This is a genomic window from Alteromonas sp. ABH4_452 (assembly GCF_056311825.1).
Window position 1 is genome coordinate 3,281,856 of record NZ_CM149973.1, and the last position, 115,343, is coordinate 3,397,198.

The window sequence follows — 115,343 nt, forward strand, 5'->3', positions numbered from 1 at the left end:
ACTGCCAAGTCGACCAAAAACATAGGCATGTTTCTACGCTGTTTAAGCGCTTTTTCCACCATACCTTTGCCAATTAAGGGCAGTTGGCTAGCGGTAGAGCTTATCACGATATCAAAATCTTTTAAGTGCTCTGGTACTTGTGACAAGGTAAACACGCTCGCATCCAGTGTTTCGGCTAAGGCTTCTGCTCTAGCCACCGTCCTGTTTGCAACGGCTAAGCAGCTTACCCCCTGCTCTTTCAAATGCTGTGCAACCAATTCAATAGTTTCACCAGCGCCTACTAGTAGCACTGAACGCTTAGGTAATTCAGCAAAAATATGCTTGGCTAATTGCACTGCTGCATAGGCTACGCTAACTGCGTTTGCCCCTATATCAGTTTCACTGCGAACGCGCTTCGCCACTGAAAAGGTATGTTGAAACAGCTTGTCAAATTCGCTGCTCACCATACCTGAATGCTTTGCATCACCAAACGCCTGCTTCACCTGCCCTAATATCTGAGGCTCGCCTAAGATGAGTGAATCAAGGCCGCTGGCTACTCGCATAATGTGCTTTACTGCTTCATCTTGCGCGAGCACATAGCTATTGCTGGCAATCTCTTCTACGTCTAAGTGATGAAAATCACTTAACCATTGTAGAAGCTTTTGACCCGTATCGTCCTGGCTATTGACGTAAAGTTCGGTGCGGTTACAGGTGGATACAATGACAGACTCATCTATGCCATCCAGCTTTTTTAAACTCGCAAGCGCTTCCACCAGAGAATCTGGTGTAAAAGCCACTTTTTCGCGAAGTGCTACTGGTGCTGTTTTATGGTTAATACCGAGGGCGAGTAAAGTCATTAAAATCTGTGCTGGCAACGTCGGAGCGGCATTGTACGAAAAACGCAAAATGATTGAAAGTGTTGGTGAAACTGTGTTCCCATAATGTCACAACTAAATGTGTTTTATTTTTATACGGGTATGTTGCCTTAATGATTCGCTTATTTTCCTTATTATTTGCCATTTGCTTTTTATTAAGTGCATGTACCACCGCTCCGAAAGGCCCAGAAAATGCGGTAAACCTTACCGCGCAACTCGAAAAAGTGGCTGAAGTCCACCAGTGGCAAATGCGCGGAAAAATTGCTTTTCGCCAAGGAAAAGAAGCGGCAAGTCTTAATTTAGTCTGGAAAAACGATTCCGGCGATTTCGATTTTCGATTAACTAATTTCTTAGGAGTAAGTCTAGTTAATCTAAACGTGAACAAAAACCAGTCAGTATTGGAGGCTGACGGCGAAACCTATGTAGATGCCCTGCCAGAGCCTCTTATTTATCAGATTACGGGAATGATAATTCCGGTAGAATCGCTATTGTCTTGGGTAAAAGGCTTACCCCTGGACGGTGACAAATTCACCCTAACTGAAAAAGGTTTGGTTAATACCTTGGAAAGCTATTGCCAAGGTTGCCGCAATTGGCAAGTTGCTTACGGCAACTATGGTAGTGTTGAGCTAGAAGATGAAACATCTGTATGGCTACCGCACAGCATAACGCTTACCCAAGATGAAACCCCGAACCAGCCTAAAACTCAGCTTAAAATTAAAATTTATCAGTGGACTCTGTAGTGAACGCATCTGAATCAACGCAAAAAGACTGGTGGCCTTCCCCCGCCAAACTTAACCTGTTCTTACACATTCTAGGTCGATACGACAACGGCTACCATCAGCTTCAAAGTTTATTCCAAATGCTGGATTACGGGGATGCTCTCGCCTTTGACGTAAGCACAAATGATACGGCCATTCGCATGGAAACATCTCTTGATGGTGTGCCAGACGATGACAATTTAATTGTAAAAGCAGCGCGATTGCTGGCAGCAAAAACCAAGTGCAATAAAGGTGCTGTTATTTCGATTGATAAACGACTACCCATGGGTGGCGGCATTGGGGGTGGCTCATCGAATGCAGCAACAACCCTTGTCGCGCTTAATCATTTATGGAATACAGGGCTAAGTGAAAACGAACTAGCCGAGTTAGGATTAAGTTTAGGTGCCGATGTACCTATTTTTGTGCGAGGTCTAACCGCATTTGCAGGAGGCGTTGGAGAAGACATAACGCCAGCTCCTCAAAAAGAACAGTACTTTCTTGTCGCAAACCCTAACGTGCATGTCAGCACAGCCGAAGTTTTTACCTCGCCGGATTTGCCCAGAAATACACCAGCGATGCGTTGGGAAGACTATAAATTTGAAAAAACTTGGAATGATTGTCAGCAATTAGTCGCGAATCGCTATCCTGAAGTTGCAAAATTATTACAGTGGTTGGTACACTACGCACCGTCGCGAATGACGGGCACAGGTGCTTGCGTATTTGCCACTTTTTCTGACTACACTTTAGCCGAACAAGTTAGGGCTCAAATGCCTGAAGCTTGGCAGAGTTTTGTCGCAAAAGGTGTGAATCGCTCACCACTATTAGACAAATTAGAACAACAAAGATAGCGTGTACGCCACATCGGACAAGAACTTAAAAATTGGGGTATAGCCAAGTTGGTAAGGCAGCGGGTTTTGATCCCGCCATTCGTAGGTTCGAGTCCTGCTACCCCAGCCAAACCTCTTTTATCAACGCACTGAGGAACCACTTGTGCCAGATATGAAGCTCTTTGCAGGTAATGCCGTACCAGAACTTGCCCAGAAAGTCGCCGATCGCCTCTATACCAAACTTGGAAATGCCAAAGTTGGCCGTTTCAGTGACGGTGAAATTAGCGTAGAAATTCATGAAAACGTCCGTGGCTCGGACGTTTTTATTATCCAGTCTACGTGTGCGCCTACTAACGATAACCTTATGGAACTTATTGTGATGATCGACGCACTACGTCGCGCATCCGCTGGTCGTATTACAGCAGTAATTCCTTACTTTGGTTATGCACGCCAAGACCGTCGTGTTCGTTCAGCTAGGGTGCCAATTACTGCGAAAGTAGTGGCTGACTTCCTGTCTAACGTTGGTGTTGACCGCGTTCTTACTATCGACCTACACGCCGAACAGATTCAAGGTTTCTTTGATGTTCCGGTGGACAACGCTTTCGGTACTCCTATCCTTCTTGCTGACATGGTAAGACGTGACTTTGCCGACCCTGTTGTCGTTTCTCCTGACATTGGCGGTGTTGTTCGTGCACGTGCTACTGCGAAACTACTTAACGACACCGACCTTGCTATTATCGATAAACGTCGCCCCAAAGCGAACGTGGCTCAGGTAATGAACATTATTGGTGATGTTAAAGATAGAGACTGCATCATCGTTGATGACATGATTGATACGGGCGGTACGCTTGCAAAAGCAGCAGAAGCACTTAAAGCACATGGTGCTCGCCGTGTTTATGCTTACGCTACTCACGCTATTTTTTCGGGTAACGCTGCAAACAACCTTAAAGAGTCTGTTATTGACGAGATTATCGTTACCGACTCAATTCCATTAAGTGCGGATATGAAGCAAATCGGAAAAGTAAAACAGCTTACTCTTTCTGAAATGCTTGCTGAGACCATTCGTCGCATTAGCAACGAAGAATCGATTTCAGCGATGTTTGAATACTAATTCAAACTAAAAAACGAGTGAAACAGTGATATAAATAAGCACTGTTTCACTCGCTTCTATTACGGGAAGTTTTGTTTAGTTACCCGTTTCGTCTTCTTCGTCGTCTTCTGGCATATCCACGTCAACAACAGGTACTTCAACTTCTTTAGTCTTCGTTTTTACGTCAACGTCCATCGTATCAACGTCATATTCAGGCATTTCGCCACCTTCAACGTCAACGTCTGGCATTTCTCCGTCATCGGTTTTCTCTACCTCATATTCCGGTAGTTCACCAGACTCAACGTCAACATCAGGCATTTCACCATCTTCAGTTTTGTTAACATCGCATGCAGTTGCTGCTAGTGCCAAGCTCGATACTGCAAAAATTTTAGTTAAGTGCTTCATTTTCTCTCCTTAAAAACGTTGCTTTTGATAATCACCAAATAAGGTTATTAAGATTATCCTAGCTGCGTAATACATTGCCTTTTGACTAAATAAGTAAGCCCCAGGCGCTGTTATTACATAAGTCGATGTTAATAAAGCAGGCTCTGTGCCAATCACTTTATAATATAGGGGAGAGCGCGGAGGTTGAAACTTCACTTCAAACTATACTGTCCATTTCGATAAAGAAAGTTCTATGTTTTTTTGATACATCGCTTGATAAAAAAGTTATTGCCATCGCCTTATAAACGGCAGTTTTAAGCAGACTTATAAAACATTTTTTCCGTCAGTTATTGTGAAAAAAAACATTCTTAACGGTTTCGTAAAAGTGCTGCGCCTTTGTAAAAATCAAAATATTTTTTATTCAAAAAAATGCGCTCTACTTTTTGAAACGTGAAAAAGATATATAGGTATCTGCGTTTTTTGTAGAAATTACTTAAACACCATGGAAGACTGTTAAACAAAGAAAAGCTTGAATCGGTAAAAAGCCAAAGTTATGCATTGCTGTAGATTTGGTTCTAACTGGGCGCTAATTGAAAGCTAACGATAAAACCCTACTTTTATTAAATAGAGGAATATAAGAATGAAAACACACCGCCTTAAACTCGCACTTATTTTTACTTCTGCACTTACACTTGTAGCTTGCTCTGAAGAAGAAGCTAATAAGGAAGTCACCTTGGTAGATAAAGAAAAACAAATGGACACAAAGGCTGAATCTATGCCTAAAGAACTGGTTGCTGAGCCTGTTACACAGGCTGAGGCCGTTGAAGAGAACGTAAAAGGTGAAGTTTCTATGAAAGGCAGCATTATATATAAAGACCTAGAAGGCGGTTTTTATGCGTTTATTGCAGAGAATGGCGATCGCTACACCCTACATGGATTAGATGAAACTTATCAAAAAAATGGCCTTGTTGTGGAAGTTAAAGGTACACCTAAGCCCGATCTGATGACCTTCACCCAATTTGGTACTGTACTTCAAGTATCAAGCGTTAAGGTGCTTGATACCAGTAAAGTCATTGATAACCTGCAAACGAAATAGGCGTATTTTGTGCAAGGCAAGTAGCCTGTTATTGGAATAAGGCCGGATAGAAACCTGACTTTGCTGTTCTTGATAGAATAAAAGCGCGCTTCGGCGCGTTTTTAATATTGGCAACGTCGTTTTATACTTTTCGCTTCTATTTTTATCTGCGTTGGCAATTGTATGTTGTAGTGGGTGGTGTTAGAATTCGCCGCCCTTGAATTTTGGGCTGATGGTTTATTGTGCGCATGAAAGTATTTTCAAACGTGATAAACATCGAATTACAGTGGGTTTTGGTCGCAAAAATCCACATCATTAGACTTATATTTTTTGGAGACAGACAATGTCTGAAGCAAATTTCAAACTAGATGCTTCTGTTCGTACAGACCTAGGGAAAGGTGCGAGCCGCCGCCTACGTCGCGAAGATAAGCTTCCTGGTATCATCTACGGTGGTGAAGAAGCACCAGTTTCTATCACTCTAGATCACAACAAAGTTAACAACTCTGCTGACTTTGAAGCGTTTTACTCTCACGTTCTTGAACTAAACCTAGACGGTAAAGTTGTTGAAGTTCTAGTTAAAGACATGCAGCGTCACCCGTACAAGCCAAAGATCATGCACATTGACTTCCAACGTGTTATCGCTGGTCAAGACGTTCACACTAACGTTCCAATTCACTTCGTAAACGAAGAAGCTTCTGCTGCTGTTAAAGCTGGCGGTATTGCTGAGCACCACGTAACTGAAATTGAAGTTACTTGTCAGCCTAAGAACCTTCCAGAGTTCATCGAAGTAGATATGGCTGCTGTTGAAATGGGTCAAACGCTACACCTTTCTGACCTAACACTTCCAGCTGGCGTTTCTTCAGTAGAACTTGCTAAGAACGACGAAGCTCACGACCTAGCAGTTGTGACTGTTAAGCCTGCTCCTAAAGCGGCTGACGCAGAAGAAGACGGCGAAGAAGCAGCTTCAGAGGAATAATCCTCTTGGCTGATATCCGCCTAATCGTGGGCCTGGGTAATCCGGGCCCCGAATATGAAAATACCCGACACAATGCCGGTGAATGGTTTCTCAACCAACTTGCCGACACCTATAACGCCCCGCTAAAACCAGAAACCAAATTCTTCGGTAAGACTGCTCGCATTACTATTGCTGGCAAAGATGTCCGTTTGCTCTACCCCACTACGTTTATGAATAAAAGTGGACAAGCCGTAGCAGCACTGGCTAATTTTTACCGTATAGAACCAGAACAAATATTAGTAGCATTTGACGAATTAGATTTGCCCCCCGGCGTAGCAAAATACAAAGTGGGTGGAAGTTCTAGTCAAAACGGCGTACGTGACATTGTGGCTAAAATGGGTAACAACAAGAATTTTTTGCGTTTGCGCATAGGTATTGGTCATCCAGGTCATAAAAGCCGAGTAACCGGCCATGTTCTTGGTAAGCCACCAGCAGATGAAAAGGCAGCTATTGAAAGCGCCGTTGATGAAGCGGTACGCTGTACAGAAATTTTGCTGAAAGAAGACCTTAAGCAAGCACAAAACAGGTTGCACTCTCACAAAGGGTAAACCTAGCCAGTTTTCACTTTTCCAAACTAAGGATCCATACCATGGGTTTTAAATGCGGTATTGTTGGCCTACCAAACGTAGGTAAATCAACACTTTTCAATGCATTAACAAAAGCAGGTATCGAAGCGGCCAACTTCCCTTTCTGTACCATCGAGCCAAACACAGGCGTAGTACCTGTGCCAGATCTTCGTTTGGACAAGTTGGCTGAAATCGTAAACCCACAGCGCGTTATTCCCACTACCATGGAATTCGTTGATATTGCGGGTTTGGTAGAAGGCGCATCTAAAGGTGAAGGCTTAGGTAATAAATTCCTAGCGAACATTCGTGAAACCGACGCTATTGGTCACGTAGTACGCTGCTTCGACGATGAAAACATTGTTCACGTTGCAGGTCGCGTTAGCCCTAAAGATGACATCGACGTTATTAACACCGAGCTTGCGCTATCTGATTTAGAAACCACAGAAAAAGCACTTCACCGTGTAGCAAAACGCGCTAAAGGCGGCGACGCTGATGCTAAGTACGAAATGAAAGTGCTTGAAAAGATTAAGCCGCACCTAGATGAAGGCTTATTACTTCGTTCACTTGAGCTTAGTAAAGAAGAACTGGCGGCAATCAGCTACATGAACATGCTTACCCTTAAGCCAACCATGTACATTGCTAACGTGAATGAAGACGGCTTTGAAAACAACCCGTACCTTGACCAAGTAAAAGAGATAGCAGCAGGCGAGAATGCTACAGTAGTAGCAGTTTGTGCATCTATTGAGTCTGATATTGCGGAGCTTGAAGATGACGAGCGCGAAGAATTCATGCAGGACATGGGCTTAGAAGAACCTGGTCTTAACCGCGTAATTCGTGCCGGTTATAATTTGCTAACGCTTCAAACCTACTTTACTGCCGGTGTTAAAGAAGTGCGCGCTTGGACCTTCCCAGAAGGTTCAACAGCGCCACAAGCCGCGGGTAAAATCCACACCGACTTCGAAAAAGGCTTTATTCGCGCCGAAATCGTGAGCTACGACCACTTTGTGGAGTTTAACGGCGAACAAGGTGCTAAAGATGCAGGTAAATGGCGTCTTGAAGGTAAAGACTACATTGTTAAAGATGGTGACGTTATCCACTTCCGCTTTAACGTATAATTTCTAATGTAGAAATTAGTACTGTTTACTAAAGCCACCGCAAGGTGGCTTTTTTGTTTGCCGTAAACAATTGTGAAGCTTACATAGGGCTGCTATAACTGACAAAAAACTAACGGGTTTTATAATGATTCTAAAACAGCTTAGCAATTTACAACCGTTCGCGTTATTGCAAAATAAGTCGCAGCGAGACACACAGCTAAAAAACCGACTATCCCTTTTTAAAGCCTCGGTTAGAACATTATGTTTACTAAGCTTTGCTAGTTTTTCCATCGCCAGTGAAACTCAGATTAAAGCGGTAAACACACAATCTGACATCAGCGGCGGTGAAATAGCGCCAACATTGGTAAGCAATACTGATAGTTGGTATCAGGTACCCCAAGCTAACACGGTAACCTTCAAAACCGCATATGGTGATGTGGTTATTGCACTTCATCCTACCCTTGCGCCAAAGCATGTAGCTAGGTTCAAAGCCCTTATAGATGCAGGCTTTTACAACGAGCAAGCGTTTTATCGTGTAGTAGATGGATTTGTCGCACAGGCTGGCAGTAACGATACTCACGACGCATCACAATTTCCGTCAACACTGCTTAAGCCAATAAGCGCTGAATTTACTCAGCCACTTAACAGCAATGTAAACGTCGTTGAATCTAAAGATATGTTTGCACCTAATACTGGCTTTTTAGACGGGTTCCCAGTGGGTATAGATAAAAAACGAAAAGAAATGTGGGGGCTTCACTGCCCTGGCGTTGTGGCGTTTGCTCGTAATAGCGAGAAAGATACCGCCAGTACAGAGTTTTATATTGTAATTGGGCAAGCTCCACGACATTTAGATAGAAATATGTCGGTGGTAGGTCGTGTAGTGAAAGGTATGGCGTTACTTCAAAAATTACCTAGAGGCAATATGGACACAGGTGGTGTACTAGATGACATTACCCAAGAGAGTAAAATAAAGCAGGCTTTTGTGCATACTAGCAACTCAACGCCGTACTTTTTACAAACACCACATCATGAAGAATACAAAAAGCGAGCTAATACGGGAAGAAACCTAGATAACCCGTTTTTTCATGACAATACCTATGGCCCGCGCCCTGTTGACGTGTGTTATTACCAAACCAAAGCCACTGATAAAGCTTGGTAAATGCATACATTATCCCTTGCAAGTTGTTCAAATTCACGGCTTTTTGTGCGTATTTCGCCCTAATGCGCACACTTAATGAGCATTTAAAAAAAGTTAGTAAAAAAGGGGTTGACGGTTGCCAGTCATATACGCATAATACGCGCCACTTCCTGAGAGGGAAGAGAATAGCAAGGCTACGTAGCTCAGTTGGTTAGAGCACATCACTCATAATGATGGGGTCGCAAGTTCGAATCTCGCCGTAGCCACCAATTCTCTGTTAATTCTTTTAGGAAAGTCTAGCTGCGCGGAAGTGGTGGAATTGGTAGACACGCTGGATTTAGGTTCCAGTGCTTCACGGCGTGAGAGTTCAAGTCTCTCCTTCCGCACCACGACTGGGGTATAGCCAAGTTGGTAAGGCAGCGGGTTTTGATCCCGCCATTCATAGGTTCGAGTCCTGTTACCCCAGCCATTCTTTTTTGAATGACTATTATAGCTAGCGTCTACGCGGAAGTGGTGGAATTGGTAGACACGCTGGATTTAGGTTCCAGTGCTTCACGGCGTGAGAGTTCAAGTCTCTCCTTCCGCACCACGACTGGGGTATAGCCAAGTTGGTAAGGCAGCGGGTTTTGATCCCGCCATTCATAGGTTCGAGTCCTGTTACCCCAGCCAAATTCTTGAGAAGCCGCTCATCGAGCGGCTTTTTATTGAAGATAAAAGTTTAGGCTACGTAGCTCAGTTGGTTAGAGCACATCACTCATAATGATGGGGTCGCAAGTTCGAATCTCGCCGTAGCCACCAACTTTTACATTCCTTAATTGGAAGTCTACATTGCGGAAGTGGTGGAATTGGTAGACACGCTGGATTTAGGTTCCAGTGCTTCACGGCGTGAGAGTTCAAGTCTCTCCTTCCGCACCAAAATTGGGGTATAGCCAAGTTGGTAAGGCAGCGGGTTTTGATCCCGCCATTCATAGGTTCGAGTCCTGTTACCCCAGCCATATTCTTGAAGAAGCCGCTCTATTGAGCGGTTTTTTTGTTTGTGCTTACCCCTTCTAAAAAGTGCTGATCGATTTTAGTTAAAAACTCTACGCCCTTTCCCTTCTAAATGAATAAATTTGCTATATGCGAGCATAAAACGTCATAGTTTCAGTACGTTTTCATTGTCCAATCATTTAACTGTCGTGCTAGTATTAGTTCTTTATCGATATAGCTCGGCTTATCCTAAGGTTTAGCAAATATATGTTTGCTTAAACTGAAGCGTTTGTTCTGACAACGCACCTGTCATGTTCAGTTCATCTTTACACGCCGAGCAGCTATTAAAACAATAACGAAGGAAAGTGCGTGATAAACGAATTCGTTTCATTAGTTAACAATATTCTGTGGGGAGACGGCCAAGTACTCATTATCATGCTTCTGGCATGTGGTATTTGGTTTACCGTAAAACTAGGCGGTGTACAGCTTAGACATTTCGGTCATATGTTCAGCTTGCTTAAAGGCAGTAACACCTCTACTAAAGACGGGATCAGTTCATTCCAAGCTTTATGTACCAGTTTATCTGCCCGCGTAGGTACGGGTAACTTAGCTGGCGTTGCGGTTGCTATATCACTAGGTGGCGCTGGCGCAATTTTTTGGATGTGGATGATTGCCCTTCTTGGTATGGCCACCGGCTTTGCTGAAAGCGTTTTGGGCCAGCTTTACAAAGTGCGTGACGAAAACGGCGAGTTCCGTGGCGGCCCAGCCTACTACATTAAGCAGGGTTTGAATAAAACTTGGTTAGCTGTCGCTTTCTCGCTGTGTTTGTTCTTTGGCTACGGTTTTGTTTTCAGTGCCGTACAAGCTAACACTATTACCGATGCATTAAACAATGCGTACTCTTTCCCTACTGAATATGTTGGCCTAGCCATTATAGCCCTAGCAGCTTTAATTGTAGTGGGAGGGCTTAAAAGCATCGCCCGCTTTGCCGAGTTTGTGGTTCCCTTCATGGGGATTGGCTACGTGCTAGTGGCGCTTGCCATTACCTTCATTAATATTTCCGAACTGCCGGCTATGCTGATTGATATCGTAAAATCTGCGTTTGGTTTACAAGAAGCTGGCGCTGGCGCACTAGGTGCTGCCATTAAAAATGGAATTCAGCGTGGTCTTTATTCAAATGAAGCGGGTAGCGGCTCGGTACCACACGCAGCAGCAAGTGCTGTTCCAAACCCTAATCACCCGGTTTCTCAAGGTTACATTCAGATGCTCGGTGTTTTCTTAGATACACTAATACTGTGTACGTCTACTGCCTTTATCATTCTACTTGCTGGCGGTTCAAGCTCTGATCAAATGGAAGGCATACGCCTAACCCAAGACGCCATGAGCAGTCATCTAGGCGAAGGTGGTACCGACTTCGTGGCAGCCGCCATCAGCTTATTTGCATTTACATCTGTAGTAGCAAACTACGCCTATGGCGAAAGTAACCTGCACATGTTCAAGCTAGATAACAAAGTAGGCCGTGCAGTCTACACCATTGGCTACTTAGGCATGATCTACTGGGGCGCACAGGCAGCGCTACCTCAGGTATGGGCAATGGCCGATATGGCGTTAGGTTTAATGACGGTAATCAACATCATCGCTATTGTATGGATGACCCCTACCATTGTTTCTATCAGCAAAGACTACTTTAAGAAAAAAGACACTGGCGCAAACATGGAATACAAAGCGGGTGACTGTGAAATACAGGGTAAGTCAGAAGATGGTATTTGGGATTAAGCCTTTCGTTTATTGAGAGGCGGCAATCACTAAATAACGATTAAAAAGTCGGTTTTGGCACGAAAGGCTAACCTCGCGTTAGCCTTTCTCGTATCTAGCGTTTAATTACCTCAAACAGGTTACCTGTACGGTATCCACTTAAAAAACCAAACACTTAAGTTTAGAAACGAAGCGATAACAATTTACAAAGCTACCGGCAAATGCCCTGTCTTAACCCAAATTATTGTTTCTTCATCAACGTAAGGATGATGCTTACTCATATGCGGGCTTCTTATCCATGTACCTTTGGGGTATTCACCATGCTCGTCTTTAAACGTCCCCGACAGTACAAAAATTTCTTCACCACCGAAATGCTTGTGGGGCTTAAACACCTCGCCAACTGGCCACTTAACCAGCGCTACGTGTTCATGCTCAAAGTTGTGAAGCGGCATCACTTCTAAACCGCCCTGCCCTTGCAGCCATTGAGCAGTATTAGTGTTCACTCTAACTTCAGCCAAATCGCGCTTATCGAATTGATTCAGTTTAACCAAGATCACACAGCCTTCTTTACTAAACGGGCTGTGTTTGCTGTCTGGTGGATTGCGCAGATAAGTGCCTGCAGGGTAGTCTCCATGCTCATCGGAAAATACGCCTTCAAGCACTAGAATTTCTTCTCCGTACGGATGGCTATGCTGTTTGAAGCTAGCGCCAGGCTCGTATTTCACCACGCTGGTTGTATGGCCAGACTCTTTTGCTTCACGCTCTAACGGCTTACGCCAAACCGTGGAAGATGGCGACGGCTGCCACTCTTGCTTTTGTGTATTAATAGCTAAGCGTTCATCAAAGTTCATATTTAACATTTAGGTCACCGATTGGTATTGGCGCGTTGTCGCTACTTTCTTCAAGACCGTTACTCAGGTCTTAGCATTTCAAAAAAGTCATCTTGGGATATAGTGTAGTAATCACCTCGTCCGCCGCCACGACTCACTGGCGCACTTTTCAGCGTGCTGTAAACACCGTTTTCAATTAGCGACTTATCAATGTGTACGCCCACGACTTCGCCCATAATGAACCAACTATTTACTTCATCGCCGGTGGCTGACTTAAGCTGTACCACATCGGTAAGCTTACACTCCATGCTCACCTTACTGGTTTTCACGCGAGGAACCTGCACTATTTCGCTTTCTACGGTTTGAAGTCCAGCGTGGTCGAACTCGCTTGCCTCAGGTGCTAAAGGCTTGCTTGTTTTATTCATCGCATCAACCAAATCTTCCGATACCAAGTTCCAACAAAACTCGCCTGTTTCCTGCACGTTTATCAATGAGTCCTTCTTACTGCCTACTACAGAAAAGCCGATAATTGGCGGCGTATAATTAAGGGCATTGAAAAAACTGTAAGGGGCAAGGTTTAGCACACCCGCTTTTGATTTTGTAGAAATCCACCCTATGGGGCGCGGGGCAATAATCGCGTTAAAGGGGTCGTGAGCTAATCCATGACCTTCTTTTGGTTGATAAAAATGCGTTTGTGACAAAACCATTCCTTAAAAAGTGTGTTAGTGTAAAAACTAGCGTTGATATAGCTACGCTCCCCGCCGTTTTCAAGATTAATAACAATAAGGGTGTTTATGACTGCACGAAGTGTCGCATTTTCGAGAACAAGACTTACTGAATTAATGGTACCGTCATTCGCTAACTTTGGCGGTAAGGTGCATGGTGGCGTTATCTTATCTTTAATGGATAAAGTTGCGTACGCGTGTGCAAGTAAGCATGCAGGCGCCTACTGCGTTACAGTAACAGTCGACGGCGTTGAGTTTTTACAGCCCGTTGAGGTTGGTGACCTTCTTCACCTAGATGCTACTGTGCATTATGTAGGGAACACATCGTTAGTTGTGGGGATAAAGGTAACCACTGAAAACATAAAAACGAACGAGGTTAAGCATACTAACAATAGCTTCTTCACCATGGTAGCCAAAGATGAAAGCGGTAAACCTGTGGCCGTTCCTGAACTTGAGCTGTCCACACATTATGAAATGCGCAACTTTGTCACTGCTATCCGCCGCAGTAAAATCCGTAAAGAGGCGCAGGTAAAGCTTCAACGCGACTACGACGCTTTCATTCCTCAAGAAGACTTTGCGCTTCTCGATGCGCATAGATGCACCGTTACTTTTGACCGGGATGATGTGCCTGCAAAACAAAACGCCGAAGATTAGAGGGTAAATGTGAAAGTTAAGGGCTTATAGCAGTACCGCAACTCGCAATTAATTTTTACTATGTTGCACTGACAGTCAATCGCGTCTTAACCCGCAAATAAAAAGCCCCTTAAGGTTGTATAACTAACCTTAGGGGGCTTTCACATTAACTACTCTAGTATTTCTACGTTTATCCTAAGCGCTCAATTAAAAGCACTTAGTTAAAGGCACTTGATTAAAAACGATACGCAACTTTTCCGTAAACAAAGCGGCCGGTAAAACCGTACGGCGAGAAGCCTGAGTAAGAAAACAGACGAGAGAAAGTCGTTACTTCATCAACCAGGTCTCGCGTTGGCTCTGGGTATACATCAAAGATGTTATTAGCACCTACAGAAACCGTTAGCCCATCGGTTAATGCAACGCGAACATCCAAGTCTGTGATCCATTCCGAAGGTAGAATTTCATTGCGCGCTTCAATTGAAGAAGGGTCTTCAACTTCACCATAACGGGTAGTGCGTAACGTGGTTGTGTAACGGTCGTAATTCCATGTAACACCTAAGTTCAGCTTGCTGTCTGGTGACGCTGTTTCAAAGCGACGAAGCTCAACATCACTGAACAGATTGTCTTGATCGAAGCCAGCGTTTTGCAGTACGTCAGGAGCATCTAAAATGTCGGTCACTTCGTTGTCGTTAAAGTTCATTCCGGCATTAAAGTTAAACGCTCCATAGTCAGATGTATTCAAGGTGTAAGTAGATACAATGTCTACACCTTCTGTACGCGAATTGATAGCGTTTAAGAAGAAGCGTGCACGATTTGCCCCAGTGCCTTCTAGCAAGGCTTCAATTGCTTCACCCGAAAGGTTGTTAGACAGCACAATACGATCATCAATATCAATGCGGTAAAAGTCTACGGTTAAGTTGAAGTCCGCTGTGGGCGAGTAGGTAAAACCTGCACTGTAGTTATTCGACTCTTCTGCATCTAAGCCCGGGCTACCAAGCGCTTGTGCAACCTCACTTGATGGTGCAAAGGTGCCAGTTTCAGTTGGCTCGCCATCAACAAATACGGTGGCAATAGAGGTAAAATACTGCTGCTGAAGAGACGGCGCTCTGAAGCCTGTTGATACCGACGCACGAAGAGCAAATGCATCACTGACCGTTACACGGTGCGACATTTTCCAGTTAAAGGTGCTGCCAAAATCAGAATAATCTTCATAGCGTCCTGCCACTGCAACATTCCAGTTCTCAACAACATCAGCTTCTACATCAACGTAAAAGCTGTAGTTGTGACGACTGTTATCACCTGCTGATTCTGGAGTGAAGCCAGGGAATACTTGTGCGCCAGCTGCGCCAAATGGCCCGTCTATTGGGTCGGTTACCGCTCCACCAGGACCAAAGGTACCTTGAATGTAAGAGTTTTCTTCACCCGCTGTGATATCGTAACCTTCGTGGCGGTATTCTGCTCCCATTGCGAAATTCATCTCGCTATAAAACAAGCCAGTATCCACCAATCGAGACGCGTCTGCGTTAATGATAGTGGTATCGTACTCTAGCGTACCGGCATCAAACTCAGTTTGGCTTGTTGGGCCCAGTGACGTATTTAGTGTGTTTACTACACCGTATTCTAGCTCGTTCCCACCGTGCGTTAACGATAGGTCGTAATTCCAGACATCCCCATAACCTTTAATTCCAGCTATAAATGACATATCCGTAATGTCGGTTTGGATGGCTGGTAAAAATCCGTCAGGATAAATATCAACAATGTTACGCGAGTCTTGAGCTCGGCGATAAAAGCCACTGCCAAGAGAGTCTCGCGTGCTATAACCTGCTGTAGTGTAAAACTCAATGCTATCGGTTAGCGCTTTACCCGCATTGATGAAAAGGGCGTAGTCTTCTACTTCACCATTACCGTAAACGTGGTTGTAGCGATTAACCGTAAGTTCACGCGGATCTAAATTACCCTCAGCATCGCGGGCGTAGTTTTCTCGTTGATCGTAGTCTGCACGATTCGCTTGGCCGCGGTCGCGATATTCAGCAGAAACGTTTACAAAGCCATCGTCACCCCACTCAAAGCCCACGTTACCGCGAAGGGTAAAGGTTTGACCGTCGGTTACCTCTCGGTCACTGCCTTCTTCAAAAGCTAAATTACCATCAGCGCCAATACTTACCCCTTCAAGGTTAGGTACACCGTCCATAGTCGTTACATTAGCACCGTAAGTCGCCGATACTTCGCCACCTTCAGCGGCGTCTTTTAATACAATATTGATAACGCCAGCGATAGCGTCTGAACCGTATTGCGCCGCAGCACCGTCACGCAATACTTCAATTCGTTTGATAGCGTTAGCAGGAATAGCGTTTAAATCTACTGCCGACGAGCCTCGCCCTACCGATCCATTAAGATTAAGCAGCGCTGAAGTATGACGGCGTTTCCCATTTACCAATACCAGGGTATGGTCAGGTGCTAAGCCTCGCAGCTGGGCTGGTCGCACGTGATCTGTACCATCGGTAACAGAGGGTTGAGGAAAGTTAAAGCTTGGCAGCAACTGATTCAAAATCATATTGGTTTCAGTTAAGCCCGTCGCTTCTATCGAAGAAGCATCGATGATATCGATAGGAACGGGAGAGTCATTGATAGTACGGCCTACACGGCGAGAACCTACGATTTGAATTTGTTCAACATCCTGCTCATCAACTGTAGTTTGCTCTTGTGCCAGTGTTGAAGTGGAAAAGTGCATTCCTGCTATTGCAGAAGCAATTAAGGAAAGCTTAAAAACAGAAGCGTTAAATTTAGCCTGTTGCATTGTGATGTTCCTGAATTTTATATGTGTTTACTGCTTTGAAAACTATGCTTTTTACTCTATCGAGTAGAAAAAAGACCTACAGATACATTTTCTTTTTCTGTTGTTGGGGTACTGCTAAACATCGAGTTGTCTGAAAAGACTTATAATTATTAGAAGTGATAAGCAAAGATGCCTAGCGGTGAGTAAATCACAAAAATATTCTCCCACACAATACTAAAGTTGTAATAATTTAGAAATATCGATAACAGGCGGAGTTTACGGGACTAAAACGTGAAGCTATTGATCTATCTAATGTAAATACAAAAAAAGGTGGCATTGGCCACCTTTTCAAAGCAGTACGCTACACGTTACGCTTTTTTTAGCTTTTTCTTTAGCTTTTTTAGTTTGCTTTCTTGCTTAGCAATTTTTGCTTTAGCTACTTTCATCTCTTTTTTGATTTCTTTTTTCTTAGCCATTTTTATATCCTTAGTTTCTTCTGTAGTGTATTGCTGATTATCAGCATTTATTCTTCATTGTGTTCTTCAATGAATTCACGAATAAAGCGCCTTACTTCACGAGCCGCAGACGTATCCAAAGAATCGCAAAGCGCAATAAATTGCGCTCTTTCTTCGTCATTAATTCGAATAATCATCTGACTATTCTTTTTCTTCTTTTTATTGTTTTTTTCAGACATCTCGACCGCTTTCATAGGTAAGAAGCACCAATTCGAATCATAAATGTATATTCAATGTATATACATTTCAAGGTAAATAATGAACTTTTCTTGATTTTTTTCATAAAAAAGTCACATAAACGTCACATGAGTGACTTGAGTATTAGACAAAGTTGTTCCGTCAACGCAACAAATTGAGAAGTATATGACACAGGCACAATCAACAACTCACCTATCTTGTTTCATTGAAGCTATTGCACTTGCCAAGCACACAAAATGTGCATCACGAGATGACTTAAAAGCCCTGCTTCAACAAAAAGGTTATGAAGAAATAGTTGCTCTTAATACTGCTGAAGAGCTTGAGCCGCAGCTACCAATCGCTTCATAAATCAGCTGGTTAAAATGGCCCGTTTCATGCCCCATGGTGAAGTATATGTTCACCGGGAAGATCGCATACTCATTCTCGAAGGACATGGCCCTTGGAATATTGAAGCGCTTCAACACTCAACCGACAAAGCTAAGTCGATATTGGAAGAGCTAAGAGGCGCCCCATGGGGAGTCATGGCGAGCATTTATGGTGAACCCATACATGTGCCTGATGCAGAGGCACACCTTATTGAGCTTGTAAAAAAAGATATAGAAAACGGTAGAGTAGGCACGGCGCTTATTGTTGAAAAGTCAAACTCGCCCAGTTTCGCCACGCAACATTTCAGCAGTATTTACGAGCGAGCTGGAGATAACGTTGAAGTGTTTAACGACACAGATGCAGCTAAACGTTGGCTAATTAAGACCATTCAGCTAGCGCAGTCAAACTTGGAAAAAACCAGTGAAGAAAAATGTCATGCTTTCTGCGATTCTAATTTATGTATTTTTTAGTGCGGGATTGCTGGCCGTTTTAAGATGCTTGCGCTTGTACAAGTAACGACCAGCACAATAATCAGTGGAGAAACAAAAGCGGAGCCTTTGTTTCTCTGAAATGGATTTCTTATTTAGGTGACCATTCGAATTGCTTGAACGGCTCATCAACCGGTGTTTCGGCTAAGTGGTTTGTATAGTTACTCATCACTTTTTGCGCCAAAATAAGAATAATTTCAAGTAGTTGCTGGTGCTTGTAGCCAGCACTGTAAAACGCATCTAGCTGCGCACTATCAACATTGCCTCGTCCGCGAGTTACGGCAAGTACGGTCTCTTTTAGCGTATTCAATTTGCTATCAGACAGTGTTTCATCGTTGCGTAGCTCTTCAATTAAGTCATCACTTACTTTCATGCTTTTAGCAATGCCGGTATGCGCTGGTACACAGTAATGACATGCGTGTTCTACGTTTACTGCCTGCCAAACTACTGTTAGTTCTTCTGCGTTAAACGACGTTTCTTGCGCTAGCTTGTGTAGTACTTGATAACCTTCAAGCAACGTTGGCGCTTCTGCCATTACAGCGTGCAAGTTAGGCAGCATGCCGAATGCGCTAACCGAGTTATCAATTAGTGGCTTTGCCGCTTCTGGCGCTGTCTCTTTTGTATGTAATTTAAAATCGCTCATATCACTCTCCTATTGATGTGACTAGAAATTAAAGTAACCCTTTTGGTTACCCTTACCTCTTTAGTGTGGGATCAATAATATGTTTACTTGAACGAACGTTCAAGCGATAATTGAACACATGTTCAAAATATTCACGTATAAGGTATGCAGCTATGAAATATGATCACGATGACATTATTGAAAAAGCCACTACACTTTTTTGGCAACGAGGCTTTCAAGCTGCGGGTATGCGCGATATTCAGCAAGCGTTAGATATGCGCCCCGGCAGTATCTACGCTCGCTTTCAAAGTAAAGAAGGTTTATTCAAGCTTGTTGTTGAACAGTATGCGCAAAATAGCGCAGCGCGGTTAAAGCAAGTAGCACAGGCCGAATCGCCTTTAAATGCGCTTTATAGCTTTTTTGAAACGGCACTAACTGGCCCTGATGAACAGCGCTACATGCGCCAGTGCTTGCTAGTAAAGTCTATTGCAGAACTAGATATCATTGGTGATGTGGCAAAAAAAGCAGTACTTGAGAGCATGCAAACCCTTAAGGCTGGTTTCAGAGATATTATAGAAGCCTGTATCGAGAAAGGTGAGCTGCCCGAACATACACCAACGAAACTGGCCGCAGAGTGGCTTCAAAATCAGTTCGTGGGTTTACGAGCTTTTGCGCTTATGCAAGATGAAAACACAGCAACTATTGAGATGATTGACAAAGTAATAATCGATTTAAAAGGGCAATGGCCTCAACAAACACATTGAAGTGAATGCCTGCTGAAAGGGGCTGAAAAAGGCTGAAACTGCGCATTTTCATAATAAGTGCTTTAAAAGCAGTTGCATAGAATATGGCTTAATTAAATAAACGACCCGGAATGACTCTCTTTATCCAAGCGAAAAAGTTATTTTCGCTTGCTTTTGAATCAAATTGGGTCCGCTTTATTTCAACCCACTGTTCTTGGTCATCAATTACTTTACTATCGACAAAGGGGACGTATAACTGGTCACCTTCAAAGTGGGTTCTAAACTCTAAGTAAAAGTCGCCTTTCAGCTCCTCAAGTAAGGCATCAGACTCCCCCAAACCGTCGGGAAGATAATAATAAAAATGAGTAAGAACAAGCCTTCCTTCAACACTCAGCTGGTAACTGCCTGTATAGCCATCCCAACAGGCAGACATCACCTCAACCTTTTCGGGGTCAGGTTTACTCTTCAACTGATAAAAATGTTTTTCGCCTTCTTCTGATGGGTGCCCTTGCCAAATATAGTAGAGGCTATAGCCTTTTAAACTCACTAACGGACATTGATTAGAGAACCCTTGCGAGAATTGTACGGTCATTCCTTTGAACCTTTTTAATTATGAATAGAGTTAGCTTAAGCAAATGCCAAGATTTTGTGACTTTACAAACCTAAGCAAAAGCTTTTAGGAGAACAGCAAACGCAATAATTGCGCAACAAGCAAAATCCCCATTAAAGGCCAAATCCACTTTGCCCATTTGGCCGCGTCTTCATTACTGATACGCATCTTAGAGCGCTCAATTAGCGGTATAATTAATGCCAATGCACCGAACAATACAGCCAGTAAAATTAATACTTCCATTATCGTAACCCTATCGCATATTTAAGCACTTGTTGTTTAGCAGGCTCGATGCGCTGCGCCACAGAAAGCAGCTGGTTTCTTACCCATTTAATGGGGGCAATATCGTTACTAAACAAGGTATAGAACCCATCCATTGCGCTCATCATTACCAAGTTATCTCGCTTTCGTGGCCTTTCATAGTCGTTGGTGAGCATTTGCAAAAATCGTTTATCCGTAAGCGAAATTTCACCAGTGCTGTGGTTGGAATTAACCTTAGCGGTAACAGATAAGAACGCCTCAATATCTTTAAAACCTAAGTTCACACCCTGCCCCGCCAATGGGTTAATGGTGTGCGCTGCATCGCCAATTAGCACACAGCAGCCTTTAACATAGTGATTAGCATGAGAACGGGTAAGCGGAAAAACTGCTTTATCTACAACAGAAAAGCTGTTGTCATTTTTAGTGAGTTCATCAGGAAACGTTTTAAGGATTTCACTTTCAAGTTGGCTCGCTTTTAAACTTTTTATACGTTTTAGTTCGTCAGGCGAGTCGTACCACACAAGCGAGGCATAATTGTCGAACATAGGCAAAAACGCTTTTGGGCCGCTTGAGGTAAATTGCTGCCAAGTAACGGGTTCAACGGGTTTATTCATTTTGATTGTTATACCCATTGCCTGTTGGGCATACTGCCAACCGGTGGTGCCAATACCGGCCGCCTTTCTTACCTGAGAGTTTGCACCATCGGCACCAATAAGCCACTTAGCCTCTATCGTTTTGCCACTAGATAGTTTAACGGTAGCAGTATTGGCTAACTGAATGTCTTGCACTGTGTGGCCACTAATAAGCTCTACATTCTCATACTGTTTTAGTGCTTCGTGGCAACCTAGTTGCAACAATCGGTTTTCTACAAAGAAACCCAGCTGAGGCATGTCGATACTTTGTGCGGTAAAATCTGTTCGATGAGACGGATGGTCCCATACACTTAAACCAGTGTAGGGTTTAACGCGCATGGCAGCAATATGGTCCCACGCTCCCAATGCTTTTAATAGGGTAACCGACGCCTCGCTTATAGCTGAGACCCGCAAGTCCGGGCCATTTTCAGCTTTATATGTTGTAGGTAAATAAGGCTCGATTACCGCTACTTTAAACTGCTGTTGGGCCAGACCTAGGGCGAGTGCTGCCCCCACCATACCACCGCCATTTATACAAAAATCGACCATTTACTCTCCTTAAAACACGCACTTGCATTATGTCTTAAAACACAAAGCGCTGTGAAGTAAAACGTACAACAGGCTTGGCTTAGATCAATTCTTCATGAATCGTCGTAAGACACTGGGAATATGCCTGCATAACAGGTAAAATATGCGGCTATTTTGAACATCTTCCTGTAACTGACATTTCCGATGCATTTTGCATGGGCGCTTTCAACGCCCTATGCAGAATAACATTCTGGCAGACACCTTAGCTAAACCAAGGTGATACTGCATTTACTTACAGGAACACTAACAGGTTATCGAATAGTTGTTATGACTAAAAAGCTGTATATCAAAACCTGGGGCTGCCAAATGAACGAGTACGACTCGGAAAAAATGGCAGACTTACTAGACTCAACGCATGGCTTTAGCGCTGCACAAAGTGCTGAAGAAGCCGATGTTATCTTGCTTAACACCTGCTCTATTCGCGAAAAAGCGCAAGAGAAGGTTTTCCATCAACTTGGTCGCTGGAAGACGTTAAAGCAAGACAAACCTGAACTTATTATTGGTGTAGGCGGCTGTGTGGCCTCTCAAGAAGGTGACACCATACGACAGCGTGCGCCGTTCGTAGACTTGGTATTCGGCCCTCAAACGCTGCACCGTTTGCCTGAAATGATCAACGAACTTCAAGGCGGCGCAAAGTCAGTGATTGACGTCAGCTTCCCAGAAATTGAAAAGTTCGATCGCCTGCCTGAGCCACGTGCTGAAGGCCCCACGGCATTCGTTTCAATTATGGAAGGCTGTTCAAAATACTGTACGTTCTGCGTAGTACCTTACACCCGTGGTGAAGAAGTAAGCCGCCCTGTTGACGATGTGCTACTTGAAATTGCACAGCTTGCAGGTCAAGGCGTACGTGAAGTAAATCTTCTAGGTCAAAACGTTAACGCGTATCGCGGTGACAATTACGACGGCACAATTTGTCGTTTCTCTGAGTTACTAGAGCTAGTAGCTGCTATCGATGGCATCGACCGTATTCGTTACACCACCTCACACCCGGTTGAGTTTACTGACGATATCATTGAAGCATACGCGTCTATCCCTGAGTTAGTAGACCACCTGCACTTGCCTGTTCAAAGCGGTTCTGACCGTATTTTGAACCTGATGAAGCGTGGCCATACGGCAATTGAATATAAGTCGAAAATGCGTAAGCTGAAAAAAATTCGCCCTAACATTAGCTTGTCGAGCGACTTCATCATTGGTTTCCCTGGCGAGACCGATGCCGACTTTGAAGCTACCATGGATTTGATTCAGGCTGTGGATTACGACCTTAGCTTCAGCTTTATTTACAGTGCCCGCCCAGGTACACCTGCTGCCGATGCAGTAGATGATGTAAGTGAAGAAACTAAGAAGCAACGTCTTCACTTACTACAGCAGCGTATTACGCAGCAAGCCCTTCGTATTGCGCGTCACATGGTTGGCACTGAGCAACGAATTTTGGTTGAAGGCCCGTCTAAGAAAAACCCAATGGAGCTTTCTGGACGTACTGAAAACAATCGCGTAGTAAACTTTGAAGGCACACCAGATATGATTGGTGAATTCGTTGATGTAAACATCACTGACGTATTTACCAACTCACTACGTGGTGAAGTTGTGCGCAGAGAAAGTGAAATGGGCTTGCGTGTTGCAGTTTCGCCCCAATCTATCATGGCAAAGCATCAGGCAGATTTGCCTAATGAGCTTGGCGTGGGTCAATTTAACCCAGCCTAAAAACAATTTTATAGCGAGGAAAAGAGTAGCTTGAGTACATTGGTTAGTAACGAATTTGATTTAGAACCGGCAGATAGCAAACGTTTGTCGAGTTTATGTGGCCCCTTTGATGACAACATTAAACAAATTGAGCGTAGGCTGGGAGTAGAAATTACTTACCGAAATAACGCGTTCAAGGTGTTGGGTGAACCGCAGCAAATAAAAAGTGCTAGCGAATTACTTAAGCTTCTTTATATAGAGACACAACCTGTTAAAGGTCGTATTCCTGAGCTAGAAGCAGAGCAAGTTCATCTTGCCATTCAAGAAGCCCGCGTTATTGAAAAAGACGCAACGGGTGGTTATGGCAAAGAGATCAATATTAAAACTAAGCGCGGTGTTATAAAGCCGCGTAACCCTAACCAAGCGCAGTATGTGGCAAACATTGTTAACCACGATATTGCTTTTGGTATTGGGCCTGCCGGAACAGGTAAAACTTACCTTGCTGTTGCCGCTGCTGTCGATGCGCTTGAGCGCCAAGAAATTCGCCGAATCTTGCTTACCCGCCCCGCGGTTGAAGCAGGTGAAAAGCTTGGTTTCTTGCCTGGCGATCTTTCGCAAAAAGTAGACCCTTACTTGCGACCGCTTTACGACGCACTATTTGAAATGCTTGGCTTCGAGAAAGTTGAAAAGCTTATGGAGCGTAATGTTATTGAAGTTGCACCATTAGCCTACATGCGTGGTCGTACGCTAAACGACGCCTTTATCATTTTGGATGAAAGCCAGAACACTACGGTAGAGCAAATGAAAATGTTCTTAACCCGTATTGGCTTTAATTCGAAAGCGGTGATTACTGGTGATATCACACAGGTAGACTTACCTCGCGGTGCCAAATCAGGCCTTCGCCACGCCATCGAGGTATTAAGCGAAGTAAATGACATTTCTTTCAACTTCTTCCATGCTGAAGATGTGGTTCGCCACCCTGTGGTTGCGCGCATTGTAAGAGCTTACGAAGTGCATGACGCTGAGCAAGAGCGTATTCGAAAAGCGAAAAAAGAAGAAGCGTTGCGTGTTCAGCGTGAACAATCAGCGCGCAGCCTTGAGCCTAGTACTGACAATAGCCTTGAGCCAACTAGTAATAACAGCCCTGAGCTAACTGACGGTAACAGCCCTGAGCCAACTGCTGAAAATAGCCCTGAGCAATCAAACGACGCTCAAACCAAAGATGACAGTCCATCGTGACAGCCATTATTGATGTACAACAAGCGTTTGAAGGTGACGAGACTATCTTATCTGCCATTCCGTCACCTTCAGAACTTGAGCTTTGGGCTAATGCTGTGCTCAAGTATGAAGGGTTGAGCGGGCAAGAAGTCACCATTCGCTTTACCGACGAAGCAGAGAGCCAAAGCCTCAACCATGAATACCGAGGCAAAGATAAACCGACAAACGTGCTATCGTTTCCCTTCGAAGCGCCCCCCGGCATTGAGATCAACTTATTAGGCGACTTAGTTATTTGTGCCCCTGTTATTAGCCGTGAAGCTGAAGAGCAGCAAAAGAAAGTGAGCGATCACTACACGCACATGACGGTTCACGGGCTATTGCATTTAATGGGTTATGACCATATCGACGATGTAGATGCCGAGGAAATGGAAAGCAAAGAAATTGATATTCTAGCTAGCCTTGGTATAGATAACCCTTATGAAGTCAACGATTAACAAATAACCATAACCATTTGTTATATAAGTAAATTAACACTTAATAACAATAAAACATTGACGACCAGCACGAACCATTTTAACGTTGGCGTTGACCTAACAATTAAACGGACATTATGAGCGACGATAATCCTCACTCTACCAACGGCTCATCAGGCAAGAGTTGGTTAGATAAACTAAAAAATTCGATTTCTGGCGAGCCGAAAAGTAAAGAAGAGTTAGTATCGGTTATTACTGATGCTGAACAAAACGACATCATAGACCCACAAACCCGCGAAATGATTGAAGGGGTAATTGGGGTAAATGAAATGCGAGTGAGGGATATCATGATCCCTCGCGCTCAAATGACCACCATAGATGTAGAGCAAAAGGTAGAAGAATTTCTACCGGTGATGCTTGAATCTGCCCACTCACGTTTTCCTGTTATAAGTGAAGATAAAGACCATATCGAAGGTATTTTGCTTGCAAAAGACCTGCTTTCCTTTGCCTTCAATGCAGAAAAAGAATTTAACCTTCGCGACATTCTTCGCCCAGCGGTTATCGTTCCAGAGAGTAAACGAGTAGACGTTCTTCTTAAAGAGTTCCGTCAGCAGCGCTATCACATGGCCATTGTTGTAGACGAATACGGCGGTGTATCTGGCTTGGTGACTATCGAAGATATTCTAGAGATTATCGTGGGTGAAATTGAAGATGAGTACGATACCGAAGAAGACGGTACCGATGATATTCGCCCATTAAATAAATCGACATACTCGGTTAAAGCGTTAACCCCAGTGGATGACTTTAACGAGTTTTTTGAAACCAAATTTAGCGAAGAAGAAGCCGATACCATTGGTGGTATTGTGCTTAAAGCGTTTGGTCATATGCCTGAAACCAATGATGAAATCACCATTGGAGATGTTCAGTTTAAAGTGACTAACTCTGATAAGCGCCGACTTATTCAACTTAAGGTTTCAGTGCCTTCATTGGAATAGAGACGTCGTCACAATAACGTTTATTTCAGCACAGGGTAGCGCGAATTTTTAAGCGCTTACCCCAGTGTAAAACAAAACCTATCAACCACCATCAGATGACTTCTATGCTGAAACGGTTTATCCCCCATTTTCTTCTTGTGTTAAGCGGCGCAAGTTTAACGCTGGCTTTTGCCCCATTTAATATGTGGCTTTTAACTATACCTGCCCTCGCACTTGCTATACGTCAAGTTATCAAGCTGAAACATCAACCGTTTATAGCTGGGTGGTTATTTGGTGCAGGCTGGTTTGGCGCTGGTATAAGCTGGGTACACGTAAGTATCGCCGACTTTGGTGGGCTACCTCTTATCGGCTCCATTGCCTTAATGGCATTACTTTGTGGATATTTGGCGCTATACCCAGCGCTTGCCACCAAATTCACCGCCAAGTATTTCTCTCCCCAATTGTGGCCCATGGCACTGCCTTTTTTCTGGGTTGTGGCCGAGTGGTTGCGAAGCTGGATGCTAAGTGGCTTTCCGTGGTTATCTTTAGGCTATAGCCAGCTAGAAAGTCCACTGACTGGTTTTGCGCCTATTATTGGGGAAACGGGTATAAGCGCGCTTATCGTTATTAGCGCTACCCTATTTGCACTGATTCACAATAAGCGAACTTTCGCCAACGCAGTGCTGGTTGCACTATGCTTGTTTACCAGTGGCTATCTGCTTAAACAGCATACCTGGGTTACTCCAAGTAAAACTTATTCTGTAGGCATGGCGCAGGGCAACATTGCCCAAAGCTTGCGATGGGTGCCGGAGCAAGATGGCCCTACAATGGACTCCTATTGGAAGCTAACCGAAAGCTTATGGGATAACGACCTAATTATTTGGCCAGAAGCGGCCGTTCCCAAGCTTGAGCCTTTAGCCCAACCTTATCTTGCCAAAGTTAACGAAAGAGCATTTAAAGAAAACACCGCGCTTATTACCGGCATAGTAAATTATAACTGGGAAACTGACGAGGCGTGGAATAACCTCATCGTGCTTGGTAAACGAACGCCGGATGCTACTTACCCTGACTATCAATATTTTCACAACAACCGGTTTTCCAAGCACCACCTATTACCTGTAGGAGAGTTTGTGCCTTTTGAAGACTGGCTTCGCCCCCTGGCCCCTCTATTCGACTTGCCTATGTCGTCATTCTCTCGTGGTGATTATCAGCAGGCTAATCTTGAAGCCAATGGCATTCACCTAGCACCTGCTATCTGTTTTGAAATTGCGTTTCCTCATCAAGTTATGGCAAACGTATATGAAGATACAGACATGATCATTACAGTAAGTAACGATGCGTGGTTTGGACATTCTCACGGCCCCGCTCAGCATTTGCAGATTGCGCAAATGCGTGCTCTAGAGTTGGGGCGCCCTGTAGTTAGGGCAACAAATAACGGTATTACGGCCTTTATAGACCACAAAGGCGAAGTGACAGCCCGCCTACCTCAATTCATGGCCGGTAATATTTCAGCGCCAGTTGTGGCAACTCGCGGTTTTACACCATACTACCACCTGCAAGAGTTAGGCGTTTGGCTGTTTGTCATTGCACTAATTGCTATTGCCATAGTACTTAAAAGATCGAAACACTAATGTAGCTTTCCTGTGACAACTTTTACTCTGAAGGAAAGGTGAAAGGCTAAAATTTCTGTTGGCTACGTTAGGATTGATAAATCGCAGTAATATTATAAATACAGGGTTATACGAATAAGTTTAGTAGCAAGGAGGCACACTTGAGAGACAAAGAGAAAATTGCAGTTTTTATTGATGCTGATAATGCACCTGCTCAGAAAATAGATAAAGTTCTTTCTGAGTTGGCACGCTATGGTGTAGTCAATATTAGAAAGGCATATGGAAACTGGAAAAATCAGAATTTAAAGCCGTGGGAAGATGTTCTTCACGAGTTTGCAATTCAACCCATCCAACAATTTGATCTCACGAAAGGCAAAAATGCGACAGACATGGCACTAGTCATTGATGTCATGGATGTATTATATACAAAAGATATAGACGTTATTTGCCTTGTATCGTCAGATTGTGACTTCACTCCACTTGTAACCCGTACATTAGCCGATGGAAAGTTTGTAATAGGATTTGGCGAGAGAAAAGCACCTTTGGCTTTTGTTAATAGTTGCTCTCGCTTCCTTTATTTGGACAAAGAAAGTGAGAAAGAACTTCCTATTCAAAAAGATACGAAGAATATCAAAAGCGACACTAGGTTAATGAACCTGTTGAGACAAGCAGTTGAAGCTGTGGAAGATGATGAAGGTTGGGCTATGTTAGGCCCAATTGGAACACACATTTCAAACCATGCATCCTTCGATCAACGCAATTATGGATTTAAAAAGCTGAGTGATTTATTTCAAGCCATAGATCTTTTTGAAATGAAGAAAACGAATGGTTCTGTGTTGTGGGTTAGAGACAAGAAAAAAGCAAAGCAAATTGGTAAGTTGAAATGAGCAGCGTCTGGATACAAGACGCTGCGTAAACCAATACCTTCGATCGAACTCCAACTATATATTAATTGTTACCCGCAGCCTGAATAGCAGTAAGTGCAATCGTAAATACAATATCGTCCACCAACGCACCGCGGCTTAAATCGTTAACTGGCTTTCTCATACCTTGCAGCATAGGGCCAATACAGACTAAGTCGAAGCTACGCTGTACCGCTTTATAAGTGGTATTACCCGTGTTTAGGTCTGGGAAAACAAACACGTTTGCTTTACCGGCAACCGGGCTGTTTGGAGCTTTGCTTCTACCTACACTTTCTATCGCCGCAGCATCGTACTGAAGCGGACCGTCGATAAGTAAATCAGGGCGTAGTTCTTGCGCAATTTTAGTTGCCTCACGCACTTTCTCTACATCGCTACCCGCACCTGAAGAACCGGTACTGTAGCTGATCATAGCTACACGTGGTTCAATGCCAAACATTTGCGCCGATTCCGCAGACTGTATAGCTATGTCGGCTAGTTGCTGAGCATTGGGATCAGGGTTAATGGCACAGTCGCCGTAAACCAAAACTTGGTCAGGCAGAAGCATGAAAAACACTGACGATACAAGTGATGCATTTTCCGCCGTTTTAATAAGCTGTAGTGCCGGACGAATTGTATTAGCCGTTGTATTGACCGCACCAGAGACTAGGCCATCCACATCGTCTTGCTGAAGCATCATCGTGCCTAAGGTCACGTTATCTTCTAATAATTCTCTAGCGACCACTTCAGTAACGCCTTTATGACCACGCAGTGCCACTAAACCTTCAACATAGTGATCTTTTATCTCACTAGGAGAAACAATTTCTACGCCATCACTCAGCACCACACCTTGCTGCTCTGCTACTCGGCGAATTTCTGTTTCATCACCAATAAGCACAGGTCGTGCTAAACCACGTTTTGCACAGATTGATGCAGCCACCACGGTTCTAGGCTCATTACCTTCTGGCAGTACAACACGCTTGTTAACCTGTCTTGCACGGTTAGTAAGGTAGAAACGGAACGCCGATGGAGACAGCTTCTTCTGGCGAGAAACTTTTTGCGTTAGTGAGTTAACCCAGCTGGCATCTAAGCTTTCCGCTGTATGCACCATCACTTTTTCAATACGCTGGCTATCATCAACCGGTACTTCTTGATTGAATGCGTGAAGCGCTTGGGCTGTTTGCCATGTATTAGAGTTTACAAGCATGACAGGCAGGCCTGTTTCCATGGCTTGGCTGCACAACGCCATGATATTTTCATCGGGCTGGTAGCCACCTGTAAGTAATAGCGCGCCCAGCTTAGTGCCGTTTAGCGCAGCCAAACAGCAAGACACAAATACATCACCGCGATCGCCTGACATCACAAGTAACGCGCCCGGCTTTAAGGTATGCGTCATATTGTGAATCTCGCGCGCGCAGAAAGTAACGCTGCTTAATCTGCGTTCTGCCAACTCGCCTTCGTTGAGCAAGGTTGCGTTGAGGTGCTTTGCCACATCGGTAGCGCGAGGAGACACTAAGTCTGCGCTCCAATCAACCGTACCAAGAAGGCTTAAACCCTTTTTGAAAATAGGCAAGTCACGTAATGCCTGCGTACGCTCTTCGTCGTGCTCTGGCGCTTCTATTGCACCAATATCAGCGCGAAGGCGACCATGTTCATCAAAAGGCGCATTAACCTTGTTAAAGATACAGCCAACCACTTTTTGACTTTTATGACCGCCATAGGTGTCTACAACGATTTCAAGGCGATGATTAATATCTGTTGTCGACTCGTTGCCAGGCACGGCCACAAAAACAATATCGGCATCAAGAGCACGGCTGATTTCAAGATTTAAACGCTCCGCGTAGGGGTGATGACGCGTGGTCACTAGCCCTTCTATCACGGTTACCGCTTCTTGAACGCTCTTTTCTTCAAATCGTTCAATAATTTCTTCTAACAGCTCATCAGTATTGTCTGTACTGATCATGCGCTCAACGTACTCAAGTTCGAACGGTTCGATTGGTGATACGCTAGCATGATGGGCAATAATTGCCGTAGAACGCTCTTCTCCATTGTCGCCCTTTCTAGGCTGCGCCACCGGCTTGAAAAAATTAAGCTTAATACCTTGTTCTTCTATTGCGCGAACAAGACCCATGCTGACCGTAGTTAGGCCCACACTCGTGCCCACGGGGATCAACATAATTCTGCGAGACATAGTTACTCCTGCTATTGCCAACGTCCGAGCGCTGGCTTTGCTAGTTTGAATTTACGCGAAGGTCGCAGCTTCAGCTGCAATTACCCATTCTTCATTAGTAGGTACGACATAAACAGAGGTTGATGCTGTATCAGTAGATATTTTTCCACCTTGCCCAAATCGCGCATCAGTATTTCTCTGCTCATCAAGGCTAATACCAAAGTGAGTGAAATATCCCATTGTGGTCTCTCGAATTAGCGATGAGTTTTCTCCAATACCGCCCGTAAAGACAATGGCATCTAACGTTGGCACAGCTACCATGTAGCCCGCTATGTATTTAGCCAAGCGATAGCAGAAAATTTCAATTGCCAACAGTGCACCTTCATGACCTTCTAGCGCTGCATCCTCAAGGGTTCTGCAGTCGTTGCTCAGCTCTGAAATACCTAGCAGTCCTGACTGTTTGTTTAACAGATCACTAATTTCGTCTGCGGTTTTACCAAGCTTTTTCTGTAGCGTACCCGGCAAGCTAGGATCTAAATCACCACAGCGCGTGCCCATAACTAAGCCTTCTAAAGGAATGAAACCAAGGCTGGTGTCTACCGCCTGCCCTTTTTCGATAGCTGACACGCTACAGCCATTGCCTAAATGCGCACTGATTATGCTTGTGTCTGAAACTGGTTTTTCAAGAATTTTCGCCATGCTATCAAGAATGAATTTATGGCTGGTTCCGTGGAAGCCATAACGTCTAATGCCATGCTCACGATAAAGCGACATCGGCAAAGCATAGATAAAGGCTTTTTTAGGAAGTGTTTGAAAAAATGAAGTATCGAATACAACGACATGAGGCAAATCTGGATACGCAGCTTGAGCAGTCACAATGCCTTTTAGATTAGCCATATTGTGAAGCGGTGCCATGCTCGCATAATCTTCGATTGCTTCGAGCACGCTATCATCTACAAGGGCTGCACCTTTAAACTTTTCGCCGCCGTGTACGACACGGTGACCAATGGCAATAGGCTGCACGCCTGTGCTTGCAATAATTTTAGAGATAGCGTTAAGCGCCTCGGTATGCCCTGCTTTTGCTGGCAATGCCTGCTTCTCTTTTTTACCGTTTAGCTTAAAAGATAAACTTGCATCACTATTGCCTAACGCTTCAGCAATACCAGAGAGACCCGCTTCACCAGTATCAGCGTCGATAATGGCAAACTTTACTGAAGAGCTGCCACAGTTTAAAACAATAACTTCTTTTTTCATTTTCGTAATTTCAATTAAAGTGGTAAGACATTCTGTTTAACCAATTGTAGCATTTCTAAACAATTAGAGGGGTTAAACAAATGCTAAATGTTTTATAAAAATTATCGCATACACCTATTTTATATAGGGTTTTAAGGCAAACTTTTGCTAACTTACGGCGTCCCACTCTTATTCAGAATAATTTCACCCTTATAAAAGTCACTAAATTTCAGTGGCTTATAAATTAATTTCGATTATTTTCTAAAAAAATCAACTTTTTTTCTTGAAAAGTGTTTGGGCGATTCCTATATATGATTTGTCGGCGCTGAACAGTCAGGTCGACGAAACCGCCGCCGCAGAGTCGGGGCATTTAAATTTTAAACATATTGCTTAATTTTGAGGATATGACTATGCGTACTATCGATCTATCTCCACTTTACCGTTCATTCATTGGTTCTGATCACCTAGCATCTCTTATTGATGCGGCATCTCGTGCAGAGAAGCAAAGCACCTATCCGCCGTATAACATCGAACTGCTTGGTGATGACAAGTACAGAGTAACAATGGCGATTGCAGGTTTTAGTAAAGACGATGTATCAATTCAGGTTGAAGAGAATACATTAACTATTACTGGAACCAAGAAAACGGAAGCGGAAAACAAAGAAAGTAACGAACGTAAGTTCTTACATAAAGGCATCTCAGAGCGTAACTTTGAGCGTAAATTCCAGCTCGGCGATCATGTGAAAGTGTTGGCTGCAGATATGGAAAATGGTCTATTACACATCGATATGGAGCGAGTCATACCTGAAGCCAAGAAGCCTCGCCAAATAGAAATTGGTTCTCGTTTACTTGAGAGTTAATAAATAGTCTCTTGGTTTGTTTCCCAACTTTTAGCGGCGCCTTACGGCGCCGTTTTTTTGCTTTTATAAGCTGCAGATAAGCCTATTGCTAGCTTATTCTGTTTTAGCTTCAACCATTAACAGTTTCGACATCGTTTACTTCAAGCGTGTAATCAGCTTTACCTGACTCGCCAGACTTAAAGCTGCCTTGTAAGGCCTTGCCCGTGAGTTCTCCGGTTGCAGAATCTTTGATAGATTCGAAATCGCTACTAGCAACACCGTTTTCAAACTTGCCTTTATGCTGAAAAGTAACCGTACCACGCAACCCGTTTATCACACCGACAAAAGTTTCAAAACCCGTAAATTGAGCTGACATTGGCGATTGATAAGACATCAAAAACTCAACGTTAGACTCGCCACTCATATCACCTGAATAGACCTGTTTGATACTGGCCTGAGATACCTTAATTCCCTCTGCTCTTTCACTCAGCGTGTCTTCGTCCCATTGCGTAATGGAGAAGCTTCCTTCAATCGTCATGAATATCTCTTTTATATTAGCGTTATAGTAGATTTACCTACCCTAACCTCTTATGCAGAAAAAAGACAGCCTAAGAATTGTAACAGCGCGTTTAAATAAATCCTTTGAGTATGGCTAAACCTACAGCGTTACAGGTACTTGCGTCCTTTATCTCTCCATTGGCGATTTTTTCCTTTAAGGCAGTTAAGGAAAGCGGAACAACCTGCAAATCTTCTTCTTCAATATCTAGTTTTTGTTCGCCTTGGGTCAACCCTTTAGCCACGTAAATATGGTACCCCTGATTACAAAAACCATATGCCAGATATTGAAAGCCAACATACTCCATTGACTCAGCGGTTAAACCTGTCTCTTCTTTAAGCTCACCTTTTGCCAGTTCTACAGGGTCGGCGTCAGGGTTGCTCTCCCAAGCGCCTTGAGGAAGTTCAAGCTGTCGCTCTTTGATGGTATAGCGATATTGCTCAACCATGTACACAATATCACCCTCAATAGGCAAAATAATGGCAAAGTCAGGCTTTTCTACTACGCCATAAATACCTTCGTTTCCACTGCTTCGACGAATTTTATCTTCTCTTACGCGAAGCCATTTGTTTTGGTACACCACTTTTGAGTCTAACGTAGTAATGTCGGCCATACTCCTGTCCTCATTCGCCGTCTTTCTCGTTCCTAAGGAAACCAGCACTTTCTTCAGTTTCTTTAAGCGTTAAACGTTCTTCTGAGTTTTGATTGAATGCGCGAGTCTGCTGATTAACTTGATGAATGGTACCTGCATTGGCTAAATCCGATTCGTTCGTAATAGAAGCAATGGTCTCTCTGCCACGCAAGAACGCTTTTATTTCGTCAACGATTTCGGTTAATTCGCCATCATTTTTATTCATTCCCATGACAAAACGCGGTGCTTCCAAGTTATTCATACCACTAGTGGCAAATATCGATGTATTAATTCGACTAGTAATAATCCAAGGCGTAATACTACTTCTTACTACAACGTTTTCAGAACGCGTAGAATCGTGAATGGCCATGCCTGTCGATACTCTCGATTCGGTATAAGTCCCTTCCGTTTTCATGTACATGAGCAAAGAATTAAAATTTAACTCGCCCCAAAACATGTGAGAGGCGTTGTTCAAAATACTACCTGCTGCTCTGAAAGTAAGCCATGCAAATACAAGCATGAGCAAATTGTTTACCATCGAAAAAGCATTATTAAGTAGTGTGCCGTTGTCTACGCCAATATTGATAATTAGATGAAGTAGCTCAGCAAGTTGCACACCCGATGAATAAAACAATACTGCCGCAACAACAACTGCGACTTGCGCCATAGCACTTAACGCGACTTTCGCACTTTTAGGTAAGGCCAAACCTTCGCTTAGCGTTGGTTGAGTTTCAATCAATAGTTCCCCTTCGAAACTCCCCTTCCCTTCAGCCTGTTCTTTAAGCTTAGGCACAAAGTCGGCATATATTCTGTTTGGCACTTCTTTGTATCGGCGATTGGCGAGCACAATATTTTCAATATTAATGAAGATCTCGTTGGGGTGAACAGACTCCTGCATATTTGCTCTAAATTCACTGACTTCAGTTTGAGGGGTCACTAAATCCATGCGCTTTTTAAGTAATGGAAATACAAGGCCTATCACCACGCCGATACTGATGAAAAGGTATACAAAGTTCAGCCAAGCGCTAAAAAAAGCGTGTTCTTCTGACCAGCGTTGAAGCTCGTTAATATTGTTGCCAACAACACCGTCAAGAAACACACCTGCGCCAAGGGGAACAACTAACGCCAAGCCGATGATAACACCAATGGAAAGCCCACCAGCTTTAACAAGTTGAGAGTTTCCTTCGTTATGGATCCCTTTTGCAGTGGATGCCCAATTGGCAACGAAATAGATAAGCAGTACCAGAGAAAGAATGGGCATAACGACCACTTTTGCTACTTCGCCAGCAAATCCATTACTTACGAGAAAATAAACGATAGCGTAGGTGACTAAGCCCACGATAAGTGTTGCTCCCATAGCGAGAATTTCTTGGGCAAGATGGCGTAACGGGTAAGGTAAGAAAACAAGTTTAGGAAAAATGCTGTGGACTAACCGAGCAAGCCAGCCTTTTGGCTCTTCAAATGTCGTATTTCTTCTACCCATAAGCATCGAGTGCAACGATTCTTTTGAGTAAAGTAGAGACTTTTTCTCTGCCTGGGCAGCGTCTTGTTCAGATTTTGAGAAATTATACGCAAGAGAAGTAGGAACCGTTCTACCTACGAAAAAGCGCATGAGCTGTAATATTCCAACCGCAGTATGGCGTATTCCCGATACCACTAAAATAAAGCTTACCGCTAACAAGGTATACCCTTTTACCTTGTTGGCTTCAAATATTGCTGGCACCGAAAACACAACATAAACCGCCAATAGCAGCGTCAACACACCACCAAGTGTTCTAAGCGTCCCTTCTGTCTTAAATGGGTTCTTTATCCCCAGTGTTTGAGAACCAAAATCATACGCCATGATGCATCCTTTCAAAAAAAGGAAAGATAATACTCAGAGGAAGTAGGTAGAGCAATGATTTTGCTAAAAATTTACAAACAAAAAGAGAAAGGAAAGGATGTTGAATGTTTAAAACGAAATTGTAACGGGAGGTCAGTGGCATTGCACCACTGACCGATAGCAATTAAATATACTCAACTTCGATGATTTCAACTTCAACAGCACCAGCTGGCGTTTGAATAGTTACCGTATCATCAAGCTCTTTACCGATAAGACCGCGAGCGATAGGCGAATTAACTGAAATTAAGTTGTTCTTAATATCAGCTTCATCATCGCCAACGATGCGGTAAGTTGTCTCTTCATCGGTATCAACGTTTAAAATGGTAACCGTAGTGCCGAAAATAACTTTACCGGTATTTTCCATTTTCGTTACGTCGATAATCTGTGCATTTGAAAGCTTGCCTTCGATATCTTGAATGCGGCCTTCACAGAAGCTTTGCTGCTCACGGGCAGCGTGATATTCAGCGTTTTCTTTCAAATCACCGTGCTCACGTGCTTCGGCAATAGACTCGATAATACGTGGGCGTGTTTTTGTTTTAAGCTCATTTAATTCGTCACGCAGCATTTGAGCGCCGCGCGCTGTCATTGGATACTGACTCATGAATACCGTCTCACTTAGCTAGTAATTTAAACAGAAAAGTGCGCCGCGAAGGCGCACTTTTTATTGGTTCACACAAATGTAATATTGCTAGGATACCTCGTATCCTAGCGTATGTCATTAGTGTTTGAGTCTAGCGTGTAGTTCTTGAACTGATGCCACTTTATTGCGGTCATCGGCAGACTTAGCACGAATAGTTGCAAACGCAGCGTTCATTGTCGTGGTATAAGTCACCTTATTCACCAAGGCTTCACGACGAATGTATACTGAATCTGTGATGGCTTGACGACCTTCTGTTGTGTTGATCAAGTAAGCGTATTCGCCGTTCTTGATAGCATCAACAATGTTAGGACGACCTTCAGACATCTTGTTTACTACTGTGCTCATGATGCCTGCATCGTAAAGCTCGGTAGCCGTACCGCGGGTAGCTTCAATGCTAAAGCCGGCTTCTACTAACGCTTTTGCCAGTGCAATCATACGAGGCTTGTCGGTATCACGTACTGAAATAAGCGCTTTACCTTGCTTAGGCAATGGTGCACCTGCACCCAAGTTAGCTTTTGCATATGCCTCTTCGAAGGTATCACCAACACCCATTACTTCACCTGTAGAACGCATTTCTGGGCCTAGTAGTGGGTCAACACCTTGGAACTTAGCAAAAGGAAGCACCACTTCTTTCACAGAGTAGAACGGAGGAATTACTTCTTCAGTTACCCCCTGTTCGGCTAGGCTGACGCCAGCCATTGCACGTGCTGCTACTTTAGCAAGTGGAATACCCGTTGCTTTAGATACAAACGGCACGGTACGTGCTGCACGAGGGTTGACCTCGATGAGGTATACCTCACCGTCTTTAATCGCAAACTGTGTATTCATTAGACCGACTACGCCAAGTTCAAGCGCCATGGCTTTAACTTGCTCGCGCATAACGTCCTGAATGTCTTTTGGTAGCGAGTGCGGAGGCAGTGAACACGCTGAGTCACCTGAGTGGACCCCGGCCTGCTCGATGTGTTCCATGATGCCGCCAATTACAACCTCTTTTCCATCGCAGATAGCGTCGATATCAACTTCAATAGCGTCGTCTAGGAAACGGTCTAACAATACTGGTGCGTCGTTAGACACTTTAACCGCTTCGTTTAGGTAACGCTTAAGGTCTTTGATGTCATAAACGATTTCCATCGCTCGACCACCCAGCACGTAGCTTGGACGAACAACCAGCGGGAAGCCAATCTCTTCAGCCATAGTTAGCGCTTGCTCAACGTTAGTTACCGTGGCATTCGCAGGCTGCTTGAGGTTAAGCTTATTCACCATTTGCTGGAAACGCTCACGGTCTTCAGCACGGTCAATGGCTTCTGGTGAGGTACCGATTACCGGTACGCCCGCGGCTTCTAGGGCACGTGCAAGTTTAAGTGGCGTTTGACCACCATACTGCACGATAACGCCTTTTGGCTGCTCTTTAGCAACGATTTCAAGTACATCTTCCAGCGTGACTGGTTCGAAGTACAAGCGATCAGACGTGTCGTAGTCGGTTGAAACCGTTTCAGGGTTACAGTTAACCATAATGGTCTCGTAACCGTCTTCGCGCATTGAAAGCGCCGCGTGAACACAGCAGTAATCGAACTCAATACCTTGACCAATACGGTTTGGACCGCCGCCCAATACCATAATCTTTTCTTTGTCAGTCGGCGCTGCTTCACACTCTTCGTCATACGTTGAGTACATGTAAGCCGTGCTGGTAGAGAATTCTGCTGCGCAAGTATCTACACGCTTGTAGACAGGGAAAATACCAAAACTGCGACGAGTCTCGCGAATATCGCTTTCTGCCACTTTGGTAAGTTCAGCAAGACGTGCGTCAGAGAAGCCTTTACGCTTAAGTGCACGCATAAAGTCAGCATCAATACCTGGCAAACCAAGCTCAGCTACTTTTGCTTCAAGAAGAATAAGGTCCTCAAGCTGTACAAGGTACCAGCGGTCGATATTAGTAAGGTTAAACACCTCTTCAACCGTCATGCCCATACGGAATGCATCACCGATGTACCAAATACGCTCTGCACCAGGTTGACGAAGTTCATAAACCACTTTATTGCGTGATTCAGGGTCTTCAAGGTCAACCATTGGATTAAGGCCTGTCGCACCAACTTCAAGACCGCGAAGTGCTTTTTGTAGTGATTCTTGCTGGTTACGACCAATAGCCATCACTTCACCTACCGACTTCATTTGGGTAGTCAGTCGGTCGTTAGCACCGGCAAACTTCTCAAAGTTAAAGCGTGGGATCTTAGTCACTACGTAGTCAATAGACGGCTCGAAAGACGCTGGCGTTAAGCCACCTGTAATGTCATTTGCTAATTCATCTAGCGTGTAACCTACCGCAAGTTTCGCTGCTACTTTCGCAATCGGGAAGCCCGTTGCTTTAGAAGCAAGCGCAGATGAACGCGATACGCGAGGATTCATCTCGATGATAACTACACGACCTGTTTTCGGGTCTACACCGAACTGTACGTTTGAACCACCAGTTTCAACACCAATCTCACGCAGTACAGCCATTGCTGCATTACGCATTAACTGGAATTCTTTGTCAGTCAGGGTTTGTGCAGGAGCTACTGTGATAGAGTCGCCGGTGTGCACGCCCATAGGGTCGAAGTTTTCGATAGTACATACGATGATGCAGTTGTCCGCTTTGTCGCGTACCACTTCCATTTCGTACTCTTTCCAGCCTAATAAGGATTCATCGATAAGAAGCTCGTTAGTAGGAGAAAGGTCTAAGCCGCGGTGACAAATTTCATTGAACTCGTCAATGTTGTACGCGATACCGCCACCGGTTCCGCCCATGGTGAAAGACGGACGAATAATACAAGGGAAGCCGATACGGCTTAACACATCGTGCGCTTCATCCATGCTGTGCGCGATTTCCGCACGTGGACATTCAAGGCCGATGTTTTTCATCGCTTTATCGAAACGTTCGCGATTTTCTGCTTTATCGATAGCGTCTGCCGTAGCACCAATAAGCTCGCAGCCGAACTCTTCAAGTACGCCGTGCTTGTCTAGCTCTAGCGCACAGTTAAGTGCGGTTTGACCACCCATAGTTGGCAATATGGCATCTGGACGTTCTTTTTCGATAATCTTGCGAACCACTTCCCAGTGGATAGGCTCGATGTAAGTTGCATCTGCCATTTCTGGGTCGGTCATGATGGTTGCTGGGTTAGAGTTAACCAAAATAACACGGTAGCCTTCTTCGCGAAGGGCTTTACACGCTTGCGCGCCTGAATAGTCGAATTCACAAGCCTGGCCAATAACAATAGGGCCAGCACCAATGATAAGAATACTTTTTATGTCGGTACGTTTTGGCATAGTTGGCTAATTCCTACTGCTTGTGTTGTTCAATAAGTTCGATGAAGTGGTCGAATAACGGCGCCGCTTCATGAGGACCTGGACTGGCTTCAGGGTGCCCCTGGAAGCTAAACGCAGGCTTGTCGGTGCGATGAATGCCCTGCAACGACTTGTCGAACAACGAAATGTGAGTTACTTCTAGGTTATCTGGCAAGCTAGACTCATCAACAGCAAAACCGTGGTTTTGGCTAGTGATCATAACTACATTGCGCTTAAGGTCTTTAACCGGGTGGTTTGCCCCGTGGTGACCGAATTTCATCTTCACTGTCTTTGCACCACTTGCGATAGCAAGCAGCTGGTGACCAAGACAAATACCAAATACTGGCGTACCGGTTTCGACGATAGTTTTAATTGCGGTTACTGCATAATCGCATGGCTCTGGGTCGCCTGGGCCATTTGACAAAAATACACCGTCAGGATTCATAGCAAGCACATCTTCTGCAGGCGTTTGCGCCGGAACCAGGGTTACTTTACAACCACGGTCAGCTAGCATGCGAAGAATGTTGTTTTTAACACCGTAGTCGTAAGCTACAACATGATATTTAAACTCATTTGGTGTTACGTAGCCTTTGCCAAGTACCCAACTGCCTTCGGTCCATGTTTTTGGCTCAGTGATGCTCACTACTTTTGCCAAATCCATGCCTTTAAGGCCAGGGAAATCTTTTGCTTGCGCTAGTGCGCTAGACTCGTCTAATTCATCAGAGCAAATAATGCAGCCATTTTGTGCACCTTTGTCTCGCAAGATACGCGTTAAGCGACGTGTATCAATGTCGGCAATACCCACAACGCCTTTCGCTTTAAGGTATTCAGACAAAGTTTGCTGTTGACGAAAGTTACTAGCAACAAGAGGTAGGTCACGGATGATTAGACCTTTCGACCAGATTGTATCTGCTTCGACGTCTTCTTCGTTAGTGCCGGTGTTGCCAATGTGTGGATAAGTAAGGGTGATGAGTTGTTCAGCGTAGGATGGGTCGGTGAGAATTTCTTGATAGCCGGTCATGGAAGTATTAAAAACAACTTCCCCAACGGCGGAGCCTGTAGCGCCTATCGCCGTACCTTTAAAAACAGAACCATCCTCTAACACCAAAAGGGCAGAATTAGCCAAGTCAACCTCCAGATTAAGGATAACTATGTGTTTGTGCAGTTTTTTGCACAAACCCCACAAAAAACGGGAGTTATTGATAACAATACATCCCGTTTTACGATCTTTGCAGCTAATAAAACCGCACTCTTCAGCCGTTTTGGCGGCTTCAAAATACGAAATTCTGGCAAATTCCGGCGAGTATACATCACTGACCGAAAATGGCAAATTTATTTGTAATAATTTACTAAAATAACGCTTTTACCACCTTTTTTGCGCAGAACCACCGAAAGTGCGGCTTATTGCTCATTAAAAGTGCAACCTTAGTTTAACACTTTAATCACGTCTTAAAGTTTGCGTAAACCCAAAGGGTTTCACACCAGCCTTAATTAACGCTTATAGCTTTAAATCCAGAACGTCAACCATGGAGTATAGACCAGGTTGTTTTCCATACAACCACTTTGCAGCATGCACAGCACCTTTTGCAAAAGTAAGTCGGCTTGATGCTTTATGCGTAATTTCTAAACGTTCACCAATATCCGCGAATAATGCGGTATGCTCGCCAACGATATCTCCGGCCCGCACTGTTGCAAAGCCTATTGTACCTTGATCGCGTTCAGGCTCTTTTCCTTCTCTGCCGTATACAGCACACGTTTTGAGGTCGCGACCTAATTCGTCGGCAATAGCTTCACCAATAGCCATAGCTGTGCCTGAAGGCGCATCTTGTTTAAACCTGTGGTGTGCTTCGGTAATTTCTATATCAGCTGTTTCACCTAATACGCTGGCCGCTTGACGAACTAGCGAAAGCATTAAGTTTACGCCCACACTATAATTAGCAGCGAAAACAATAGGAATGTGCTTTGCCGCTTCATCTAAAGCTGCTAACTGTGCATCGTTCAAACCGGTAGTACCGATTACAACAGGCATTTTGTTTTTTACGCACCACGCCAAATTACTTTCAATCACTGATGGCAAAGTAAAGTCGATCATCACATCGGCGTCGTTGCCGCTCAAATTCGAAAGTGCGGTGCAATCGATGTCTTTTTTACCAATACCGGCCAGCTCACCTACGTTTAGGCCAACCCAAGGTGAATCATCGCGTACTGTAGCAACGCTAAGCTCAGCATTTTCACTTAAATCCAACGCTTCGACTAATACGCGCCCCATACGCCCGTTGGCGCCAAATAATCCTACTTTCATTTTATAGCTTTACACTTTTATTAACCTTCAACTATCAGGCATTTTGCCAAATGCAGGTACTATTGCAATGTGAGATTCATATTAAATACGCATAATTAGAAACCAATCGCCCCCGCCTCCCCTTTCGCTTGACTAAGTTACCCGAAATACAATGTACTAAAATATTGGTTCAAACCTCATCTAGTCAGTAATAAGCTAACTTATTGCGGGCTAGTACTTGGTCGGGCTTAAGATAAAACCTAATATTATGTAGTTGGGCTTTCTTGTGTTAACCGGCAAATTAGGCGACGCTATGGCTTAGATTTAATGACCTAGGTCTATTCAACTTTCTAAACACTTTTTGATGTGTACTAAAGCCAAACAGACCTCCACAAAGCGTGAAATAAAATGACGATGCAGAAAACCCTTGTTTGGGACCTACCCACCCGCCTTTTTCATTGGCTGATTGTCGCGAGCCTAATAGCCCAATATGCCACGGTTGAATGGCTAGAAAACAAAGTTCAGTGGCACTTCTATATAGGGTACTTCACCTTATTTCTTATCGTTTTCCGCCTAGTATGGGGAGTAGTTGGTACCAGACACGCTAGGTTCAGCAGCTTCGTAACTGGCCCTAAAAAGGTTTTTAGCTATGTAAAAACGCTTTTTAACAGACAGTCAGAGCCTGCTATTGGGCACAACCCACTAGGCGGCTGGTTTGTTATTGTTATGCTGGTGCTGTTGGCTATACAAGCCGTATCTGGGCTATTTATGACAGATGATATTTTTTTAGATGGCCCCTATCGGCAGCTCGCCAGTGAAGAAACATTGAGTTTGATGAACACTCTGCACCACCTTGCGTTTGATGGATTACTTTATGTCATTGCATTGCATATAGGCGCAGTTATTTTTTACAGCCTATATAAAAAGCAAAAATTGGTTCCCGCCATGGTGCACGGTAGTAAAGACTCGATAAATGAATCAAAAACTGCAGGTATCGCGGACTCTCGTTTGTTACGTGCACTTGTTGTGGCGATCATTGCTGCGGCCTTCGTTTATGTGGCAATTGAAGTCTATCCACCAGAGCCACAAGTAAACGAATATTACTATTGAGCTGCACGACAACCTTTTGTCACGCATTAATAGCTTAACGAATGGTAGTCTAAAACGAGCGCGCCATTTAAAACCATAAAGGGGCAAAAGCCCCTTTATTTATGAAAGAAAATACCATTGGAAACTGCGTTTAACGTTCTCCGCTTTGTCTTCTTTAGCATTCTCGCTTATAGCCCTCACGCCTTTTTGACGCCTGCTGTGACATCATATGGCAGCCGGTTCACAGACTAACCCTTTATCTCGCATTATCGATTCTATTTCTTCTACGCTTGACGGATCATCGATAGTTGAAGGGACAGCCACAGTTTCGTTGGCGGCGATCTGACGCAGTAGCTTTCGAAGTATTTTACCTGACCGGGTTTTCGGTAAACGATTCACGACTATCGCTCGCTTAAAACAAGCTACTGGGCCAATTTTATCGCGAACTCGCTGAATCAAGTCCTGCTCTAGCGTTTTTTCATCCACATTCACACCATCTTTTAGAAGAACAAGGCCTACCGGTAGCTGTCCTTTCAGTGCATCATTAATCCCTATCACACTGCACTCAGCAATATCTGGATGCGCCGCAAGCACTTCTTCCATTTCACCGGTAGACAAGCGGTGACCGGCGACATTAATAACATCATCGGTACGGCCCATAATAAATACGTAACCTTCTTCATCCACATATCCGTTGTCTCCAGTACTATAGTACCCATCGAATTCGCGTAAGTAGCCATCGACAAACCGTTGATGATCTTGCCATATGGTCGTTAAGCAGCCTGGGGGAAGTGGTAATTGAATGGCAATAGCGCCCTTATCGCCTATTGCTTGAGGTGCATCGGGCCCTTTTAACACCTTAACGTTAAAGCCTGGTGTTGGCACACTGGACGACCCCGGTTTTGTCTTCATTGGTTCAAGCCCCATAGGATTCGAGCAAATAGGCCAGCCAGTCTCGGTTTGCCACCAATGATCAATAACGGGTACACCCACCTTTTCACTCGTCCAATAGTACGTGGGCGGGTCGAGCCGTTCACCCGCCATAAATAAGGTACGTAAACTCGATGTGTCGTATTTGGATAAAAACGTGCCTTCTGGGTCAGCTTTTCTAATTGCTCGAAACGCGGTGGGTGCAGCAAAAAGTACATTCACCTTGTGAGTTTCTATCATGCGCCAAAACGCACCGGCATCTGGCGTACCAACGGGCTTACCTTCGTATAATACAGTGGTTGCACCCTTTATAAGCGGTGCATAGACGATATAAGAGTGGCCGACGACCCAACCGACATCCGATGCAGCCCAGAATACGTCGTCTTCGCTCGTACCGTATACGGCGCCCATTGAGTAGTGTAATGCGACTGCATGACCGCCGTTATCTCTAACCACACCTTTAGGCTTACCAGTTGTACCTGAAGTATAAAGAATATATAGGGGGTCAGTTGCATCAACTGCGACGGGAGAGGCAGGCTCGCTATTTTTAGCTAAAGTATGCCAATCGTAATCAGTATTTTTATTTAACTCAGCAGTTAATTGCTCTCGTTGAAACAATATGCATGCCTTAGGCTTATGCTCTGATATATTTATCGCTTCATCTACAAGAGGCTTATAGGGTAGAACTTTACTGCCCTCCACGCCGCAGGACGCTGTAACAATAGCCACTGGCTTCGCATCATCTATTCGTACAGCAAGCTCATTCGCTGCAAAACCGCCAAATACCACTGAATGCACCGCCCCTAAACGAGCACATGCAAGCATTGCGATTGCCGCCTGAGGGATCATTGGCATATAGATAATAACGCGATCGCCTTTCTTAACACCTAGGCGAGACAAGCCCCCGGCAAACTGTGCAACGTCAGCGAGTAGTTCGTTGTAGGTAAAGTGCTGGGTAGTTTGAGTAACAGGTGAGTCGTAGATAAGTGCGGTTTTATCACCACGGCCATTGTCAACGTGATGGTCCAGTGCTAGGTAACTGGTGTTGAGCTGCCCTCCTCTAAACCAGTCATAGTAACCACTATCTGTTTTTTGGCATCCCTTCTCTGGCGGTTGAAACCACGCTATTTTGCGAGCTTGTTCCAACCAAAAATTATCTGGATGTTGGGTAGAGGCAATGTATTCATTTTTATAAGTCATATCCATGTCCTGATTAGGGTTTATATCTACCCTACTTCAGTTCAATCAGACCTGCTTATAAGACTTATGGCGTAGGCCAACTAACAATTTGATTTACATTAATTTAAACTTAGGGAAACATTTCCAAATGGCGTAAAATTTTTAGTGAGTAGCCAAACGAGTGCTGATTTAAACGTATTTAATGTTTTTCCCCACTAGCAACTAGTTCTGAGCATCGACGAATTTATCGCGCCAATCACCTATGCTCATCGGCTTATCTAAGTAATAACCCTGAAAAGCGCTACATCCACAAGCCTTTGCTTCGTTTAATTGCCCTGTGGTTTCTATACCTTCTGCCACGGTATCAAGCTTCAACGCCCTTGCCATGTTGCAAATATTTGTAACAAACACGTTTTTTTCTTTCGAATCTTCTATTGCTTCAATAAAAACTTTATCAACTTTAAGCTCATTAATTGGAAGCGCTTGCAGTGAGTTAAGGTTTGAATCACCAATACCAAAATCATCAATAGATAGACTAAACCCTTGTTGGGCTAAATCTCTAACTCGGCGCTGTATTATGTTGACACCTTTTATCAATGCGCCTTCTGTCAATTCAAGTTTTAGACACTTGTGCGGCACCCTCCACCTATTCACTATTGCCACAAATTTGCTGACAAAGTCAGCCCGCGCTAAATGCTTCGCACTTATATTGATTGATAGCTTAGTGTTTATACTCTTCTCGTGGCATTCACTTAATAATTTACAAGCTTCATTACAAACCCATAATCCAATGTCGGCAATAAAATCATTCTGCTCAGCAATAGGAATAAACTCCGCCGGCGTAACAACGCCAAGGTGAGGATGGTTCCATCTAAGCAACACTTCAGAGCTTACTAAGTTTCCACTACTACAATATTGAGGCTGAAGCTCAACGAATAACTCATTGTTAGCAATAGCTCTATTTAAGGAATGCTTTATATAGTTATAGCGGTCTATATCGCTACCATCGATATGCAAATAGGTGTGCTCTCTCTCATCGTCTAAATAAACAATATCTTCATTGAAGGCCTTTCTAGACAATAGCTCTTTTATTTTTTTGAAGGAAAAGTACTTTATGGGGATAGCACAGCTCACTGTTTTGGTCTCGATAGCCAGTGAACTGTTGTGTAGAGTGATAGGGGCCAACACGTTATCTCTGAGATAATGAGCGCACTGCTGAGCCGCATTTTTCGCCGTATGATCGTCCTTAAAATAATTTTCTAAGTGAAGAACAAAGTTGCCGCGATCGTATTTAAATACTCTCACGTCAAGCTGCCTGTTGACCTCAAAAGCACGCACAAAGCGACTAGCTAATATACGCAGAATGTAGTCAACTGTGGGTTCTCCAAATGCGTCTTCATACTCTTTAACATTGACAATGCTAACCCGAATAAACACAGATAGCGCCTTCTCAGACGATGCTAATGCAGCTTTATCTAAAAGGTATTGCTCTAAATGATAAAGGTTAGCCAGTCCAGTCAAAGGGTCTGTTAACGCTAACTGTTTAAAGCGGTCTACTTCAAAATGCAAGTTTGAAACGCTTCGTATGCTTATTATGACTAAGTCTTGGTTATGTACCGTGCATGCTTTTAAGCTTACATCGCACGCTATTCTCTTACCGTTTTTGTGACGTATGCTCTCGTTTATGGTCTCAACCTTACAGCAACGTGCAACGCCTTCGTCTAAATTTAACAAGTAGGAAGGCCCGTCACTATTTTGAACCTTCGTCGCTAGAAGCTTGATATCTTGCCCTATTAACTCTTCCGGCTGAAACCCCAATACATAGATAACCTGTTCGTTTGCCGACAGTATGGTGCCATTCTTATCAATGCTGAGAACCACGCTATCAACACCATTTAAGATACTTGTTAGATAGTCTGTATAATTATGTTGTGAATCAGAAAGTCTCTGAGTTTCTGTTTCATCCTGCACGACACCATATAAGCGAGTAAGTTTTAAGCCCAAATTAGTCTGACGCTCAACCTGTAAAAATACGGTTAGCTTTATATTTCTAGTTCGCCCTTGTTTATCGGAAATAGTGAGATGCTTTGCAAAGTGCCTTTGTTTCTTCATCGCTTTGAGAATTCGTTGTTTAAGGTTATCTCTGTCTTCAAATGAAATAACTTCGAGCACATCTTGTAGGTTAACGCTTTTTGAATGCAGCAGTCCCAGCAGGCTTTTCATTATTTGAGTTGAAGAAAACGCGCCAGTGAACCTGTCTATTTGCCACGCCCCTACTTTTGAAATAGCGCTTACCTCTTCAAGGAGTGACAACTGCTCTGACAACTTATCTGAATAAGGATGCCTAGCAAGTTCATAGAGGTAGTTTAATTCAACCTTCTGGCGCAGAATATCTATGTAGGTATGTTGATGTCCAATTAGGTTGCTGTTTCTCACAAATGTAAGCACACCCCCCAACACGTCATTTTGCATATCTCTTACCGACGCCACAACGACATATTGTTCACGAAAATGCTCAAGTGATTGGGGCAAGGTGAGTTCTCTTGCCGGTAATGGTGCGCTCATCGGTGTTAAAGGCAGCATGAGTAGTGTATGGGGCGGGAAAACGATGTGATGTGATTCAATTTCTGAGTGCTCACTATCGCTTGCAATAACGGTGGCGCGGCCACTGTTTGGGTTTATCGAAACCAATAATATACACGGTGACTCTATTTTATCCCTATTTTCAGTTAATAACGCAGAAATACTATTCTGCGTTGTGCGCATTGTGGAAAGCATGCGCTCACTGCGTAAATCCATCTAATTAGGTCCTCGAAAACAATATTACTCGCATACAAAAGCACCTCCCCCATTTATTTAACCAGATGGGTAGAGTGTTGTTTGCGCTTTTGCGCTTCGTTATTTTCCAACAGTGACACGTTACCTTATTAGTAAATGCTGTTTTAATACATTTGTAGGTAAGACATTTATCGTGAATATGAGTTATTAATATGTTGGTTTTTCATTCACAAACATAGACAAAAATTGTACAAATTTCCAGCATTTTGTAGCTATGGGGAGGTAAAAAAGATTAAGCCGAAGAGGCGAAATAAAGAGTGATAAAGTTAACGTCTGCTATTTTTCGAAGATTTATAAAACAATTATTAGAATATTATCAAGCCTCAGCACGCTTATCGAAAGGTGAGAGGTTCAAAAAGTAGGTGTTAACAGAATAGATGCTGAGAGTACAAGTGCTGTTGAGCAGTGATAGAACACTGACGTCAACAGCACCTAAAATTTAGTCTTTTTTGTAGTCATCGTGGCAAGACTTACAGCTTGCACCGATTTTACCTATAGCACCGCGATACGCGCTCTCGTCGCCTGCATCCACTGCAGCCTGTAGACCTTGTGCGGCCGTTTTAAGTGCCATCACTTTCTTTTCTACATCTGAGAAGTTTTCCCAAATCTCATCTTTCGCACCCGTCTCTACGTCAAATTTACGTGTATCGACAGCTAAATAGTCGCCCATCATGTCAGCAAGTTGTTCAAGGCGTACAGCGTTGGTTTGCATTACGCTTTCGTCAAAAGGTAGCGCGCCTTTTGCCATACCGCCCAACGGGCCCATGTTACTACGAACTAATTGAAAAACCGCCTGGCGGTACTGAGTTGCTGCTTTAGCGTGTTTTTCAGAAGAAGCTTCAGTTACTTCAGCTAACGCTGAACCTGACATCACTGCGCCAACGGTAGCTGCTACGATCATCGTTTTATTGAAAAGTCTCATGCCTGTTCCCTTTTTTTAATTACCGGTCATCTACTTTTACGTAAGCAGATATTTTACCTTTTACTTATAAGCCTATCGTGACGAATAGTTCGTTTTAGCGCAAGAAATATAACGTTGAATAAGCGCTTTCAAGAGATTAGCCGCGGGTAGTCATGTTTTAACAAACATTCGGATGGCAAAGGGACACCCACTTACTTCGTCTTCACAAAGTACAGGTTTGGACAGACACTCACCCTAACCTCATAAAGTACAGTTTCGGACAGACACTCGCCCTACTCTCACAAAGTATAGTTTCGGACAGACACTCGAAATTATTTCGTTTATGAGGCGAAATCGTCCTAACAAGTTGCAGAGGTAGAAAACATATACTCGGATACAAAAAAGCCCTCTAAACGAGGGCTTTTGAAACTTAATAGGTACAAAAAACTAGTTAGTTAAGTCGTCAAAGAATTTCTTCACGCCATCGAAGAAGCCTTGCGCTTTGGGGCTGTGCTTGCTCGAAGCTTTACCCATAGACTCTTCTAGCTCTTGAAGTAGCTCTTTTTGACGCGATGATAAGTTAACTGGTGTTTCAACCACAACCTTACACATCAAGTCGCCCATAGCGCCGCTTCGAACAGACTTAACGCCTTTGCCGCGTAATCGGAACATACGACCAGTCTGCGTTTCAGCGCTAATTTTCAGCTTAACTTTACCGTCCAAAGTAGGAACTTCTAACTCGCCACCAAGGGCTGCTGTAGTAAAGCTTAACGGTACTTCGCAATACAGGTTGTTGCCGTCGCGTTGGAAGATGTCGTGTTCACGAACATGCACTTGAACGTACAGGTCACCTGCTGGTGCACCGTTCTCACCCGCTTCGCCTTCACCAGAAAGACGGATACGATCCCCTGTGTCTACGCCTGCCGGAATCTTAACGTTAAGGGTCTTGGTCTTTTCTTTACGACCATGGCCATGGCAGCTGTTACAAGGATCTTCAATAATCTTGCCTTTACCTGAACATGTCGGACAAGTTTGCTGTACAGCAAAGAAACCCTGGCGCATTTGAACCTGACCGTTGCCGTGGCAAGTAGGACAGGTTTTAGGTGAAGAACCTTTTTTCGCGCCTGAACCGTCGCACACGTCACATTCGACCAGCGTGGGTACGCGAATATCAACGCTCTTACCGCGAACTGCTTCTTCTAAACTTAGCTCTAGGTTGTAACGTAAGTCTGAACCTTGACGAGCACGCGACTGACGTCCACCGCGACCACCGCCGCCAAAGATATCACCAAAAACATCGCCAAAGATATCGCCGAAGTCGGCACCACCACCGAAGCCGCCGCCACCGCGGTTTGGATCAACACCTGCGTGGCCGTATTGGTCGTATGCTGCACGCTTCTGCGAATCTGACAGAATTTCGTAGGCTTCCTGGATTTCTTTAAACTTATCTTCCAGGCCTTTATCGCCTTGCGTACGGTCAGGGTGATATTTCATCGCAAGCTTTTTATACGCTTTTTTAATTTCACGTTCGCCCGCGCTTTTATCTACCCCGAGTACTTCGTAGTAGTCTCGTTTCGACATATCGTTTACATATCCTACTTTTTTGTCGACAAGCTTGTAATGCTTGTCGAATCTACATCTGACTGTTGTGAAAATAACCTAATTAGGTTTTTAATAACGCAAGGTCATTTAAACTAAGCTTTTTACACCAAGTTATTTACACAACAAAGGCGCAACAAGAATATCCTGTTGCGCCTGAACTGCTTACACAGCCCGGCGCGCCGGGCTAATCACAACAGTTTACTTTTTGTCGTCGTCTTTCACTTCTTCAAATTCTGCGTCAACAACGTCATCGTTTGCTTGACCAGAAGAAGCTTGCTGCTCAGCGCCTTCCGCGCCACCAGCTGCTGCTTGTTGAGCTTGCGCCGCTTCCATCAGCTTGCTAGACGCCTGAATAAGTTCTTGCGTTTTCGCTTCGATTTCCGCTTTGTCTTCGCCTTTAGACGCTGTTTCTAGCGCAGTAAGGGCTTCTTCAATTGGCGCTTTGTCTTCTGCACTTAGGGCATCGCCAACTTCTTCAAGCTGCTTACGTGTAGCGTGGACCATGCCATCAGCTTGGTTGCGCGCTTGAATTAGCTCTTCAAACTTCGCATCCGCTTCTTTGTTCGCTTCTGCGTCTGCTACCATTTTTTCCACTTCTTCATCGCTTAGGCCTGAAGAAGCTTTAATGGTGATCTTCTGCTCTTTACCTGTGTCTTTATCTTTCGCAGACACGTGTAGGATACCGTCAGCATCTAGGTCGAAAGTAACTTCGATTTGCGGCACACCGCGCGCTGCTGGACGAATGCCTTCAAGGTTGAACTGACCAAGAGACTTGTTGCCGCTTGATTGCTTACGCTCACCTTGTAGTACGTGTACTGTTACCGCAGACTGGTTGTCTTCAGCTGTAGAGAAAGTTTGCGACTTCTTCGTTGGAATCGTCGTGTTCTTCTCGATAAGCGCAGTCATTACGCCACCCATTGTCTCGATACCTAGAGACAAAGGAGTAACGTCTAGAAGTAGTACGTCTTTCACGTCACCAGAAAGTACACCACCTTGAATTGCCGCACCTACCGCTACTGCTTCATCAGGGTTAACGTCTTTACGTGGCTCTTTACCGAAGAACTCAGTTACATACTTCTGTACTAGCGGCATACGCGTTTGACCACCAACAAGGATGATGTCGTTGATGTCGCCTACAGATAGGTCTGAATCAGCTAGTGCTTGCTTAAGCGGGTTAAGCGAGTTTTTCACTAGGTCTTCAACCAAAGACTCAAGTTTTGCACGGGTAAGCTTAATCGCTAAGTGCTTAGGACCTGTTGCATCAGCCGTGATGTAAGGCAGGTTAACTTCAGTCTGTTGTGAAGAAGAAAGTTCAATTTTCGCTTTTTCACCGGCTTCTTTAAGACGCTGCATTGCTAGCGGATCTTTACGAAGGTCGATGCCTTGATCTTTCTTAAATTCTTCAACTAGGTAGTTAATAACGCGGTTATCGAAGTCTTCACCACCAAGGTGCGTGTCACCGTTTGTCGCTAGTACTTCAAACGTGTGCTCGCCGTCCACTTCATCGATCTCGATGATTGAGATATCGAAGGTACCACCACCTAAGTCGTAAACTGCAACAACGTTGTCGCCTTGCTTCTTATCCATGCCGTAGGCAAGAGCAGCAGCTGTCGGCTCGTTGATGATACGCTTAACCTCAAGACCCGCAATGCGGCCAGCATCTTTAGTTGCTTGACGCTGAGAATCGTTAAAGTAAGCAGGAACAGTAATTACTGCACCAGTTACTTCTTCGCCAAGATAGTCTTCAGCGGTCTTCTTCATTTTCTTAAGTACTTCAGCAGAAACCTGAGGAGGCGCCATTTTTTCGCCTTTAGCTTCTACCCACGCATCACCGTTATCAGCACCTACGATTTTGAAAGGCATGATGTCGATGTCGCGCTGTACTTCTTTATCTTGAAAACGGCGACCAATTAGACGCTTGATAGCGAATAGCGTGTTTTCAGGGTTAGTTACCGCCTGACGCTTCGCTGATTGACCTACAAGTGTTTCACCATCGTTTGTGTATGCGATGATTGAAGGTGTTGTACGATCGCCTTCCGCGTTTTCAATTACGCGAGGTTTGTCGCCGTCTAGAACTGCGACACATGAATTCGTTGTACCTAAGTCGATACCAATGATTCTACCCATTTCGTGTCTCCGAATGATTTTCTTAATACTGTACTTTTAGTGGGGTTATTCCCCGTCTTTTCAATAGATGCCAGTAAAAAAACTGACATTTTTGTGTGTTCGTCGCAAAAAGCGTCTTAGGCCTGCGTATCCACACCGTCGCTTGGTGCACGCGATACCATAACCATGGCAGGACGAAGCAAGCGACCATTAATTTGATAACCTTTCTGCATCACAGCCATTACTGTATTTGGCTCGTGGTCTGCACTTTCTTGCATCGACATAGCTTGATGCAAATCAGGGTTAAAGGTTTCACCCTGCGGATCAATAAGGCTTAATCCAAATTTCTCAATAGTGCTTAAGAAAGTTTTGTGGGTCATTTCCACACCTTCTAAAAGCGGCTTCACAGCTTCATTGTCACCATCGGTCATTTCGATAGCGCGCTCTAAGTTGTCGATAACCGGAAGCAATTCGCCAGCAAAACGTTCAAGCGCGAATTTACGCGCTTTTTCTACTTCGCCTTCAGCGCGACGACGTGCGTTATCAGCATCTGCGCGCGCGCGAAGTACACCATCCTGCTGTTCTTTAATGGTTGCTTGCGCCTCAGAAAGTGCGGTTTCTAGTTCGTAAATGCGCTGCGCATTTTCGTCTAGCTCTACACCTTCTGCTTCTGATGCTTCTACCTGCGCTTCATCAGCATTAATTACAGTCTCATCTACTGTATTTTCCTGTTCTGCCTGCACGTCGCGATTATCGCTCATGCCTACCTCCAAACGTTTTTCTTAATTAGGCGATGCCCAATAACGTTAAAATTACTGGGAATAACTTCGTTGCGCTTAGTTATGGGGCTAGTTTTAAGGTGATCAAGGGTATCCACAATATTTTTGTGGACGATTTTAAAAAATACTGAGAAATTTTAGTTTGAATTTAAAAACTACTCAGGACTCTAAGTGATATGTTTAAAACGAAGCGTCCTGAATTCTCGCTTCCCACTTTCATTATCAAATAGTTTTTGATAATGATTCAAAAACAAGCCTGTTACTGTTTGCAAATTATATCTCTACACTTCTCCTGCCAGTCGCAATTGAGCTGTACCGACTTTTTTACCCCGTACCAGAAATTGGAGAAGAGAGATGATCAAATTAAAGCAACTTGTTATCGCTACCACTGTTGGGCTAAGCATATTAAACGGAGTGGCCTCCGCTGCTACTGAAGTAGGCCCATTAGAGCCTGTCACCACATTTGAAGACGCCAGAGGCGCAGGTATTACCATCACTCCGTCTGGCCGATTACTCATTAGCATGCACCCGCTTGATAACCCAAAGCTAAAGGTTGTTGAGGTAATGGCCAATGGTACTAAACAACCTTTCCCTAATTTAGATTGGGCAGATGGCCCAGAAACTGGTGATGTGGGCTTTAGTGCCGTTATTGGTATACACAGCGATAGTCAAGGCATTGTCTGGATGCTAGACATGGGAAGTGAAACCTCACCAGCCAAACTCGTTGCGTGGGATAGCAATGAAAATGCTCTGCTTAAAACCATTGAACTTGATAGCAAAGCACTTAAAGCAAATTCGTTTGTTCAAGACTTTGTTATTGATGAAAAGCATAACAAAATTTATATAGCAGACATGACATTTGGCAACTTTGCTGGTGCATCAAAGCCGGCAATTATTGTCGTAGACACCGAGACGGGCGAATCTAAGCGCGTATTAGAAAGCGCTTCTTATCTTATGCCTGAAGATAGAGAACTTGTTATTGAAGCATCGCTACTTGCCTCTAAAACCGATGATGGTAAGCCAAACCCGCTTAAATTTGGTTTAAATCCAATAGCGTTAGACCCAGCCTCTGACACGCTTTACTTTGGCGCGTTCACTGGCACCAAAATTTATCAAATATCAACATCCGCTATCGGCGACACGTCGCTATCAGACAAAGAACTAGAGAAATCTATTCAGGTATTTGGCCCCAAAAACCCGAGCGACGGTATTGCACTAGCGCCAGGAGGCGGCGTGTTAGCCACCGATTTAGAAAATAACGCGGTTGGGTTAACGACTAAAGGAAAGTATCAAACCCTTATTCAAGATAAGCGCCTGTCTTGGCCCGATAGCCTTGCGACAAGTAACGGTTATGTTTACGTCACTCAAGACCAGCTGCATCAGCACCCAGCTTTCAGCCAAGGGCTAGGTAGCGCTAAGCCACCCTATGTGCTTTATCGCTTCCGCTTTGAGCAATAAATACAGTGAGGAGAATAAAGCCTATTTTCCCTATTTATCCCTAATCACACCTAATTACACCTAATTACACCTAATCACACCTAATTATCTGGGGGGGGGGTGCAATCAGCCCCTCACTTTTACTGATAACTGAATTTATGTGAGGAAACTGGAAGATGTGCCAGATGTGAAAACCGTGTTAATGTAAATGTAAGAAGAAAATAAGTTTTTGAGAGCACTAATTTGTGCGTCCAACTGCATAAACTATCTACTACACGGACTACCTATGCTAAGTATATGGACGGTTGGCGCTATCGTCGGTTTCTACCTTCTCGCGCTTTTTGCTTTAGCATTTTGGGGTGACAGATATTTACGTGATAATCGACAGCACCCCGTACTTTATAGCCTTGGTTTAGGTGTGCACTGCACATCTTGGGCTTTTTTCGGCACCACATCGCAAGCCACCCAATACGGCTGGGCGGTTATCCCCACTTATTTAGGCATTATGCTCACCATGGCATTTGCTTTTCCTGTAGTGCTTCGTATAAGCAGACTATGCCAGCAGCATAATATCAGCTCTTTAGCCGACCTCATCTCGCTCAAATACCAGCATTCTCATTTAATTGCTGCACTTATTACTTTACTGTGTTTTTTTGGTGTTGTGCCCTATATAGCCCTTCAATTAGACGCTATAACAAAGTCTATTAACCTACTTACAGGCGAACCCCAAACCACCACGCCTTGGTTAAGCATTTACGTGGCCGGTTTGCTCGCTATATTTGCTGTCACCTTCGGCACGCGCACGCTGAATTTAACTGATAAGCACCCTGGCTTGTTGCTTACCATAGCCTTTGAGTCAATTATTAAGCTAATTGCACTGTGGGCTGTGGGTATTTTTGTTTGCTTCTTTTTATTCGATGGCGCATTAGATTTAATATCTAACGCCTCGTTAAATGAAAGTGCCAGGGACGTCATCTACGCAGATAGTGCTCCTTGGGTTTATGCATCGCACGTAGTTCTTGGCGTCTGCTCTATGTTTGTACTACCACGACAATTTCACATGAACTTTGTTGAACAAAACGGTGAGAGCGAGCTTCGTACTGCAAGGTGGCTGTTTCCACTTTACTTGTTCGGTATGACGTTGTTCATTATCCCCATCGCCCTTGCAGGCAAAATGCTGCTTCCGGCAACAACAAGTTCAGATGCCTACGTACTCGCCCTGCCCTTATTTACCGAAAACATCGCCCTATCAGGTTTTGCTTTTATTGGGGGGTTATCGGCTACCACCAGCATGGTAATTGTAGCTACCCTAGCCCTAGGAATAATGATTTCAAACAATGTTGTCACGCCTCTCTGGCTGAAGGCGCGACTGAAAACCTCTCCAAGTCGCTCAATGGAGCCAAGCAAAATTCTTTCTATCCGGCGGCTTACCGTTTTAATCGTACTTAGCATAGCACTGTGGTATCACTTAAATATTAGCCAAGCTGCGCCTTTGGTGAAAAGTGGTGTTATCGCTATTGCTTTATTGGGGCAATGCATGCCTGCACTTATGTTTGGTATTTACTGGCAAAGGAGTACTAAAACTGCAGCTATTTGTGCATTACTGGTAGGCTTTATGTGCTGGGCTGTGTTTCTGCTCTACCCCAGTTTAATGTCTAGCTACTATTTTGACCCAGTACCTACTGACCAAGCTTTGGGTCTGGGTTTTGCCTATGCATTAATGGCAAACTGCATAACCTTTATTGCAGTAGCGCTGATCACATCAAACCGGGGCGCTAAACAGAATAATGTTGAGACAACGCATGACGGCTCTCCTCATCTACTCGTAAAAGTTCGTGATTTAATAGCGCTTACCGAACGTGTCCTTGATACCAGTACTCACAGTCAACTTGTGCAGCAGCTTTCTGTGGATGTTAACCGCGCCTCGAGCAACGGATACGCCAGTCAGGCTCTTATTGACAGAGTGAACAAGCTGCTTGCCGCCCAAGTGGGTGCGCCCAGCGCGCGAATATTATTGAGCGCCATTGCAGATACCGGAAGTGATAGCTTGCCCGAATTGGTTGATTGGGTAGAAGAAGCGTCCCAATCATTTCAATTCAACCACGAAGTACTTCAGTCATCGGTACAAAATATCGAACAGGGTATTAGTGTACTTGATGACAAACTGCAGCTATTGGCATGGAACGAGCGCTATGTGGAACTTTTCGCCTACCCCAAAGGCTTTTTAAAAGCAGGCATGCCAATTACCGACATACTGAGTTACAACGCCAAACGAGGCTTATTTAGCCCCTCATCAATTGATAAGCGAGTGAGCTACATGCTAGAGGGCACCCGTCATAAACATATTCGACGACAGCCTGATGGTAAAGTCATAGAGCTGAATGGTGCCCCCCTTCCTGGCGGGGGTTACGTAACCACTTACAGCGATATTACCGAATACATGGCAATACAAAGGGAACTAGAAAGCGCAAAAGAAGATTTGGAGGCAAGAGTTGCCCTTCGCACCGCTGAATTAGAAGAAGCAAAGCTTCAAGCTGATAAGGCCAATGAGAGTAAAACTAAATTTCTTGCCGCAGCGGGACACGACCTCATGCAGCCCTTTAACGCCGCTACATTATTTGCCAGCATGCTCAGTAAAAAGACCCAAGGCAGTGAATTGGCCACCTTATCTGAAGGCGTCGTGAATTCACTAGATAACGCACAAAGCTTACTTTCTATGCTGCTTGATATGACAAAATTAGACGCTGGCGTGCTTACACCTCAAAAGACCGCGTTTCCCATCGATGAAATGCTGTCATCGCTGGTACAAGAGTTCAGTGTAATTGCGAAGCAGAAAGGTATTGAGCTGAGATATATACCGAGCGCAGTCATCATCTATTCAGACAAAGTTCTATTGCGCCGGGTGATTCAAAACTTACTGTCCAACGCAGTGCGCTACACATCAAAGGGCAGTGTACTAGTTGGCGTTAGACGCGCTCACTGTTCAGACGCAGAACCAACCATAAAGCTTTGCGTATATGATACAGGTTCTGGTATTGCACCTAATCAACAACATGAGATTTTTAGCGAATTTCACCAGCTTGAAAGCAATAGTAAAGGCGAAGGGATTGGTTTAGGCCTAACTATTGTGGATAAGATATGCCGACTACTAGGTCATAAAGTCGGACTGGCTTCATCGCCGAATCAAGGAAGCTGTTTTAGTGTGGCTATTTCCAGAGTAAATCAAAGCGAATGCTTGTTATCCACTGTGCGTCCAAGCAGCACTATTTATGCTGATACCCTATCAAAAAACTCGGTGTTACCAGTTAACTCAGCAAATGGACCAAATAATCCGGCAAACGTTGTAGAACGTGCCTTAGGTAGCAAATCGCCTCCTATCAACTCGCGCTTCCACCAAACATCACCGCTAAATTCAACGAGTAAAAATAATAACGCATTTTTGAAGGACACGCGTTTTCTACTTGTAGAAAATGACGAGCAAGTAGCAAATGCGATGTGTACTCTGCTGCAAGACTGGGGAGGAAGTACGACATTGATAGCGAGCGGAACAGAGGCATCAAGTATTTCGCACCAACACTTTGATGTGCTCATTGCCGATTATCACCTAAATTATGGTGAAACCGGTTTTGACGTTTCAGCAATACTTTCTGAAAACAAAGTGAGTTTTACCTTGAAGGTTTTGGTCACAGCCAACAGAAGTAATGACATAAGAGAAGAAGCGGCAGAGCAGCAATTTAGCTATCTGCCAAAACCTTTAAAGCCAGCAGCATTTAAGCGGCTGCTTAAACAATCCCTCGTTTAACCGAGGACGATTCTATCTGTTCATTTCAAATCACAGATAAATAAAATTTCTTACTAGTTAGTAGAACAAGGTACGTCAATGCTACTGCGGCAACGCGATATGAAGTCTACCGTAACGATAATCTAGCGTTACAACAAAATCCTTCAACAAATCATAGCCAATTAAGCCTACTACCCGCTTTCCACCTATCCGGCTACCCGTTCTTTCGTATTGACTTTCTAAGTTTGTTTTTTGCCCTTCAGCAGGAAAACTGATCTTTACGTCACCAATCTCATAGGGACCAAACTTCACCACATCAGACGTAGCAAACTCATTTACGCCAGAGCTGTTTGCTCCAAACGAAGTGCTTGCGCCTTCCACTTTGTCTAGCAACCCAGCCTTTGATGCTGCGCGTCGGTCAATTAGAATTGTGCCTGAGTTTCCAGTATCGACAAGCAACCACAAAGCTACACCGTTTATCTCTACTTGTGCGATAGGCATACCGCTTCCCTGTTGGGAGTCGGCATTAACGTTTTCAACCTCTCTCATATCCAGTGAATCACGGGTGACCAAACGAATTTTTCTGTGCGGATAATCTAGCTGGACGATAAAATTATTAAAGAAGCCTGCACCCAGCAGCATGCCATTGGAATGGTGACCGAGGCTGGTCTCGACGAGTGAATCTAACTCGAAACCAGTGCCAAACATCTCAACGCTTACATTGTTATAAGCGTTACGCCTCTCTACATCATAGACACCTTTAACATTCACTGGGCGCCCTTTATCAAGGTCTAATTCGTGCTTGCCGATAAACGCGCGATTAATACTGTTTATCTGAGCGCCAGAGTCCAGCATAACCCGAGACTCAATACCTTCAATGGTGACAGGTAGAAATACGTGACCATTATCTAGCGTGAAGTCTGTCCATGCCGTTACTGCACTTAATGCGCTGTAAGAACTAAAAAGAAGGGAAAGTAAAATTAAGCGAATCATAAATATCCTTTTATGTTAGTAATTTAATCCTTTTTTTTTACGCTATCACAAGAATGAATTCAGGTCGATTTAACACGATGAATTGCATTATAAAGTAGCTATTTAAAGCGGGAAATTTACGATTACCGAAGAAAAACGCCAGGCTTTTAATTGCAAACTAGGCGCTTTTTATTGAAAAAAGTTCTCAGGCGTATTTGTTAACTTCTCATGTTCTAGTGTGCTTAATTTAAGTGCATAGCATTTTTAAATGCGATCCCAGCCTTGGTCCTGTTAATAACGCCAAGTTTTCTTAATACTGCAGATACATGTTGTTTAACGGTGGACTCAGAAATGGCCAGTTCATAAGCAATCTGCTTATTGAGCAAGCCGTCTGATACCATTCGCAACACCTTAAGCTGGTGAGGGGTAAGTTGCTTTAGTCGGTTTGTGAAATCCTCTGGGTTAGAGCGGCCATCCACGTTCGATGCTGAGGCGTTTGGCATCGTCGCCGATGCACTGTGAACTGAAGGCGGGATCCAAGTTTCACCCTCTAACACCGTATTTACCGCGTCGATAATGCAATCGACCGAAGCTGATTTTGGTATGAAACCACTTGCGCCTAACGCAAACGATTTTGCCATAACATCAGGCTCTTCTTGTGCGGTAATAACAACCACAAGTACATCAGGGTACAGCGCATGTACCTCAGCCAGGCCGTTTAACCCCTCATTGCCTGGCATAGTGAGATCTAAAAAAAGCAGATCGATATCGTCATTTTCTTCAAGACTAATGAGCGTATCGGGGAATGTGGAAGTTTCTACAAGTTCGATATGCTCCACACTAGCTAACGCGTGGCACATAGCAGCTCTGAACAGAGGATGATCGTCAGCAATCAAGATTTTCACAGACATAATGCTATCAACTTGTAACTACCTTGTTAATCAACATACTACCACGCCGGTAAAAAAAGGTTAATCTTATTGGCGCATCTGTTATTGAGTAAGGCTCCGTACCACGCCCTTCACTGCTCGACATATCCGCCGGCCAACACAACCTACAGAGGTCGAGCAAAAGTGAGCACGCCTAAACGTAATGGCCTAGGCGTGAAACGTGTTGCCGGTCTTCTTCACAACATACCGTTTAGAATCGATAACCTACCGTAAGGTGAACTGTACGTGGGTCACCGTAATAACCGATAAGTGTCGTATCGCCACCAAGGCCCGGACCAAAGTTACCTTCATCGTCTTGTGTGACAAAGTCGTAACCGCCAACCAGATATTCTTCATCGGTCAGGTTTTTCACGTGTAGTCCAGCATACCAGTCGCCTTCCACACTTTCCCAACGCGCGCTTAAGTTCACCATACCGTAGGCATCTTGTTGGATAAGATCGCTGGTTTCAAAGATAAGGTAATCATCACGATAATAGTAGTTGGCGTTGAAGGTAATATCCCCAAAACTCGTCTCTAGCAAATAGTTGGCATTAAGATTAAAGGTGTTCTCAGGTGTACTCGCTAGGCCAATCAACGGAGGAATGGCATTGTTTTTCTTAATTTCAAAATCAATATAGCCGTAAGCAGCGTCAAACTGAAGGTTATCGGTGGCCACCCACGTCATCTCCAACTCGGCACCTTTTGCGGCCGTTTCTGCAGCATTGCGCAGTCGCTGATCTAGGGCTGTTGGATCAGATAAATCCCCTTCTACACCAATATACTGACGATCTTTGTGGTCGTATGAGAACAATGTGATATTCATACGAAGTGCGTCGGTTAAGTCGCTCTTCACACCCACCTCGAAGCTGTCAACGACTTCTGGTTCAACACCAGGCTCGTTAGTCTGAGCACGAGGGTTAAACGTGCCCGATTTAAAGCCTTGTGAATAGCTTGCGAAGAACATGGTGTTGCGGTCCATTTGATACTCCACGCCCACTCGCGGGGTAAAGCGCGACCAACTCTCTACCGCAGGCGCATCAAACACATCATCGCCATCAGTGTCTGTCCCAAGTACTTGAGGCACTAATTGCCCGTCGGGACGCACGTACCCATCAATCCAGTCGGTATAAGGATAAACGTTGGCGAATACCAAACCGTTATTTACAAAAGCTGTCTTCTCTTCATCGGTGTATCGGGCACCAAGTGAAAGCGATAGCTTGTCGGTAACGTCGTAATTCATTTGTGCGTAAGCAGCCCAGCTTTCTGAGTTATTGCAACCTGTCACTTCTCGCGTCAAACCCGGTGCACCGAGCGCCTGCCCTAACACACCTAAAATGGCATCAAAATTACCGCAGCTCTCACCATCGTAAAAATAAAGCCCTGACACTAAGCTAAACGCGTTCCCAATATAATTCGCTTGAATTTCGTGAGTATCGTTACTGTCATCATATTCTGCCGGCACATCGAAAATAGGCAGAGGCGTATTGTCAAAATCAATGTTGGTAGGTGAATAACTTTCTCTATGTGAACCAATATATTTAAGCTCTAAATCATCATTCACTCTGTATCGTGCCAGCCAGTTATAGCCTTCTAACTCGACTTTGTTCCATGTAGGTAAGCTGGTATAAGAATCGAAAACCGAATCAGGCACGGGTGCATCTGTTAAAATACTTGGAATTAGACGGTAGCCACCTTTCGCATTTGACGTGTCTTCGGTTTTATCCCAGCCAATGCGGAAAAACAAATCTTCACTCGGATGAACTTCTAACGTTACACGGGCTGCCCAAAGATCTTTGTTATAGTTCTCTTTATCTTGGTTAGGCAACGCGCTTACTAGGTACTCGCCGAAGCCGTCGCGGTTTAAATTGGCATAACCCACGCCTAGATACACCGTGTCTTCAATCAATGGAATTTGACCGGTCACTTTAATATCCCGCTGGCTGTAGCTACCTACCGTAGCCTCAACGTTCATCTGTGTATCCCCGGTCATTTCCTTCGTAACGTATTTAACCGCGCCACCAATCGTATTCTTTCCGTAAAGCGTCCCCTGCGGACCGCGTAACACCTCAATACGCTGCACGTCTAGTAAATCAAGCACGGCCCCTTGAGGACGAGCAATATAAACATCATCAACATAAATACCTACGCCTGGTTCATAGCCCCATAGAGGGTCTTGCTGACCCAATCCGCGAATAAATGCTGTTAGGGTTGAGTTAGTACCACGACTGGTTTGTAGCGTAGTGTTAGGCGAAAACTGCTGCACTTCAGTCAGCACGCTAATCCCTTTTTCGCCAAGTTCAACCGCACCAATAGATGTGATTGCAACCGGCGTTTCCTGTAGCGATTCTACGGTTTTTCGCGCTGTCACCTCAATGCGTTCTAATTTTCCTTTTTGCTCTTCGGCATCGGCATTAGCTTGACTATCCTGAGCAAATACGGGCGCTGTACTTAAAACGCTAGCCACCGTTAGGGCACATAGGCTGCGCATAGGGTGTTTAACTGAAGTTCTTTTGCGTTCTGCTGTGCTAACAGCAGCTGGATATATTTGGTAAGGTGAAACCAAGCCATTTGTGTGTGTTGATTTAGACATAGTGAGTCCTTGTTGTTCTAAGTTCTAGGGCCTATTGATCTTTGCTGTATCGCAAATGCTGTAGCTCAAAGGTCAGCAGGCTCACGTCACTGTCGGATGTACTGCCTACGGTCAAAACCACTTTAGTTAATTAAATGTTAATAGTATGTAGTACCATCGTACTATGGGATTTTGATTAAAGTAACGTCAAACTTTATGTCTGTTATGAATGCTTTTTACTTGATTCGCATACACTTTGTGGTTTTGGGTGTAGGCAAATCTTTAATCGACTTAACTGTTTCGGATCATCTGCGGTCACAGATTTTTTAAGGAATGATAACTATGTTAAGTATGATTGGCTTAGTAGGCGGTCTGTTGTTGCTTATTGTTTTGACAATACGCGGAATGAACCTCTTTATTGCTGCACCTTTGTGTGCGCTTGTGGTTGCCATCACCAACAATATTGGCGTGTTCACTGGCGACGTGAATTTCGTTCAAACCTATATGAGCGGTTTCTCTGGTTTTATCGCCTCTTGGTTTTTTATGTTTTTACTTGGTGCGTTATTCGGTAAATTCATGGAAGACACAGGGGCGGCAGATGCTGTTTCTCGCTGGATCATCACCAAAATTGGTTACAAACGCGCAGTATTAGCGGTTGTGCTAGCTTGCGCTATTTTGACCTACGGTGGTGTAAGCGTGTTTGTGGTAGCGTTTTCTGTTTACCCTATGGCGGTGAGTTTGTTTAAAGATGCCAACCTACCCCGTCGCTTCATACCTGCTGCCATGGCATTCGGGTCGGTAACATTTACCATGACCTCGGCAGGCTCGCCTGAGATTCAAAACTGGATCCCAATAAAGTATTTGGGCACCTCCCCTTTTGCCGCGTGGGAAGTTAGCCTTGTCGTCGCCATATTCATGGCATGCTTCGGTTACTGGTGGCTGGCTAAGATGATCAGAAAAGCCGTTAATAACGGCGAGGTGTTTGAAGCCAGAGCAAGCGACCCTGAAGTGCGAGACAGAGCGCTCCCCCACCCACTTACCGGAATTGTGCCGTTAGTCGTGGTGTTAGTCATTTCGTTTCTATTCCATGAAGAACTCGCTCAGCTTGCGCTTATTCTGGCGTTAGGCGGCGGCGTATTGTGTTTGCTGGCTATTAATTACAGACATTTTCACAGTTTACCGGTTGCCATAAATGCGGGTACGACCGGGGCATTGATTGCCATAGGTAACACCGCCGCTGTTGTAGGGTTTGGGTCCATTGCAAAAAACACTGAAGCGTTTCAAACAACAGTAGCGCTTATGACCCAAATTCCTGGTAACGAGCTTATTGGTGCCGCCATTGCCGTAAGCGTTATTGCAGGGCTAACCGGCAGCGCATCTGGCGGACAAGCCATTGCCTTACCCTTGGTAGCTCCGCATTATCTTGATCAAGGCGTAGAACCAGAGCAGCTGCATAGAATTGTATCTATATCTTCAGGCGCATTAGATTCGTTACCTCACAATGGTTACGTGGTCACTACCATACGCGCCATTTGTAATGAAACCCATCAGGCTGCCTACTGGGCGGTGGGTGCACTGACTGTAGTGGTACCAGTGATTGGGTTGGCAATGGCAATTGGCTTGTTTAGCTTTATGTAACATTAGTCAAAGCCAACGATATGGCCGAAGGCCCCACGATTTAAAGGTCACTCTTACAAAACATGCCATGTAAAAATGCGGCCTGAGAAAAGGATAAGAGAGTATGAATTGGAAAAAGACACTTACTTCCACGTTAGTGTGGAATAAGAGCAAAGGCATCAACACGCTATTGAAAAAGCCCGACTCAAGACAAGTTAAACAGTTAGCACTAGCAAATTTGGTTGAGATGTATTTAGTTAAAAAGCAACGCGCATTAGTGGGATTATTTGCCACGCTAATGTTGACGGTACATTGTCAGGGTATTGCTGGCGAATCCGAAGATAAATCGCCATTGCTCAGTTCTTCAAAAGCACCTACTTCTGAGCCCGTTTCTTCCTTGCCAAGCGCTTCGCTGATGGTAAAAAAACGCGTTTTTGAAATGCCTCACTTTACAACCTTTGGCGGTAAAGAAATCAAAAATGTGAAAGTAGGCTGGGAGGCGTACGGAACACTAAATGATGCTAAGAGTAACGTTATACTGATTACCCACTATTTTTCTGGATCTTCCCACGCAGCGGGAAAGTATGACGAAAACGATTCAGCGCCAGGCTACTGGGATAGTATTATCGGCCCCGGCAAGGCGATTGATACAGACCGCTTTTATGTAATAAGCGTTGATACGCTGGCCAATCTAAATGCTTACGACCCGCACGTTATTACAACCGGTCCTACGTCAATAAATCCAGATACAGGCAAACCCTATGGCTTAGACTTTCCCGTCGTCACCATACGTGACTTTGTAAATGTTCAAAAAGCACTTCTTGAAAGCTTAGGTATTGGCAAATTGTACGCGGTTGTTGGGCCTTCTATGGGCTCTATGCAGGCTATCGATTGGGCGAGCGCTTACCCAGACTGGGTTGAACGTATGATTTCAGTTATCGGCGCAGGTCAAAGCGATGCTTGGACCACCGCGGCATTGGAACACTGGGCAACGCCAATTACTCTTGATAAAAACTGGAACAATGGTGAATACAACAAAGAAGAGGCTCCCCTTAATGGCTTAGCGGCATCGCTTATGCTTATTACGCAAAATGCTCTTACTCCTTCGTTTTTCAACCAAACCGGCAAAACGTTGGATTTTAAAAATGTTGAGTCAGCGCCGCTTAGTGACATACGTCAGTCACACAGTATTGTAAGCTGGCTTCGTGAACGAGCGAAGGCCCGGGCAAAAACTATGGATGCCAACCACCTTTTATACTTGGTTCGAGCTTGCCAGCTCTTCGTTGCTGGGCACCAAGATAATCTTGAGCAAGGGCTGGCGTCGATAAAGGCCAAAACGCTGTTTATTCCAGCCCAAACTGATTTGCTTCTTATGCCCTACTTATCTCAAAGTGCACACCAAGAGCTTATTTCAACTGATATCGACAGCACATTAGTTACGCTAGATGGCAAATTAGGGCATTTAGAAGGAGTGACTAACATATCCGCTCAAGCACAGGCCATTCGCCAATTTTTAGAAAATGATAAGGCAGCAATGTAATGATGAAACCTAAACCCTTTTTACGCCGCGCAATGTGGCTTTCTTTATTAAGCGTAAGCGCGCTTAACTTTAGTTCGCCAAGTTTCAGCGCAGATGCATCAGCGCAGGGTGATGTTCCTTCGCTTACCCTCGATTTAGAGAACGTTACCGTGTCTGGCTTGTCCTCAGGCGGTTACATGGCAACACAATTTCAACTAGCACATAGCGACTGGGTGAAAGGCGTTGGCGTAATTGCTGGCGGCCCCTACTTTTGTGCACAAGGTGATATAACCACCGCCCTCGCACAATGCGTGAACAAGGTAGAGGGAGAGATAGACCTTGAGGCGCTGAATCAAAAAGCCCAACAGTATGAAACTGAAGGAAAAATTGCATCGCTTTCCAATATGAAAGACGCAAAAGTCTGGCTTTTTCATGGCACGCAAGACACCAGAGTGATTACACAAGTCAGCGACTTATTGTTTGAGCAATACAAATTGTGGACAGACACTCAATATATTGCCTATATCAAAGACAAACCCATGGCACATTTGTTTCCCACCAAAAACAATGGCGTCAACTGCATGAAATCAGAGAGCCCCTTTATCGGGAACTGCGACTATGATGCCGCTGGCGCTTTGTTTTCCCATCTTATTGAAGATATTTCAGCTCCTGATGAGAATTTGTCGGGAAAAGTGCATTCGATAGATCAGCAAAACGTAGCCGGTAGCGATGCCAAAACACTAGCGAGCGAGGGCTTTGTTTATGTACCAGCAAGCTGTGCTAAAGGTGAACCGTGCAGAGCCCATATTAGCTTTCATGGCTGTAACCAGTATGCCGATGCCGTTGGCGATGCCTACACTACCCAAACCGGTCTGAATGAATGGGCTGACGACAACAATATTGTTGTGCTTTATCCGCAAACTAAGAAGTCGTTATTTATGCCGTTAAATCCACAAGGCTGTTGGGATTGGTGGGGCTATGCGTCTAGCGATTACGCCAACAGAAACGGCGCACAAATAAACGCAGTAAAACAACTGCTGTTCTCATTAAATAGTGCCCCTTCGTTAAATAAATCAAACGGAAGTAACAATGACTAAGCGCACAATATTTATTACAGGCGGCGCAAGCGGCATTGGCTTTGGTATCGCTGAGTCAATGATGAAACAAGGTCATCATGTGATCATCGCTGATATAAATGAACAGGCTGCGAAAGACGCCGTGACCAAGCTTGCGCACTTGGACGGTTCGGCCAGCGCAGTGGCGGTAGACGTGTGCAATGCAGAGCAAGTTGCAGCGCTACCTGAGGTACTGGGAAAACATACCGTAGATGTGCTTATAAACAACGCAGGAATACAGCACGTTTCTCGTATAGAAGACTTCCCTTCTGATAAGTGGCAACAGCTTATAAACATAATGCTGGTTGGCCCTGCTCTGTTAACCCAAGCTTTTTTGCCCACAATGCGACAGCAAAACTACGGGCGCATCATTAATGTAGGCTCTATTCACTCGTTGGTAGCCTCGCCCTATAAGTCTGCTTATGTAGCGGCGAAGCATGGGCTGTTAGGTTTTGCAAAAACCATCGCTCTTGAAACAGGTGACTGTAATGTAACCATTAACACTCTCTGCCCTGCGTATGTTAAAACCCCCTTGGTAGAACAACAAATTACAGCACAGGCAAAAGAAAATAACCTTACCGAGGAAGAGGTAATAACAAAAATCATGTTAGAACCCATGCCTAAAAAGCAATTTGTTAGCGTTGAAGAACTTGCAGATACCGCAAGCTTCTTAATGTCGGCTAGTGCCCGCAATATTACCGGACAAACCATGGTGCTCGACGGGGGGTGGACAGCCCGGTAGTTGATTTTGGTTTTAACGCTTTACTATTAGTAGTTATAGCGTGTTTTTCTTCATACTTAAAAGACTGCAAGCTGCAGTCTTTTTAGTTTTATCATCTTGCCAAAAGATTATTCCCAAAGTGAGACATAAATGGCGACCATCTCTTCAATGGTCGGTACGCGAGGGTTATTGCCCGGTGAACCCGATGCCAAAGCTTGCTCAGCCATTGTTGAGGTCGAAGCAAAAAACGTCTCTTTATCAATTCCAAACTCTGCTGGCGTGGGCACTTGTAAATCGGCATTAAGTGCTTTTAGCTCATTGATAAGCTTTTCGTTCGCCATTTCGTCTGAATCTCCCTGTGTAGCGACCCCCATAGCGCGGGCACATTGTGCATAACGCACTGACGCACTTGGAATAGAAAAGGCGGTAACCGCGGGCAATAACATGGCATTCGATAAACCGTGAGGGACATGAAACGCAGCGCCGATAGGTCGACTCATTCCGTGAACAAGGGCCACTGATGCGTTTGAAAAAGCAATACCCGCAAGCGTCGAGCCCAGCATCATTGATTCTCTTGCCGTTTCATTTGTTGGGTCTGCAAATACAGTACGTAAATTAGGCGCAATTAATGCCATGGCTGATAACGCCTGTGCATCGCTATAAAGATTAGCTTTGCGACTTACGAATGCCTCAATAGCGTGAGTGAGCGCATCAATGCCAGTATCGGCGGTAACGCGGGCTGGCAAGCTTTGAGTTAACGAATAGTCGACCAAGGCTGCTGTTGGCATAAACCCTAAACCAACACACAACATTTTCTCTGTGGTATCTTCGTCAGTAATAATGGTAAACCGGGTTGCTTCTGAGCCTGTGCCTGCCGTTGTGGGAATGGCGATAATTGGTATCCCAGCTTCATCGACAATCCGTGGGAACTTGTAATCTCGCATTTCGCCGCCGTATTTGCCCAAAATGGCAATGGCTTTTGCGCTATCAATGGGGCTTCCACCACCCAAAGCAATGATGCTGTCATAAGCTTGGGTTTTGAAGGCGTCTACACCACGATCAATAGACCTCACCGTTGGCTCAGGCACCGTATCTGAAAACACATCTGCGCTAATTCCAGCCTCTTTTAACACTTGCACTATGGCAGCGCTGTATCCCAATTCGACCATCACCTTATCGGTAACCAATAATGGTTTGTGACAGTTAAGGCCTTTTAGGGTTTCAGCCACCCGCTGACTCGCGCCCTTCCCTATATGCATCACTCTTGGCAAAATAATTTGATGAGACATGCTTCCCTCCTGTGGTTGCTTTTCTCCAGCATACCTTCCGACATGCTTAAAGCAATGACAATGTAAAAATAATGTTACTCCATCTGACCCTACACTTTATTCTTTGCTGTAAATCGAGAGCGCAGTGCTTCCTGCGCAACTTATTAATGGATAAATACTTCGCCGAAGAAGGATTGAGTGAGGGTAAATACTAGAGCGAAGTGGCGAGCTTTCAATATTTATAACATCACCTTAAATGAAATGAGTGATAGACTGGTCGAGACTCTCTTCTGGACTAAGACTATGAAAAAAATCGGTATAACTTCATTGCTTATCGCAATTATCGCTTTAGCGGTTTGGCAATGGCCGAAACCTGATGCACCTTTACTTTCCTCAAGTGATGCCATGCCTGCCATGGAAAGTTTGCCCGACGATTTCTTTACCAGACAAGTAAACCCCGTTTTAACGCAACGCTGTGTGGTGTGCCACGCCTGTTACGATGCCCCATGCCAACTAAAAATGTCTTCTCCAGAAGGTATAGCCAGAGGTGGGAACAAAGAAAAAGTGTATGAAGGCACACGACTCACTGCAGCACAACCAAATAGGATGTTTCTCGACGCTCATGGTGTTGATGGATGGCGCGAGCGTGGCTTTTTCGATGTATTACCAACAAAAGAAGATTCCAACACTTCGCCAACACAATCCTCTGTGCTAGCGCAAATGCTTTTGCTAAAAAAAGAGCACCCTTTGCCCAATACAACTCATTTAGATGACAGTTTCGATATAAGCTTGAGCAGACAAAACCAATGCCCTACGATAAATGAAATCGGCGAATATATGGCTGAACAGCCTTTAGGCGGTATGCCCTACGCTCTGCCAGGCTTATCAGATAACGAGCACGCTACACTCATTCAATGGTTAAACCACGGTGCACCGTTACCTTCGCCCAAAGTGCTTTCACAAGAACTTATTCAGAAAATATCTGACTTAGAAGCATGGCTAAATGGCAATAGTAACAAGATGCAGCTTTCCGCACGTTATATTTACGAGCACTTGTTTACCTCTCATCTCTACTTCGAAGATATTTCAGAAAAAGGAAAAACGCCTCAGTTTTTTAACCTGGTACGCTCGAGAACCCCACCAGGGCAAGCGTTGGACATTATTGCCTCTCGCAGACCCTTCGACGACCCCAAGGTAGAGCGCGTTTATTATCGCTTGCAGCCTGTGCATTCCACAATTGTAAGCAAAACCCACCAAGCATACGCTATTAATCAGAACCTTTTAGATAAATGGCAATCTTGGTTTGTTGACGCTGAATTTTCTGTTGAAACTTTACCTTCGTATGAACCTAAAGTAGCGGCAAACCCCTTGACCGCTTTTACTTTGCTGCCGGTAAAAAGCCGTTATCGATTTATGCTTGAGCGCGCGCAAAACACCATTATGGGTTATATCAAAGGGCCGGTGTGCCGAGGACAAGTCGCGTTAAATGTCATCAACGATCGATTTTGGGTGTTCTTTGTCGACCCAGACATCGCAGCCTCTGAAAAAGTAAATGCGTTTTACGCTTCGCAAAAGGAAAACCTTCACCTTCCTGCTGAAAAAGACAGCTCTGCGCTAGCGATAAACTGGGCAAAGTATGCAAAACGCCAAGGCGATTATATGCGTGCAAGAGCGGCCTTTCTAAACAGCGAGTTTGAAAACGGAGAGCACCTAAACGTATCAAGTATTTGGGACGGTGACGGCAGCAATACCAATGCCAGCTTAACCGTATTCCGCCATTTCGATAACGCCACTGTAGCGAAAGGAATGGTGGGTAAGCCGACTAAAACAGCTTGGATTATTGACTACGCCTTATTAGAACGTATTCATTACTTACTGGTAGCCGGCTTTGATGTTTATGGTAACTATGGGCACCAACTAATGACCCGTTTATATATGGACTTCTTGCGTATGGAAGGCGAGTCGAACTTCCTCAACCTGCTTCCCCCGGCATCTCGTCAGGAACTCTTAGATAAATGGTATCAAAAGGCTAGCCCCGAACTCACTGACTATCTAGAGGGTGATTTTAATAGTTTCGAGCAGCCTTCAGGCATAACATTTGAAACGGAACGCCCGCTAAAAGAACTCTACCAATTGCTATCGAAGCACTTAGCTAGAGTTCAGCCGCAAGCCTCAACGTATAATAAACGCTTGTTATCAACCGAGCAGTACGAAGCGCTAGCGAGTTTAAACTCGCTCCCTGCCCAGCAAGCCACGCTGATGCCTGAAACAACCATGATTGTGGTAAAAGATGACCAAAATTCAGATAACATAGATGTGTTTACTGCCCTTAGGAACAGTGCCCACTACAATGTGAACAGTCTGTTCGAAGAAGAAGAAAATCGCGAGCCATCTAAAGACTCAATTACTCTGGTGCATGGAATTTTGGGTAGCTATCCCGATGCGTTTTGGTATATCAACGCTTCTGGCGTTAATGCGTCGATAGAAATGCTGAAGACAATTAAAAGTGAAGCTGATTACCAAGCTTTGCTCGACAATGTCGCTATGCGCCGAACAAACCCTAATTTTTGGGCCTTTAGCGACAAATTGATTCAGTGGTCTAGCGAGCACTACCCTATTGAAGGCGGCCTGCTCGACTATAATCGATTAGAAGATCGCTAAACCTTGCACTCTGTAACGTTTTACGCTTTTCTTTTGCAAAATACCTGTGCTAATGTCCGACCATTGGAAATGAAAGGACATTAGCATTCCATGCCCTATCAAACCGTTGCTTTAATTGGAAAACCTCAGCACGCTGCAACCCATGACAGCTTAAATATTCTTGCCGAATATTTATTAGCCAAAGGCTGCAAACTATTAGTTGAGGAAAGTATTGCTGAAGAGCTTGAAACTGAAAACGTCAAAAGCTGTAACCTTGTTACTATTGGCAAAGAGGCTGACCTTGCCGTTGTAGTAGGTGGTGACGGCAGCATGCTTGGTGCCGCCCGTGTACTGGCGCGTTTTGACATCCATGTTGTAGGCGTAAACCGCGGTAATCTTGGTTTTTTAACAGACATCCACCCTGATGATATCGTTCAACAGCTTGACCTTATCTTCAATGGAGAGTGCGTGGTTGAAGAGCGCTTCTTACTTGAAGTCGAAGTTTATCGGCACGAAAAGCTTAAAAGTAACAACTCTGCCGTAAACGAAGTGGTGCTGCATCACGGTAAAGTTGCTCATATGATGGAATTTGAAATTTATATCGATGAGCAATTCGTATTTAGTCAGCGAAGCGATGGATTGATTGTCGCCACACCTACAGGCTCGACTGCATACTCTCTTTCTGCCGGCGGCCCTATTATTATGCCAAAGCTTGATGCGCTAACTTTAGTACCCATGTTTCCTCATACACTGAGCAGTCGCCCCATAGTTGTTGATGCAGACAGTCAGGTATCGATGAAAGTGTCAAAGGTAAACAGTGATTCCTTGCAGGTAAGTTGTGATAGCCACATTGTTCTACCCGTATTGCCTGGCGATGAAATCCGCATCAACAAAAGCGTAGACAAGCTTCATCTTGTTCACCCCAAGGGTTACAGCTATTTTAACGTACTTCGCAAAAAGCTAGGTTGGGGCAGTAAGCTTTACTAGCCTCATTCCTTTCTCATCATTTCTAATGTGCATTTATTACATTAGCCTGTAGCATTTTCTTAATTGCTACAGGCTTGAAAAATAAAGATTTTTTAATCTTTCCCTATTTCTCTATTAAAAACGCGTACTTATAAAACTCTCAGATTTCGGCATACCCGTTGCAAATGTCTAGGTAAGTTGTTGGCACAGGGCTAGTGAGATTTCGGCCCCTTTTGATGTTTGACATCGTGCTGATTTATTTACATTCAATAGGAGATATCATGAGTAACACCAATATCAAATTTACAGCCCCAGGAATGGATAACGATGCTGCTGCCAAAACAATTAAGGTATTGGATCAGCGATTGGTTGCACTATTAGATCTACAGTTAACCTTAAAGCACATTCACTGGAATGTGGTAGGACCAAATTTTATTGGCGTACATGAAATGCTAGACCCTCAGGTAGATGCAGTACGCGAAATGACAGACACCATTGCCGAACGTATTGCAACCTTAGGCGGCGTACCAAAGGGCACACCAAAAGCCATTGTTGAAGGTCGCAGCTGGAACGATTACGAACTAGGAAAAGGTCTAGTACTTGACCACCTTAAAGCACTAGATGCTGTATATGATGGTGTAAATGGCGACCATAGAAAGGTGCTAGAGCTTCTTGGTGAAATTGACCCAGTATCGGAAGATATGATCACCGGTCAGCTGGCAGACTTAGAACAATTTCAGTGGTTCGTACGCGCACATATTGAATCTGGAAGCGGTGAATTGAAGCAATAAACATTATTATTGAATCGTAGATAGTTATCTGACTGTTAACAATTTAATTGAAGTTAAAATTCTGAAGGAGAGCTTAGGCTCTCCTTTTTGTTGTTTAGTTTTAAAAAACCGTTACAGCAGTCAACGTATTGGCTTGCTAGCTTTCTTCATAGATAGGCTTTTTGCTGTCGAATTTCACTTAGATTAGTACTATATAGATTTCTGTAAAAAACGCATTCTCATTAATTTCGTTTCTGCAGGTTACTCATAACCTCACATAACCATCAGAACTTATAACATTGATTTCTCTGCCTTTATTAGCTTCCTTTTTATTTTTAGCGTAATTTTTTCACGACTTAACTTTACACAGCCAAAATACTGTATATATTATCAGTTACTGTATATATCATCATGTTCAACTTATTCGAGTGTGGTTATGTTAGCGCATCTTTCTATTTCTAATTTTGCTGTTGTAAAACAATTATCGGTTCAACTGGAAAACGGGTTGACTGCAATAACCGGTGAAACCGGCGCAGGTAAATCAATTGCTATTGATGCGTTAAGCTTGTGCTTAGGCGAACGTGCCGACGCAAACGCTGTGCGTAAAGGAAGTACGAAAGCTGAAATCATCGCACACTTTTCTTTGAGCAATAACGCGTTAGCTAAAGCTTTTCTCGATGAACATGAACTTACCTCAGACGAGGATGAAAACAGCTGCTTTATTCGCAGAGTTATTTCTAAAGAAGGTCGTTCAAAAGCGTTTATCAATGGTACCCCCGCTTCGCTTCAGCAGTTAAAAGGCTTAGGCCAATATTTGTTAGCCATTCACGGTCAAAACACACACCTGCAACTGTTGAAAGAAGATCATCAAAGAGATCTAGTTGACGGTTACGCTAAGCATGATGAATTGTTAGCGCAAGTTGCCGAAACTCATTCAATCTGGCGTGATAAGCAACGCACACTAAAGACACTTCAAGAGCAAGCACAGCAGCGAGAAGATAGAATTCAGCTGTTAACCTATCAGGTGCAAGAGCTCGATGAATTTGCTATTGAAGAGGGCGAGTTCGAAGAGTTGGAAGTAGAGCACAAGCGCTTAAGCAATGGTCAAAGTCTTTTAGAACAAGCGCAGACTAGCGTGTACAACTTATATGAAAATGATGAGGGCAATGCTTTATCAGTGATTCAAAGCAGCATTGAGCGCTTAGGCGAATTAGAAGCCCATGATGCAAGTCTAACGCCTATGATAGCATTATTAAACGACGCGGCAATTCAAGTAGAAGAAGCTGCGGGAGAGCTGCGTAGCTACTGCGATCAATTAGAAATTGACCCGCTTCGTCTACAGCAAGTTGAAGCGCGCTATGCTAAGGCAATGGAGCTGGCACGTAAACATAGCGTTATGCCAGAAGGGCTATATCAACACCATCAAGAGCTAGCCGCTGAATTCAATTCACTATCTGAACAAGAAACACTGTTAGGTACACTTGAAGGCGAAGTAGAAGAAGCGCGAGCAACATACCTAACTGCGACCAAAGGGTTGTCTGAAAGCAGACAACGTGCTGCTGGTAAGTTAAGTAAAGACATTGAGGCTCAAATTCGACAAATGAATATGCCTCATGCAAAAGTAGATATTCAAATTCAGTACGATGAGCTTAAGAAGCCTGTTAGCTCAGGTCTTGATACTGTCGAGTTCAAAGTCTCTACCAACCCGGGTCAGGATGCAGACAAATTAGAAAAAGTGGTGTCAGGTGGTGAATTATCGCGTATAGGGCTGGCTATTCAGGTAATTGCAAGTGACAATCACGCAACGCCTACCATGATTTTCGATGAGGTAGATACAGGTATCAGCGGGCCAACTGCATCTATCGTTGGCGGCCTTTTACGAAAACTGGGCAAGCAGTCACAAGTAATGTGTGTTACGCATTTGCCACAAGTAGCTGCGCAGGCGCATAACCAGCTGTTCGTCACTAAACTCACTGATGGGGAAAGCACAGAAACTCAAATGCTACCGCTTACCAAGCAAGACCGTATTGATGAGTTAGCGAGATTGCTAGCCGGTGACAAAGTGACCAAATCGGCCTTAGCAAACGCAAAAGAACTGCTAAAAAGCGCAGCATCGAACTAAAATGCAGTTGATTGGTCATAGTTGTCAATGTAGCATGCCTTCGCGCTTGCAATAAAACAGCCTCGAAATTCGCCTTCGCGAAATTCGCTGGCACTAACAAAGGCAATACTGGACAAATTAACGCATGAAGTTGCAACACCTATTAGTAATTCTTGGTATCACACTTACATCAACCGCTTGCTCGAACTGGATATATCGTATCGACGTTCCCCAGGGAAACTTCCTTGATCAAAGAGACGTTGAAAAGCTGCGCGTTGGAATGACAAAAGAACAAGTTATTTATGTATTAGGCAACCCTGTTGTTCAAGACTCGTTTGATGATGACACTTGGTACTACGTTTACGATATGAAACGCGGTATGGAAAAGCGCGGAAAAGATTTTCAGAAGCAAATGATAATAAACTTTGTAGATGACAAAGTCACCACGGTTGAAGGCGACTTCGATTTATCTGAAGACTTCAACACACCACTTGATAACTAATTATATTTAAAAAGGTAGCGTTTTCACGCTACCTTTTTAGTTTCTAGTCCCCGTAGTAACAACACCTGTTTTTCGAGTTACATCACTTAGTTAATTGAGGTCTTCATGGAACACAGTTTTTGGCACAGTAAATGGCAAAAAAACGAAATCGGATTTCACGAACCTGAAGGGAATGCACTTCTCGTTAAGTATGCGTCTTGTCTGCTTGGCGACGAAAACTCGAACACTGCTTCGAAACGTATATTTGTTCCGCTTTGTGGTAAAACCCGTGACATCGGATGGTTACTTTCCAAGGGTTGTGAAGTGGTTGGTGCTGAGCTAAGCGAAGTAGCTATTATCCAGCTGTTTAAAGAGCTAGGTGCCGAGCCTAACGTTACTACCACAGCAAAGGGTAAGGTTTACACCAAAGATGGCTTGACAATATACGTGGGCGATATTTTTAAGCTCACATCAAGTGACATAGGTAATGTTTCGGGGATATACGATAGAGCAGCTTTAGTCGCGCTGCCCAGCCCCCTTCGCGAGCAATACGCTGCACACCTAATTGCTATTACTCAAAGCGCCCCTCAGCTAATCATCTCATTCGAGTATGACCAGAATGAAATGGCCGGCCCTCCATTTAGCGTAAACGAAAAAACCGTTGATACACTTTATGCTGGCGACTACAACATTCAAAGGTTAGAGCGCTCTGTGCTTGAAGGCGGCTTGAAAGGCAAAGTAGACGCAGATAATTTGGTATTTGCGCTAACGGCGAAGTAGACATTTTTAAGATCCGTTGCCAATACGAAGCGCTGAAGTAGTTACTTTTTAGTTTGCGTTTAGCGCTGATTAACAGAGCGACATTTACGTAATGCATACTATGTCTGCTAATGCGACTTGCTTAAATAAATGGCTATAGGCCCAGCAACGCCTCAACCCCAAACAATATTGCACCTATTAGACCTCCGACGATGGTACCGTTTATGCGCACTTTTTGTAGGTCACGACCAATATTTAGTTCTACCTGCTCAGCCATTTCACGTTCATCCCAACTATTGATGGTATCGCGTATGTGACGGGTTAGAAATTCAGCCAACTCAGGCGCCATATATTTAGCCGCTTCTCCAATGTGTTTATTAAACGCTTTTGCTAACTCACTGTCTTGCGTTAACGTTATGCCCAAATCTTTCAAAAGGCCCGACACCTTTATTTCTGCTTTACCATTTTGCGTTTCAAGCGACGTTAAAAGCCATTGATGGAATTTAGCCCATGATTGCTGAACGTATGCGTTTAACGCTGGGTCATTGATGAGTTTTTCCCGATAGCTGTTTACCTTCTTCTCCATTAACGGACTGTGCTGTAATTCGTAAAGAAATTCGTGTACTTGCTCATCGAACGCATGGCGAATAGGATGGTGCTCATCTTCGTATATATCTTCTAAGATACTCGAAACCGCTTTAACAGCGATGAGAGCCCCCTGCTCGCTTAGCCAGCTAGACGGCAATAGCTTTTCAATACGACTGTATTCGGTTTTTAGCCATACCACTAACGTGTCTGCTATATATATTTGGGTTTCTGGCTCTGCAAGCAGCGTGGCTAACTTCCCTAACACCCTATCAAGCACAACTTGGTGCTGGCGCTCCTTCGTAACAGCGCTCAACGAGGTTGCCATCAATTGCCCAAGATCAAGTTGTTTAATGCCCTTCTGCGCAGTTTTAGCAATAAATGCTTTTACGGGTTTGTCATCAAGTACACGTAACACGCCGGCAAAGGCGTCACATAGAAAGCGACTTAAGCGAGTAGCGTTTCTCTCTTGTGACAACCATCTTCCAGCGCCCTTCGCAGGGTCGCTGTCGCGAATCAGTTTTTCTATTGCTTCGGGATGAAAGAACTTCTCTTTAACAAACAATGATAAGTTATTAGCGATAACGGACTTGTTGCTAGCCACGATATTGGTGTGAGGAATGGGGTACTTCGCAGGGATTGGCTTAAATAGTGCCGTCACAGCAAACCAATCAGCTAGGCCACCTATAAGCGCCGCCTCACTCGCCATCTTGATAAGGCCTAACCACCATGCACCTTGTAAGTCTGGATAAAACTTGGGAAGTAAAACGGTGAAGACAAATACACCAGCAGCAAAAACCAAACAGGCCAATGCGAGCCTTTTGGCTTTGTTGAGCTGTGCATATTTGTCCGTCATAAACTACTCCGTTTAAATTACTCGTTCACCGTCTTGGTCAATTAATGGTGTACCGTCTTCTTTAGCAAAAGGGCCTTTTGGCCATACCGGTAAAATATCCAATACAGCTTCACTAGGGCGACATAGTTTTACTGTTTCTTTCGCGTTATCAGCAACAGCATTATCTTCATTTGCGTCGGAAGATAATGAAGCTGTTTTTTCATATTCATGTTTAGGAATGCAAACAATAGGCCTATTCACTAGGATAGGATGCTTCAGCATGAGTTCGAAGATAGCTTCGTTACTGACCGACTCATCAAGCACCCCTAACTCAGCCGCTGGCGACTTTGTTGTCCTAAGCGCTTGTCGAGGGGTCAAGCCTGCTGCATGCAATAAATAGCTCAGCTGCTCGCGCTCCCACCCTACACTTAAATACTCAATAACCTCCACGTCATATCCCGCAGCTCTAATCACTGCAAGTACATTTCTAGACGTTCCACATTCTGGATTGTGATAGATCTTTATCATCGTTATTCACCTCAACAAAAAATAAAACTATAAATACCAACATACTGTTTAAGTTCGAAGACAGTCACCTAATGAGGCTAAATACCCAGCCTGTACTTCGTGGACACACACTTGCTCTTCTGCAAACTAATCACTTCACGCCTGTACTTCGTGGACACACACCCAAATAACTACCTGTACTTCTTGGACACACACTTAAAAGATGAAATTAGTAACTAAAAGGTATCTACTAAAATTAAAGTGTCTGTCTCTTTCTGAATTTCGGTACATTTGATTGTAAATGGTTAAATTCGCCATCTATTGGCAGATGTGGCTACAAAGTTATCTATTACGTCATCAAGCCTTCTTAAATCAGTTAACAAATATCTTTAACCCACTGATTTTAAATAACTTTTATTGATGGCACGATATGTGATAAATGCATATCACTAACACATCTTAATTTGTGTTTAGAACGAAAACTTTAAAAGCGTGCTATCTAAAGTATATAAAAACCATTAAGGATATTAGAATATGAAAAAGTCGATAATTGCCAGTGCTGCTATGTTGCTCTCCGTTTCTCTACTAAGTGGCTGTGTCATCCATGTCGGCAATGCAAACGCTTTGGAAGGCAGTGATTTCAGTTCAATTCTGGGTAATATCGACATTGCCGAAGGAAAGCATGCTGGGGATATATCTTCGGTTAATGGCAACGTAGAAATTAATGATCACGGCGGCGCAGATGAAGTTAGCATTGTTAATGGAAACCTAGAAATGGGTAGCCATGTGACTGTCCGAAATATTGATATTGTAAATGGCGATGTGAGCGCAGATACGAACCTGAGTGTGGTTAAGGGGATCGAGACGGTAAATGGAAATGTTACGCTTCCTGGACAAAGCATGATTGGCGCTAGCGTTGAAACTGTAAACGGTGATATCACCGCTGTTGATACAACCATTGAGAAACACATCAAAACATTAAACGGCGATATTACGTTATCTGGCTCATCTCACGTTTTAGGCGATATCATATATAAGGAAAGTGAAAGCTCTTGGGGTAAAAAGTCGGATAACAAACCCACGCTATCAATTAGTGCCTCTGTTACTGTAGATGGCAACATCATTTTACATCGCCCTGTAAATTTAGATATTGAGAGCGATGAACTAAAGCAAAAAATCGTTGTAAGCTACGGCGGTGCAAAGTAACGTAGCCGCTTTAACAACAAGGCTTGATGTTTCGGAAATACATGACTGAACATGAAAAAATGCTTGCTGGCGATTTATATTACCCCTCAGACAAAACCTTAACGGCGTTGCGTAAGCAATGCCGTATTCAATTAGACGAGCTTAATGCAACTTGTCAAAGTGACCACAAAAAGCGTACTAGATTGCTAAAACAATTGTTTGGCAGCACAGGAAAAAGACTATACATCGAGTCTTCGTTTAAATGCGATTACGGCGAAAATATTTACGTTGGCGAAAACTTTTATGCCAATTTTAATTGTGTCATTTTGGATGCGGCAAAGGTGACCATTGGTGACAACTGTATGATTGCGCCTCAAGTAGGGCTTTATACAGCCACCCACCCTATAGACCCCGCGCAAAGAGCAACAGGTATAGAGTTCGCCAAGCCTATTACTCTCGGTAATAACTGCTGGATTGGTGGGATGGCGGTAATAAACCCTGGTGTGACATTGGGTGATAATGTGGTTGTGGCTTCTGGCGCGGTGGTAACCAAATCTTTTGGAGATAACCTAGTCATAGGCGGTAACCCAGCCAAAGTAATCAAAGAGATTGAACCCTTCGCTCAAAGTGTTTAACGATTTAGCCGATGGCTTTATGAATGGAAGCTTTTATGAATGAAAGCATATGTAGACGGCATTTTTTTGAACAAAGCTTTTCTGAAAAAGGCCTTTTTCAACGAACTCACCATTCCCTCTAATCACTCAATCGATTGTATTTGTTGAAATAAGAAGTATTAAAAGGCCGCGGATGTAACCAATAAAGCGGCCTTAAATTGATGTCGAATACAACGAAACAAGACAAGGCTAGTAAACTTACGCTAGCCTTATTCACCGTATTATATACACCCTAACAAAATGCTAGCTTTGTTAAGCCTTAATCCCAGCTGGGCGCAAAATCGGGGTTAACAATACGTTCGCCATTATCCAGATCATCAATAAGAACAAGCTCTTCTTCACTAAGTTTAACCCCACCATAAGCTAAATTTTCCGCTAGGTGTAATTCACTGGTTGATGAAGGAATCGCGTAAATGTGACGTTTTTCCATCCACGCCAATACCACTTGCGCCGGCGTAGCATTATGGTCTTGAGCAATGTTTAAAAGCGTTTCGTCTTTCATTACTTTTCCCACAGCAAACGGCATGTACGCGGTAGCTCTAATGCCTTTTTCCTTGCCAGCTTCCACTACTTTTTTGTTTTGCATGAAAGGATGTATTTCAATTTGATTGGTGTACATTTCGCCTTCACCTAAAATTTCTTCAGCCTTGTTTAGCAAATCGATAGTGAAATTAGATACCCCTATATGACGCGTAAGTCCTAGCTCTTTCGCCTTGGCAAGATTGCCTAAGTAACTCTCTAGTGAAATATCATTTCCTGGATACGGCCAATGAATGAGAAGTAAATCTACATACTCTAGCTTCAGCTTTTCTAAGCTTTCGTGAACACTGGGTATAAAGTGATCGTCGCCCAAAGATTCGTGCCACACTTTAGTGGTAACGAATAGCTCGCTCCTATCTAGCCCGCTGGTTTTTATAGCATCGCCAACTTCAGCTTCGTTATCATAGATTTGTGCGGTATCAATATGCCTAAACCCTACTTTTAGGGCTTTACTTACTGATTCACGGGCCTCGTCGCCTTTTAAACGAAACGTTCCCATTCCTAGTTGAGGCATGTCTTTCATAACAATCTCCTATTCCGTGTGCCTTTAACTACTTGACGTAGCTGATTCGTAATTTCCTACGCCACGGTTTGAAAAGAAGATCGAAACGCGCTTAATGATTAATAGGGTTAATTAAACAACTCTGGTTGTTATTGGACTTGTGTTTAACACTGGTAAAAAGAAAGCCGCAAGCATTTGCTCGCGGCCTTAAGTATTTACTTAGATATAGTTAGATACTATTTACGTTTGCCTGGACGTCCAGCACGTTTATTCAAGCCTTGCTGCTTGCGTACTTTGTGCTTTTTAACCGAGCGACGCATACGACTTAAGCGGGCGTGATCCAGTTTACCTTGGCGCACATTGACCATCGTCTGCGTTTCATCCGGCAATTGAACATGGCTACGAAGGGCATTCACATCTTCTAGACCTAGCTCTACCCACGCCCCTTGCGGTAGGCGCTTTTGCAGTTCAATTGGGCCGTACTTAACGCGGATCAAACGGCTAACCTGCACGCCTTGCGATTCCCAAAGACGACGAACTTCTCGGTTACGCCCTTCTTTCAACGTTACATTGTACCAACGGTTCATGCTTTCATCTTCAGCATGCTGCGGCGTAGGCGCTCCTGAAATTGTCAAAAACTTTGCTTCGCCGTCTTCCAGTTCTACACCTTTTTGAAGTGTATGTAACGTTTTGCCTGTTACTTCACCAAATACACGTACAGCGTATTCGCGTTCTACTTCGCACTTAGGGTGCATTAAGCGGTTGGCCAGTTCACCATCGTTGGTGAATAACAGTAGGCCACTGGTATTCATGTCTAGACGACCAACGGTGATCCAGCGCCCTAACCGAATAGCGGGAAGACGGTCAAATACCGTATCGCGCCCTTCTGGGTCGTGACGGCTGCACAATTCACCTTCAGGCTTATTGTACATCAACACACGGCAGACAGGCTGTTCTGTCTGGCGAGATAACAAATGACCATCCACACGAATTTGCGCAGTATGATCGACTCTATCTCCTAATGTCGCTTTAGTGCCATTAACCGATACTCGGCCTTCTTCAATCCAACGTTCCATTTCTCGTCGCGAGCCTAGCCCTTGGTTAGCCAGTACTTTTTGCAACTTTTCAGTCATGGGTTTTCACTCTTTAATTGCTTGTTTACGGTCGCACGGTCTATTCTGACGGTGCCTCATTTAACACCTTAAGCGGCGAGTCTGACGCAACGCTTTCAGCCATGTTTTCGAAAACGTCAGCATTGGGCAAATCGCTCAACGACGTCATCGAAAAATAGTCTAAGAAGCCTTTGGTAGTTGCATAAAGTGCTGGTCGCCCAGGCACTTCTTTGTGGCCCACTACCTTTACCCAGTCTCGTTCTGTGAGTGTCTTTATAATATTACTGCTTACCGCCACGCCCCTTACCTGCTCGATTTCTCCGCGGGTTATAGGTTGACGATAGGCAATGAGTGCCAAGGTTTCGAGCATTGCTCTAGAATACTTTGGCGCATTTTCCTGCCACAATTTGCTTAACCACGGGCTTAACGCATCTAACGATTGAAAGCGATAGCCACTTGCTACTTCCACCAATTGAATGCCTCTTGGCTGATAGTCTAACTTTAGCTCGTTAATCACCTTACTCAAGGTTCTATCAGCGACGGTAAACTCATTGAGTACCGTTTCTTTTAAATGCTGCTTTGAAATAGGTTTATCAGCAACAAATATTGCTGCCTCTACCAATTGTTTAAGCTGCGCCGTGTTAATTTTCTTCATGGGCACCTAATTTTACATGAATTTTTGCATAAGGACCTGCCTGAATGCATAAAATTAGCTGTTCTTTTACTAATTCTAAAATTGCTAAGAAGCAAACCACTACACCAGCTTTACCTTCTTCAACCGTAAATAGGCGTTCAAGCGGCGTATATTCTGTTGTTGTCAGTAGCGATAAGATGAGCGACATACGCTCTCGCGTACTCAGTGCTTCCCGTGCAATGGTATGGTGTTCAAACGCTTCAGCGCGCTTCATGGCCGCACTGAACGCCAATACAATTTCGGCTAAAGACACGTCGGGCTCAATGCGAATTGGCGCCACACTCTCACTAAGTTCAACGTGAGTGGTGAAAATATCCCTCTCAAGCCTAGGCTGAATATCTAAATCTTCTGCCGCTTGCTTTACTAGCTCGTATTCTAATAATCGGCGAATAAGCTCTGCGCGAGGATCTTCTTCTTCGTCGGAATCGTCACTGCGTTTAGGCAATAGAAGCCTGGACTTAATTTCTGCCAATATGGCTGCCATCAGCAAGTACTCTGCCGCTAGCTCTAATTTTAGCGACATCATGGCATCCACATATTCCATATACTGCTTGGTAACATCAGCGATGGGCAATGTGGTGATATCAAACTTTTGTTTTCTAATTAGATAAAGCAGTAAGTCGAGTGGCCCTTCGAAGGTTTCTAATATGACTTCTAGGGCATCAGGGGGAATGAAAAGATCTTCAGGTTTTTCAATTAGCGCTTCGCCATTAATAAACGCAAGTGGCAACGGTTGCTGAACAGGTGTTGCAAGCCCCTTTTTACCGGAGGCCTCGTTATCGTTATTATTTTCTTCAACAAGCTCTGACACAGTTCCACAACCGTTTTTACGCGCTAACAAAGCGGCGATTATTGATATTATTATTTACGCGTTCATGCTAGGACCCATCGAACATTGTTATACATCAACGCACGACAGGCCTTAGAAACTTAGCTTACGGTTCCCTACTATAACTTTCACCTGCAACAAGCAAAAGAAGCTATTTACAGCAATCTGTTCGAAAAAACAGTAAAACGAAAGTTACTCAAAGGGAGACGGTTCGCCCGTGCCATGTCGCACAATTACTGGCGTGTCTTCCGACAAATCAACCACGGTAGTGGGCTGCTCTCCGATGTAACCACCGTGAATGATAAGCCCAACTTGCTTTTCCAAGTTGTCGCGAATGACATCCGGGTCTGATTCGGCCATGGTGTTACCTGGCAAAATCAAAGACGTAGACATCAACGGTTCTCCTAGCTCTTCCAATAATGCTAGTGCAATAGCGTTGTCGGGTACGCGAATACCTATGGTTTTACGTTTAGGGTTTTGCAAACGCTTGGGGACCTCGCGGGTCGCTTTCAACACAAAGGTGTAACGCCCAGGTGTGTTGTTCTTAATTTGTCTGAACGCCGTGTTGTCAACTTTTGCGTAAATTGATAGCTCAGACATGTCTCGACACATTAAGGTAAAGTTGTGGTCTTTATCGATTTGACGAATACGACACAACTGCTCAAGCGCCTTTTTGTCTTCCATTTGGCAACCTATGGCGTAGCCTGAGTCTGTCGGATACACCACCACTGCCCCCTCTCGAATTAACTCACAAGCCTGACTGATTAGGCGTTTTTGCGGGTTGTCGGGGTGCACATAGAAAAATTGACTCATAATTACTTCCTTTTCTTAAACGCGCAGATTGATACTACCACTTTGCCAACGGGGTAAGTGACTGTCCACTTATTAAGCTTGTTGGTTAAATTCGCTTTTGGGCTTTTTACTAACCGACTCTCGGCATTTTAATTAGCAATAGCGCGCATCAACTGCACGTGAACCATTTGCCTTACGTCATCCATTTATACCGTGAGCGTAGCAAATTAGATTTTCCTAGCTTTCAGCCATCTGTCCTTCAAACTGCTGCCAATTATGCCACACCGGCGTGAGCTTACTGCTAATGCCCAAGTTTTTACCTAATTCAGTCCAGCGAGAAGGGAAATGAAAATCAGAGCCCGCTGATGCTAACAATTGATGGGTTTGTGCAAGCTCATTAATAAGCTCTTGCTTTGTTTTATTAATGCCAGGAAACGCGGTTTCAATAGCATCACCACCCGCTTGTTCAAAAAGGGCAACTAAGCGCCTAAGCCATTTGGCTGTCATGTCATAATGGACTGGGTGAGCCAATACAGCTTGTCCACCTGCATCGTGGATCCACTCAATAGCCGTTTCAATGCTTGGCCACTCAGCTTTTACTGCCGCACGTTTACCCTTGCCCAGATACTTTTTAAACGCGGCGTCCATACTCGGTACACCGTAATTGTTAACCAGTACTCTCGCGAAGTGAGCCCGAGTTACCTGGCCAACGCCCGCTAGAGCTTTTGCACGCGCTAAAACACCTTCAAACCCGCACTTTTCAAGCTTACTGGCAATTTTTTCAGCCCGAGCTTCACGAGTTTCCGATTGACCTTGTAGCCTTTCAAGAAATGTTGCGCAGTGTCTGTCCACATTCAATCCAACAATGTGGATATCGAAACTATGCCAAGTGGTGGAAATTTCAACACCATCAATAATGGTTAGTGCTCGTTTTTGCTTGGCTTGAGTAGCGTGTGCTTCTTCCAAACCGGCTACGGTATCGTGGTCGGTAACGGCAAGCGCATCCACCTGCATTGTGTGCGCGCGAAGGATTAATTCTTCTGGCGTTAAGTGGCCATCAGAGAATTTTGTGTGGCTATGTAGATCTATTTTCAATGTCTTATGCAAATTTTAGGTTGACACAAAGGGCAATTTGTTTTCTTCTATACACACAAAGTATACGTACTAACAGCTTCAAATCCTATTGAAGTTTGAAAAAACAACGAGTAATTCATGCATTCATACGACATTTCGACAGCAACGACAGTTGCAGCTTGGTGGTGGCACTCCCTAACTTAACGGGCGGTGTGCACAGTAGTGCGTGAATGAAAACACATAAAGGCCCGTTTATACGGGCCTTTTTTTTATCTTTTTGCAGTTGGAGAGTAGCAAAAATGAGTTTAGCGGAACTGGGGACGTCCCCAGGTAAGGTAGAGACAATTGAGCAAGTGGGGCACTACGTAGACGACCCACTTGCCGCGTTTGCCCACCTATGTGGAAATAAAAGCAACGCGCTGCTTTTAGAGTCAGCAGAAATTGATTCAAAAGACGATTTACAAAGCTTATTAATGGTCGATGCAGCCCTGCGCATGGAATGCCGAGGCAACCGCGTTGAAGTGAAAGCACTGACAGGCAACGGCGCTTCAGTACTGCCTTTGTTTGCCTCTCACGCCCCCGACGGCTTGCGAGTTAAAGAAAGGACAGACACTTCAATCACCTTAATATGTGATGAAGCTGACGGCGAGCTTGACGAAGACAGTCGCTTAAAGGCCGCAAGCGTAATGGACGCACTTCGCATTGTTATCAATAAAATAACGCCTATTCGCCAACATCCACACGCTATATTCTTAGGCGGCGTTTTTGCCTACGACATGCTAGCAGGCTTTGAAAAATTACCCGATGTTGCAGAAGGTGAAAATGACTGTCCTGACTTTGTGTTTTACTTGGCGGAAACCTTAATTACCGTTGACCACCAAACCCGCGAGACGCATTTAATTGGCAGTGTTTTTAGCGGACAAGACGTTGCTCAGCAATACTTTTCTATAGCCCAGCGATTGGAAGCAATTCATCAACAGCTACACGATATGCCCGCTGAGCCAGTGCTAGTAAATACAAATGCGGAGAAGCCCAGTGAAGTAGAAGATGAAGAAGTAGAAAGTGGACAGTCACTCGTTTCCAACTCAGAAAACCCAAACGAAACTGAAAACGGACAGTCACTTTCTTTTAACCCAAGTGTTGAAGTTAGCGTTAATTTAAGTGACGAACAGTTTTGCAATCACGTCCTTGACTTAAAACAGCATATTTTAGCTGGCGACATATTTCAGGTTGTGCCATCGCGTACATTCTCTCTCCCCTGCCCGTCGCCGCTACTTGCTTACGCTAAACTTAAAGAATCAAACCCAAGCCCTTACATGTTTTACATGCAAGATGCCGCTTTCAGCATATTTGGTGCCTCTCCTGAATCAGCGCTTAAATACGAAAGAGAAAGCAATCAGGTAGAGATCTACCCTATTGCCGGTACCCGTCCACGTGGCAAGCGCCCTGATGGTAGTATTGATATGGACTTGGACAGTCGCATTGAACTAAACCTTCGCGAAGATAACAAAGAGAAGTCTGAGCACATTATGTTAGTTGACCTTGCTCGTAATGATGTTGCAAAGGTGAGTCGTCCAGGCACGCGCTATGTGAAAGACTTGCTTAAAGTTGACCGTTACTCTCACGTGATGCACTTGGTATCGCGCGTGGTTGGTCAGCTACGTGACGATTTAGATCCACTGCACGCTTATCAAGCCTGCATGAATATGGGCACCCTAGTTGGCGCACCAAAAGTAAGCGCAGCAACGTTAATTCGCGAAGTAGAGAAAAAACGCCGCGGCAGTTATGGCGGCGCGGTTGGCTACTTAAATGGTCAAGGCGATATGGACACCTGTATAGTCATTCGCTCAGCGTTTGTGAAAAACGGCACGGCTTATATTCAAGCGGGTGCAGGCGTAGTATATGACTCGGTTCCACAAGCTGAAGCTGATGAAACCCGCGCTAAGGCACAAGCGGTAATTGGTGCAGTAAAAGCAGCGCTACAAGAAGAAGCTGAAAGTATCAACGTTGCATTAAATGAAGGAGGCAACGCATGAATCAGCAAGTGACCACCCTATTTTTGCTCGACAATGTAGACTCATTTACCTACAACCTTGTGGACGAACTGCGTACCTTAAACCTAGATATCAAGGTGTATCGCAACACGGTTTCAGCAAATGCTCTGTTTGAAAGAATGCAGGAACAAGCAACGAAAGGCCCCGTGCTTCTTATGCTGTCGCCAGGCCCAGGCGCACCAAGTGAAGCCGGCTGTATGCCTGAGCTACTTAAAAAAGTACACGGTGTGTTCCCCGTAATTGGTATTTGTTTAGGCCATCAAGCTATTGTTGAGCATTACGGCGGCACCGTAGGTCGCGCCAGCCAAGTTATGCACGGCAAGTCTTCTGCTATTACCCATTCTGAAGACGCTATGTTCAAAGGCTTACAGCAGCCCTTACATGTCGCACGCTACCACTCTTTAGTGGCACATTCATTGCCTGAAAACCTTACTGTGTGCGCATCTACAATAAACGACGACGGCAGTGAGGCCGTAATGGCAGTTTACAACAGCGCAGATCGCATGTTGGGTTTCCAATTCCACCCAGAATCTATTTTAACAGCCCACGGCAGTTTGCTGTTAAAGCAAAGTATTGACTATTTAACGTTACAGGGAGCGAACCATGCTTAATGCAGGCCCTCTACTAGAACAAATTATGTTGCGAGAATCTCTGTCGCAAACCGAGGCATATAGCTTGTTTAACAGCATCATGCACGGTGAGCAAAGCGAGGTGATGATTGCTTCAGTGCTGACTGCGCTGAAAATGAAAAAAGAATCACCCAGCGAAATTGCGGGTGCAGCGAGTGCCATGGTTGCAAATGCACTGCCCTTTCCCTCACCCTCTTATGAGTTTGCCGACATTGTGGGTACAGGAGGAGACGGCCACAACACCATTAATATTTCCAGCGCTGCCGGCGTCGTTGCCGCATCTTGTGGCGTGAAGGTGGCCAAACACGGTAACCGAAGCGTATCGAGCAAATCTGGATCAGCCGATTTGTTTCGCCAATTTGGGCTTAACTTAGAGATAAGCCCAGAAACTTCCCGCAAGTGCTTAGATGAAGCAAATTTCACATTTCTTTTTGCGCCGGTTTATCACGCGGGCATGCGCCACGCAGCCCCCGTCCGCGCTGCGATGAAGACCAGAACCCTGTTCAATATACTTGGGCCACTGGCAAACCCGGCGGGTCCAACTCATGGCGTTTTCGGCGTATACTCTCCCGAACTGCTTGAACCTTATGCAAAAACCCTTATGCTGCTTGGACAACATCGCGCAATGATAGTGCACGGCGACGGCTTAGATGAACTAGCACTTCACGGCGAATCAATAATTTACGACCTTGAGCATGGCGATATTCGCAAGCTTACCGTTACCGCTGAAGACTTCGGTTTGCCTCATTACCCACTTTCTGCGATTGAAGGTGGCGAGCCTGAAGAAAACAGACAGTTTGTTGAGGCAGCGCTAAACGGCGAAGGTAAAGAGGCACATCGCGCTGCTATCGCTATGAACTGCGGGGCACTGTTGAAAGTAACCGGCAAAGCCTCAACCTTCAAAGAAGGGGCCGAAATGGCGATGAATGCGATGGCCGAAGGGTTGCCGATGCAGTTATTAACGAAGGTTGCCAAAATTACTCAGGAGGTAAGCACGAATGGCTAATGTGCTTGAGAAAATTGTTGCAGACAAACGCGAAGAAGTGGCCGCACGCAAAGAGGCACTGCCGCTAGAAAGCTTCAAGGCGAATCTAGTTCCTTCCGAAAAGAGCTTATTTGCGGCACTTAGTGAGCCAAACGCAGGCTTTATCTTCGAATGCAAAAAAGCATCGCCTTCAAAAGGCCTTATTCGAGAGAATTTCGATTTAGACGAGATCTTAGCAGCTTACACGCCTTATGCTGCCGGTATTTCTGTGCTGACAGACGAGAAGTACTTCCAAGGTAAATTTGATTACTTAGCTTATGTCACTGAGCGTGTTGCTCAGCCTGTGCTTAACAAAGATTTCTTCGTTGATACCTATCAAGTGTATTTAGCCCGTCACTACAATGCTGATGCCGTGCTATTAATGCTTAGTGTGCTAAATGATGGCGAATATCGCGAGTTGGCAAGCGTTGCCAATGCTCTGTCATTAGACATTCTTACCGAAGTAAGTAATGAAGAAGAAATGGAGCGCGCTATTGCCCTTGAAGCCAACATCATTGGTATCAATAATCGCAACTTACGCGACCTTTCTACCGATTTAGCGACCACCGAACGCCTTGTGCCCATGCTTGAAAAAGCCACGCACGACTACGTGGTTATTTCAGAGTCGGGCATATACACACACCAAGACGTGCTTCGTTTAGCGCCTGTATCCCAAGGCTTTTTGGTGGGCAGTGCGTTAATGGCCGAGGCTGACCTACCGCGCGCTGTGAAAACGTTAGTGAATGGCGCAGTTAAAGTGTGCGGGCTTACCAGCCCCGAACAAGCTCAGATGGCGTTTGATAAAGGCGCAAGCTTCGGCGGCCTTATCTTCGCTGAAAAATCGCCACGCTGTGTGAGCGAAGCACAGGCTTTGACCATAACGCAGAGCGTTGACGGTGCTTTTGTTGGTGTGTTCGTTAATCACGACATTGATGAAGTGGCTTCACTCGCCGCCTCGCTTAACCTTTTTGCCGTTCAGCTTCACGGCAGCGAAGATGAAGCTTACATTTCAGCGCTCGCTGCCAAGCTTCCAGAAGGTAGTGAAATTTGGAAAGTCGAAGGTGTTAAAGCAACCTCTTCTGACGCACTACCAGACGCAGTGGACAGACACTTAAATAATAGCCTTGTAAGCCGTGTTCTTCTGGATTGCCAAGTGGGTGATGCCAAAGGCGGTACAGGCGAAGCGTTCAATTGGCAGCTACTAAACGATATCGAAGCCAAGCATAAGTTAGTGCTTGCTGGCGGTATTAACGCCCAGAACGTTGCAGATGCTATTGCAACAGGCAGTGGTGCTATTGATGTGAATTCAGGTGTAGAAACTGCACCCGGCGTGAAAAGCGAAGAAAAACTCGATGCGCTTTTTGCCATTTGCCGCCGTTACTAATTTAAATACAGGACAACGTAATGAACCAGTTAGATACAAAATTTGGTGAATTTGGTGGCATGTACGTGCCCGAACTACTTATTCCAGCACTAGACCAACTTGAAAAAGCATTTTTGGATGCCAAGGACGACCCGACATTTAACGAAGAGTTTTTATCTCTGTTAAAAGACTACGCCGGTCGCCCAACGTCAATGACGTTGACTCGCAACCTTGTGAGTAACCCAAAGGTAAAATTATACCTAAAGCGTGAAGACCTACTTCACGGTGGTGCTCACAAAACTAATCAGGTATTAGGTCAAGCGCTACTTACTAAGCGCATGGGTAAAAAAGAAGTTATCGCCGAAACTGGTGCAGGTCAGCACGGTGTAGCAACCGCGTTAGCATGTGCATTGTTGGGGCTAAAAGCACGTATTTATATGGGTGCAAAAGACGTTGAACGCCAAGCGCCAAACGTGTTCCGAATGAAGCTTATGGGCGCAGAGGTTATTCCTGTAAATGCAGGCTCAGGTACGCTTAAAGATGCCGTAAACGAAGCCATGCGCGACTGGTCAGCGAACTATGATAAAGCGCACTATTTGTTAGGCACAGCCGCGGGCCCACACCCGTTCCCGACTATTGTTCGTGAATATCACCGCATGATTGGTGAAGAAACTCGTGCACAAATTATGGAAAAAGAAGGTCGCTTACCTGATGCCGTAGTAGCATGTGTGGGCGGAGGCTCAAATGCTATCGGTATGTTTGCAGACTTTATTGATGAGCCATCTGTACGCCTAGTTGGCGTTGAGCCTGCGGGTAAAGGTGTGCACACCAAAGAGCACGGCGCAACTATCGTGACGGGTACAAAAGGTATTCTTCACGGCGCTTACACCTTCATCATGCAAGACCAAGAAGGCCAGATTGAAGAAAGCTACTCAGTATCTGCTGGTCTCGACTACCCTGCTGTTGGCCCTCAGCATGCTTATCTTCATGACATTGGCCGAGCGGAATACGTGGCCGCCACCGACGAAGAAGCGCTGAACGCATTCCAATTGCTTGCAAGAAAAGAAGGTATTATTCCTGCCCTTGAATCGTCGCATGCCTTAGCGCACGCGCTTAATATGGCAGATGAAGCGGAAGAAGAGACCATCATCGTAGTTAACTTATCAGGTCGTGGCGACAAAGATTTAGCGCACGTTATCAACATTTTAGGGGACGATTTATAATGGATAGATATGCACAAATGTTTGCGGGCCTTGATGAGAAAAACCAGGGCGCATTCGTACCGTTCGTTATGGTTGGCGACCCTGATTTAGCGCAATCTGAAGCCATTATTTGTAAGTTAATTGAAAGCGGTGCAGATGCATTAGAGCTAGGTATTCCTTACTCAGATCCCATCGCTGATGGCCCGACTATCCAAGCGTCGGCAATTCGCGCTTTGGAGAGTAAAGTAACGGTAGCGGATTGCTTGGGCGTAATTTCACGAGTTCGCGCAAAATACCCAGAGGTGCCTATCGGCTTGCTACTTTATAGCAACTTGGTAATGGCCCAGGGTATCGAAAACTTTTACAACAAGGCGCAGGATGCAGGCGTTGACTCAATTTTGGTTGCCGACGTGCCAATTCGCGAGGCGGCACCTTTCCAGAAGGCAGCGGAAGCAACGGGCATTTCACAAATTCTGATTGCGCCACCTAATGCAACCGATGAAACCATGGAAAAAATCGGCGAGTTTTCAAAAGGCTATACATACCTGTTAGGCCGGGCGGGCGTTACTGGCGCAGAAACTGCGGCAAATGTTCCTGCTTCAGAGCTTATTGAGCGCTTGAATAAACACAACGCAGCACCAGCATTGTTAGGTTTTGGCATTTCTACACCTGAACAGGTTAAATCTGCTATTGACGCAGGTGCAGCTGGCGCAATTTCCGGCTCGGCGACAGTGAATATCATCGCTGCCAATCTATCGGACAGTCACAAAATGCTAAGCGAGCTCGGCAGCTTTGTTGAGAGCATGAAAGCTGCTACGGCAAAAGGATAGACGTATGTTATATATGATTTGCGCAACCGATGTGGCGGACAGTCTAGAAAAACGCCTAGCGGCGCGACCTGCTCACCTTGAACGTTTGAATGCATTAAAAGATGCGGGCCGTTTAGTTATGGCAGGCCCCTTCCCTGCTTTAGATAGCCCAGATCCTGGCCCAGCCGGATTTACTGGTTCGCTAGTAGTAGCAGAGTTTGATTCACTAGAAGCTGCTCAAGCATGGGCAGAAGCCGACCCGTACATCGAAGCAGGTGTTTACGAGAGTGTTGTAGTTAAACCTTACAAAAAGGTTTTGCCTTAGTTTTTAGCTAAATGCTATACAGTAAATAGCTACAAATAACGAAAGCCCCTTGAGACCGAATTGCTTTGGTTTTAAGGGGCTTTTTTGTTGCTTTAACAGTAATGAAGCTAACTTTGGACAGACACTTATTTACTGAACGAAAGTGGACACACACTCGTAATTGTTCAACAAGCTTTACATTGTTGATAATGGACAGTCACTTAATTATCAGCCAACAATCGCAATAAACAACCCCTTGTGGACAGACACTCGCTCCTCTCAGTAAGTGTCCCACGCCTCAAAGCTTAGTCATACAATTGCTCCATAATGCTGTGTTAAAGCTCGACTTTTTCATGTTCTCCCATCTCTCCTGGCTTCACCGTTTTTCCCGTCATCATTTTTAACATCCCTTTGAGTGAAGGATCGGCATCCCACACTTCCGCATCTGTAAGCTCAAAGCGAAGCATTAATAGTGAAGGATCCTCTTTACCTTTTTCAAACCATGCTTCTACAGGATTAGACCAATATTTATCAATCACCTCTTTACGTGATTCAACGGTGAGATTGCCTCGAATGCACGCAAACACATCGTGCCCCTTCGATGCAAAGTGAACCATTGCTTTACCACCTTTAGCAATGCGGTTGTCGCGACTCGTGTAGAACCAAAACTCGCCATCAGCTTCTTTATCAAGTTGGGCATACATTGGCTCAGCATGCATGTCCTCACCGACCAGACTTACCATTACCTTTGGGCTATCTGACATCGCTTTCCACATCGCTTTCTTAATATCGCTAGACATTGTTCCTCCTTGTTGAACATAAAGTGTCTGTCCAATGCACTACTATTAGAACAGGTGACAAACACATTATTTCAAGCTTTTGGTTTACCTGAAGTTCATATCACGCACATGGCATGCCAACGAAATAGAAACTAACCTATTTTTTACTAAAAATTACTACGAGATTTTGTCGCTTATATCTGACGCCAAGCAAGTACGGGTTCGGACAGACACTCACTTATCAACTTCATTTCTAAAATGTTTGAATGAAAATGATGGACAGTCACCCCAAAAGTCCAATGACCGCCTCTGCTCTATCAAAAAAACAAATACAGTGGACAGACACTTTTTCAAAGCCAAAGTAAAGATTACTCAACACCCTTAAACGCAAATAACCTCCTAACCTTTGGCAATGGTATTCCCTACAAGAAGTTTTTTAACCAACTATGGACAGTAACTCTAATTACAAACCTGCCACTTATGCACATTCGTAATTAAAGTGTCTGTCCATACCTGTACTTACCTTCCTTATTTTGGACTGCTGTTCACTCTGCTAATTAACTTTCTTTGTGACTGTCCACATCATGCCCTACTCTTCAGCCTGTTTTGTAAATGTAATTTACTTAAGGCTTATATACAGTTTTCAATCCGCGATGTAGACTAAAACTAGTTCAGAATGGGTTCAGTTAACCAAGTTTATACTTATCTTTAGTTTGGCCTTAGTGGGATAATAATTGTGAGGTTGTATGACATTATCGCTTCGTGTAGCAGTAGTTTGTTTAGTGTTAGCCACGTCTAGCATAGCGCCTGCTTTGGCGTTACAAGGCTCTGGGAGCGATATATCAAAAAGCGAAGCTGCAGAACGAGCACGCACTGCCGCAAATGGACGCGTTTTAAAAGTTGAAAAAACCTCAAAAAACTACCGTGTTAAAGTCCTCAAGAAGTCGGGACGAGTAGTGTCGGTAGATGTAGATAAACGTTCCGGCAAGGTAAAAACCAGCAAAGATAAGGACTAACATGCGCATTTTGGTAGCGGAAGACGACAGCAGATTATTAACTCAACTTGATGCACTGCTTCAACAAAATGGTTACAGCGTAGATTTAGCTGATAACGGCGAGCACGCGCTTTTTCTTATTAAAGAATATAGCTATGACTTGGCTATCGTCGACATTGGTATGCCAAAGCTTGACGGCTTTGAGGTTATAAGAAAAGCTCGCCAAGCTGACATTGCATGTCCCATACTCATTCTAACAGCGAGAGATCGTTGGCAAGAAAAGGTAGAAGGGCTTGATGCAGGTGCTGATGACTATCTCACAAAGCCTTTTCACAACGAAGAACTACTTGCTCGGACAAAAGCCCTCATTCGACGCGCTTCAGGTCAAGCAAACCCTACCATTCAGTTCGGTCCTATTTCGCTAGATACAGTAAGCGAAGAGCTATCGCTAAACGGTGAAGCCCTAGATTTAACCGCGTATGAATACAAAGTGATGGAGTACCTTATGCTTAATCCGCAAAAGGTCATCTCTAAAACGGAGTTAACCGAACATATTTACGATCAAGATTTCGATTTAGACAGCAATGTCATTGAAGTTTTTGTAGGAAGACTGCGCAAAAAATTAGACCCATCAGGTGAATTGAAGCCAATCGAAACACTTCGGGGTAGAGGTTACAGGATAAATAGAAGTCTATGAGGCAGTTGTCGCTTCGTTTGCGAAGTATTTTTCTAGCGATAGTTCTACTTGCACTTTTTGCACCTTTCACTGTTGTCATTTTGGACGAGGCTTATACCGATAGCCTTACACAAGCTAAGATGAGCGAACTTAGGTTGATGAACTTAGGGCTGTTATCTGCTTTTGAGTTAGACGGCGACATGCCTTATATGCCTGAAATTTTATACGAAGAACAGCTTAACCTGCCCGGCTCTGGCTATCTTGGCGTTATCGTATTTCGAGATGAAGTGATTTGGCAATCAGCTTCTGCCCTTGAGTATACCTTTTCTCCTCCCGCAATAGACGTTGCCGTAGGCAACGAATTGTTCTTGGAGTCCTATACACCCGCATTTGAGGAAGAGTCCCAATTTTTTGTATATGCCTTTACTGCTGAGTTTGCATCAAGCAGAGATTTCGAGCCGGTAAGGTTTTATATATTCAATAACAAAGCACTGTTCGAAGCTGAGCGGAATACTTTCTTAAGCACAACGTGGCAATGGATAGTCACCCTCTGTATTGCTCTTTTAGTTTTTATTATCATAGGTATAAGCTTAGTTCTTCTACCTGTTAGAAAGCTAATTGACGAAATTTCACAAACGTCTAGCGGTAACAAGCGCGAGTTAGAATCCCGATACCCCGTCGAATTCGATTCTTTAAAAGAGTCTATTAACGGATTACTTCAAACTGAAGCAGCGCAAAGAGCAAGATACAAAAACAGCTTAGGCGACCTAGCACATAGCTTGAAAACACCACTTGCAGTAGCTTCGGGGAACAGTAATTTACCAACTGAGGTAAAGGAGTCGCTTCAGCAAATTGACAGAATTATTAAACGCCAGCTGAAAAGAGCGAGTGCAGGAAAGTCTGGTTGGCAACAAGCTATTGATTTTTTGCCAGTATTGCACAAACTTGCCGATGCTATGGACAAAGTTTATCAGGACAAGGCCCTAACCATTGAATTCGATATGGATGACAATATCCAGTTCAAAGGAGACGAAACAGATTTTATGGAGCTTTGCGGTAATCTGTTAGATAACGCATGCAAAGCGGCTCAAGATAGAATAGTTATATCTGCAGAAACAAGTGAAGGTTGGCTCACAATCAATGTTGAAGACGACGGGCCAGGTATTCCTGACGACAAAAAAGTACTTTTACTAGAGCGCGGAACTCGTCTTGACACCTACACTGAAGGCCACGGAATTGGAATGGCCTTGGCCACAGATCTAGTTTCAATCTACGAAGGTAGAATGCTTATCAAAGACAGCGCGCTTGGCGGCGCTCGTATCGTTATTCAATTTCCAAATCACGATTAGTGGTGTAAAAGCCCCCAGGCTAAACCATAAATCAGTGAGCCTTTAATGATTAAAAGCGGGCCTAAAAGCGGACACACACTTTATTTTTCTCAAAGAGCCTTATATCGGGCAGACACTTTTTAAATTTATCGTTTAGCTATTCGGCATTAAGGTTGCTAAAAACATTTGAGTGTCTGTCCCTTTTAAAGCTTTCTCTTTAAAGCTTTGTGGACCAGTAGCTTGTAACGGACAGTCACTTTCTTTAAAAAAGTGTCTGTCCTCTAAAGTACTTTGCACAAGTCCAAGCGAGTGTCTGTCCACTATCTATTGATGCACTATATCAACCCTGTTTTATGAAGTAGATTTTTCACCTTCACTTGATAACAACACCGCAAGCCACTTACTTTCTTCGCGAGATTCAAGCGCTATTTTTACTACCATGGTTAACGGTACCGATAGTAGCATTCCAACGGTGCCCAGTAACCAACCCCAAAATATCAATGATAGGAATACCACAAGTGTAGAGAGTCCCATGCCCTTACCCATCAATCTAGGCTCGACCATATTTCCCATGATGGTATTTACAAGCACAAAACCGAGGGCAGCGAAGCCTGCTGAGGCGGGGCCAAGTTGAACAAATGCGATTAATACTGCTGGCACTGCCGCAATAATAGAACCTATGTTTGGTATAAAATTGAGCATGAAGGCCAAGACGGCCCATAACATGAAATGGTCTACCCCGAGCACGTAAAGCCAAACGCCGATTATCAAGCCTGTACCCAAACTAACCACAGTTTTTATCGCTAAATAGCTATTTACAGAACGTATAAATTTATCGATGTGCTTAAGCTTCATGCCAGGATCTGCAAGTGCAATATGGAAACGGCGAGGGATACTATCTGCCTCAAAAAGCATGAAAATAACAGTCAAAAGTATTAGGAATAAGTTAGAAAGCACGCCGCCCATTCCGCTTATAAAATTTGTAGCCACAGACATAGCCGTTGCTGGGTCAAGGTGAGAAGCAATCAGTTCTCTATTTATGTGAATGTTGAACTCAGCCAACTTTGACACAACCCAAGCGAATTCTGTATCAAGCTTACTTCTGTATTCTGGCAAGTTTTCTCTAAATTCGGTCATAGACTGGCCAACTAAGCCAGCTAAAAGAAAACCAAAAACAACGATAAGTAGTATAACAAATGTGATTGAGAGCCATTTAGGCACGCCGAATTTAGAGGTCCAGCGTATAATTGGACTACACGCGATTGCTATAAAAATAGAGAGAAAAAACGGTACCATGATTGTGCTGGCGGCTTTAATTCCGGCCATCACTACCACTAAACACGCTAAAACGATAAGAATCTTTGCTGTTGGCGAGCGTAGTTCCATTGACATTGTGTGCTACATTCCTAACTGAAACGACAATACTTTACAACGACTTATAGACAACTACAAACAAGAGACTTCAATGAACTTTAATCTTGCCACTATTAAAATTAAAAACTTAAGACTACGCACATACATTGGCATCAATGAAGATGAGATAAAAAACAAGCAGGACGTTGTTGTTAACGTGAAAATTGATTATGACGCTGAAAAGGCGACAAACACTGACGATATGAGTGACGCGTTAAACTATAAAACGATTACCAAAGCAATTATTAAACTCGTCGAAGACAACCGTTTCTCCCTTTTAGAAAAGCTTACCGCAGATGTGTTAAGTATTGCGTCGGAACATTCTTCGGTACGTTACGCGGAGGTTGAAGTTGATAAACCACACGCTCTTAGATTTTCTGATTCCGTGTCGTTGACGCTGTCTTGTAATAAGTCGGGATAGGTCATACCTCAAGGAGTTAATTGTGAACATTCTTTTGACCGGTGGAACAGGGCTGATAGGAAGCGAATTCATTCGTCAATATTCAGATAAGCACTCATTCACTGTGATTTCTCGCGATATTGAAAAGGCAAAGGATAAATTAGGTAATCGCGTTGATATTGTAGAAAGCATCGCTTCGATAAAAAACTTCGAGAACTTCTATGCTGTTATTAATTTAGCCGGTGAACCTATCGCCGACAAACGCTGGACAGACACTCAAAAGAAAAGGATTTGCGACAGCCGTTGGGAGATTACTGCTGAATTAGTATCTAAAATAAACAGCTGTGAAACACCACCATCAGTTTTCCTATCTGGTTCTGCAATTGGTTACTACGGCAGCCAAGGTGACAGGCTTGTTACCGAAGATACCTCTCCTCACCATGAGTTCACCCATGATTTATGCGCAAAATGGGAAGCTATTGCTCAAGGCGTAGATCAAACGAAAACTCGTGTGGTTACGCTTCGTACTGGCGTGGTGCTTACTGCGAAAGGCGGAGCGCTTGGAAAAATGGCACTACCGTTCAAATTAGGGGCCGGAGGAACACTAGGTAGCGGAACTCAGTACTTGGCTTGGATCCACTTACGGGACATGGTTCGTGCTATCTGCTTTTTGTTAGAAGATTGCGCTTGTACCGGTGAGTTTAATTTAACTGCTCCGGAACCTGTTACGAACCAGGTGTTTTCTAAAACCCTTGCGAAAATTCTGGGTCGCCCTTGCCTCTTCAACGTACCTAGCTTCGTTATGAAAATAGCAATGGGCGAGTCATCAAAGATGATATTAGAAGGACAGCGGGTCATTCCTAAAAAGCTCACTACCGCCGGCTTCAAATTTGAGCACCCTTCTATTGACGAGGCGTTGAACGAGATCTACAGCGACTGATTTTATAGTCGATAGTTCTTGGGGATTGTGGACAGACACTCAATTTAAAAAGAGAGTGTTTGCCCACTCGCCTTACTTTTCACCTTTACTTAATAAAGTGCCTGTCCGAACCATAAATGTAGACTCAAACCATATTCCTTAGCATCTGACCAGTATTAAGTGTAAGCAGTCGATAGCAACCAAACGCACCTAATATGCCCACAACAATAGCGCCTACGCTTGGTGCTATAGCCCAGTACTCAGGATGCAAACTCGCTTCCATTTGAAAAACTGTGGTTTGCAGTAAGTACAGACTTAATTCGTTGGCCATTGCAGCCATAAAGCCTGCGACTATACCAATGATAACAAACTCAAAAATTACGCTTTTCCTTATTAAACCACCCTTAGCACCAAGCGTGCGAAGTATGGCTATTTCCTGTTTACGTTCATCCATACTCGCCTGTACCTGAGCAATCAATACTAGACTTCCCGCCATCAAAACCAGTACCAAAATGAACTCAACGGCAATAGAAACCTGGTCCACAATCTCTCGAAGCTGGTTTATTCGAGCGTCAACATCAAACATTGTGATCGACGCAAACGGCTTTAACAGGTTCGTTAACTCAGCCTTCCTATCAGTGGGCAGATAAAAACTAGTGATATACGTTGGGCTGAACGCGGCCATCGCATCGGGGTGAATAACGAAAAAGAAATTGGGCTGCATGGTCTGCCAGTTAACGGTACGAATACTCGTTACTTTCGTTTCAACAATTTCGCTTCCCACATTAAAAGTAAGCCTATCTCCCATTTCAATATTTAATCTTTCAGCAACACCTTCTTCAACAGAAACGGGGAACCATCCTTCGCTGTATTGTGTCTCCACATTTCCATGCCAATTCCCTTCAATAATCTCGTTTTCTTTTTGTAACGAATTACTCCACGTCAGGTTCGCTTCTCTACCTAGGCCTCTTCGGCCTTCTCGATTTGGCTCATCTTCTTTAGAGACTTCAGTGTTTACTCCTTCCCCGTTTACCGAAACGAATCGCCCTCGGATAACAGGATAAAACTCTTCGATACTTATGCTATTATCAGCGAAGTGTCTGTCCAACTCTGGCTGTATGTCCGGAGTAATATTTATTAAGAAGTAGTTTGGTGTACCTTCGGGTAGTTGCGAACGCCATTGCGAAACCATGTCATTTCGCATTACAAGCACTACTAGAAGCAGCATTATCGTGACTGAGAAGCTAATTAGCTGCACACTGTTGTCCATCGCACGGCGCTTGATACGAGCCCATGCCAACTGCCACGCCCCCATTCTGCCACTGCCCAGCTTGCGACCTACTGCAATTAAGATATACGTAGCACCAAGTAATCCGAGCACCAACGCAGCGCCGGAAACGAAAAGAATAGCGCTAATTTTTAAATCGCGGCTATACATCCACATCAATAAAAATATCGCACCACCTGATGCCACGAACTGAATGCTTCTGGAACGTAAATTCGCTGATATGTCCTTTCTTAATACGCGAAGCGGGGGAACTGAAAATAGCTGCAAAAGCGGATATAAGGAAAAGAGCAATGCACACGTAGCGCCTGTAGCAACGGCAATTAAAAGTGGTCGCCAATGCCACACGTCAAGAGATACATCCACTCTGTCCGCTACAAGTGAAACCACCACTTGCTGACCGATAAAACCAATAACAAGGCCGATAAATATACCAAGCCCAGTAATGAATAAAATTTGGAATAAATAGACTTTTCGGATAGTGCTGCTTGTTGCACCCAAGGTCTTCATTATTGCTACGGGATCAAAGTGACGTTGAGCATAACGCTGAGCAGCAACGGCAATGGAAACGGCCGCTAATACTATTGCTAACAAACTCGCTAACAGAAAATAGCGCTCAGCACTTGCGACAGAGCGCCCTATCGCTGACTCGTCATCTTCGACTGTCCGCCACGAGTGTAAGTCGTCATTTAATTGGGGCAATAACCAAGTATTGAAGTTTTCTATATCACCCGCATCACCGGCAAAAAAGCCCACATAACGAGCGCGACTCCCTGGCCCGGTTATCGCAGTTTTTTCCAAGTCGTTTAAGTTAATTAGCGCAATAGGGTCAGTATTAAACACGCTAAAGCCAGCATCGGGAATATCTACCAACACATGGGTAACGGTAAAAGTGCCATCGCCAATTTCGATATTATCGCCAATAGAAAGCCTTAAACCCTGAAAAAGTCGAGACTGTACCCAAGCTTCACCTGGCTGAGGCAATTCTGAAGTAGCGCGCTTTTCACCGAAAGGCTGATCGGTAATATTGACTGTCCCTTTCAGCGGATAAGCGTTGTTCACCGCTCGTAAATCGACAAGCGACATCTCATCGCCTTTAAATACCATTGAGCGTGTCGCCACTTGCTTTGCTGTCGCGAGCCCTTCTTCTTGTGCCCTAGCTAACCAATCTTCGTTTATAGGGTCGTCTGAGCGAAGCTGTGCATCTGCTGCAATAAACGCAGCAGAGCGAGACTTAAGCGCACCTTGCAAGCGCTCACTAAAAAGCGACAGCGACAACACGGCTGCTACAGATAACACAATAGCCAGCAATATAATGGTAAGTTCGCCGCGCCTAGCCTCATGCTTGAAAAGCCGCCAACCTAAATTAAAAGACGTCGACATCTACACTGCCTCTCTATTGTCTACTGTGTTCGCGCCGGTTGTTTCAACAAGCTCTCCCGCATTCATGGTGAGTTGCCTATCACAATGTTCTGCAAGCTCATTATCGTGGGTAACAAGGACGAGAGTCGTGCCTTTTTCTCTGTTCATTTTAAAAAGAAGTGCTTCTATTTTTTCACTATTTTTAGCGTCTAGGTTACCGGTAGGCTCATCGGCGAAAAGTATTTTAGGTGAAGTGATAAAGGCACGCGCTATGGCAACACGCTGCTGCTCGCCTCCCGATAACTGGTTAGGGAAGTGATGCGCGCGATGCTTTAAACCAACCTGTTCAAGAATATCAAGAGCAAGCGTTTTTGGGTTATCAAGGCCTGCAATTTCTGCGGGCAACATAACGTTTTCAAGCGCTGTTAAGCTTTGAACTAACATAAAGCTTTGAAAGATAAAGCCCACTTTATTTCCTCTTAAAATAGCGCGCTCTTCTTCGTTCATGCTATGAAGTGCTTCGTTATCTAGAAGAATTTCTCCTTCTGTAACTTGATCGAGCCCTGCCAATAACCCCAAAAGGGTTGACTTACCTGAACCGGACGCGCCAATAATGGCAACGGACTCACCAGACTTGACTTCAAAAGAAATAGGACGAAGGATCTGGAGTGAACCTTCACTCGTATCCACTACTTTGGTTACAGCATTAGCTTTTATCATAAGAGGTCATCAATTCGTGTTTGTTAAATTTCGTTATTTGTTCGCTTTTTTACTTATTCTTTTAATACCGTTTCAAGCGCTATCAGATCAAGCGGAGCAGAGCGACACTAGCGAAAATGCGGTTTTACTAATCTTAGGAGATAGTCTATCCGCGGCTTATGGATTACAGCAACATCAGGGATGGGTCAGTTTGTTACAAAAGATGTGGCAAGACGACAACATTCCGATTGATATTGTAAATGCTGCGGTAAGCGGAGAGACCACTGACGGTGGTTTAGCGCGATTTCCCCGTTTATTAGAGCAACACAACCCTACCCATGTATTGATTGAACTGGGCGGTAATGACGGCCTTCAGGGGCATAATATCGGTAAGATTAGGGATAATTTAGATTCGCTGGTAAGTGTTGCAAAGGATAGTAATGCCGTAGTATTTCTACAAGAAATGCAAATTCCTTCTAATTACGGCAAACGCTACACGCAAATGTTTACTCAAAACTTCAATAAAGTAGCGGAAGCTCAGGATGTTCAAAAGATTCCCTTTTTTCTTGCAGACATAGCGCTAAATAAAAGCTTAATGCAAACCGATGGCATTCACCCAAATGCCGAGGCACAACCGTTGATCGCTAATTTTATGGACAGACACTTAAGAAGTTTAATTCTTAATGCTCAATAAATGTGCTATCTTTAAACGATAATTTGCTCCAACATGAGGTTTGTTTATGGATGTTTCATCTGTTAATTCGACGCCCGTTTCTACTATCTTAGAATCGCCTCAGCGACCTGCTCAGCAAGCGGAGTCACGTAGTGTGCAAGAAAGTCGCGAGACTCAGCCCCAGAGTACACAACAGACATCGAGCACTAATGATGGACGAGTGGGTTCAAGAGTAGATGTTTTTGTATAGCTCTCCTAAAAAATCTTATAACGAAGACTTATAAAGGACAGACGCTTGCTAGCCAAAGAGTGTCTGTCCTTTTTCTCACGCACTATTAAATTTAAGTGTCTGTCCATGACCATCCTCCTCAACTAATGCATAACTTCCGTTCGAAAAAATAATCCAGGAAGTCCTTTTTGGAGTCAGCTAATCGCTAACATCAACAAAACTGTTCCAAAGACCACTTAAATTTAACGCTATAAATCTCATAATACTTACAAATAACTATGGGATACGGATATGCCTTTACCTCGTTACAAACAAATTAACACCGATGTCACGCCTTACTACCATTGTATTTCTCGCTGCGTAAGGCAGTCTTATTTGTGTGGTCGTGATTCACGTACGGGCATAAACTACGAACATAGAAGAAAATGGATTCAAGATAGGCTTCACAAGCTATCACAAGCTTTTGCCATTGATTTATGCGCTTACGCTGTAATGCACAACCATATTCATGTTGTACTCCATATCGCTAAGGGTAGAGCTGATGGCTGGACTATGGATGAAGTATTGCTTAGGTGGAGAATGTTTTACAAATGCCCTCCCCTAGTACAGCGATACCTAGAAAATTTTGATTCAGTTACAACAGAAGAGCGAGAAGAATTGAAGTCGCTATCTGTCATATATCGAGAGCGACTTCAAAGCATAAGCTGGTTTATGCGCATGTTAAATGAATACATAGCGCGCAAAGCTAATAAAGAAGATGAATGTAAAGGCTATTTCTGGGAAAGAAGGTTTAGATCTCAAGCAATATTAGATGAAAAAGCGCTAGCAAGTGTAATGGCGTATGTTGATTTGAACCCCATTAGGGCGAAAATAGCGAAGACACTCAGCAACTCCCATTACACCAGTATTCAATACCGCTTAAATGCTAAGCGCTCGAACAAAATACCTAAGTTTTTGATGCCCTTTAATGACAGTGAGAAAAAGCTAGCTGAGAGTTTGCCTTTTGCTTTTACAGATTACTTGCAGCTTATTACTGATACGTTGAACGTAGAGCGGAATAGCAACGCCTGCAGAGTTCCTAAGCTTCCAAATAAATTGCTCAATAAACTTGGGATGACAAAAGAAAACTGGCAATTAGTGACCAGTAACTTCGAAGCCCTCTTTACCGGCCCTGTTGGCTGCCCAGAAATGATGGAGAATTTTGCTAAGTGTTGTCAAAGAGCATGTCGCCCCAATGTTTCTAATGCTCAGAAATATTTATCTTGAGTCGGTAAAGTAACGAAATTATTTGACTAAATATCCGCTTGACGAGCAAGGACGTCGACGATGTCTTGAGAGTTCGTGAGACGTCTTATGTCATTAAATAGAACTTCAGCTTCAGGGTATTGTCTTTTCAGATAGCCGCACCATTGCTTAATTCGGTTGGGGTAATATTTGCCCTTGTCCCCAAAAATTTCGTAGCCAGAGTACTGTATCAACAACGCTGCCAGTTCAGACCATGGCATAGGTGCTACGCCCTTTTTAATACTCAGCGCCAAATTGGGCATTGCCAATGCACCTCGTCCTATCATTAGATTAGTACACTCTGATTGACTTTGACAGCGCTTAGCGTCGTCAGCGTTCCAAATTTCACCATTTGCTACAATGGGGATATCAGTGTGCTGCTTAATTTTCGCTATCCACTTCCAGTAAGCCGGTGGCTTATAGCCTTCTGTTTTTGTTCTTGCATGAACAACAAGCTCAGAGGCTCCTGCTTCAGTAATTGCAATAGCATTATCAATAGCTAAAGACTTATCCTCAAAGCCCAGCCTGATTTTGGCTGAAACCGGGATATCAGCAGGAACGGCCTCCCTAACCGCTTTCACAATATCGTAAAGGGTTTGCGTCTCCTTCAACAATACTGCCCCGCCCTTACTTTTGTTGACCGTCTTAGCAGGGCAACCGAAGTTCAGATCAACACCTGGGGACCCCAGTTCTATTGCAGTTTGTGCATTCTCTGCGAGCCATTGTGGATGTTGCCCTAGCAATTGAACTCTTACTGGTACGCCTGAGGGCGTTTTGCCACCGTTGTGTAGCTCCGGGCAAAGTCTATAAAACGTTTTCTTCGGCAGTTTTTGGTCAACAACCCTTACGAACTCAGTAACACACTGGTCGAAGCCACCAACACGAGTGAGCATATCTCTCATTAAGTGATCGACAACGCCCTCCATAGGGGCAAGCATTACTTTCATTATAAACGTCTCGTGTTACTAGAACATAAAATTGGCGCGGGAGTGTAGCAAAAAGCGTTAATTTCAGCCAGGATTTGGTGCTCAGTTTATCAACTTTGTGACTGTCCGTTTTATTGGACTAAGAACACTGTTGAATGGATTGTGCTATTGATGAGTAAGTGTCTATCTACGAAACTATCTAAGTCGTGGGGATTTTCGGCTAAAGTGCTAAGTTAAAGCTTGAGTGTCTGTCCACTAAAAAAAAGGGCTGTTATAAAGCGGTTTCTTATTTGAATTACAACATCAACTTATAGTTTTTCATTATCATACTATTGGGAAGTAGTATCCTTCCTTATGCTCTCTAGACGAGCTATAACGGCCAGCTTTTGGTTATCGGTGTATGTCCGCCATTTTACGATTTCATCAATAGTACGTTTGCATCCAACGCATATTTCATCTTCATTCAATTTACACAAGGCGATACACGGTGATGTTGAGTTCATAAAGCGTTTGTTTTATCTAAACCTTCATTTTTACTTTGTGCATGCGAAGCAGCAATAGCCGCCATTGTGTTTTCCGACAGTTCTTTATTTGACCATAAACAGACATGGCAACCAAAACGCGATTCAAGATATGAAGCAAACTCAGTGTCTGTCCTACATTCATATCGCACTAAATTTTGTTTTTTACCGTCGTAAATAACCGCAGAATAAGTAAACACAAAAAGCCTCCTTTGAAAGAGGCTTAAATATACATCTGGACGTCTAAACGTTCAAGCGTCTATTTCGAGTAATCGAGTGCTGCGCAGATGGCAGCTACCTGAGCGTCGTTACAGTTTTCAGGTGTCGCGTTATCACTATCGGGATATACTTCCGTTGTTGTAACGTATTTGGCATCTGTCATACCGCCACATAGAAACAAAGCCTTTTTGTAATAGCAGATAACACCTTCACTCACTACATCTGCTCCAATAATCTTGCCGCTATCGTCTGCAGGAGCGATATGCGTCACTCTCTTCACCGCATCGATTACAGCTTTTTGAAACTCTATTTGTGGATTTGGCGTGTTTGCGACCGTATAGAAACCGTCAGGTATATTCCAATTTTCGTGGGTTACGCCATCCCGTGCGGCCAGCGCCGGTCTGAATTCAGTGTTATCTGTATCGGTAGTTTCGTGTAAATCGATATGAAGCGTTAGCGACAACGCTAGATCAGACACTAACTGCATAAGCTGAGCGGATTCTGGTGCCGGAGAGTCGCTGTAAAACGAGCGATTTGGATCTAGCGCCATTGGATTCCATCGATTTATCGTCTCGTAACCCCAAGGGCTTACACATGGAACAACTACAATGTTTATTTGCTCTGCGTACTGAGACAGCTTTGTGTTAATAAACTGAAGTGCGCCCTGCACGCCACTCGTTTCATAACCGTGAACTCCACCCGTAACAAGCGCTGTAGGCTTTTTAGTATCAAAGTTATTTGGAACTACTGCATATAATGGGTAGCGTTCAGAATCGTATGGGAGAGAACCATACTGCTTTAGTTCAAAGCCTTCAGGAATAATATTGAAAAGTTTGTCGAGTACTTCTTCTTGGTAACTTCTTTTCACAGTCTGTTGAGATTTCCACTGCGATTTCTCTTTCTCGCTCCATGGCTCACCCGGAGTCCCAATTGGATAATTCTGCATATAACACCTCTTTTGTATTTAAGAGATCATAACAGCTCAGCAAGCTTACGTATCTACTCTACAAGAGATTAATCGACAACTGTGACATAAGATCTTTACACTTCGTATCCTAAAAAACTAGTTGCTCAAGGATATGTTGGCTTTGCTTTGCAAAGGATTAGTTCACCCTAGAGTAAGCATGAAAGGTTGAGTTAGTAATACTTGGATAGTCATTTATTAAGGACGAAAATGTAAGTGACTGTCCGCTGGCAATTGAAAGCGGTTGATTGTTAAGGAAGTATAAAAGTGACTGTCCATTGGCAATTCACTAGCAATTAAAAACGGCTGGTGGTTTAGGAAGTATAGAAGTGTCTGTCCACAAAGTTTCTGGAGACAAAAACAAAAAAACCAGCCGGATGGCTGGTTTTTTCGATATGGCGTCCCCTAGGGGATTCGAACCCCTGTTACCGCCGTGAAAGGGCGGTGTCCTAGGCCTCTAGACGAAGGGGACTGAAACTTTGCTAGTGAAGATACATTTCACTAAATTTCTGTAAGCTCAAGAATGCAATAAACAATCTTACTCCTACCGAAACTTTCAGTCAGAAGTTGAATTATCAACTCCAGCCTATTTCACAGTTTTAATCGACCGTGACGCGATAAAATGGCGTCCCCTAGGGGATTCGAACCCCTGTTACCGCCGTGAAAGGGCGGTGTCCTAGGCCTCTAGACGAAGGGGACTGAAAATCTTCTTTCGAAAGCTCTGCTTTCGAGATTTTCAGTAAGGCGAAGTGAGCCAGCGAACTGAGCGACCTTTCCTTACCGAAACTTTCAGTCAGAAGTTGAATTAACAACTCCAGCCTATTTCACAGTTTTAATCGACTGTGACGCGATAAAATGGCGTCCCCTAGGGGATTCGAACCCCTGTTACCGCCGTGAAAGGGCGGTGTCCTAGGCCTCTAGACGAAGGGGACTGAAAATCTTCTTTCGAAAGCTCTGCTTTCGAGATTTTCAGTAAGGCGAAGTGAGCCAGCGAACTGAGCTACCTTTCCTTACCGAAACTTTCAGTCAGAAGTTGAATTAACAACTCCAGCCTATTTCACAGTTTTAATCGACTGTGACGCGATAAAATGGCGTCCCCTAGGGGATTCGAACCCCTGTTACCGCCGTGAAAGGGCGGTGTCCTAGGCCTCTAGACGAAGGGGACTGAATTCTTTTTCGAAGCTAAAGCTTTGAAATTTCAGTCCGAAGTTGTTTTAACAACTTCAGCCTATATCAAACCACAACTCAATGTGACTTGGTGGAGCCAGGCGGGATCGAACCGCCGACCTCCTGCATGCCATGCAGGCGCTCTCCCAGCTGAGCTATGGCCCCATCATGGTACCAGTCATTTTGTGTGACTGTTCCGTGACAGCGGGGCGCATTCTAGGCATCCCCCTCTGTCATGTCAACGCTTTTTTTATGAATTTTCTCTGTTTGCTATAAAAGTAAGCGCTTTGTCGATTCTCTCGCCAATTTTCTCTTTTGAGATAAGATTCAACGTGATATCTAGAGACGGTGAATTACCGCCACCTGTCACAGCTACACGCAGCGGCATGCCTACTTTACCCATACCTACTTCCAGTTCTTCAGCCGTGCTATTAATAGCAGCTTGAATATTTTCTGGGTTCCACTCTTCAATTGCCATTAATTTATCTTTAGCAAGCTCTAATGGACCTCGAGCGACTGGGCGAAGATGTTTTTTCGCTGCGTTCGCATCGAAATCTTCGTAGTCTTGGTAAAAGTAAGTGGAAATCTCTGCTAACTCTTTAAGCGTTTTAACTCTATCCGCTTGAATAGCAATAATAGATTCAAGCGCTGGACCTGTTGTTAAATCAACATTTAGCTGTTCGAAATGCCATTTAGCATGTGAGGCAACCTCACTTGCTGGCAACGTCTTTATGTAATGCTGATTTAACCAGATTAGTTTTTCTGTATTAAATGCCGACGCAGACTGCCCTATGGCATCCAAACTAAATTTCTCAATCATCTCGTCGACAGAGAAAACTTCTTGGTCGCCGTGAGACCAGCCCAACCTAACAAGATAGTTAAGCACCGCTTGTGGTAGGAAGCCGTCATCACGATACTGCATTACACTTACCGCACCATGTCGCTTTGATAACTTTTTGCCGTCATCACCCAAGATCATAGAAACGTGAGCGTACTCTGGAACTGGCGCATTAAGGGCTTCAAGTATATTGATTTGGCGTGGCGTGTTGTTTATATGGTCTTCACCACGCACTACATGGGTAATCCCCATGTCCCAATCATCTACAACTACACAGAAGTTATAGGTAGGCGTGCCATCAGTGCGCTGAATAATGAGATCGTCTAGCTCTGTATTGCTAATCTCAATTTTTCCGCGAACATGATCGTTAATAACAACTTTGCCTTCTAAAGGGTTTTTGAAGCGAATAACAAACGGTTCACCTTCAGGGTGGTCCGTTCTGTCTCTCCATGTGCCAGGATAACGAGGCTTTTCACCGCGCTCTTTTTGCGCCTCACGAATTGCATCTAGCTCTTCAGAGCTCATAAAGCATTTATACGCTTTACCTTCATCCAAAAGCTGCTGGATAAGTTCTTTATATCTATCAAAACGCTCAGTTTGATAGATAGGGCCTGTGTCCCAAGTTAAACCTAACCATTGCATACCGTCTAAAATAGCCTGCTTAGCTTCTTCAGTTGAACGCTCGATATCTGTATCTTCAATACGAAGAACAAACTCACCGCCTTTGCTTTTCGCAAGAAGCCAAGAATAAAGCGCAGTTCGTGCGCCACCAACGTGAAGATAGCCTGTTGGGCTGGGTGCAAATCGTGTAACAACCGACATGGTCACTCTCTATTGTTAATAGTATTTCTAAAGATGGGCGCATTCTACCAGTCTACGCGCTACTTCAAAAGTAAGTTGAGAATAGAACAATGTAAAAGAGGAGAAGAAAGTGGACAGTCACTTACCTTCAAGCTTATTCCTTCTATATCCATTCTTGCTGCAATGGACACACACTTAGATAAATCTATAATCAACTTTTCGAGTAACTGTAGGGTAAACACTTTCTTCAATAAGAAAGTGGCTGCCCAAAAAGAGCAATCTCTTTTATAAAAGCACTCAATTAGGTTGGTTTAAGTGTCTGTCCCCTTTCCTCTCCAATTTTGTTAGTTGAGTAGAGTTTGTAACAGCTGTTTTAGTTTTCAAAGAATGGTTTAAAAACCCTCACAATATTGCGGTTCTTTGGTCAAGGACAAAATATAAAGAAACTTATTTTATTAGTTGTTTTATGGATAGTTTTTATTTTTCTTTTACTTCCTCCCCGCGACTTAGAGGAAAAGTACATTAATGAGTTTTATGACAACACTTTAGTATTTGAAAAAATCGAAGATATTGTTTGCCAAGATGTTGAGAAAATCCCAACATTAAGAGCTACACCGGGTGACCTGGAAAACGGTGGATTGGCTCGCTTACTGAATAAAATGAATATAATTCAAATAGTCGTGAAACCGGAAAATCAGATTTGTACAATTACTTTGGTTAGAGATGTCTTAGGCTTTGCTGGTAGCGGCTATAGCTATAAATACAGACATAATGTTCGCCACCCCATAATCTATGATAAGACAATTCATGGCGTGAAAAAGAACGCTATAAAATCATTAAAGTCTAGAGATGATATAGTAACGTATGATATCCACTTATCAAATAACTGGTATTTAACCTACACTGAGTCATAAGAGTAAGAATGACATCTGAATGTGGTAATTACTGCACGCTTACGTAACAGTAGGGGTAAACACTTTCCTCAATAAGAAAGTGACTGTCCAAAAAGAGCTGTCTCTTTTACACAAGCACTCTATTAGGTTGGTTTAAGTGTCTGTCCATTAAAACATCGCACTTCCGCGTTCACTTCTTTTGGTCGAGCTGAATAAGTGTCTGTCCACTAAAATCTGAAGAGGAAGCAAGTGTCTGTCCACTTCTTACCAGTTCGAAGAAACGCACCGTGCAGTTTTTGGATATAAAAAAATTCAAAACGACATTAAAAAACGCTGTTCTTTTCATCATTTTAGTTAAGATACAGTCAGAGTGGCTAAATTTCGGGCACACAGTCATTTTTCTTTAATTTTATTGTTGACACTAACGGAACCGACTCTATAATACCGCCCCACTTGCTTAGGCAAGGTTTTACAAAATATGGACGCTTAGCTCAGTTGGGAGAGCATCGCCCTTACAAGGCGAGGGTCACTGGTTCAAGCCCAGTAGCGTCCACCACTTCTTCACAGTGGCTAAATAGTGAAATCAAAATATGGACGCTTAGCTCAGTTGGGAGAGCATCGCCCTTACAAGGCGAGGGTCACTGGTTCAAGCCCAGTAGCGTCCACCACTTCCTCACAGTGGCTAAACAGTGAAATCAAAATACGGACGCTTAGCTCAGTTGGGAGAGCATCGCCCTTACAAGGCGAGGGTCACTGGTTCAAGCCCAGTAGCGTCCACCACTTTCTCACAGTGGCTAAATAGTGAAATCAAAATATGGACGCTTAGCTCAGTTGGGAGAGCATCGCCCTTACAAGGCGAGGGTCACTGGTTCAAGCCCAGTAGCGTCCACCATCTTCTTTAAGTATTCTTAAAATTCAACGAATTCACATCTTATAATGTAATACTATCATTTTATCTTCACCTAGATAGTGCAAAAGCAATTCACATTCTAAACAAAATCAATCACTTGTAAAAAACTACTTCAGCAATGCTGTCACTTACACTTACCACTTAGCTCTGCCAAATATTGCACCTTCCAAAATCGTACCAATCACTTAACCACCCTATTCACAACGAAATTCCTGCTGTCTATATTCACTACGAATTACCTTAACTGTGCGATAGTCTCACTGACGAGCTATACTTTAAAAATAATTATCGTGGTATGGTGAGTTCCATAACGTCCTAAAGGCTACCCTTTAATGAAGCTACACTTAGCTAGAAATACTAAGTTGTTAATTGCCGAAGATCAGGTGCTGGCAAAAAGCCATATGCACTATGCCCTTGAGCAGCTAGGTTTTAGGAATATGGACTATGTTGATAGGCCCTCTCATGCTCTGTCAGCGCTACAAGAACACACCTATGACGCCATCATTTGCTCGTATAACTTACGTTCAGAACAAGGCGGGTACTTTTTACTAGAGCAACTCAATGAGTCTCACTCACTGCCGCTCACCAGCGCATTTATCTTCACTAGCGCAGACACATCAGCAGAAGTCGTCCACGCAATTATCGAACTGCAACCAGATGAATTCATTGCTAAGCCGTTTTCCGTTAACGAATTAGACCGTCGGCTTTCGCGCGTTCTAGCAAGGAAAAAGGCTCTTGAAAATGTTTACTCATTCATGGACAAACAGAACTATGAAAAGGCACTCGCCGAAATCGAGCATTTCTTGTTACAACCCGAGCATGCCGAACACTTTCCTCTAGCAATGAAGATTAAAGGTGATTTGTTTATTATCACAGAGAGATTCCAGGAAGCTTTGGCCTTCTTTGAGTCGATAATAAACATCCAAGATTTTAGCTGGGCTCAAATGGGAATTGCGAAAAGCCTTTTGGCACTCAATGAGCTTGATGATGCAGAAAGAGAAATCATCCAACTGGCGATGCGCCCTGATGCTGCATTAGACGCATACGACTTACTCGCCAAACTACAAATTAAACAGGCAGCGTTTGATGATGCGCTAGAGTGCACAGCGCTAGCATGCAATATTTCTCCTCAGAATATCCCTCGGCATCAGAGAGCGATAAACCTCGCTCGTATCACACACGATTACGAAAGCCAGTTTAACAGTGCGAAGAAAGTAGTACGCTATGCGAAAAACTCTATCTACGATAAACCAGATATTTATCTAACTGCAGCAAGAGCCGGTGTTGATTTCGCAATGACGTCTGAGCCTGAACACGTAAACAGCATTGTTAAACAAACTAATGAATATTTACGTCAGCTGAAAAAAGCCCACCCAAAAGCAGCGGTAAATGACGAATTAACAGTGATCGATGCCCGACTTCACTATCTAAAAGATGACACGGTGAAAGCACAGATGCTACTGTCAGACTTTCACACAGACCACGCTCAACATCACTCCACAGAAGCATTACTCGATAGAGCCAAAGCGTTGCATGAGGTTGGACTTAAAAAAGAGTCTATTGCAATCTTAGATGCGATTTCATCAAGGCAGGAAGAAAGCGCTGATGAATTAAACCTAATGGCGACGTATTTAAAGCAGGAAAAAGAAGAAAAAGAAGCAATTACATTAAGCCCTAAAACACTCAACAACTCAGCTGTCGCCCAGTATAAACGAGGTAATTTGGAGCAATCTTATACCACCTTCGCTCAGGCGTTTCGTGTTATGCCTAAAAACCCCTCAATTGCACTGAACTATCTTCAAGCCATTATTAGAGCGAGAAAAGCAAACGCGCCTATGCTTCCTGACACAGTAGCTGCAATTAACAAATGCAGAGAGACTCTTGAAACAACAGCCCTATCTGAAGACCAACAGGCACGCTACCAGAGCGTGAAGAACATATTGAAGAACAAGTGATTTTACCAATACGTTCTTTAATTTAATAACGCACTATACTAGTTTGAATATACTACCACTGTTTCATGATACAGTTTGTCTTTGTATTCAAGCTCATGACTGAATGTCATGCCTAGCTTTTTCATGATATTGATAGACGCACTGTTTTCAGGGTTAGCAATTGCCGAAAACTTTTCTACACCAATATCATACAAGGCGCTTTTTATTGCTTGAGCAGCCTCGGTGGCGTACCCCTTGCCCCAGGTCTGACGTTTAAAGCGCCAGCCTAATTCCATATTGTCACTTTCAGGATGTTGGGTAAAAAAGCCAAAAGGACGAACCAAAATCCACCCTATACTTTCTTTTTCAGCTAGCGTCTCTACGCGCCAGAGCCCCCACCCCAAAGCAGGGTTGGAATAAGCTTGGAAG

The 115,343-nt window shown here is 44.1% G+C and carries 98 protein-coding genes, 18 tRNA genes and 1 pseudogene (2 of these 117 cut by a window edge); 65 read left to right on the top strand and 52 right to left on the bottom strand.

What is annotated here, in order from left to right; all coding sequences use genetic code 11:
- Positions 1-836 carry the 5' portion of a glutamyl-tRNA reductase gene (gene hemA / locus ACYX4N_RS14005; protein WP_474807622.1) on the bottom strand. Its footprint begins 439 nt before the window's first position, so only the first 836 of its 1,275 coding nucleotides appear in the window; its start codon is at positions 834-836; its stop codon lies beyond the left edge, outside the window.
- Positions 837-967: 131 nt separating this feature from the next.
- Here hemA and lolB point away from each other — a divergent pair, with 131 nt between their 5' ends.
- From lolB to ACYX4N_RS14025, 4 genes are all read left to right on the top strand, one after another.
- A complete protein-coding gene (gene lolB, locus ACYX4N_RS14010) occupies positions 968-1,594 on the top strand; it encodes a lipoprotein insertase outer membrane protein LolB (protein ID WP_476054464.1) in 627 nt (208 codons plus the stop codon).
- Positions 1,594-2,460: a 4-(cytidine 5'-diphospho)-2-C-methyl-D-erythritol kinase gene (gene ispE / locus ACYX4N_RS14015; protein WP_476054465.1), complete on the top strand. Its 867-nt coding sequence runs from the start codon at positions 1,594-1,596 to the stop codon at positions 2,458-2,460. The genes lolB and ispE overlap by 1 nt, the downstream gene beginning before the upstream one ends.
- A 33-nt stretch (positions 2,461-2,493) precedes the next feature.
- A tRNA-Gln gene (locus tag ACYX4N_RS14020) sits at positions 2,494-2,569 on the top strand.
- A gap of 33 nt (positions 2,570-2,602) precedes the next feature.
- The gene (locus ACYX4N_RS14025) at positions 2,603-3,550 is read left to right on the top strand and encodes a ribose-phosphate pyrophosphokinase (RefSeq protein ID WP_012517998.1); all 948 of its coding nucleotides are present in this window, start codon (positions 2,603-2,605) and stop codon (positions 3,548-3,550) included.
- 75 nt (positions 3,551-3,625) lie between these two features.
- Here the strand turns inward: ACYX4N_RS14025 and ACYX4N_RS14030 are convergent, their stop codons facing one another.
- The gene (locus tag ACYX4N_RS14030) at positions 3,626-3,934 is read right to left on the bottom strand and encodes a hypothetical protein (protein ID WP_476054466.1); all 309 of its coding nucleotides are present in this window, start codon (positions 3,932-3,934) and stop codon (positions 3,626-3,628) included.
- Positions 3,935-4,553: 619 nt separating this feature from the next.
- Between ACYX4N_RS14030 and ACYX4N_RS14035 the strand changes: the two genes are divergently transcribed.
- From ACYX4N_RS14035 to ACYX4N_RS14100, 14 genes are all read left to right on the top strand, one after another.
- Positions 4,554-5,009, top strand: coding sequence for a ribose-phosphate pyrophosphokinase (locus tag ACYX4N_RS14035; protein WP_476054467.1), 456 nt, complete (start codon positions 4,554-4,556; stop codon positions 5,007-5,009).
- Positions 5,010-5,331: 322 nt separating this feature from the next.
- Positions 5,332-5,964 carry a 50S ribosomal protein L25/general stress protein Ctc gene (locus ACYX4N_RS14040; RefSeq protein ID WP_476054468.1) on the top strand — a complete coding sequence of 211 codons (633 nt, stop codon included), beginning with the start codon at positions 5,332-5,334 and terminating at the stop codon, positions 5,962-5,964.
- Positions 5,965-5,969: 5 nt separating this feature from the next.
- Positions 5,970-6,551, top strand: coding sequence for an aminoacyl-tRNA hydrolase (gene pth, locus ACYX4N_RS14045; protein WP_025254772.1), 582 nt, complete (start codon positions 5,970-5,972; stop codon positions 6,549-6,551).
- A 41-nt stretch (positions 6,552-6,592) separates the two neighbouring features.
- Positions 6,593-7,684, top strand: coding sequence for a redox-regulated ATPase YchF (gene ychF / locus ACYX4N_RS14050; RefSeq protein ID WP_118489665.1), 1,092 nt, complete (start codon positions 6,593-6,595; stop codon positions 7,682-7,684).
- 124 nt (positions 7,685-7,808) lie between these two features.
- Complete coding sequence (locus tag ACYX4N_RS14055) at positions 7,809-8,822, top strand: peptidylprolyl isomerase (protein WP_476054469.1); 1,014 nt, start codon at positions 7,809-7,811, stop codon at positions 8,820-8,822.
- Positions 8,823-8,993: 171 nt separating this feature from the next.
- Positions 8,994-9,070, top strand: a tRNA-Met gene (locus tag ACYX4N_RS14060).
- A gap of 35 nt (positions 9,071-9,105) precedes the next feature.
- Positions 9,106-9,190: transfer RNA gene (locus ACYX4N_RS14065), tRNA-Leu, on the top strand.
- Between the two features lie 4 nt (positions 9,191-9,194).
- Positions 9,195-9,270, top strand: a tRNA-Gln gene (locus ACYX4N_RS14070).
- A gap of 35 nt (positions 9,271-9,305) precedes the next feature.
- Positions 9,306-9,390 (top strand) — tRNA-Leu (locus tag ACYX4N_RS14075).
- Between the two features lie 4 nt (positions 9,391-9,394).
- A tRNA-Gln gene (locus tag ACYX4N_RS14080) sits at positions 9,395-9,470 on the top strand.
- Positions 9,471-9,522: 52 nt separating this feature from the next.
- Positions 9,523-9,599 (top strand) — tRNA-Met (locus tag ACYX4N_RS14085).
- Between the two features lie 32 nt (positions 9,600-9,631).
- Positions 9,632-9,716: transfer RNA gene (locus ACYX4N_RS14090), tRNA-Leu, on the top strand.
- Positions 9,717-9,720: 4 nt separating this feature from the next.
- Positions 9,721-9,796: transfer RNA gene (locus ACYX4N_RS14095), tRNA-Gln, on the top strand.
- 343 nt (positions 9,797-10,139) lie between these two features.
- Positions 10,140-11,546 (top strand): alanine/glycine:cation symporter family protein, encoded by a 1,407-nt coding sequence (locus ACYX4N_RS14100; protein ID WP_476054470.1) that lies wholly within the window; start codon positions 10,140-10,142, stop codon positions 11,544-11,546.
- Between the two features lie 182 nt (positions 11,547-11,728).
- Here the strand turns inward: ACYX4N_RS14100 and ACYX4N_RS14105 are convergent, their stop codons facing one another.
- Both ACYX4N_RS14105 and ACYX4N_RS14110 read right to left on the bottom strand, forming a co-directional pair.
- Positions 11,729-12,385, bottom strand: a complete 657-nt coding sequence (locus ACYX4N_RS14105) for a cupin domain-containing protein (RefSeq protein WP_476054471.1) — start codon at positions 12,383-12,385, stop codon at positions 11,729-11,731.
- Positions 12,386-12,435: 50 nt separating this feature from the next.
- The gene (locus tag ACYX4N_RS14110) at positions 12,436-13,056 is read right to left on the bottom strand and encodes a flavin reductase family protein (RefSeq protein WP_476054472.1); all 621 of its coding nucleotides are present in this window, start codon (positions 13,054-13,056) and stop codon (positions 12,436-12,438) included.
- A 93-nt stretch (positions 13,057-13,149) separates the two neighbouring features.
- Here ACYX4N_RS14110 and ACYX4N_RS14115 point away from each other — a divergent pair, with 93 nt between their 5' ends.
- Positions 13,150-13,734, top strand: a complete 585-nt coding sequence (locus ACYX4N_RS14115) for an acyl-CoA thioesterase (RefSeq protein WP_476054473.1) — start codon at positions 13,150-13,152, stop codon at positions 13,732-13,734.
- Between the two features lie 214 nt (positions 13,735-13,948).
- Here the strand turns inward: ACYX4N_RS14115 and ACYX4N_RS14120 are convergent, their stop codons facing one another.
- Together ACYX4N_RS14120 and ACYX4N_RS14125 are read right to left on the bottom strand one after the other, a co-directional pair.
- Entirely contained in the window at positions 13,949-16,510 is a 2,562-nt protein-coding gene (locus tag ACYX4N_RS14120; protein ID WP_476054474.1) for a TonB-dependent receptor plug domain-containing protein, read from the bottom strand.
- A gap of 502 nt (positions 16,511-17,012) precedes the next feature.
- A complete protein-coding gene (locus ACYX4N_RS14125) occupies positions 17,013-17,183 on the bottom strand; it encodes a hypothetical protein (RefSeq protein ID WP_474835263.1) in 171 nt (56 codons plus the stop codon).
- Positions 17,184-17,367: 184 nt separating this feature from the next.
- On the opposite strand from ACYX4N_RS14125, the gene ACYX4N_RS14130 reads away from it, so the two are divergent.
- Entirely contained in the window at positions 17,368-17,550 is a 183-nt protein-coding gene (locus tag ACYX4N_RS14130; protein WP_474835261.1) for a hypothetical protein, read from the top strand.
- Between the two features lie 26 nt (positions 17,551-17,576).
- Positions 17,577-18,038 carry a hypothetical protein gene (locus ACYX4N_RS14135; protein WP_476054475.1) on the top strand — a complete coding sequence of 154 codons (462 nt, stop codon included), beginning with the start codon at positions 17,577-17,579 and terminating at the stop codon, positions 18,036-18,038.
- A gap of 109 nt (positions 18,039-18,147) precedes the next feature.
- Here ACYX4N_RS14135 and ACYX4N_RS14140 read toward each other — a convergent pair whose 3' ends face one another.
- Positions 18,148-18,699 (bottom strand): carboxymuconolactone decarboxylase family protein, encoded by a 552-nt coding sequence (locus ACYX4N_RS14140; protein ID WP_474855717.1) that lies wholly within the window; start codon positions 18,697-18,699, stop codon positions 18,148-18,150.
- 152 nt (positions 18,700-18,851) lie between these two features.
- Here ACYX4N_RS14140 and ACYX4N_RS14145 point away from each other — a divergent pair, with 152 nt between their 5' ends.
- On the top strand, positions 18,852-19,442 hold the full coding sequence (locus ACYX4N_RS14145) for a TetR/AcrR family transcriptional regulator (RefSeq protein WP_476054476.1): 591 nt from the start codon (positions 18,852-18,854) through the stop codon (positions 19,440-19,442).
- 88 nt (positions 19,443-19,530) lie between these two features.
- On the opposite strand, the gene ACYX4N_RS14150 is transcribed toward ACYX4N_RS14145, so the two are convergent.
- From ACYX4N_RS14150 to ACYX4N_RS14160, 3 genes are all read right to left on the bottom strand, one after another.
- Entirely contained in the window at positions 19,531-20,013 is a 483-nt protein-coding gene (locus ACYX4N_RS14150) for a hypothetical protein (protein ID WP_476054477.1), read from the bottom strand.
- A gap of 84 nt (positions 20,014-20,097) precedes the next feature.
- Positions 20,098-20,274, bottom strand: coding sequence for a hypothetical protein (locus ACYX4N_RS14155; protein ID WP_162889809.1), 177 nt, complete (start codon positions 20,272-20,274; stop codon positions 20,098-20,100).
- Positions 20,274-21,473 (bottom strand): FAD-dependent monooxygenase, encoded by a 1,200-nt coding sequence (locus ACYX4N_RS14160; protein ID WP_476054478.1) that lies wholly within the window; start codon positions 21,471-21,473, stop codon positions 20,274-20,276. Before ACYX4N_RS14160 ends, ACYX4N_RS14155 begins: the two co-directional genes overlap by 1 nt.
- A 306-nt stretch (positions 21,474-21,779) precedes the next feature.
- Between ACYX4N_RS14160 and miaB the strand changes: the two genes are divergently transcribed.
- The 6 genes and pseudogenes from miaB to ACYX4N_RS14190 all read left to right on the top strand — a co-directional run bounded on the left by miaB (position 21,780) and on the right by ACYX4N_RS14190 (position 28,354).
- Positions 21,780-23,213 carry a tRNA (N6-isopentenyl adenosine(37)-C2)-methylthiotransferase MiaB gene (gene miaB, locus ACYX4N_RS14165; RefSeq protein ID WP_474807655.1) on the top strand — a complete coding sequence of 478 codons (1,434 nt, stop codon included), beginning with the start codon at positions 21,780-21,782 and terminating at the stop codon, positions 23,211-23,213.
- 30 nt (positions 23,214-23,243) lie between these two features.
- Positions 23,244-24,332 (top strand): annotated as a pseudogene (locus ACYX4N_RS14170) (PhoH family protein); the annotation flags it as partial.
- Between the two features lie 95 nt (positions 24,333-24,427).
- Positions 24,428-24,904: an rRNA maturation RNase YbeY gene (gene ybeY / locus ACYX4N_RS14175; protein WP_476054479.1), complete on the top strand. Its 477-nt coding sequence runs from the start codon at positions 24,428-24,430 to the stop codon at positions 24,902-24,904.
- A 116-nt stretch (positions 24,905-25,020) separates the two neighbouring features.
- Complete coding sequence (corC, locus tag ACYX4N_RS14180; protein ID WP_269916243.1) at positions 25,021-25,878, top strand: CNNM family magnesium/cobalt transport protein CorC; 858 nt, start codon at positions 25,021-25,023, stop codon at positions 25,876-25,878.
- Positions 25,879-25,982: 104 nt separating this feature from the next.
- On the top strand, positions 25,983-27,488 hold the full coding sequence (lnt, locus tag ACYX4N_RS14185) for an apolipoprotein N-acyltransferase (RefSeq protein ID WP_476054480.1): 1,506 nt from the start codon (positions 25,983-25,985) through the stop codon (positions 27,486-27,488).
- Between the two features lie 140 nt (positions 27,489-27,628).
- Entirely contained in the window at positions 27,629-28,354 is a 726-nt protein-coding gene (locus ACYX4N_RS14190; RefSeq protein WP_476054481.1) for an NYN domain-containing protein, read from the top strand.
- 61 nt (positions 28,355-28,415) lie between these two features.
- Here the strand turns inward: ACYX4N_RS14190 and pta are convergent, their stop codons facing one another.
- Both pta and ACYX4N_RS14200 read right to left on the bottom strand, forming a co-directional pair.
- The gene (gene pta / locus ACYX4N_RS14195) at positions 28,416-30,557 is read right to left on the bottom strand and encodes a phosphate acetyltransferase (protein WP_476054482.1); all 2,142 of its coding nucleotides are present in this window, start codon (positions 30,555-30,557) and stop codon (positions 28,416-28,418) included.
- A 51-nt stretch (positions 30,558-30,608) separates the two neighbouring features.
- Complete coding sequence (locus ACYX4N_RS14200) at positions 30,609-31,790, bottom strand: acetate kinase (RefSeq protein WP_476054483.1); 1,182 nt, start codon at positions 31,788-31,790, stop codon at positions 30,609-30,611.
- 389 nt (positions 31,791-32,179) lie between these two features.
- On the opposite strand from ACYX4N_RS14200, the gene ACYX4N_RS14205 reads away from it, so the two are divergent.
- Positions 32,180-32,629: an Hsp20 family protein gene (locus tag ACYX4N_RS14205; RefSeq protein WP_474855699.1), complete on the top strand. Its 450-nt coding sequence runs from the start codon at positions 32,180-32,182 to the stop codon at positions 32,627-32,629.
- A gap of 109 nt (positions 32,630-32,738) precedes the next feature.
- On the opposite strand, the gene ACYX4N_RS14210 is transcribed toward ACYX4N_RS14205, so the two are convergent.
- From ACYX4N_RS14210 to dapB, 7 genes are all read right to left on the bottom strand, one after another.
- A complete protein-coding gene (locus tag ACYX4N_RS14210; protein ID WP_476054484.1) occupies positions 32,739-33,146 on the bottom strand; it encodes a DUF3224 domain-containing protein in 408 nt (135 codons plus the stop codon).
- Between the two features lie 91 nt (positions 33,147-33,237).
- Positions 33,238-33,777 carry an NUDIX domain-containing protein gene (locus tag ACYX4N_RS14215; protein WP_476054485.1) on the bottom strand — a complete coding sequence of 180 codons (540 nt, stop codon included), beginning with the start codon at positions 33,775-33,777 and terminating at the stop codon, positions 33,238-33,240.
- A gap of 10 nt (positions 33,778-33,787) precedes the next feature.
- Positions 33,788-35,638, bottom strand: a complete 1,851-nt coding sequence (locus tag ACYX4N_RS14220; protein ID WP_476054486.1) for a hypothetical protein — start codon at positions 35,636-35,638, stop codon at positions 33,788-33,790.
- Positions 35,639-35,801: 163 nt separating this feature from the next.
- Positions 35,802-36,278, bottom strand: a complete 477-nt coding sequence (gene greA / locus ACYX4N_RS14225; protein ID WP_025254739.1) for a transcription elongation factor GreA — start codon at positions 36,276-36,278, stop codon at positions 35,802-35,804.
- Between the two features lie 117 nt (positions 36,279-36,395).
- A complete protein-coding gene (gene carB, locus ACYX4N_RS14230) occupies positions 36,396-39,617 on the bottom strand; it encodes a carbamoyl-phosphate synthase large subunit (protein WP_476054487.1) in 3,222 nt (1,073 codons plus the stop codon).
- Between the two features lie 13 nt (positions 39,618-39,630).
- Complete coding sequence (gene carA, locus ACYX4N_RS14235; RefSeq protein WP_179982941.1) at positions 39,631-40,761, bottom strand: glutamine-hydrolyzing carbamoyl-phosphate synthase small subunit; 1,131 nt, start codon at positions 40,759-40,761, stop codon at positions 39,631-39,633.
- 372 nt (positions 40,762-41,133) lie between these two features.
- A complete protein-coding gene (gene dapB, locus ACYX4N_RS14240; RefSeq protein WP_476054488.1) occupies positions 41,134-41,937 on the bottom strand; it encodes a 4-hydroxy-tetrahydrodipicolinate reductase in 804 nt (267 codons plus the stop codon).
- 393 nt (positions 41,938-42,330) lie between these two features.
- Between dapB and ACYX4N_RS14245 the strand changes: the two genes are divergently transcribed.
- Complete coding sequence (locus ACYX4N_RS14245) at positions 42,331-43,026, top strand: cytochrome b/b6 domain-containing protein (RefSeq protein ID WP_476056452.1); 696 nt, start codon at positions 42,331-42,333, stop codon at positions 43,024-43,026.
- A gap of 204 nt (positions 43,027-43,230) precedes the next feature.
- Here ACYX4N_RS14245 and ACYX4N_RS14250 read toward each other — a convergent pair whose 3' ends face one another.
- From ACYX4N_RS14250 to grpE, 6 genes are all read right to left on the bottom strand, one after another.
- Positions 43,231-45,135, bottom strand: coding sequence for a propionyl-CoA synthetase (locus tag ACYX4N_RS14250; RefSeq protein WP_476054489.1), 1,905 nt, complete (start codon positions 45,133-45,135; stop codon positions 43,231-43,233).
- A 201-nt stretch (positions 45,136-45,336) separates the two neighbouring features.
- Positions 45,337-47,913 carry an EAL domain-containing protein gene (locus ACYX4N_RS14255; RefSeq protein ID WP_476054490.1) on the bottom strand — a complete coding sequence of 859 codons (2,577 nt, stop codon included), beginning with the start codon at positions 47,911-47,913 and terminating at the stop codon, positions 45,337-45,339.
- A gap of 478 nt (positions 47,914-48,391) precedes the next feature.
- Positions 48,392-48,874: a c-type cytochrome gene (locus ACYX4N_RS14260; protein WP_476054491.1), complete on the bottom strand. Its 483-nt coding sequence runs from the start codon at positions 48,872-48,874 to the stop codon at positions 48,392-48,394.
- 426 nt (positions 48,875-49,300) lie between these two features.
- Complete coding sequence (gene dnaJ / locus ACYX4N_RS14265) at positions 49,301-50,434, bottom strand: molecular chaperone DnaJ (RefSeq protein WP_015066791.1); 1,134 nt, start codon at positions 50,432-50,434, stop codon at positions 49,301-49,303.
- 219 nt (positions 50,435-50,653) lie between these two features.
- Positions 50,654-52,582, bottom strand: coding sequence for a molecular chaperone DnaK (gene dnaK, locus ACYX4N_RS14270; RefSeq protein ID WP_334059203.1), 1,929 nt, complete (start codon positions 52,580-52,582; stop codon positions 50,654-50,656).
- A 116-nt stretch (positions 52,583-52,698) separates the two neighbouring features.
- Complete coding sequence (gene grpE, locus ACYX4N_RS14275) at positions 52,699-53,322, bottom strand: nucleotide exchange factor GrpE (RefSeq protein ID WP_474807685.1); 624 nt, start codon at positions 53,320-53,322, stop codon at positions 52,699-52,701.
- A 372-nt stretch (positions 53,323-53,694) separates the two neighbouring features.
- Here grpE and ACYX4N_RS14280 point away from each other — a divergent pair, with 372 nt between their 5' ends.
- A complete protein-coding gene (locus tag ACYX4N_RS14280) occupies positions 53,695-54,798 on the top strand; it encodes an L-dopachrome tautomerase-related protein (protein ID WP_476054492.1) in 1,104 nt (367 codons plus the stop codon).
- Positions 54,799-55,063: 265 nt separating this feature from the next.
- Positions 55,064-58,579, top strand: a complete 3,516-nt coding sequence (locus ACYX4N_RS14285; RefSeq protein WP_476054493.1) for a PAS domain-containing hybrid sensor histidine kinase/response regulator — start codon at positions 55,064-55,066, stop codon at positions 58,577-58,579.
- Positions 58,580-58,660: 81 nt separating this feature from the next.
- Here ACYX4N_RS14285 and ACYX4N_RS14290 read toward each other — a convergent pair whose 3' ends face one another.
- From ACYX4N_RS14290 to ACYX4N_RS14300, 3 genes are all read right to left on the bottom strand, one after another.
- On the bottom strand, positions 58,661-59,551 hold the full coding sequence (locus ACYX4N_RS14290) for an aspartyl protease family protein (protein ID WP_476054494.1): 891 nt from the start codon (positions 59,549-59,551) through the stop codon (positions 58,661-58,663).
- 221 nt (positions 59,552-59,772) lie between these two features.
- Positions 59,773-60,441 carry a response regulator gene (locus ACYX4N_RS14295; RefSeq protein ID WP_476054495.1) on the bottom strand — a complete coding sequence of 223 codons (669 nt, stop codon included), beginning with the start codon at positions 60,439-60,441 and terminating at the stop codon, positions 59,773-59,775.
- Positions 60,442-60,670: 229 nt separating this feature from the next.
- The gene (locus ACYX4N_RS14300; protein ID WP_476054496.1) at positions 60,671-63,049 is read right to left on the bottom strand and encodes a TonB-dependent receptor; all 2,379 of its coding nucleotides are present in this window, start codon (positions 63,047-63,049) and stop codon (positions 60,671-60,673) included.
- A 321-nt stretch (positions 63,050-63,370) separates the two neighbouring features.
- Between ACYX4N_RS14300 and ACYX4N_RS14305 the strand changes: the two genes are divergently transcribed.
- From ACYX4N_RS14305 to ACYX4N_RS14320, 4 genes are all read left to right on the top strand, one after another.
- The gene (locus tag ACYX4N_RS14305; RefSeq protein WP_476054497.1) at positions 63,371-64,666 is read left to right on the top strand and encodes a GntP family permease; all 1,296 of its coding nucleotides are present in this window, start codon (positions 63,371-63,373) and stop codon (positions 64,664-64,666) included.
- A 103-nt stretch (positions 64,667-64,769) separates the two neighbouring features.
- The gene (locus tag ACYX4N_RS14310; protein WP_476054498.1) at positions 64,770-66,185 is read left to right on the top strand and encodes an E22 family MetX-like putative esterase; all 1,416 of its coding nucleotides are present in this window, start codon (positions 64,770-64,772) and stop codon (positions 66,183-66,185) included.
- Entirely contained in the window at positions 66,185-67,261 is a 1,077-nt protein-coding gene (locus tag ACYX4N_RS14315) for an extracellular catalytic domain type 2 short-chain-length polyhydroxyalkanoate depolymerase (RefSeq protein ID WP_476054499.1), read from the top strand. Before ACYX4N_RS14310 ends, ACYX4N_RS14315 begins: the two co-directional genes overlap by 1 nt.
- Positions 67,254-68,021 carry a 3-hydroxybutyrate dehydrogenase gene (locus ACYX4N_RS14320; RefSeq protein WP_476054500.1) on the top strand — a complete coding sequence of 256 codons (768 nt, stop codon included), beginning with the start codon at positions 67,254-67,256 and terminating at the stop codon, positions 68,019-68,021. Before ACYX4N_RS14315 ends, ACYX4N_RS14320 begins: the two co-directional genes overlap by 8 nt.
- A 107-nt stretch (positions 68,022-68,128) precedes the next feature.
- Here ACYX4N_RS14320 and ACYX4N_RS14325 read toward each other — a convergent pair whose 3' ends face one another.
- Positions 68,129-69,289, bottom strand: coding sequence for an iron-containing alcohol dehydrogenase (locus ACYX4N_RS14325; protein ID WP_476054501.1), 1,161 nt, complete (start codon positions 69,287-69,289; stop codon positions 68,129-68,131).
- A gap of 282 nt (positions 69,290-69,571) precedes the next feature.
- On the opposite strand from ACYX4N_RS14325, the gene ACYX4N_RS14330 reads away from it, so the two are divergent.
- From ACYX4N_RS14330 to tmpT, 6 genes are all read left to right on the top strand, one after another.
- Positions 69,572-71,929 (top strand): fatty acid cis/trans isomerase, encoded by a 2,358-nt coding sequence (locus tag ACYX4N_RS14330; RefSeq protein ID WP_476054502.1) that lies wholly within the window; start codon positions 69,572-69,574, stop codon positions 71,927-71,929.
- A 90-nt stretch (positions 71,930-72,019) separates the two neighbouring features.
- Entirely contained in the window at positions 72,020-72,895 is an 876-nt protein-coding gene (gene nadK / locus ACYX4N_RS14335) for an NAD(+) kinase (protein WP_476054503.1), read from the top strand.
- A gap of 260 nt (positions 72,896-73,155) precedes the next feature.
- Entirely contained in the window at positions 73,156-73,665 is a 510-nt protein-coding gene (gene dps / locus ACYX4N_RS14340; protein WP_476054504.1) for a DNA starvation/stationary phase protection protein Dps, read from the top strand.
- 415 nt (positions 73,666-74,080) lie between these two features.
- Positions 74,081-75,766 (top strand): DNA repair protein RecN, encoded by a 1,686-nt coding sequence (gene recN / locus ACYX4N_RS14345; RefSeq protein WP_476054505.1) that lies wholly within the window; start codon positions 74,081-74,083, stop codon positions 75,764-75,766.
- 124 nt (positions 75,767-75,890) lie between these two features.
- Positions 75,891-76,247 carry an outer membrane protein assembly factor BamE gene (locus tag ACYX4N_RS14350; RefSeq protein ID WP_476054506.1) on the top strand — a complete coding sequence of 119 codons (357 nt, stop codon included), beginning with the start codon at positions 75,891-75,893 and terminating at the stop codon, positions 76,245-76,247.
- Between the two features lie 105 nt (positions 76,248-76,352).
- A complete protein-coding gene (gene tmpT / locus ACYX4N_RS14355; RefSeq protein WP_476054507.1) occupies positions 76,353-77,006 on the top strand; it encodes a thiopurine S-methyltransferase in 654 nt (217 codons plus the stop codon).
- 133 nt (positions 77,007-77,139) lie between these two features.
- On the opposite strand, the gene ACYX4N_RS14360 is transcribed toward tmpT, so the two are convergent.
- The gene (locus ACYX4N_RS14360) at positions 77,140-78,426 is read right to left on the bottom strand and encodes a DUF445 domain-containing protein (protein ID WP_476054508.1); all 1,287 of its coding nucleotides are present in this window, start codon (positions 78,424-78,426) and stop codon (positions 77,140-77,142) included.
- Positions 78,427-78,438: 12 nt separating this feature from the next.
- Positions 78,439-78,933 (bottom strand): arsenate reductase family protein, encoded by a 495-nt coding sequence (locus tag ACYX4N_RS14365; RefSeq protein WP_476054509.1) that lies wholly within the window; start codon positions 78,931-78,933, stop codon positions 78,439-78,441.
- A 513-nt stretch (positions 78,934-79,446) separates the two neighbouring features.
- On the opposite strand from ACYX4N_RS14365, the gene ACYX4N_RS14370 reads away from it, so the two are divergent.
- Together ACYX4N_RS14370 and ACYX4N_RS14375 are read left to right on the top strand one after the other, a co-directional pair.
- Complete coding sequence (locus tag ACYX4N_RS14370; RefSeq protein WP_476054510.1) at positions 79,447-80,118, top strand: DUF4097 family beta strand repeat-containing protein; 672 nt, start codon at positions 79,447-79,449, stop codon at positions 80,116-80,118.
- A gap of 41 nt (positions 80,119-80,159) precedes the next feature.
- Positions 80,160-80,732, top strand: a complete 573-nt coding sequence (locus ACYX4N_RS14375; RefSeq protein WP_476054511.1) for a sugar O-acetyltransferase — start codon at positions 80,160-80,162, stop codon at positions 80,730-80,732.
- A 298-nt stretch (positions 80,733-81,030) separates the two neighbouring features.
- Here the strand turns inward: ACYX4N_RS14375 and dkgB are convergent, their stop codons facing one another.
- From dkgB to ACYX4N_RS14405, 6 genes are all read right to left on the bottom strand, one after another.
- Complete coding sequence (gene dkgB, locus ACYX4N_RS14380) at positions 81,031-81,834, bottom strand: 2,5-didehydrogluconate reductase DkgB (protein ID WP_474807719.1); 804 nt, start codon at positions 81,832-81,834, stop codon at positions 81,031-81,033.
- Positions 81,835-82,049: 215 nt separating this feature from the next.
- Positions 82,050-82,946 carry a 23S rRNA pseudouridine(2605) synthase RluB gene (gene rluB, locus ACYX4N_RS14385; RefSeq protein WP_474855651.1) on the bottom strand — a complete coding sequence of 299 codons (897 nt, stop codon included), beginning with the start codon at positions 82,944-82,946 and terminating at the stop codon, positions 82,050-82,052.
- Between the two features lie 40 nt (positions 82,947-82,986).
- Positions 82,987-83,580, bottom strand: a complete 594-nt coding sequence (scpB, locus tag ACYX4N_RS14390) for an SMC-Scp complex subunit ScpB (protein ID WP_474807721.1) — start codon at positions 83,578-83,580, stop codon at positions 82,987-82,989.
- Positions 83,567-84,430 (bottom strand): segregation and condensation protein A, encoded by an 864-nt coding sequence (locus ACYX4N_RS14395; RefSeq protein WP_476054512.1) that lies wholly within the window; start codon positions 84,428-84,430, stop codon positions 83,567-83,569. Before ACYX4N_RS14395 ends, scpB begins: the two co-directional genes overlap by 14 nt.
- Positions 84,431-84,640: 210 nt before the next feature.
- Positions 84,641-85,261: an L-threonylcarbamoyladenylate synthase gene (locus ACYX4N_RS14400; RefSeq protein WP_474807725.1), complete on the bottom strand. Its 621-nt coding sequence runs from the start codon at positions 85,259-85,261 to the stop codon at positions 84,641-84,643.
- Between the two features lie 216 nt (positions 85,262-85,477).
- Complete coding sequence (locus ACYX4N_RS14405; RefSeq protein ID WP_476054513.1) at positions 85,478-86,335, bottom strand: PHP domain-containing protein; 858 nt, start codon at positions 86,333-86,335, stop codon at positions 85,478-85,480.
- A gap of 278 nt (positions 86,336-86,613) precedes the next feature.
- Here ACYX4N_RS14405 and ACYX4N_RS14410 point away from each other — a divergent pair, with 278 nt between their 5' ends.
- The 7 genes from ACYX4N_RS14410 to ACYX4N_RS14440 are packed head-to-tail and all read left to right on the top strand — an operon-like array spanning position 86,614 to position 93,720.
- Positions 86,614-88,350: an anthranilate synthase component 1 gene (locus ACYX4N_RS14410; RefSeq protein WP_476054514.1), complete on the top strand. Its 1,737-nt coding sequence runs from the start codon at positions 86,614-86,616 to the stop codon at positions 88,348-88,350.
- Positions 88,347-88,979, top strand: a complete 633-nt coding sequence (locus ACYX4N_RS14415) for an aminodeoxychorismate/anthranilate synthase component II (protein WP_476054515.1) — start codon at positions 88,347-88,349, stop codon at positions 88,977-88,979. Before ACYX4N_RS14410 ends, ACYX4N_RS14415 begins: the two co-directional genes overlap by 4 nt.
- A complete protein-coding gene (gene trpD / locus ACYX4N_RS14420) occupies positions 88,972-90,003 on the top strand; it encodes an anthranilate phosphoribosyltransferase (RefSeq protein ID WP_474807733.1) in 1,032 nt (343 codons plus the stop codon). Before ACYX4N_RS14415 ends, trpD begins: the two co-directional genes overlap by 8 nt.
- Positions 89,996-91,405, top strand: a complete 1,410-nt coding sequence (gene trpCF, locus ACYX4N_RS14425) for a bifunctional indole-3-glycerol-phosphate synthase TrpC/phosphoribosylanthranilate isomerase TrpF (protein WP_476054516.1) — start codon at positions 89,996-89,998, stop codon at positions 91,403-91,405. Before trpD ends, trpCF begins: the two co-directional genes overlap by 8 nt.
- 20 nt (positions 91,406-91,425) lie before the next feature.
- Positions 91,426-92,607 (top strand): tryptophan synthase subunit beta, encoded by a 1,182-nt coding sequence (gene trpB, locus ACYX4N_RS14430; protein WP_269916202.1) that lies wholly within the window; start codon positions 91,426-91,428, stop codon positions 92,605-92,607.
- Positions 92,607-93,416: a tryptophan synthase subunit alpha gene (trpA, locus tag ACYX4N_RS14435; protein ID WP_476054517.1), complete on the top strand. Its 810-nt coding sequence runs from the start codon at positions 92,607-92,609 to the stop codon at positions 93,414-93,416. Before trpB ends, trpA begins: the two co-directional genes overlap by 1 nt.
- A 4-nt stretch (positions 93,417-93,420) precedes the next feature.
- Entirely contained in the window at positions 93,421-93,720 is a 300-nt protein-coding gene (locus tag ACYX4N_RS14440) for a YciI family protein (RefSeq protein ID WP_476054518.1), read from the top strand.
- 314 nt (positions 93,721-94,034) lie between these two features.
- On the opposite strand, the gene ACYX4N_RS14445 is transcribed toward ACYX4N_RS14440, so the two are convergent.
- Complete coding sequence (locus ACYX4N_RS14445) at positions 94,035-94,499, bottom strand: pyridoxamine 5'-phosphate oxidase family protein (protein WP_476054519.1); 465 nt, start codon at positions 94,497-94,499, stop codon at positions 94,035-94,037.
- Positions 94,500-95,224: 725 nt separating this feature from the next.
- Here ACYX4N_RS14445 and ACYX4N_RS14450 point away from each other — a divergent pair.
- The 3 genes from ACYX4N_RS14450 to ACYX4N_RS14460 are packed head-to-tail and all read left to right on the top strand — an operon-like array spanning position 95,225 to position 97,498.
- Positions 95,225-95,494 carry a PepSY domain-containing protein gene (locus ACYX4N_RS14450; RefSeq protein WP_474807744.1) on the top strand — a complete coding sequence of 90 codons (270 nt, stop codon included), beginning with the start codon at positions 95,225-95,227 and terminating at the stop codon, positions 95,492-95,494.
- Between the two features lies 1 nt (position 95,495).
- Positions 95,496-96,170 carry a response regulator transcription factor gene (locus tag ACYX4N_RS14455; protein WP_118489726.1) on the top strand — a complete coding sequence of 225 codons (675 nt, stop codon included), beginning with the start codon at positions 95,496-95,498 and terminating at the stop codon, positions 96,168-96,170.
- Complete coding sequence (locus ACYX4N_RS14460) at positions 96,167-97,498, top strand: ATP-binding protein (protein ID WP_476054520.1); 1,332 nt, start codon at positions 96,167-96,169, stop codon at positions 97,496-97,498. Before ACYX4N_RS14455 ends, ACYX4N_RS14460 begins: the two co-directional genes overlap by 4 nt.
- 330 nt (positions 97,499-97,828) lie before the next feature.
- On the opposite strand, the gene ACYX4N_RS14465 is transcribed toward ACYX4N_RS14460, so the two are convergent.
- Positions 97,829-98,869 (bottom strand): AI-2E family transporter, encoded by a 1,041-nt coding sequence (locus tag ACYX4N_RS14465; protein ID WP_474807750.1) that lies wholly within the window; start codon positions 98,867-98,869, stop codon positions 97,829-97,831.
- 73 nt (positions 98,870-98,942) lie between these two features.
- On the opposite strand from ACYX4N_RS14465, the gene folX reads away from it, so the two are divergent.
- On the top strand, positions 98,943-99,311 hold the full coding sequence (folX, locus tag ACYX4N_RS14470) for a dihydroneopterin triphosphate 2'-epimerase (RefSeq protein ID WP_118489729.1): 369 nt from the start codon (positions 98,943-98,945) through the stop codon (positions 99,309-99,311).
- A 22-nt stretch (positions 99,312-99,333) separates the two neighbouring features.
- Positions 99,334-100,230, top strand: a complete 897-nt coding sequence (locus ACYX4N_RS14475) for a TIGR01777 family oxidoreductase (RefSeq protein WP_476054521.1) — start codon at positions 99,334-99,336, stop codon at positions 100,228-100,230.
- Positions 100,231-100,354: 124 nt separating this feature from the next.
- On the opposite strand, the gene ACYX4N_RS14480 is transcribed toward ACYX4N_RS14475, so the two are convergent.
- Positions 100,355-102,877: an ABC transporter permease gene (locus ACYX4N_RS14480; protein ID WP_476054522.1), complete on the bottom strand. Its 2,523-nt coding sequence runs from the start codon at positions 102,875-102,877 to the stop codon at positions 100,355-100,357.
- On the bottom strand, positions 102,878-103,576 hold the full coding sequence (locus ACYX4N_RS14485; protein ID WP_474807758.1) for an ABC transporter ATP-binding protein: 699 nt from the start codon (positions 103,574-103,576) through the stop codon (positions 102,878-102,880).
- 16 nt (positions 103,577-103,592) lie between these two features.
- Here ACYX4N_RS14485 and ACYX4N_RS14490 point away from each other — a divergent pair, with 16 nt between their 5' ends.
- The 3 genes from ACYX4N_RS14490 to ACYX4N_RS14500 all read left to right on the top strand — a co-directional run bounded on the left by ACYX4N_RS14490 (position 103,593) and on the right by ACYX4N_RS14500 (position 105,723).
- Positions 103,593-104,249, top strand: a complete 657-nt coding sequence (locus tag ACYX4N_RS14490) for an arylesterase (RefSeq protein ID WP_476054523.1) — start codon at positions 103,593-103,595, stop codon at positions 104,247-104,249.
- A gap of 46 nt (positions 104,250-104,295) precedes the next feature.
- Complete coding sequence (locus ACYX4N_RS14495) at positions 104,296-104,478, top strand: hypothetical protein (protein ID WP_476054524.1); 183 nt, start codon at positions 104,296-104,298, stop codon at positions 104,476-104,478.
- A gap of 270 nt (positions 104,479-104,748) precedes the next feature.
- Positions 104,749-105,723 (top strand): transposase, encoded by a 975-nt coding sequence (locus tag ACYX4N_RS14500; RefSeq protein WP_474807763.1) that lies wholly within the window; start codon positions 104,749-104,751, stop codon positions 105,721-105,723.
- A 26-nt stretch (positions 105,724-105,749) separates the two neighbouring features.
- Here ACYX4N_RS14500 and dusC read toward each other — a convergent pair whose 3' ends face one another.
- From dusC to gltX, 10 genes are all read right to left on the bottom strand, one after another.
- Complete coding sequence (gene dusC / locus ACYX4N_RS14505; RefSeq protein ID WP_476054525.1) at positions 105,750-106,688, bottom strand: tRNA dihydrouridine(16) synthase DusC; 939 nt, start codon at positions 106,686-106,688, stop codon at positions 105,750-105,752.
- A gap of 308 nt (positions 106,689-106,996) precedes the next feature.
- Complete coding sequence (locus ACYX4N_RS14510) at positions 106,997-107,170, bottom strand: DUF1289 domain-containing protein (RefSeq protein WP_474830753.1); 174 nt, start codon at positions 107,168-107,170, stop codon at positions 106,997-106,999.
- A complete protein-coding gene (locus tag ACYX4N_RS14515; RefSeq protein WP_476054526.1) occupies positions 107,167-107,388 on the bottom strand; it encodes a hypothetical protein in 222 nt (73 codons plus the stop codon). Before ACYX4N_RS14515 ends, ACYX4N_RS14510 begins: the two co-directional genes overlap by 4 nt.
- 59 nt (positions 107,389-107,447) lie before the next feature.
- Positions 107,448-108,353 carry a M14 family metallopeptidase gene (locus tag ACYX4N_RS14520; RefSeq protein WP_476054527.1) on the bottom strand — a complete coding sequence of 302 codons (906 nt, stop codon included), beginning with the start codon at positions 108,351-108,353 and terminating at the stop codon, positions 107,448-107,450.
- A gap of 414 nt (positions 108,354-108,767) precedes the next feature.
- Positions 108,768-108,843: transfer RNA gene (locus ACYX4N_RS14525), tRNA-Glu, on the bottom strand.
- Between the two features lie 151 nt (positions 108,844-108,994).
- Positions 108,995-109,070, bottom strand: a tRNA-Glu gene (locus ACYX4N_RS14530).
- A 157-nt stretch (positions 109,071-109,227) separates the two neighbouring features.
- Positions 109,228-109,303, bottom strand: a tRNA-Glu gene (locus ACYX4N_RS14535).
- A 157-nt stretch (positions 109,304-109,460) separates the two neighbouring features.
- Positions 109,461-109,536: transfer RNA gene (locus ACYX4N_RS14540), tRNA-Glu, on the bottom strand.
- Between the two features lie 91 nt (positions 109,537-109,627).
- Positions 109,628-109,703: transfer RNA gene (locus ACYX4N_RS14545), tRNA-Ala, on the bottom strand.
- An 85-nt stretch (positions 109,704-109,788) separates the two neighbouring features.
- On the bottom strand, positions 109,789-111,198 hold the full coding sequence (gene gltX, locus ACYX4N_RS14550) for a glutamate--tRNA ligase (RefSeq protein WP_474807771.1): 1,410 nt from the start codon (positions 111,196-111,198) through the stop codon (positions 109,789-109,791).
- A gap of 389 nt (positions 111,199-111,587) precedes the next feature.
- On the opposite strand from gltX, the gene ACYX4N_RS14555 reads away from it, so the two are divergent.
- The 6 genes from ACYX4N_RS14555 to ACYX4N_RS14580 all read left to right on the top strand — a co-directional run bounded on the left by ACYX4N_RS14555 (position 111,588) and on the right by ACYX4N_RS14580 (position 114,935).
- On the top strand, positions 111,588-112,091 hold the full coding sequence (locus ACYX4N_RS14555; protein ID WP_476054528.1) for a hypothetical protein: 504 nt from the start codon (positions 111,588-111,590) through the stop codon (positions 112,089-112,091).
- A gap of 459 nt (positions 112,092-112,550) precedes the next feature.
- A tRNA-Val gene (locus ACYX4N_RS14560) sits at positions 112,551-112,626 on the top strand.
- 36 nt (positions 112,627-112,662) lie between these two features.
- Positions 112,663-112,738 (top strand) — tRNA-Val (locus ACYX4N_RS14565).
- A 36-nt stretch (positions 112,739-112,774) separates the two neighbouring features.
- Positions 112,775-112,850, top strand: a tRNA-Val gene (locus tag ACYX4N_RS14570).
- A 36-nt stretch (positions 112,851-112,886) separates the two neighbouring features.
- Positions 112,887-112,962 (top strand) — tRNA-Val (locus tag ACYX4N_RS14575).
- 350 nt (positions 112,963-113,312) lie between these two features.
- On the top strand, positions 113,313-114,935 hold the full coding sequence (locus ACYX4N_RS14580) for a response regulator (protein WP_476054529.1): 1,623 nt from the start codon (positions 113,313-113,315) through the stop codon (positions 114,933-114,935).
- Between the two features lie 38 nt (positions 114,936-114,973).
- Here ACYX4N_RS14580 and ACYX4N_RS14585 read toward each other — a convergent pair whose 3' ends face one another.
- Positions 114,974-115,343 carry the 3' portion of a GNAT family N-acetyltransferase gene (locus ACYX4N_RS14585; protein ID WP_476054530.1) on the bottom strand. It continues 158 nt past the right edge of the window, so 370 of the gene's 528 nt are visible here — the last part of the coding sequence; the start codon falls outside the window, past its right edge; it ends in the stop codon at positions 114,974-114,976.

Excerpts from the sequence above, each read along its gene's own strand:
- ACYX4N_RS14350 (WP_476054506.1), top strand. The coding sequence starts at position 75,891 with ATGAAGTTGCAACACCTATTAGTAATTCTTGGTATCACACTTACATCA.
- rluB (WP_474855651.1), bottom strand. The coding sequence starts at position 82,946 with ATGACTGAAAAGTTGCAAAAAGTACTGGCTAACCAAGGGCTAGGCTCG.
- lolB (WP_476054464.1), top strand. The coding sequence starts at position 968 with ATGATTCGCTTATTTTCCTTATTATTTGCCATTTGCTTTTTATTAAGT.
- ACYX4N_RS14250 (WP_476054489.1), bottom strand. The coding sequence starts at position 45,135 with ATGACTTATAAAAATGAATACATTGCCTCTACCCAACATCCAGATAAT.
- ACYX4N_RS14245 (WP_476056452.1), top strand. The coding sequence starts at position 42,331 with ATGCAGAAAACCCTTGTTTGGGACCTACCCACCCGCCTTTTTCATTGG.
- ACYX4N_RS14105 (WP_476054471.1), bottom strand. The coding sequence starts at position 12,385 with ATGTTAAATATGAACTTTGATGAACGCTTAGCTATTAATACACAAAAG.
- ACYX4N_RS14365 (WP_476054509.1), bottom strand. The coding sequence starts at position 78,933 with ATGATAAAGATCTATCACAATCCAGAATGTGGAACGTCTAGAAATGTA.
- ACYX4N_RS14035 (WP_476054467.1), top strand. The coding sequence starts at position 4,554 with ATGAAAACACACCGCCTTAAACTCGCACTTATTTTTACTTCTGCACTT.
- ACYX4N_RS14445 (WP_476054519.1), bottom strand. The coding sequence starts at position 94,499 with ATGTCTAGCGATATTAAGAAAGCGATGTGGAAAGCGATGTCAGATAGC.
- greA (WP_025254739.1), bottom strand. The coding sequence starts at position 36,278 with ATGAGTCAGTATCCAATGACAGCGCGCGGCGCTCAAATGCTGCGTGAC.
- ACYX4N_RS14210 (WP_476054484.1), bottom strand. The coding sequence starts at position 33,146 with ATGACGATTGAAGGAAGCTTCTCCATTACGCAATGGGACGAAGACACG.
- corC (WP_269916243.1), top strand. The coding sequence starts at position 25,021 with ATGAGCGACGATAATCCTCACTCTACCAACGGCTCATCAGGCAAGAGT.
- lnt (WP_476054480.1), top strand. The coding sequence starts at position 25,983 with ATGCTGAAACGGTTTATCCCCCATTTTCTTCTTGTGTTAAGCGGCGCA.
- ACYX4N_RS14460 (WP_476054520.1), top strand. The coding sequence starts at position 96,167 with ATGAGGCAGTTGTCGCTTCGTTTGCGAAGTATTTTTCTAGCGATAGTT.
- ACYX4N_RS14155 (WP_162889809.1), bottom strand. The coding sequence starts at position 20,274 with ATGGAAGTATTAATTTTACTGGCTGTATTGTTCGGTGCATTGGCATTA.
- ACYX4N_RS14220 (WP_476054486.1), bottom strand. The coding sequence starts at position 35,638 with ATGGCGTATGATTTTGGTTCTCAAACACTGGGGATAAAGAACCCATTT.
- dusC (WP_476054525.1), bottom strand. The coding sequence starts at position 106,688 with ATGAAAGTAATGCTTGCCCCTATGGAGGGCGTTGTCGATCACTTAATG.
- carB (WP_476054487.1), bottom strand. The coding sequence starts at position 39,617 with ATGCCAAAACGTACCGACATAAAAAGTATTCTTATCATTGGTGCTGGC.
- dnaJ (WP_015066791.1), bottom strand. The coding sequence starts at position 50,434 with ATGTCGAAACGAGACTACTACGAAGTACTCGGGGTAGATAAAAGCGCG.
- ACYX4N_RS14215 (WP_476054485.1), bottom strand. The coding sequence starts at position 33,777 with ATGGCCGACATTACTACGTTAGACTCAAAAGTGGTGTACCAAAACAAA.
- gltX (WP_474807771.1), bottom strand. The coding sequence starts at position 111,198 with ATGTCGGTTGTTACACGATTTGCACCCAGCCCAACAGGCTATCTTCAC.
- trpB (WP_269916202.1), top strand. The coding sequence starts at position 91,426 with ATGAACCAGTTAGATACAAAATTTGGTGAATTTGGTGGCATGTACGTG.
- ACYX4N_RS14315 (WP_476054499.1), top strand. The coding sequence starts at position 66,185 with ATGATGAAACCTAAACCCTTTTTACGCCGCGCAATGTGGCTTTCTTTA.
- ACYX4N_RS14120 (WP_476054474.1), bottom strand. The coding sequence starts at position 16,510 with ATGCAACAGGCTAAATTTAACGCTTCTGTTTTTAAGCTTTCCTTAATT.
- pta (WP_476054482.1), bottom strand. The coding sequence starts at position 30,557 with ATGTCTCGCAGAATTATGTTGATCCCCGTGGGCACGAGTGTGGGCCTA.
- ACYX4N_RS14200 (WP_476054483.1), bottom strand. The coding sequence starts at position 31,790 with ATGAAAAAAGAAGTTATTGTTTTAAACTGTGGCAGCTCTTCAGTAAAG.
- ACYX4N_RS14295 (WP_476054495.1), bottom strand. The coding sequence starts at position 60,441 with ATGTCTGTGAAAATCTTGATTGCTGACGATCATCCTCTGTTCAGAGCT.
- ACYX4N_RS14130 (WP_474835261.1), top strand. The coding sequence starts at position 17,368 with ATGACACAGGCACAATCAACAACTCACCTATCTTGTTTCATTGAAGCT.
- ACYX4N_RS14480 (WP_476054522.1), bottom strand. The coding sequence starts at position 102,877 with ATGTCGACGTCTTTTAATTTAGGTTGGCGGCTTTTCAAGCATGAGGCT.
- tmpT (WP_476054507.1), top strand. The coding sequence starts at position 76,353 with ATGGAACACAGTTTTTGGCACAGTAAATGGCAAAAAAACGAAATCGGA.
- ACYX4N_RS14580 (WP_476054529.1), top strand. The coding sequence starts at position 113,313 with ATGAAGCTACACTTAGCTAGAAATACTAAGTTGTTAATTGCCGAAGAT.
- ACYX4N_RS14150 (WP_476054477.1), bottom strand. The coding sequence starts at position 20,013 with ATGACCGTACAATTCTCGCAAGGGTTCTCTAATCAATGTCCGTTAGTG.
- dnaK (WP_334059203.1), bottom strand. The coding sequence starts at position 52,582 with ATGGGTAGAATCATTGGTATCGACTTAGGTACAACGAATTCATGTGTC.
- recN (WP_476054505.1), top strand. The coding sequence starts at position 74,081 with ATGTTAGCGCATCTTTCTATTTCTAATTTTGCTGTTGTAAAACAATTA.
- ACYX4N_RS14030 (WP_476054466.1), bottom strand. The coding sequence starts at position 3,934 with ATGAAGCACTTAACTAAAATTTTTGCAGTATCGAGCTTGGCACTAGCA.
- ACYX4N_RS14280 (WP_476054492.1), top strand. The coding sequence starts at position 53,695 with ATGATCAAATTAAAGCAACTTGTTATCGCTACCACTGTTGGGCTAAGC.
- ACYX4N_RS14455 (WP_118489726.1), top strand. The coding sequence starts at position 95,496 with ATGCGCATTTTGGTAGCGGAAGACGACAGCAGATTATTAACTCAACTT.
- ACYX4N_RS14485 (WP_474807758.1), bottom strand. The coding sequence starts at position 103,576 with ATGATAAAAGCTAATGCTGTAACCAAAGTAGTGGATACGAGTGAAGGT.
- dkgB (WP_474807719.1), bottom strand. The coding sequence starts at position 81,834 with ATGAAAGACATGCCTCAACTAGGAATGGGAACGTTTCGTTTAAAAGGC.
- miaB (WP_474807655.1), top strand. The coding sequence starts at position 21,780 with ATGACTAAAAAGCTGTATATCAAAACCTGGGGCTGCCAAATGAACGAG.
- ACYX4N_RS14040 (WP_476054468.1), top strand. The coding sequence starts at position 5,332 with ATGTCTGAAGCAAATTTCAAACTAGATGCTTCTGTTCGTACAGACCTA.
- dps (WP_476054504.1), top strand. The coding sequence starts at position 73,156 with ATGAGTAACACCAATATCAAATTTACAGCCCCAGGAATGGATAACGAT.
- ACYX4N_RS14305 (WP_476054497.1), top strand. The coding sequence starts at position 63,371 with ATGTTAAGTATGATTGGCTTAGTAGGCGGTCTGTTGTTGCTTATTGTT.
- ACYX4N_RS14400 (WP_474807725.1), bottom strand. The coding sequence starts at position 85,261 with ATGAGTCAATTTTTCTATGTGCACCCCGACAACCCGCAAAAACGCCTA.
- ACYX4N_RS14255 (WP_476054490.1), bottom strand. The coding sequence starts at position 47,913 with ATGGATTTACGCAGTGAGCGCATGCTTTCCACAATGCGCACAACGCAG.
- ACYX4N_RS14500 (WP_474807763.1), top strand. The coding sequence starts at position 104,749 with ATGCCTTTACCTCGTTACAAACAAATTAACACCGATGTCACGCCTTAC.
- ACYX4N_RS14320 (WP_476054500.1), top strand. The coding sequence starts at position 67,254 with ATGACTAAGCGCACAATATTTATTACAGGCGGCGCAAGCGGCATTGGC.
- ACYX4N_RS14310 (WP_476054498.1), top strand. The coding sequence starts at position 64,770 with ATGAATTGGAAAAAGACACTTACTTCCACGTTAGTGTGGAATAAGAGC.
- ACYX4N_RS14290 (WP_476054494.1), bottom strand. The coding sequence starts at position 59,551 with ATGATTCGCTTAATTTTACTTTCCCTTCTTTTTAGTTCTTACAGCGCA.
- ACYX4N_RS14160 (WP_476054478.1), bottom strand. The coding sequence starts at position 21,473 with ATGGTCGATTTTTGTATAAATGGCGGTGGTATGGTGGGGGCAGCACTC.
- ACYX4N_RS14140 (WP_474855717.1), bottom strand. The coding sequence starts at position 18,699 with ATGAGCGATTTTAAATTACATACAAAAGAGACAGCGCCAGAAGCGGCA.
- ACYX4N_RS14285 (WP_476054493.1), top strand. The coding sequence starts at position 55,064 with ATGCTAAGTATATGGACGGTTGGCGCTATCGTCGGTTTCTACCTTCTC.
- folX (WP_118489729.1), top strand. The coding sequence starts at position 98,943 with ATGAACTTTAATCTTGCCACTATTAAAATTAAAAACTTAAGACTACGC.
- trpA (WP_476054517.1), top strand. The coding sequence starts at position 92,607 with ATGGATAGATATGCACAAATGTTTGCGGGCCTTGATGAGAAAAACCAG.
- trpD (WP_474807733.1), top strand. The coding sequence starts at position 88,972 with ATGCTTAATGCAGGCCCTCTACTAGAACAAATTATGTTGCGAGAATCT.
- ACYX4N_RS14415 (WP_476054515.1), top strand. The coding sequence starts at position 88,347 with ATGAATCAGCAAGTGACCACCCTATTTTTGCTCGACAATGTAGACTCA.
- ACYX4N_RS14440 (WP_476054518.1), top strand. The coding sequence starts at position 93,421 with ATGTTATATATGATTTGCGCAACCGATGTGGCGGACAGTCTAGAAAAA.
- dapB (WP_476054488.1), bottom strand. The coding sequence starts at position 41,937 with ATGAAAGTAGGATTATTTGGCGCCAACGGGCGTATGGGGCGCGTATTA.
- ACYX4N_RS14510 (WP_474830753.1), bottom strand. The coding sequence starts at position 107,170 with ATGAACTCAACATCACCGTGTATCGCCTTGTGTAAATTGAATGAAGAT.
- ACYX4N_RS14300 (WP_476054496.1), bottom strand. The coding sequence starts at position 63,049 with ATGTCTAAATCAACACACACAAATGGCTTGGTTTCACCTTACCAAATA.
- ACYX4N_RS14260 (WP_476054491.1), bottom strand. The coding sequence starts at position 48,874 with ATGAGACTTTTCAATAAAACGATGATCGTAGCAGCTACCGTTGGCGCA.
- ACYX4N_RS14410 (WP_476054514.1), top strand. The coding sequence starts at position 86,614 with ATGAGTTTAGCGGAACTGGGGACGTCCCCAGGTAAGGTAGAGACAATT.
- ACYX4N_RS14330 (WP_476054502.1), top strand. The coding sequence starts at position 69,572 with ATGAAAAAAATCGGTATAACTTCATTGCTTATCGCAATTATCGCTTTA.
- ACYX4N_RS14520 (WP_476054527.1), bottom strand. The coding sequence starts at position 108,353 with ATGCAGAATTATCCAATTGGGACTCCGGGTGAGCCATGGAGCGAGAAA.
- scpB (WP_474807721.1), bottom strand. The coding sequence starts at position 83,580 with ATGAAGAAAATTAACACGGCGCAGCTTAAACAATTGGTAGAGGCAGCA.
- ACYX4N_RS14370 (WP_476054510.1), top strand. The coding sequence starts at position 79,447 with ATGAAAAAGTCGATAATTGCCAGTGCTGCTATGTTGCTCTCCGTTTCT.
- ACYX4N_RS14325 (WP_476054501.1), bottom strand. The coding sequence starts at position 69,289 with ATGTCTCATCAAATTATTTTGCCAAGAGTGATGCATATAGGGAAGGGC.
- ACYX4N_RS14375 (WP_476054511.1), top strand. The coding sequence starts at position 80,160 with ATGACTGAACATGAAAAAATGCTTGCTGGCGATTTATATTACCCCTCA.
- nadK (WP_476054503.1), top strand. The coding sequence starts at position 72,020 with ATGCCCTATCAAACCGTTGCTTTAATTGGAAAACCTCAGCACGCTGCA.
- ACYX4N_RS14360 (WP_476054508.1), bottom strand. The coding sequence starts at position 78,426 with ATGACGGACAAATATGCACAGCTCAACAAAGCCAAAAGGCTCGCATTG.
- ACYX4N_RS14115 (WP_476054473.1), top strand. The coding sequence starts at position 13,150 with ATGACTGCACGAAGTGTCGCATTTTCGAGAACAAGACTTACTGAATTA.
- ychF (WP_118489665.1), top strand. The coding sequence starts at position 6,593 with ATGGGTTTTAAATGCGGTATTGTTGGCCTACCAAACGTAGGTAAATCA.
- ACYX4N_RS14055 (WP_476054469.1), top strand. The coding sequence starts at position 7,809 with ATGATTCTAAAACAGCTTAGCAATTTACAACCGTTCGCGTTATTGCAA.
- ACYX4N_RS14125 (WP_474835263.1), bottom strand. The coding sequence starts at position 17,183 with ATGTCTGAAAAAAACAATAAAAAGAAGAAAAAGAATAGTCAGATGATT.
- ACYX4N_RS14495 (WP_476054524.1), top strand. The coding sequence starts at position 104,296 with ATGGATGTTTCATCTGTTAATTCGACGCCCGTTTCTACTATCTTAGAA.
- ACYX4N_RS14465 (WP_474807750.1), bottom strand. The coding sequence starts at position 98,869 with ATGTCAATGGAACTACGCTCGCCAACAGCAAAGATTCTTATCGTTTTA.
- ACYX4N_RS14135 (WP_476054475.1), top strand. The coding sequence starts at position 17,577 with ATGCCCCATGGTGAAGTATATGTTCACCGGGAAGATCGCATACTCATT.
- ACYX4N_RS14205 (WP_474855699.1), top strand. The coding sequence starts at position 32,180 with ATGCGTACTATCGATCTATCTCCACTTTACCGTTCATTCATTGGTTCT.
- ACYX4N_RS14450 (WP_474807744.1), top strand. The coding sequence starts at position 95,225 with ATGACATTATCGCTTCGTGTAGCAGTAGTTTGTTTAGTGTTAGCCACG.
- trpCF (WP_476054516.1), top strand. The coding sequence starts at position 89,996 with ATGGCTAATGTGCTTGAGAAAATTGTTGCAGACAAACGCGAAGAAGTG.
- ACYX4N_RS14145 (WP_476054476.1), top strand. The coding sequence starts at position 18,852 with ATGAAATATGATCACGATGACATTATTGAAAAAGCCACTACACTTTTT.
- grpE (WP_474807685.1), bottom strand. The coding sequence starts at position 53,322 with ATGAGCGATAATCGCGACGTGCAGGCAGAACAGGAAAATACAGTAGAT.